The 115343-nt window shown below is 58.9% G+C and carries 95 protein-coding genes and 1 riboswitch (2 of these 96 only partly in view); of the genes, 54 read left to right on the top strand and 41 right to left on the bottom strand.

The window, feature by feature from the left end:
• A protein-coding gene (locus D8B20_RS16495; RefSeq protein ID WP_145889997.1) for a malate:quinone oxidoreductase crosses the window boundary here: on the bottom strand, positions 1 to 581 show its 5' end (the start). 1030 nt of this gene lie to the left of the window's left edge; 581 of the gene's 1611 nt are visible here — the first part of the coding sequence; its start codon is at positions 579 to 581; its stop codon lies off the left edge, out of view.
• Between the two features lie 515 nt (positions 582 to 1096).
• A complete protein-coding gene (locus tag D8B20_RS16490; RefSeq protein ID WP_145889995.1) occupies positions 1097 to 1342 on the bottom strand; it encodes a DUF1158 domain-containing protein in 246 nt (81 codons plus the stop codon).
• A gap of 284 nt (positions 1343 to 1626) precedes the next feature.
• On the opposite strand from D8B20_RS16490, the gene mntP reads away from it, so the two are divergent.
• From mntP to D8B20_RS16475, 3 genes are all read left to right on the top strand, one after another.
• Positions 1627 to 2199 carry a manganese efflux pump MntP gene (gene mntP / locus D8B20_RS16485; RefSeq protein WP_145889994.1) on the top strand — a complete coding sequence of 191 codons (573 nt, stop codon included), beginning with the start codon at positions 1627 to 1629 and terminating at the stop codon, positions 2197 to 2199.
• 99 nt (positions 2200 to 2298) lie between these two features.
• On the top strand, positions 2299 to 2376 hold the full coding sequence (gene azuC, locus D8B20_RS22085; protein WP_128600184.1) for a stress response protein AzuC: 78 nt from the start codon (positions 2299 to 2301) through the stop codon (positions 2374 to 2376).
• Between the two features lie 180 nt (positions 2377 to 2556).
• Positions 2557 to 3393, top strand: a complete 837-nt coding sequence (locus D8B20_RS16475; protein ID WP_145889992.1) for a fumarylacetoacetate hydrolase family protein — start codon at positions 2557 to 2559, stop codon at positions 3391 to 3393.
• Between the two features lie 342 nt (positions 3394 to 3735).
• Here the strand turns inward: D8B20_RS16475 and D8B20_RS16470 are convergent, their stop codons facing one another.
• The 6 genes from D8B20_RS16470 to D8B20_RS16445 form a co-directional block, all read right to left on the bottom strand.
• Positions 3736 to 4521, bottom strand: a complete 786-nt coding sequence (locus tag D8B20_RS16470) for a hypothetical protein (RefSeq protein ID WP_145889990.1) — start codon at positions 4519 to 4521, stop codon at positions 3736 to 3738.
• 27 nt (positions 4522 to 4548) lie between these two features.
• Positions 4549 to 5970 carry a radical SAM protein gene (locus tag D8B20_RS16465; protein WP_145889988.1) on the bottom strand — a complete coding sequence of 474 codons (1422 nt, stop codon included), beginning with the start codon at positions 5968 to 5970 and terminating at the stop codon, positions 4549 to 4551.
• A complete protein-coding gene (locus D8B20_RS21750; RefSeq protein WP_145889986.1) occupies positions 5970 to 7244 on the bottom strand; it encodes a glycosyltransferase family 2 protein in 1275 nt (424 codons plus the stop codon). Before D8B20_RS21750 ends, D8B20_RS16465 begins: the two co-directional genes overlap by 1 nt.
• A 10-nt stretch (positions 7245 to 7254) precedes the next feature.
• Positions 7255 to 8631: a glycosyltransferase gene (locus D8B20_RS21745; protein ID WP_145889984.1), complete on the bottom strand. Its 1377-nt coding sequence runs from the start codon at positions 8629 to 8631 to the stop codon at positions 7255 to 7257.
• A gap of 349 nt (positions 8632 to 8980) precedes the next feature.
• Positions 8981 to 10333, bottom strand: a complete 1353-nt coding sequence (locus D8B20_RS16450; RefSeq protein WP_145889982.1) for an MFS transporter — start codon at positions 10331 to 10333, stop codon at positions 8981 to 8983.
• A gap of 168 nt (positions 10334 to 10501) precedes the next feature.
• Positions 10502 to 11404 carry a GntR family transcriptional regulator gene (locus D8B20_RS16445; RefSeq protein WP_145889980.1) on the bottom strand — a complete coding sequence of 301 codons (903 nt, stop codon included), beginning with the start codon at positions 11402 to 11404 and terminating at the stop codon, positions 10502 to 10504.
• A gap of 136 nt (positions 11405 to 11540) precedes the next feature.
• Between D8B20_RS16445 and D8B20_RS16440 the strand changes: the two genes are divergently transcribed.
• The 3 genes from D8B20_RS16440 to D8B20_RS16430 all read left to right on the top strand — a co-directional run bounded on the left by D8B20_RS16440 (position 11541) and on the right by D8B20_RS16430 (position 14111).
• Positions 11541 to 12593 carry a zinc-binding alcohol dehydrogenase family protein gene (locus tag D8B20_RS16440; RefSeq protein ID WP_145889978.1) on the top strand — a complete coding sequence of 351 codons (1053 nt, stop codon included), beginning with the start codon at positions 11541 to 11543 and terminating at the stop codon, positions 12591 to 12593.
• Positions 12594 to 12668: 75 nt separating this feature from the next.
• Positions 12669 to 12745, top strand: a riboswitch (Fluoride riboswitch).
• Between the two features lie 86 nt (positions 12746 to 12831).
• Entirely contained in the window at positions 12832 to 13209 is a 378-nt protein-coding gene (gene crcB, locus D8B20_RS16435) for a fluoride efflux transporter CrcB (protein WP_145889976.1), read from the top strand.
• A 104-nt stretch (positions 13210 to 13313) separates the two neighbouring features.
• Positions 13314 to 14111: a sugar phosphate isomerase/epimerase family protein gene (locus tag D8B20_RS16430; RefSeq protein WP_145889974.1), complete on the top strand. Its 798-nt coding sequence runs from the start codon at positions 13314 to 13316 to the stop codon at positions 14109 to 14111.
• Here the strand turns inward: D8B20_RS16430 and D8B20_RS16425 are convergent.
• The 3 genes from D8B20_RS16425 to D8B20_RS16415 all read right to left on the bottom strand — a co-directional run bounded on the left by D8B20_RS16425 (position 14108) and on the right by D8B20_RS16415 (position 16664).
• Positions 14108 to 14713, bottom strand: coding sequence for an alpha/beta hydrolase (locus tag D8B20_RS16425; RefSeq protein WP_145889972.1), 606 nt, complete (start codon positions 14711 to 14713; stop codon positions 14108 to 14110). The genes D8B20_RS16430 and D8B20_RS16425 overlap by 4 nt on opposite strands.
• A gap of 11 nt (positions 14714 to 14724) precedes the next feature.
• Positions 14725 to 15666 (bottom strand): glutathione S-transferase family protein, encoded by a 942-nt coding sequence (locus tag D8B20_RS16420; RefSeq protein ID WP_145889971.1) that lies wholly within the window; start codon positions 15664 to 15666, stop codon positions 14725 to 14727.
• Between the two features lie 98 nt (positions 15667 to 15764).
• The gene (locus tag D8B20_RS16415) at positions 15765 to 16664 is read right to left on the bottom strand and encodes a LysR family transcriptional regulator (protein ID WP_145889969.1); all 900 of its coding nucleotides are present in this window, start codon (positions 16662 to 16664) and stop codon (positions 15765 to 15767) included.
• A 210-nt stretch (positions 16665 to 16874) separates the two neighbouring features.
• Between D8B20_RS16415 and D8B20_RS16410 the strand changes: the two genes are divergently transcribed.
• Positions 16875 to 17999 (top strand): GNAT family N-acetyltransferase, encoded by a 1125-nt coding sequence (locus D8B20_RS16410; protein ID WP_145889967.1) that lies wholly within the window; start codon positions 16875 to 16877, stop codon positions 17997 to 17999.
• Here the strand turns inward: D8B20_RS16410 and D8B20_RS16405 are convergent.
• Positions 17996 to 19828: an ABC transporter ATP-binding protein gene (locus D8B20_RS16405; RefSeq protein WP_145889965.1), complete on the bottom strand. Its 1833-nt coding sequence runs from the start codon at positions 19826 to 19828 to the stop codon at positions 17996 to 17998. The two genes, D8B20_RS16410 and D8B20_RS16405, sit on opposite strands and share 4 nt — an antisense overlap.
• Before the next feature lie 63 nt (positions 19829 to 19891).
• Here D8B20_RS16405 and D8B20_RS16400 point away from each other — a divergent pair, with 63 nt between their 5' ends.
• Positions 19892 to 20386: a GNAT family N-acetyltransferase gene (locus D8B20_RS16400; protein ID WP_145889963.1), complete on the top strand. Its 495-nt coding sequence runs from the start codon at positions 19892 to 19894 to the stop codon at positions 20384 to 20386.
• A gap of 118 nt (positions 20387 to 20504) precedes the next feature.
• Here the strand turns inward: D8B20_RS16400 and D8B20_RS16395 are convergent, their stop codons facing one another.
• The gene (locus D8B20_RS16395; RefSeq protein ID WP_145889961.1) at positions 20505 to 21419 is read right to left on the bottom strand and encodes a sugar ABC transporter substrate-binding protein; all 915 of its coding nucleotides are present in this window, start codon (positions 21417 to 21419) and stop codon (positions 20505 to 20507) included.
• A 437-nt stretch (positions 21420 to 21856) separates the two neighbouring features.
• Here D8B20_RS16395 and D8B20_RS16390 point away from each other — a divergent pair, with 437 nt between their 5' ends.
• The 9 genes from D8B20_RS16390 (at position 21857) to D8B20_RS16350 (ending at position 38087) form a co-directional block, all read left to right on the top strand.
• Positions 21857 to 23251, top strand: a complete 1395-nt coding sequence (locus tag D8B20_RS16390; protein ID WP_145889959.1) for an MFS transporter — start codon at positions 21857 to 21859, stop codon at positions 23249 to 23251.
• Between the two features lie 176 nt (positions 23252 to 23427).
• Positions 23428 to 24591 (top strand): HD-GYP domain-containing protein, encoded by a 1164-nt coding sequence (locus tag D8B20_RS16385; protein WP_145889957.1) that lies wholly within the window; start codon positions 23428 to 23430, stop codon positions 24589 to 24591.
• Positions 24592 to 24734: 143 nt separating this feature from the next.
• Positions 24735 to 30056 (top strand): Ig-like domain-containing protein, encoded by a 5322-nt coding sequence (locus tag D8B20_RS16380; RefSeq protein WP_145889955.1) that lies wholly within the window; start codon positions 24735 to 24737, stop codon positions 30054 to 30056.
• Positions 30057 to 30354: 298 nt separating this feature from the next.
• Positions 30355 to 30444, top strand: coding sequence for a K(+)-transporting ATPase subunit F (kdpF, locus tag D8B20_RS16375; protein WP_145889953.1), 90 nt, complete (start codon positions 30355 to 30357; stop codon positions 30442 to 30444).
• Positions 30444 to 32123: a potassium-transporting ATPase subunit KdpA gene (gene kdpA / locus D8B20_RS16370; RefSeq protein ID WP_145889951.1), complete on the top strand. Its 1680-nt coding sequence runs from the start codon at positions 30444 to 30446 to the stop codon at positions 32121 to 32123. Before kdpF ends, kdpA begins: the two co-directional genes overlap by 1 nt.
• 7 nt (positions 32124 to 32130) lie before the next feature.
• The gene (gene kdpB, locus D8B20_RS16365; RefSeq protein ID WP_145889949.1) at positions 32131 to 34179 is read left to right on the top strand and encodes a potassium-transporting ATPase subunit KdpB; all 2049 of its coding nucleotides are present in this window, start codon (positions 32131 to 32133) and stop codon (positions 34177 to 34179) included.
• Positions 34180 to 34190: 11 nt separating this feature from the next.
• Positions 34191 to 34763, top strand: coding sequence for a potassium-transporting ATPase subunit KdpC (kdpC, locus tag D8B20_RS16360; RefSeq protein WP_145889947.1), 573 nt, complete (start codon positions 34191 to 34193; stop codon positions 34761 to 34763).
• Between the two features lie 96 nt (positions 34764 to 34859).
• Positions 34860 to 37535, top strand: coding sequence for a two-component system sensor histidine kinase KdpD (kdpD, locus tag D8B20_RS16355; RefSeq protein ID WP_145889945.1), 2676 nt, complete (start codon positions 34860 to 34862; stop codon positions 37533 to 37535).
• 54 nt (positions 37536 to 37589) lie between these two features.
• Positions 37590 to 38087, top strand: coding sequence for a TIGR00645 family protein (locus tag D8B20_RS16350; protein ID WP_145889943.1), 498 nt, complete (start codon positions 37590 to 37592; stop codon positions 38085 to 38087).
• 61 nt (positions 38088 to 38148) lie between these two features.
• On the opposite strand, the gene D8B20_RS16345 is transcribed toward D8B20_RS16350, so the two are convergent.
• Complete coding sequence (locus D8B20_RS16345; protein WP_145889942.1) at positions 38149 to 39078, bottom strand: LysR family transcriptional regulator; 930 nt, start codon at positions 39076 to 39078, stop codon at positions 38149 to 38151.
• A 93-nt stretch (positions 39079 to 39171) separates the two neighbouring features.
• Here D8B20_RS16345 and D8B20_RS16340 point away from each other — a divergent pair, with 93 nt between their 5' ends.
• The 4 genes from D8B20_RS16340 (at position 39172) to D8B20_RS16325 (ending at position 43241) form a co-directional block, all read left to right on the top strand.
• Entirely contained in the window at positions 39172 to 40380 is a 1209-nt protein-coding gene (locus D8B20_RS16340; protein ID WP_145889939.1) for an MFS transporter, read from the top strand.
• Positions 40381 to 40433: 53 nt separating this feature from the next.
• Positions 40434 to 41783: a cation:proton antiporter gene (locus D8B20_RS16335; RefSeq protein WP_145889937.1), complete on the top strand. Its 1350-nt coding sequence runs from the start codon at positions 40434 to 40436 to the stop codon at positions 41781 to 41783.
• A gap of 26 nt (positions 41784 to 41809) precedes the next feature.
• Positions 41810 to 42157, top strand: coding sequence for a hypothetical protein (locus tag D8B20_RS16330; RefSeq protein ID WP_145889936.1), 348 nt, complete (start codon positions 41810 to 41812; stop codon positions 42155 to 42157).
• 187 nt (positions 42158 to 42344) lie between these two features.
• Positions 42345 to 43241 (top strand): alpha/beta hydrolase, encoded by an 897-nt coding sequence (locus D8B20_RS16325; protein WP_145889933.1) that lies wholly within the window; start codon positions 42345 to 42347, stop codon positions 43239 to 43241.
• A gap of 135 nt (positions 43242 to 43376) precedes the next feature.
• Here the strand turns inward: D8B20_RS16325 and D8B20_RS16320 are convergent, their stop codons facing one another.
• A complete protein-coding gene (locus D8B20_RS16320) occupies positions 43377 to 44294 on the bottom strand; it encodes a bestrophin family protein (protein WP_145889931.1) in 918 nt (305 codons plus the stop codon).
• Between the two features lie 253 nt (positions 44295 to 44547).
• Here D8B20_RS16320 and D8B20_RS16315 point away from each other — a divergent pair, with 253 nt between their 5' ends.
• Both D8B20_RS16315 and D8B20_RS16310 read left to right on the top strand, forming a co-directional pair.
• Positions 44548 to 45189: a hydrolase gene (locus D8B20_RS16315; RefSeq protein WP_145889929.1), complete on the top strand. Its 642-nt coding sequence runs from the start codon at positions 44548 to 44550 to the stop codon at positions 45187 to 45189.
• A 165-nt stretch (positions 45190 to 45354) separates the two neighbouring features.
• A complete protein-coding gene (locus tag D8B20_RS16310) occupies positions 45355 to 46371 on the top strand; it encodes a zinc-dependent alcohol dehydrogenase family protein (protein WP_145889927.1) in 1017 nt (338 codons plus the stop codon).
• A 28-nt stretch (positions 46372 to 46399) separates the two neighbouring features.
• Here the strand turns inward: D8B20_RS16310 and D8B20_RS16305 are convergent, their stop codons facing one another.
• Together D8B20_RS16305 and gorA are read right to left on the bottom strand one after the other, a co-directional pair.
• Positions 46400 to 47332 (bottom strand): nucleoside recognition domain-containing protein, encoded by a 933-nt coding sequence (locus D8B20_RS16305; RefSeq protein ID WP_145889925.1) that lies wholly within the window; start codon positions 47330 to 47332, stop codon positions 46400 to 46402.
• A gap of 141 nt (positions 47333 to 47473) precedes the next feature.
• The gene (gene gorA, locus D8B20_RS16300) at positions 47474 to 48826 is read right to left on the bottom strand and encodes a glutathione-disulfide reductase (protein ID WP_145889923.1); all 1353 of its coding nucleotides are present in this window, start codon (positions 48824 to 48826) and stop codon (positions 47474 to 47476) included.
• Positions 48827 to 48951: 125 nt separating this feature from the next.
• Between gorA and rnz the strand changes: the two genes are divergently transcribed.
• Entirely contained in the window at positions 48952 to 49863 is a 912-nt protein-coding gene (gene rnz / locus D8B20_RS16295; protein ID WP_145889921.1) for a ribonuclease Z, read from the top strand.
• A gap of 4 nt (positions 49864 to 49867) precedes the next feature.
• On the opposite strand, the gene D8B20_RS16290 is transcribed toward rnz, so the two are convergent.
• Together D8B20_RS16290 and D8B20_RS16285 are read right to left on the bottom strand one after the other, a co-directional pair.
• A complete protein-coding gene (locus D8B20_RS16290) occupies positions 49868 to 50683 on the bottom strand; it encodes a CPBP family intramembrane glutamic endopeptidase (protein ID WP_145889920.1) in 816 nt (271 codons plus the stop codon).
• 33 nt (positions 50684 to 50716) lie between these two features.
• A complete protein-coding gene (locus D8B20_RS16285; RefSeq protein WP_145889918.1) occupies positions 50717 to 51559 on the bottom strand; it encodes a 23S rRNA (adenine(2030)-N(6))-methyltransferase RlmJ in 843 nt (280 codons plus the stop codon).
• Positions 51560 to 51892: 333 nt separating this feature from the next.
• Between D8B20_RS16285 and D8B20_RS21870 the strand changes: the two genes are divergently transcribed.
• The 3 genes from D8B20_RS21870 (at position 51893) to rsmJ (ending at position 55354) form a co-directional block, all read left to right on the top strand.
• Positions 51893 to 52327, top strand: a complete 435-nt coding sequence (locus D8B20_RS21870; RefSeq protein WP_261388039.1) for a YuaE family lipoprotein — start codon at positions 51893 to 51895, stop codon at positions 52325 to 52327.
• A 226-nt stretch (positions 52328 to 52553) separates the two neighbouring features.
• Positions 52554 to 54596: an oligopeptidase A gene (gene prlC, locus D8B20_RS16275; protein ID WP_145889916.1), complete on the top strand. Its 2043-nt coding sequence runs from the start codon at positions 52554 to 52556 to the stop codon at positions 54594 to 54596.
• 8 nt (positions 54597 to 54604) lie between these two features.
• Positions 54605 to 55354: a 16S rRNA (guanine(1516)-N(2))-methyltransferase RsmJ gene (gene rsmJ, locus D8B20_RS16270; protein ID WP_145889914.1), complete on the top strand. Its 750-nt coding sequence runs from the start codon at positions 54605 to 54607 to the stop codon at positions 55352 to 55354.
• A gap of 60 nt (positions 55355 to 55414) precedes the next feature.
• Here rsmJ and uspA read toward each other — a convergent pair whose 3' ends face one another.
• Positions 55415 to 55852 carry a universal stress protein UspA gene (uspA, locus tag D8B20_RS16265; RefSeq protein WP_145889912.1) on the bottom strand — a complete coding sequence of 146 codons (438 nt, stop codon included), beginning with the start codon at positions 55850 to 55852 and terminating at the stop codon, positions 55415 to 55417.
• 420 nt (positions 55853 to 56272) lie between these two features.
• Between uspA and uspB the strand changes: the two genes are divergently transcribed.
• Positions 56273 to 56608, top strand: coding sequence for a universal stress protein UspB (gene uspB, locus D8B20_RS16260; RefSeq protein WP_145889910.1), 336 nt, complete (start codon positions 56273 to 56275; stop codon positions 56606 to 56608).
• 62 nt (positions 56609 to 56670) lie between these two features.
• On the opposite strand, the gene pitA is transcribed toward uspB, so the two are convergent.
• Positions 56671 to 58170: an inorganic phosphate transporter PitA gene (gene pitA / locus D8B20_RS16255; protein WP_145889908.1), complete on the bottom strand. Its 1500-nt coding sequence runs from the start codon at positions 58168 to 58170 to the stop codon at positions 56671 to 56673.
• Between the two features lie 240 nt (positions 58171 to 58410).
• Here pitA and D8B20_RS16250 point away from each other — a divergent pair, with 240 nt between their 5' ends.
• Positions 58411 to 59595 (top strand): BaiN/RdsA family NAD(P)/FAD-dependent oxidoreductase, encoded by a 1185-nt coding sequence (locus D8B20_RS16250; RefSeq protein WP_145889906.1) that lies wholly within the window; start codon positions 58411 to 58413, stop codon positions 59593 to 59595.
• Between the two features lie 72 nt (positions 59596 to 59667).
• On the opposite strand, the gene D8B20_RS16245 is transcribed toward D8B20_RS16250, so the two are convergent.
• Positions 59668 to 60495: a MurR/RpiR family transcriptional regulator gene (locus tag D8B20_RS16245; protein WP_145889904.1), complete on the bottom strand. Its 828-nt coding sequence runs from the start codon at positions 60493 to 60495 to the stop codon at positions 59668 to 59670.
• A gap of 172 nt (positions 60496 to 60667) precedes the next feature.
• Here D8B20_RS16245 and D8B20_RS16240 point away from each other — a divergent pair, with 172 nt between their 5' ends.
• The 3 genes from D8B20_RS16240 to D8B20_RS16230 all read left to right on the top strand — a co-directional run bounded on the left by D8B20_RS16240 (position 60668) and on the right by D8B20_RS16230 (position 63413).
• Positions 60668 to 62233 carry a PTS transporter subunit EIIC gene (locus D8B20_RS16240; RefSeq protein ID WP_145889901.1) on the top strand — a complete coding sequence of 522 codons (1566 nt, stop codon included), beginning with the start codon at positions 60668 to 60670 and terminating at the stop codon, positions 62231 to 62233.
• Positions 62230 to 62934 (top strand): N-acetylmannosamine-6-phosphate 2-epimerase, encoded by a 705-nt coding sequence (locus D8B20_RS16235; protein ID WP_145889899.1) that lies wholly within the window; start codon positions 62230 to 62232, stop codon positions 62932 to 62934. The genes D8B20_RS16240 and D8B20_RS16235 overlap by 4 nt, the downstream gene beginning before the upstream one ends.
• 131 nt (positions 62935 to 63065) lie before the next feature.
• The gene (locus tag D8B20_RS16230; protein WP_145889896.1) at positions 63066 to 63413 is read left to right on the top strand and encodes a hypothetical protein; all 348 of its coding nucleotides are present in this window, start codon (positions 63066 to 63068) and stop codon (positions 63411 to 63413) included.
• 57 nt (positions 63414 to 63470) lie between these two features.
• Here the strand turns inward: D8B20_RS16230 and D8B20_RS16225 are convergent, their stop codons facing one another.
• Positions 63471 to 63956 (bottom strand): helix-turn-helix domain-containing protein, encoded by a 486-nt coding sequence (locus D8B20_RS16225; RefSeq protein ID WP_145889894.1) that lies wholly within the window; start codon positions 63954 to 63956, stop codon positions 63471 to 63473.
• Positions 63957 to 64265: 309 nt separating this feature from the next.
• Between D8B20_RS16225 and D8B20_RS16220 the strand changes: the two genes are divergently transcribed.
• Entirely contained in the window at positions 64266 to 65276 is a 1011-nt protein-coding gene (locus D8B20_RS16220) for an alpha/beta fold hydrolase (protein ID WP_145889892.1), read from the top strand.
• Between the two features lie 373 nt (positions 65277 to 65649).
• Here the strand turns inward: D8B20_RS16220 and hemB are convergent, their stop codons facing one another.
• Together hemB and proP are read right to left on the bottom strand one after the other, a co-directional pair.
• Entirely contained in the window at positions 65650 to 66627 is a 978-nt protein-coding gene (hemB, locus tag D8B20_RS16215; protein WP_145889890.1) for a porphobilinogen synthase, read from the bottom strand.
• Between the two features lie 193 nt (positions 66628 to 66820).
• Positions 66821 to 68326: a glycine betaine/L-proline transporter ProP gene (gene proP, locus D8B20_RS16210; protein ID WP_145889888.1), complete on the bottom strand. Its 1506-nt coding sequence runs from the start codon at positions 68324 to 68326 to the stop codon at positions 66821 to 66823.
• Positions 68327 to 68686: 360 nt separating this feature from the next.
• Here proP and D8B20_RS16205 point away from each other — a divergent pair, with 360 nt between their 5' ends.
• From D8B20_RS16205 to D8B20_RS16195, 3 genes are all read left to right on the top strand, one after another.
• The gene (locus D8B20_RS16205; RefSeq protein WP_145889887.1) at positions 68687 to 69538 is read left to right on the top strand and encodes a hypothetical protein; all 852 of its coding nucleotides are present in this window, start codon (positions 68687 to 68689) and stop codon (positions 69536 to 69538) included.
• Positions 69531 to 70001, top strand: a complete 471-nt coding sequence (locus tag D8B20_RS16200) for a hypothetical protein (RefSeq protein WP_145889885.1) — start codon at positions 69531 to 69533, stop codon at positions 69999 to 70001. Before D8B20_RS16205 ends, D8B20_RS16200 begins: the two co-directional genes overlap by 8 nt.
• A gap of 104 nt (positions 70002 to 70105) precedes the next feature.
• Positions 70106 to 70564 carry a hypothetical protein gene (locus tag D8B20_RS16195; protein ID WP_145889882.1) on the top strand — a complete coding sequence of 153 codons (459 nt, stop codon included), beginning with the start codon at positions 70106 to 70108 and terminating at the stop codon, positions 70562 to 70564.
• Here the strand turns inward: D8B20_RS16195 and D8B20_RS16190 are convergent.
• The 3 genes from D8B20_RS16190 to D8B20_RS16180 all read right to left on the bottom strand — a co-directional run bounded on the left by D8B20_RS16190 (position 70553) and on the right by D8B20_RS16180 (position 74381).
• Positions 70553 to 71512, bottom strand: a complete 960-nt coding sequence (locus tag D8B20_RS16190; protein ID WP_145889880.1) for a D-2-hydroxyacid dehydrogenase family protein — start codon at positions 71510 to 71512, stop codon at positions 70553 to 70555. The two genes, D8B20_RS16195 and D8B20_RS16190, sit on opposite strands and share 12 nt — an antisense overlap.
• Positions 71484 to 73091, bottom strand: a complete 1608-nt coding sequence (locus tag D8B20_RS16185) for an EAL domain-containing protein (RefSeq protein WP_145889878.1) — start codon at positions 73089 to 73091, stop codon at positions 71484 to 71486. The genes D8B20_RS16190 and D8B20_RS16185 overlap by 29 nt, the downstream gene beginning before the upstream one ends.
• A gap of 240 nt (positions 73092 to 73331) precedes the next feature.
• Positions 73332 to 74381 (bottom strand): AI-2E family transporter, encoded by a 1050-nt coding sequence (locus tag D8B20_RS16180; protein ID WP_145889876.1) that lies wholly within the window; start codon positions 74379 to 74381, stop codon positions 73332 to 73334.
• A gap of 224 nt (positions 74382 to 74605) precedes the next feature.
• Between D8B20_RS16180 and D8B20_RS16175 the strand changes: the two genes are divergently transcribed.
• From D8B20_RS16175 to iolB, 3 genes are all read left to right on the top strand, one after another.
• Entirely contained in the window at positions 74606 to 75832 is a 1227-nt protein-coding gene (locus D8B20_RS16175; protein WP_145889875.1) for an MFS transporter, read from the top strand.
• Positions 75833 to 76367: 535 nt separating this feature from the next.
• Positions 76368 to 77873, top strand: coding sequence for a CoA-acylating methylmalonate-semialdehyde dehydrogenase (locus D8B20_RS16170; RefSeq protein ID WP_145889873.1), 1506 nt, complete (start codon positions 76368 to 76370; stop codon positions 77871 to 77873).
• A 19-nt stretch (positions 77874 to 77892) separates the two neighbouring features.
• Positions 77893 to 78711 carry a 5-deoxy-glucuronate isomerase gene (gene iolB / locus D8B20_RS16165; protein ID WP_145889871.1) on the top strand — a complete coding sequence of 273 codons (819 nt, stop codon included), beginning with the start codon at positions 77893 to 77895 and terminating at the stop codon, positions 78709 to 78711.
• 144 nt (positions 78712 to 78855) lie between these two features.
• Here iolB and D8B20_RS16160 read toward each other — a convergent pair whose 3' ends face one another.
• Entirely contained in the window at positions 78856 to 79698 is an 843-nt protein-coding gene (locus D8B20_RS16160; protein WP_145889869.1) for a MurR/RpiR family transcriptional regulator, read from the bottom strand.
• 397 nt (positions 79699 to 80095) lie between these two features.
• Positions 80096 to 82009, bottom strand: a complete 1914-nt coding sequence (locus D8B20_RS16150) for a bifunctional 5-dehydro-2-deoxygluconokinase/5-dehydro-2-deoxyphosphogluconate aldolase (RefSeq protein ID WP_145889865.1) — start codon at positions 82007 to 82009, stop codon at positions 80096 to 80098.
• Positions 82010 to 82555: 546 nt separating this feature from the next.
• Between D8B20_RS16150 and iolD the strand changes: the two genes are divergently transcribed.
• The 3 genes from iolD (at position 82556) to iolE (ending at position 86507) form a co-directional block, all read left to right on the top strand.
• Entirely contained in the window at positions 82556 to 84490 is a 1935-nt protein-coding gene (iolD, locus tag D8B20_RS16145) for a 3D-(3,5/4)-trihydroxycyclohexane-1,2-dione acylhydrolase (decyclizing) (protein WP_145889863.1), read from the top strand.
• 62 nt (positions 84491 to 84552) lie between these two features.
• Positions 84553 to 85566 (top strand): bifunctional inositol 2-dehydrogenase/D-chiro-inositol 1-dehydrogenase, encoded by a 1014-nt coding sequence (gene iolG / locus D8B20_RS16140; RefSeq protein WP_145889861.1) that lies wholly within the window; start codon positions 84553 to 84555, stop codon positions 85564 to 85566.
• A gap of 44 nt (positions 85567 to 85610) precedes the next feature.
• The gene (gene iolE / locus D8B20_RS16135; RefSeq protein ID WP_145889859.1) at positions 85611 to 86507 is read left to right on the top strand and encodes a myo-inosose-2 dehydratase; all 897 of its coding nucleotides are present in this window, start codon (positions 85611 to 85613) and stop codon (positions 86505 to 86507) included.
• 175 nt (positions 86508 to 86682) lie between these two features.
• Here the strand turns inward: iolE and glpD are convergent, their stop codons facing one another.
• Entirely contained in the window at positions 86683 to 88191 is a 1509-nt protein-coding gene (gene glpD, locus D8B20_RS16130) for a glycerol-3-phosphate dehydrogenase (protein WP_145889857.1), read from the bottom strand.
• Between the two features lie 228 nt (positions 88192 to 88419).
• Between glpD and glpE the strand changes: the two genes are divergently transcribed.
• The 5 genes from glpE (at position 88420) to malQ (ending at position 95119) form a co-directional block, all read left to right on the top strand.
• Complete coding sequence (gene glpE, locus D8B20_RS16125; RefSeq protein ID WP_145889855.1) at positions 88420 to 88746, top strand: thiosulfate sulfurtransferase GlpE; 327 nt, start codon at positions 88420 to 88422, stop codon at positions 88744 to 88746.
• 30 nt (positions 88747 to 88776) lie between these two features.
• Entirely contained in the window at positions 88777 to 89604 is an 828-nt protein-coding gene (gene glpG / locus D8B20_RS16120) for a rhomboid family intramembrane serine protease GlpG (RefSeq protein ID WP_145890630.1), read from the top strand.
• Between the two features lie 42 nt (positions 89605 to 89646).
• On the top strand, positions 89647 to 90405 hold the full coding sequence (locus D8B20_RS16115) for a DeoR/GlpR family transcriptional regulator (protein ID WP_145889853.1): 759 nt from the start codon (positions 89647 to 89649) through the stop codon (positions 90403 to 90405).
• 230 nt (positions 90406 to 90635) lie between these two features.
• Positions 90636 to 93041: a maltodextrin phosphorylase gene (gene malP, locus D8B20_RS16110; protein WP_145889851.1), complete on the top strand. Its 2406-nt coding sequence runs from the start codon at positions 90636 to 90638 to the stop codon at positions 93039 to 93041.
• 26 nt (positions 93042 to 93067) lie between these two features.
• Positions 93068 to 95119 (top strand): 4-alpha-glucanotransferase, encoded by a 2052-nt coding sequence (gene malQ, locus D8B20_RS16105; RefSeq protein WP_145889850.1) that lies wholly within the window; start codon positions 93068 to 93070, stop codon positions 95117 to 95119.
• A gap of 36 nt (positions 95120 to 95155) precedes the next feature.
• Here malQ and nfuA read toward each other — a convergent pair whose 3' ends face one another.
• Entirely contained in the window at positions 95156 to 95731 is a 576-nt protein-coding gene (gene nfuA / locus D8B20_RS16100; protein ID WP_145889848.1) for a Fe-S biogenesis protein NfuA, read from the bottom strand.
• Positions 95732 to 95789: 58 nt separating this feature from the next.
• Positions 95790 to 96467: a DNA utilization protein GntX gene (gntX, locus tag D8B20_RS16095; protein ID WP_145889846.1), complete on the bottom strand. Its 678-nt coding sequence runs from the start codon at positions 96465 to 96467 to the stop codon at positions 95790 to 95792.
• A gap of 35 nt (positions 96468 to 96502) precedes the next feature.
• Here gntX and bioH point away from each other — a divergent pair, with 35 nt between their 5' ends.
• Entirely contained in the window at positions 96503 to 97276 is a 774-nt protein-coding gene (gene bioH, locus D8B20_RS16090) for a pimeloyl-ACP methyl ester esterase BioH (RefSeq protein ID WP_145889844.1), read from the top strand.
• Here bioH and D8B20_RS16085 read toward each other — a convergent pair.
• Positions 97257 to 98945 carry an alpha-amylase family glycosyl hydrolase gene (locus D8B20_RS16085; RefSeq protein ID WP_145889842.1) on the bottom strand — a complete coding sequence of 563 codons (1689 nt, stop codon included), beginning with the start codon at positions 98943 to 98945 and terminating at the stop codon, positions 97257 to 97259. The two genes, bioH and D8B20_RS16085, sit on opposite strands and share 20 nt — an antisense overlap.
• Before the next feature lie 111 nt (positions 98946 to 99056).
• Positions 99057 to 101384 (bottom strand): Tex family protein, encoded by a 2328-nt coding sequence (locus tag D8B20_RS16080; protein ID WP_145890628.1) that lies wholly within the window; start codon positions 101382 to 101384, stop codon positions 99057 to 99059.
• A 224-nt stretch (positions 101385 to 101608) separates the two neighbouring features.
• Between D8B20_RS16080 and greB the strand changes: the two genes are divergently transcribed.
• Entirely contained in the window at positions 101609 to 102097 is a 489-nt protein-coding gene (greB, locus tag D8B20_RS16075; RefSeq protein ID WP_145889840.1) for a transcription elongation factor GreB, read from the top strand.
• 51 nt (positions 102098 to 102148) lie between these two features.
• On the opposite strand, the gene yjbE is transcribed toward greB, so the two are convergent.
• Entirely contained in the window at positions 102149 to 102391 is a 243-nt protein-coding gene (gene yjbE / locus D8B20_RS16070; protein ID WP_145889838.1) for an exopolysaccharide production protein YjbE, read from the bottom strand.
• A gap of 500 nt (positions 102392 to 102891) precedes the next feature.
• On the opposite strand from yjbE, the gene ompR reads away from it, so the two are divergent.
• Together ompR and envZ are read left to right on the top strand one after the other, a co-directional pair.
• Positions 102892 to 103611 (top strand): osmolarity response regulator transcription factor OmpR, encoded by a 720-nt coding sequence (gene ompR, locus D8B20_RS16065; protein WP_001157751.1) that lies wholly within the window; start codon positions 102892 to 102894, stop codon positions 103609 to 103611.
• Entirely contained in the window at positions 103608 to 104966 is a 1359-nt protein-coding gene (envZ, locus tag D8B20_RS16060; RefSeq protein WP_145889837.1) for a two-component system sensor histidine kinase EnvZ, read from the top strand. The genes ompR and envZ overlap by 4 nt, the downstream gene beginning before the upstream one ends.
• A 114-nt stretch (positions 104967 to 105080) precedes the next feature.
• On the opposite strand, the gene pckA is transcribed toward envZ, so the two are convergent.
• The 4 genes from pckA to D8B20_RS16040 form a co-directional block, all read right to left on the bottom strand.
• Entirely contained in the window at positions 105081 to 106700 is a 1620-nt protein-coding gene (gene pckA / locus D8B20_RS16055) for a phosphoenolpyruvate carboxykinase (ATP) (protein ID WP_145889835.1), read from the bottom strand.
• A gap of 268 nt (positions 106701 to 106968) precedes the next feature.
• Complete coding sequence (gene hslO / locus D8B20_RS16050) at positions 106969 to 107841, bottom strand: Hsp33 family molecular chaperone HslO (RefSeq protein WP_145889833.1); 873 nt, start codon at positions 107839 to 107841, stop codon at positions 106969 to 106971.
• 25 nt (positions 107842 to 107866) lie between these two features.
• Complete coding sequence (gene hslR / locus D8B20_RS16045; protein ID WP_145889831.1) at positions 107867 to 108268, bottom strand: ribosome-associated heat shock protein Hsp15; 402 nt, start codon at positions 108266 to 108268, stop codon at positions 107867 to 107869.
• Between the two features lie 215 nt (positions 108269 to 108483).
• Positions 108484 to 110628, bottom strand: coding sequence for an intracellular growth attenuator family protein (locus D8B20_RS16040; protein WP_145889829.1), 2145 nt, complete (start codon positions 110626 to 110628; stop codon positions 108484 to 108486).
• 397 nt (positions 110629 to 111025) lie between these two features.
• On the opposite strand from D8B20_RS16040, the gene nudE reads away from it, so the two are divergent.
• Positions 111026 to 111592, top strand: coding sequence for an ADP compounds hydrolase NudE (gene nudE, locus D8B20_RS16035; protein WP_145889827.1), 567 nt, complete (start codon positions 111026 to 111028; stop codon positions 111590 to 111592).
• Between the two features lie 52 nt (positions 111593 to 111644).
• Here the strand turns inward: nudE and mrcA are convergent, their stop codons facing one another.
• Positions 111645 to 114197, bottom strand: a complete 2553-nt coding sequence (gene mrcA / locus D8B20_RS16030) for a peptidoglycan glycosyltransferase/peptidoglycan DD-transpeptidase MrcA (RefSeq protein WP_145889825.1) — start codon at positions 114195 to 114197, stop codon at positions 111645 to 111647.
• 172 nt (positions 114198 to 114369) lie between these two features.
• Here mrcA and pilM point away from each other — a divergent pair, with 172 nt between their 5' ends.
• Positions 114370 to 115179 (top strand): type IV pilus biogenesis protein PilM, encoded by an 810-nt coding sequence (gene pilM / locus D8B20_RS16025; RefSeq protein WP_145889823.1) that lies wholly within the window; start codon positions 114370 to 114372, stop codon positions 115177 to 115179.
• Positions 115179 to 115343, top strand: partial view of a PilN domain-containing protein gene (locus tag D8B20_RS16020; protein WP_145889821.1) — the beginning only. Its footprint extends 378 nt past the window's final position; only the first 165 of its 543 coding nucleotides appear in the window; its start codon is at positions 115179 to 115181; the stop codon falls past the right edge of the window. Before pilM ends, D8B20_RS16020 begins: the two co-directional genes overlap by 1 nt.

The raw sequence follows: 115343 nt of genomic DNA, 5'->3' as shown, positions 1-115343 counted from the left end.
GTCCAGGTGGCCGCCACTTTCTGCTTCGCGTCACGGCCCTTCATCACCAGTGGAATCCACTCGCGAATCTGGTCACGGTCTTCGGAATAGCGCATGCCGCGGAACAGGGTGCTTTTCTGTAGTGCCTGGAAGCGTTTACGCAGGAATTCAACGTTCTCGTCGCCCCAGACAAAGCTCATGTGCGGCGTACTGTGAATAAAACTTTTGGGATTGCGCAGGTTGCCTTTCTGGACGTGATACGCCCAGAACTGGCGGGAAATCTGGAATGATTCGTTGATCGCCACGGCTTTGGCAATGTCGATGCTGCCGTCGGCTTTCTGTGGCGTATAGTTCAGCTCCGCCAGCGCGGCATGGCCGGTGCCGGCGTTGTTCCAGCCGTTAGAGGATTCCACCGCGACCTCATCAAGACGTTCAACCATCTCAATCGACCAGTCGGGTTCCAGATCCTGCAGCCAGGTGCCCAGCGTGGCACTCATGACGCCCGCCCCGATCAGCAGGACATCCACGTCTTTACGTTCCTGAAGGTTTGCGCTTTCCATGCCAGCGGCGGCCAGCGCCAGGTTTACCGCAGTGTTGCTCATGAGGCGACATCTCCTCTCTCTGTTGACCTGAAGCCCAACAGGTTCGCAGGCGAAATAGCCACGCTTCTTACGAGCGCGTTGCGCTATCTCTCAAAGGTTAAGATTCAGGTAAATTCATGGGGCGATAACGGTTAACTGCACGTTATGCATATGCCACTGAATATAACATTCTCGTATCGGAATTAAACGTTTGTTTATTTTTTAAATGCAGAAATGATTCAGCATAAGAATTAATCAATCTGGCACGGTTGCTATAAGGGATTTTTATCCCTTTTTCAGGCGCTTAGCGACATCCGTTTGTTGCAGGGTTGTATGTGGATAAAATTCAGACAGTGAGCTGGCTCACAACTTAAGCCTTTGTAAAATAAGCTTATTGGCGAAAGTGGCAGATGGCAGGGGTTTTATGTTGCCTGATGTTTCGGGGTTTTCTGTAAAAATAATGTTACATTTATGTGATTCTGAAAGTGGGCACAGCCGGCGCATCTGTCACAGGAAAAGACGCTGACCCGACCGCATCAGCGCAGCTGAAACCAGCGCCGCCAGACAAAGCGAATCAGGAAAAATTCCAGCGTCCCCAGCAGCAAAAACCACAGGCAAAAGACGATGGTGTAAAGCTGACTGAGATCCTGCAGATGCAGGGTTTCCTGCAGCTGACGGGCCAGTGCCAGTCCAAATGAAGGCGCAGGCAGCAGCAGCGCAGAAAGAAAGCCCAGCAGCAGAATGCCGCCTGGAATGATCAGCGTTTCGAACGGGTTTTTCATGGCTCAATTCCAAATCTGTTAGCGCGGGCATTAGCGCATAAAACCGCGCTGCGGTGCAATCCCCGGCAGCGACCACCTTCAGAAAATTCTTCTATTCCATTCACTTAGCGGCATAAATAGCGGCAGTTAAGAGTTATAGCCTTTGCTATACTTAAATCCATGATTTTACTGTCTTTTTTTTAGCGGGGTTGCGTGCTAGACTGCGCGCACTTTTTCACTGACGAACCTGAAATGCGGACAAAGTGCAGCCCTCATTGTCTTATCCGCCTTTTGATGATGAAACCATGACATTTATCGCAACCCTGATTCTGGCCTTTGGCATGTCGATGGATGCCTTCGCGGCGGCGCTGGGAAAAGGCGCGTCGCTGCATCGCCCCGGTATTAAAGAAGCCTTGCGTACGGGGTTGATCTTCGGTGCCATTGAGATGTTAACGCCGCTGATTGGCTGGGCTATCGGCCTTGCGGCCAGCCACTTTATCATGGCGTGGGATCACTGGGTCGCGTTCGGATTACTGAGTATTCTGGGCGGCCGGATGATAATGGAAGGTTTTCGCCAGACGGCCGGTGAACCCTGCGAAGCGCCTCAGCGCCACGGATTTATGGTGCTGGCGATGACAGCCGTGGCCACCAGCCTCGATGCGCTGGCGGTGGGCGTAGGGCTGGCTTTCCTGCAGGTCAATATTGTTTTAACGGCGCTGACCATCGGCGCAGCCACCACCCTCATGGCCACGACCGGCGTACTGGTTGGCCGTTTTATTGGCCCGGTACTGGGGAAATGGGCGGAAGTGCTGGGCGGTGTGGTGCTGATCAGCATCGGCTGTACCATCCTTTCTGAGCACCTTGGCCTCTTCAACTGAATGACGTTTTGTGATCTGGTTCAAAAAAATTTGCGTGAAAAACGCGCGGGATCTATACTTTTCGCGTAATCATTCAACAAATTTTGAATCAGGTGTCTCATGAAACGTTTTTTCCGCTACGTGTTTCGTTCCTATGTTGAAACCTTTAAACACGTACCGCCGGGCGCGCTGCACTAAGCGCGTAACGCTATACCCTCGATAATCGCGGTCAGGGAACGACCGGTGGTTATCACCCCCGCATGACGTCTTCCGACACCAAAACTCACAAACATTAATTACTTTATCCTCAGGTCATACCGCTTTTCCGGCTGGCTTTTGGTACCCTGCGCGCCATTTTCTGATAATAACGAGGCAGTCATGCAACTGTGCAGTTTTTCTCTTCGTGACCAGGCAACCAAACGTTATGGCATTGTGCAATCTGACGGCGTGATCGATCTGACGCTCCGTCTGGGTGCGGACTGCCCGGATCTGAAATCACTGCTGCAGCGCAACGGCCTGCGCGATCTGGCGGCGTTCAGCCACCAGCCGGTGGACTATCCTTTCAGCGCGCTACGCTTTCTGCCGGTCATTGAAAATCCGGGCAAAGTCTTCTGCGTCGGTATGAACTACGCCGATAAGCGTCAGGAGTTTGCGGCGACGCTGGATGCCCCGACGCTGTTTGTCCGCTTCGCTGATTCGCTGGCCGCCCACGAGCAGCCATTGCTGAAACCGGCCACCACCGCGGAATTTGATTACGAAGGGGAGCTGGCGGTGATCATTGGCAAAGCGGCTTATCAGGTTAACGCCCAGGACGCCCTGCAATACGTGGCCGGTTACAGCTGCTTTATGGATGCCACCGTGCGCGATATGCAGTTCACCTGGTTCACTGCCGGTAAAAACTGGCAGCAGACCGGCGGCTTTGGGCCGTGGATGACCACCGCAGATGAGATTCCCGACCCGCAGCAGCTGAGCATCAAAACCTGGCTGAACCAGCGTGAAGTGCAGAATGATACCACCGCCAGCATGGTGCATCCGGTTGCTAAAATTATTGAATACATCTCCGCGTTCAGCCCGCTGTCGCCGGGTGATGTCATTATCACCGGCTCGCCGGGTGGCGTAGGAAAAAAACGCACGCCGCCGCTGTTTATGTTCCCGGGCGATGAGATTGAAGTGGAAATCGAAAAAATCGGCCGCCTGCGTCATCGCATTGCCTGATCCGACGGCGACCGCTGCAGCGGATTGCCACGTCTCTGCCGGACAATCTGCCGCCATCGGATAACACCAGGGCGACGCAGCTGCCCGCAGCGGTTCGCCTGCCTGGCAATCATGCGCGCAGGCTGCCTGCCAGCAGATTCAGGCGCAGTTGCCCGCTTCCGCCACTGCGATAGAGTCGGTGTAAAGCTGTGGCGAGCCGCCTGCCGGACAAGCCTGTGCACAAGCTGCCCGCCAGCAGGTCCAGTCGCAGCTGCCCGCTTCCGCCACTGCGATAGAGTGGGTGTAAAGCTGTGGCGAGCCGCCTGCCGGGCAAGCATGCGCCCATGCTGCCCGCCAGCAGGTTCAGTCGCAGGTGCCTGCTTCCGCTACTGCGATATAGTCGGTGTAAAGCTGTGGCGAGCCGGAAAACGACGCCAGCTGCTTCCACTCTTCATACATCTGCTTGGTATCGCGGTGCGCGCGGGCAAAAGCCGCGGCCTGCGGGGTGGCGATATCGGGCTGTGGATAGAACGCTGTCAGCGCGGCTTCGCTCGCAATCTCCATCATCACCACATAGTTATCCAGCCGGTTACCGCTGTGGCCTTTCAGCAGATGAAACTTCCAGCCGGGATAATCCACAATACGGCTGGCATGCTGCGCGATAAACTGCTCAAAATCGTGCGGCTGTACGCCAGGCCTGAGCGCCAGATAGTGCGTGCCCAGAATCCGTGCGGTGCCGCTGCTGGCTGCAAAACGCGGGCCGCGCCCGACATCGCTGCGCGTGTTTTCCGCCAGCACATTAAAATGGGTAAAGAGGGTGGGACGCCGGGCAAAACTTGCCAGCTGTCGCCATTCAGCCAGCAGCGCATCCGCTTGCGGATAGCGCTGCCAGAACGCCACGGCTTCGGCGGTCAGCTCGCCGTCATCCCGCATAAACCGTGCCCGCTGAGCGGCACTGTTCATTTCAAACAGCATCAGGTATTGGCCGGTACGCTCGCCGCGCAGACCGCGGAAAAGCGTCCAGCGCCAGCCAGGATAGCAGGGCAGCAGTACCCCTTTTTCCCGGACAAAGGTTTCAAACTGGCGGGGCGTGACTCCCGCTTCACTATCAATGGCAATATAGAAAAACGTGTAAACGGATGCGGTCATAGCAGACTCCGGGCGCGTTGCCGTAGCTTAAAGGTTCAGGGAAGCATCAAAGCGGGTGTTGATAATAGCTTCGACCAGCACACGTCCGGCAGGCGTCAGCCTCACGGTCTGGTCACGGCGATGCAGCAAGCCGTGCTGCTGCAGTTCTGCCAGCGCGCGGGCAATGACCGGCTGGGAAAACAGGCTGACGCCAAACTTTTGCCGGAAAACCGCGTCATCCAGCGGCTGCAGGCTGGATAGCGCCATCTTGCAGCCGTTGATGGCCTGCTGCGCCGGTGACATACCGCGTACGGAGTCCACCGGCTGCTGACCATTGTCCAGCGCGCGCTGATAGGCGGCGTAATCGGTCAGGTTGATCAGTTCAGCGCCGGCACATTTGGAGCTGCCGCCCAGCCCAATTGCCACTTCAGGCACCTGCTGATCGAGATCGGTAATCATCGCTTTCCACTTTTCCGGGGCGGCGGAGCGATGATGAAAGTACATCGTGGGATGCTCCAGATAGTCACCGTCCAGCCACTGCTCGGCCAGGGCGCGCATCTGATACTGCTGTCCCAGACTGGGCAGCGTGGCATCGCGGCGCTGCCAGGCATTTTCACCAGCGGCAGAGACGCCGGTGCGGGTTTCCGCAAACGGCTTCATATGCAGCTTGGTAAAAACCAGATGGGATAAATCCAGCGCGCGTGCCTGCTGCAGATCGTCGCGCACGTCATCCACCGTTTGCGCGGGCAGGCCGTACATCAGATCTACGCTGATTAAGGCAAACCCCAGTTCGCGCGCATCGCGGATCACCTGATAACAGGTCTCTGCCTGATGCAGGCGACCGCAGCCTTTGATCAGCCGGTCAGAAAACGACTGCGCACCAAAGGAGAGCTTACTGAAACCCAGTTCCCGCAGCTGCGCCAGGAAGGGCCGCGTCAGCGTGCCGGGCTCGCCTTCAAAGCGCAGGGTGGCGTCACGGAAAGTAAAGTTGTCACGGTAGAATTGCATCAGCCGCTGCAGCTCTTCCGGTGGCAGCAGGGAAGGCGTGCCGCCAAACAGGTTAAATTCGCCGACCGGCACCTCGCTCAGCGCCGGCAACTGCGCCAGCCACATACGGGCTTCCTGTATATTGCGATCCACGACATCGCGGAACAGTGCCGGTGCGCGCGGAGACTGCGGGTTCACAATGACCGTAGGGAACTGGCAGAAATGGCACTTATAACGGCAGGTAGGGATATAAGCCCAGAGATGCAGATAAGGCGCGCGCGCCAGGCTTTCCTGCATGGCGCGGAAAAAATGGGGCAGAGGAAAGTCATCAATGTCGCCGGGAAAAACGTGGCAGCCGAACGGATCGCGCACCACGTATTCCAGCAGATCGGCGTTTTCCGGCCGGCTCAGCACATCACATATCGCCGGACGCGGATAGTGGCGATCAATATCCTGCAGGGATTGCAGCCAGTTCGCTCGCATCAGAATACGCCTCCGTTCGCAAAGTAATTGTGCGCTTCGCCGGACTCCCGGTCTTCACAGTAATACCAGACGAAACGGTTGAAATCGGCCTGCGGCACCCGCGCCAGGCAGGCGGGCAGCGGCGGGGGTTCGCCAATCTCTGCGCCCACTGCGCGGCGCAGCGCAGCAAACAGCGCATGGCGGAACTCAAAATAGAGGCGAAAAGCGGGCGTCTTATAACTGTGGATAGGCAGAAAATCGGTGATGCTCATCTCCTGCATCATCTGATGAATGCGCACAAACAGCTGTTCGGCGACAGGCGGCGTGAAGAAATCAATCACCGCGGCATTTTCCCGCAGCAAGGCCGGATTCAGCAGCACCGGCAGGATCAGATTTTTAGGCACATAATCTTTGATGGAGTAGTGCCAGGCCTGTTGCGCCTGCGCTGGTGTAATATCGTTAACAAAGGTCAGCATGGCAGAGTCAGGCCGGACATCCCGCATAATGATGGTGCCGCGATGGCCATACGCCACGCCCTCGATCACCTCATGCAGCAGGTTATCCACGCGACGGCTGTTAATCTTTACCCGCGAGCGCGGTGCATACACCGGTCTGGCGCCGGCGGCGATCGCTTTGATACCGAAATCCCAGTCATCCGACAGATGCTCAACAAAGTCACCGTTTTTCAGCTGGTAAAAAATTTCGATACCGCCGACTTTTTCATACATCTGCCTTTCAATACCGAAGCCTTTGCCGTCAGGAAAACCGCCAAACAGCGAAAACGAAACGTGCCGGCAGCGCAGCGTTTTCTCTATCTCAGCGTACAGGCGCGGGCGCTCGCGAAAATCTTCCGCGGCATAGTAGTAATGGCAGGTGCAGAGATCGCCCCGTTGGGTAATCAGGGTGCCGACCAGCTCATCAATCCAGCGTGCATCGACGGTGCAGTCGGCATCGGCGGATAAAATATAGTGTTTTCGCACCAGGCCGCTGGTGGCATCACGCAGCCGGGCACGCTGCGCAGCGTCATCCATGCCTTTTTTACGCGCTGACGAGACTCCCTGCACCGTTTCATGCAGCAGGTGGAGGCGCAACAGCGGATGCCTGTCAGCAAAAGCCTGTACCAGGGCCACTGAATTGTCGGTGGAATTATTATCAACGATAATAATTTCCAGATTATCCAGCGTGAATAATCCACCCGGCGAGTGCTGCTGCAGCAGCGATTCCAGCACTGCGTGAATACGGTCGGCTTCGTTATAAACCGGCAGCACCACCGAGATAAAATATTGTGCTTCCATAGCGACTCCTTTACGACACATGAAATATCTGACGGAAAATATCGTCCGACAGCAGGGATTTTCCTTTTTGATAATTACGGGCGGCAATCGCGGCGCGCCGCGCATCATCTTCTAATAACGCGGCCACGCGCTGAATAAAGTCTGCATCCGGTAGATTGTCGTTTTCGGCCGAAATATCCATCAGCTCACCTTCAAAGCCATATTGCCCATAAACCTCGTGATAATATTCATAGCGGGTAGCGATATAACAGCGTTGATGGCTGATGGCTTCGCCCACAGGATTACCGTAGCTGTCGTAATCCCACGCGGTTAAAAATGACACCAGATCGCAGGCTTCATAAATATCCTGAATGGTAATGGCATCAGCATGCTGCTCCATAAAATCATGGTTAACGGCACCGAAGAAAATAACGTAGGGCGTGAGTTTTAATGCGCTGATTAATTGCATTAACGTGGCGACATGCTCCGGGTCTTCCCGGGGATCGCCCGCTATCATTAAATACACGCGATAAGGCTGATGCCGGTCGATTAACGCTCTATTTAAAGCATGCAGCAGATAAATATCACGATCCAGTCGCTTGGCCGGAATCAGGCGGGTGGTGCGCGCAATGATTTTATCCTGCGGCTGCAGCTGATAGAGCTGACGCAGTGGCTTGCGCGGGCGGCCGGAATCAAAGCAATAGGTGTTGCGCAGCACGCCGATCTCTGCCTGATGCTGGCACCATGCCGACAGCCGGGCAGCAAGCGCCTGATTAAGCGTGACGTAGGTAATATAGGGTGACGGACGGGGTTTCACCGCATGCGGCCACGGGGCAGCACCGTAGCGCGACGAGGTGGACTCACTGTTCCACATTAAATCGTGATCGCGCCAGAGCACAAAGCGACCCGCCTGTTTATCTTTGCCATAGCGGGCAATTGCCAGATAGAGCGCCCGGGTAAAAATAATGTTATCCGGCAATGTGCCATTCTCGATAATCAAATAATCGATATCGAGTTCCGTCCACTTTTGCCACAGTTTATCCGCGACGGCATTCGCCATTTTTTTCGTCTCTGCCAGCAGCTTTTTTTCTGTCATGCTATGCGCTGGCGGAGAGCGGGTAATTAATCTGTCATGCAGATATTTCAGATTGTCCGGGGTATAGCCTGCGACCTGCCGGATCGCGTCATGACGCACCAGCGTAAAATGATGACATAATGCCGAGGTTTCCTCACGGGAATAGGCGCGACCAAAGTTACCCTTATCGATTTTTATGTCATAACCCAGGTCGAGGTAGCAACGGATATTCTCTTTGCATAACCTGATGGCAATTTTCGTGGCCTCTACCGTTATTCCGGATAAAGCGACGGCATCAAAAGAAATAAAAAGCGCTTTACGTGGACGATCCATTTCAGTCACCCTGCGTCTTCCTGACGATTCACAGTGACTGCACGGTAAATTAATTTATTTCGTTAAACCATGATCCCAGCCACAAAACGTTACCTCATCTTATTTATTTAACGCTGCTTATGCATTTTCGGATAATAAATTTATTTCCTTCATCCGAAATAAAAAATTATCTTTGAGTTTTGTCTGGAAATATTACTTAGCCCGCGTATTGCGGAGAATAATAAGGGAACAGAAGAGGCAGGCGCTGGCGGTAAGAGAGGAATAACGTTCGCTTGGCGACGCACAGGCCGCAGGCAAACACATAAAAAAGCCTCCGGCGGGAGGCTTAATACATCACGGCAGGGGCGGATTATGCGCCGTCGGTAATGGGCTTTCTTACCAGCAGCAGATAAGCCAGCGCACCCACCACCGTCACGCCGGCGCAAATCATCAGCGCCAGGCTGAAGGAGCGGGTGGTATCCAGCACCCAGCCGGTGACAATCGGTGCGAAGGAGGCAAACACAAAACTGGCGAAGTTCTGGATACTGCCCACGGAAGCGGTCATGCGTGCCGTCACGTTGGCATGAATCAGTCCCCAGCACGAAGTCCCGGCAAAGTGAATGCAGAACAGCGCTATGCCAATCAGCGTCACCGCGCTGGTGGTCTCGGTGGCGCGCGTCACGAAGGTGGTAAAGGCTGCCGAGAGCAACATGCCACTGACAATCGACACTTTACGGACTTTTACCGCGTCCCTGCCGCGCCGCACCAGCTTATCGACCACATAGCCATTCAGCAGCATACCGGCGGCCCCAAACAGGAACGGGATCGCCGCCAGCAGGCCGGTGCTTTTCAAATCCAGATGGTAGGTAGATTGCAGATAACCCGGCAGCCAGGCAATGTACAGCCAGGCGGTATAGTTGATGCCGCTGAAACCAATCATCATGCCCCACATGGTGCGCTGCTTAAACAGACCGCGCCATTCGGCAAAGCTCAGCGGCGCTTTGCGTGACGCCACGCTGCCCGCCTGCAGATAGTGAATCTCTTCTCCGCTCAGCCTGTGGTTATCGCGGTCGCGGTAAGTGAGATACCAGCCAATGGCGAGGAACATGCCCAATATGCCAATGGTGACGAACATACCGCGCCAGCCCATTACCAGCATCATCGCTGCCAGAATCGGCGGCGCAACGGATAAGCCAATCATGGAAGCCGCATTAAACATGCCCATCGGCATGCCGCGATCTTTGATATTGAACCAGTCGTTAATGACTTTTACACCGCACGGGTTCATGGGTGCTTCGCCAATACCCAGCCCGATACGCACCAGTACAAACTGCGTAAAGTTATGCACCAGACCGGCGGCGGCCTGAAACAGCGACCAGAAGAACATGCCAATCGCCAGCATGATGCGCGGCCCTTTGCGATCCAGCAGGGCGCCACACGGCAGCTGCGCCAGCCCGTACGCCAGCGAAAAGGCGGAGAGCAGCACGCCGATCTCAGTGGCGGAGAGCCCCAGCTCTTCGCGGATAGTCATATTGGCCACCGAGAGTGAGCTACGGTCAAGGTAGTTAATGATGGCCGCGAACAGCAACAGCAGCATGGCGGTAAGCTGAATTTTACGAATACGCGGCGAGCGCACCACGTCACCACGCGCCGGCACGAATTCCGCACTGTCCCGCTCAGGGACGGGCACGCTGTCGCGCGTCGGTGTCGATGTCTTTTCCATTGTAACCTCCCGGGTGGCATTCATTATCGTTATCCGATGTGAGGATCTGCGGCAGCGAACGGGCTGCCGCAGAGGGTGCTTCCGAGACTAGAAGTAAAGCGCTGCGGGTGTTGCAAACATGTTTCTGAATCGTGCGGGGGCTTATGCTTTGCGGTTTTTAATCGGTTTTTAATTGTACTGGCGCAGGGAACGGATTATAGACGTTTTGGCCGTCGCCAGATGCGCATGCAGCGCGCAGAGCGCATCCGCGTCCTGACGGCTGATCAACGCCGTCAGAATGGCCATATGCTCCTCCAGCGCCACGATATTGCGCTGTTTGAGATCGCTTTCATCCCACTGATAGTGCGAATGAAAGATCACGGAAATAATCTCCAGCGACTGGTTGAAGAAGGGGTTATTTGCCGCAGAGAGAATCAGGGTGTGCATCTCTTTATCCAGCGCAGCAAACTGGCGGTAGTGGCTGGCAAGGGTATCGCGCAGCCTGCGATGGCGATCCAGCAAATCACGTGCCTGCATCCAGCGTTCATCGTCAGAAGGCAGATTCAGAAAGCGATTCAGCGCGTGCGTTTCCAGCATTTCCCGCAGCTCAAACAGCTTGCCGGCATAATCCTGATCAAACTTTTTCATCTGCCACTGCCCGCGCCTGACCGGCTCCAGCAGGTTATAGCGCATAAAGCGCAGCAAAAACTCACGCACCACCACCGGACTGACGTGGGTTTGCTGCGCCAGCTGCAGCTCGGTAAAGCGGTCACCAGGCACCAGCTGACGCTGATTAATCAGGTTAAAAAACGCCTGCTCAAACTGCAGCGCCTGCTGATTAACCGGCAGCACCTGATCCTGAAAACCATCGTCTTCGTCGGGCTCGCGCACGATGACCCAGCTGTCTGCCACTTTCTCCAGCACGCCGCGCTGATGCAGGTGCTGCAGCATGTGGCGCACCGTGGTGCGGCTGATATTAAACATGTCGGCCAGCGCCGCCTGGGGCGGCAGCGGTGAGCGGATATGGCGGCGGGCAATGCCTTCCAGCATTTGGTTAATCACGTTGTGACGCAGGTTCGGGTTACGGCTCATACCACTCTCCGGTTTTTTATCCATTAAAAACCACGCAAAGCCCAAAAAAACCGGCCTGCTTCACACTTCACAGCCTGTAATTCACCGCCCGGGCCGATATTCGCCATAACTGCGACAACTGCACAGGAGAATGCCCATGACCGAAATGAAAACGCTGGTGGTTGCCGAGCCGCGCAGGCTGGTGTGGCAACAGCGCGCGAAGCCCACGCCGGCTGCCAATGAAATTGTTATCAAACCCCTGACGGCCGGCATCTGCGGCACGGATATCCATGCCTGGGCTGGGAACCAGCCCTTTTTCTCTTATCCGCGCGTGCTGGGCCATGAACTCTGTGGCGAAGTGGTGACGCCGGGCCGCGATGTACAGGGGTTTCACGCCGGACAGCGCGTGGCGCTGATCCCGTACGTCGCCTGCCAGCAGTGCGATGCCTGCCTGAGTGGCAAAACCAACTGCTGCGAGCAACTCTCCGTGATTGGCGTGCATCAGGATGGCGGCTTCTGCGAATTTCTCAGCGTCCCGGCCAGTAATCTGCTGGTGGTGGATGCAGTGGCACCGGAAGCGGCGGCGCTGATTGAGCCTTTTGCCATCAGTGCCCATGCCGTGCGCCGCGCCGCCATTGTGGCGGATGAACAGGTGCTGGTCGTCGGTGCCGGGCCGATTGGGCTTGGTGTCGCGGCAATTGCGGCAGCGGCCGGTGCACAGGTGGTGGTGGCCGATACCAGCCCACAGCGACGCGAACAGGTGGCGCGCCAGCTGCAGCTGGCGACGATTGATCCGCTGGACGGCAATGTGGATGCCGCACTGCGCGCGGCGTTTGGCGGGCGGCTGGCCGCTAAAGTCATTGATGCCACCGGCAGTCCGGCAGCGATGAACGGGGCGGTGAAGCATATCCGCCACGGCGGCACCATCGTATATGTGGGGCTGCATAAAGGCGATCTGGTGATCCCCGATGCCGAATTTCATAAAAAGGAGACCACGCTGCTGGGCAGCCGCAACGCCACGCGTGAGGATTTCGACCAGGTCTGTGCGCTGATGGCCAGCGGTCAGCTGCGCGCGGAGATGATGCTCAACCGCCATTATGACTTTGCCACGCTGGCGGATGTCTTCGAAGCGGAGGTGATCAACAATCCTGCGCTGATCAAGGGCGTGGTGCATTTCACGCCCCAGCCGGCAGCGTCCCCGCAGCGGTGACCATCGCCGGACAGCCCTGCGCTTTCCGCAGCGCGGGCACCGTATTGTCTCGCCCGGCCCGGCGGCGTATTATCATGCGCCTGAGGTGATGGCGTTCCACCTTCTCCAACCGCCGTTCTGGTAATCAGACGGCTGATGACGCCTGACAACACACGTATCCCTGCGCGGGAAGCGGCGGTGTGTCAGGCGATCCTCCTGCCGCAGCCCTGCGCGTATCCTCTTTCAGGAGCTTCAGAGTATGTTGAAATCACTGTGTGCCGTGATAACGGGTGGTGCGGCTGGCTGCACATTGCGCTGGCTGATTTCGTTGCGCTTCAATGCCCTGTTCCCCAGCCTGCCACCCGGCACGCTGATCGTGAATCTGGTCGGCGGCTTTATCATTGGTGCCGCGCTGGCGTGGTTTATGCGTAACCCCCAGCTTGATCCCGCCTGGAAACTGCTGATTGTCACCGGCCTGTGCGGCGGGCTGACGACCTTTTCCACCTTTTCGGCGGAAATTGTCACCTTGCTACAATCAGGCAAGTATCTGTGGGCAATGACCAGCGTCATGGTGCACGTTGTTGGTTCGCTGCTGATGACCTTTGCCGGGTTCGCTGCCGTAAATCTGCTGGGATAAACGGTACGCTTGAAATCCCCCGGAAGAGGGGGATACTGGTCGGTGTTCTGTGCCGTCGGCAGAGCACCCCCACCGATTTATCCGGATGATTAAGGAGCCTGTGAATGCCGCAAAACCCGAAATTCCTTAACCTGGTGCTGTTAAACGGTGAACCGGAACAGAAGCTGCGCGCCGCGCGTGACGCTGGTTTCGGGCAGGTTGAGATATGGCGTGAGGATATTGAGGCCAGTACGCCGCAGCGGGTGGCTGCTGCCGGCCTCGGTTTTACCAATGTGCAGGTGCTGCGCGACTTCACCGGCGCACCCGAGGGCGAACGGCTGCAGAAGCGTGCCGAGCTGCGCACCTTTATCCAGCTGGCGCAGGCCATTGGCTGCGACACCATTCAGGCACCGGCCACCACGCGCAGCGATTGTGTGCCGGAACGTATTGATGAGGATTTACGCTGGCTGGCTTCCGAAGCGGCGCGTTATAACATGCGCATCATGTATGAGCCGATGGCATGGTGCAGCGTGGACAACACGCTGCCGCTGGCGTGGCAGCGTCTGCAACGGCTGGATCAGCCCAACATCGGGCTGGTGGTGGATCTGTTCCATATCTGCGCGCGAGGCGGCGATGCGTCGCAGCTGGACGGCATTCCGGCCGATCGTATCTATGAAGTACAGCTGTGTGATATGGCGGAGATACCGCCACAGGATAAAACCCGCCTGAGTGAGTATGCGCGCCATCAGCGCCTGTTGCCGGGCGAGGGGATTATTGATGTGGGCCGCTTTGTCGATAAGCTGAAAAGCGCCGGTTATAGCGGGCCGGTGGGGATCGAAGTGTTTAACGATGACCTGAAAGCCCAGCCGGCAGACGTGGCGGCGCAGCGCGCCTGGCAGGCGCTGAACCGCTGCTGGCCTTAATCCTGCAGGCACTGCGCGATATAGGCCGCCGCCTGCATCGCGCCCTGGGCTGAAATGGTGTGGCCGGTTGCGGCCTCGTAATACGCCGCGACATTGACGCCCGCCGCGCGCAGACGCTGTTCGGCGGATTCGCTCTCGCTGAAGGGAATCACGTCATCGGCTTTGCCGTGAATCAGCAGGGCGGAGGCATAGGGCCGCGGCGTCAGCGCGCCGTCAAACGCCAGACGACCGGAAAAGGCCACTACGCCCGCCAGCGGATAGCGTCCGGCAGCCAGCGCATCCAGCGCCATGATTGATCCCTGAGAAAACCCCACCAGGATCACTTTTTCCCATGCGCCGGCCATGCCGTGCTGCGCCATCAGCGCCTGCAGCGTCTGATCAAAGGCGTCACGCGCCGCGCGCACCCGGGCCGGCCGGTTTTCTGGCGTGATGCCGGTCAGGCTAAACCACTGAAAGCCCATGGCATGTTCGAATGGAAAGGGCGCATCGGGCGCCGCGAAGGCCACGTCAGGCAGCACCTCAGCCCAGTGCTGGCCAAGCACTGCCAGATCCGCGCCGTCACTGCCCACGCCATGTAATAAGATCGCTAACGCTTTTGCCATCCTGCTTTTCCTTATAATCCGTAATCCGCCATATCCGGGCCCGCCGGCACGATCCCATTCGGGTTGAGTGCCTTAATCGAATAATAGCCCTGTTTGATATGGTCGAGGTTAACTGTCTGCCGTACGCCGGATACCGCCAGCATACTTTTCAGGTAGCGATCAAGCAGCGGGTAGTCGCGCAGACGGCGCAGATTACATTTGAACAGGCCATGATAGGCAGCGTCAAAGCGTACCAGCGTGACAAACAGCCGGATATCCGCTTCGGTCAGGCGCTCGCCCAGCAGGAAGGTGCGGCCATCTTTCAGCAGCGCTTCCAGTTCGTCCAGCTGGCTGAACACATCCTGAAAAGCCTGCTGATAGCTGGCCTGCGTGGTGGCAAAACCGGTGCGGTAGACACCGTTGTTGAGACGGGGGTAGATCGCGTCATTCAGCCGATCGATCTCCGCGCGCAGATCGTCCGGATAAAGATCGAGGCGATCGTCCGCCAGATCGCCAAACCCGCTGTTGAACATGCGCAGAATATCTGCTGATTCATTATTCACGATGGTGTGGGTCTTTTTATCCCACAGTACCGGCACCGTGGCACGCCCGGTGAAATCCGCCGCAGCGCGGGTATAAAGCTCATGCAGGTACTCGGCCTTGTTGAGCCAGTCGCGATCGGCACCCGGATAGTCGCCGAAGCGCCAGCCCTGCGCACCCAGCTGCGGTTCCACCACGGAAACGCTGACCACGTTTTCCAGCCCTTTCAGGCTGCGCGCCAGCAGCGTGCGCGAGGCCCACGGACAGATCAGGGCAACGTACAGATGGTAGCGGTCCGGCTCGGCAGGGAAATCACCGGAGCCGTCCGCAGCAATCCAGTGACGGAACTGTGATGTCTGACGGACAAAGCCGCCCTGTTGATCGGTGGCCTGTACCGGATGCCACTCCGCGCTCCATTTTCCGTTTACCAGCATTGCTCTGCCCCTTCTGATGAAAAGCAGGATCCTAACGTGCAGGCGGTGCGCTGATAATCCCGGTAAACCGCGTTTGATTCCTTCCGAAATGGAAAGAATCAGCCCGGCGGATGCTGGCGGAAGTAATCAGCGAGATAATCGATCAGCAGGCGGGTTTTCTGCGCCAGATGGCGGGCAGGCGGATAGAGCGCAAACAGGCCCAGCGGTGGGGCGGCAAACGCCTCCAGCAGCGCAATCATGTCGCCACGCTGCAGCGCGGGAGCGGCAATAAAACCCGGCAGCCGCGCGATACCCAGACCGGCCAGCGCGGCCTGCAGACAGGCTTCGGTATTAGAGAAACAGAGGCGGCCGCGGATCGGCATGGCGACAGGCTCACCGCAGGAGGTCACAAACGGCCAGTGCCACGGATCGCGGAAGTTGGTATCGCTGATGCACGCGTGAGCCGCCAGATCGCGCCAGTGCTGCGGTGTACCATGCTGCAGCAGATAGGCAGGCGAAGCCGCCACGCGAACCGGCACATCGCCGAGCCGGCGGGCAATCAGGCTGCTGTCATCCAGTTTGCCAATGCGTATTGCCATGTCGAACCCTTCATCCACGATGTTGACCGCACGATCGGAGAAATTGACGTCCAGTTCGATCAGCGGATACAGACGGGCAAAGCCCACCAGTACGCCGGCCAGTACGGCGGTGCCAAATGTCCCGGGCGCGCTGATTTTCAGGCGGCCGGTCGGCGTGGTCGCGCTGTCGCGCACGCTGGCATCCAGCGTGTCAAACGCCTCCAGCAGCGGCTTAACCCGGGCGTAGTAGGCGCGGCCGACTTCGGTGGGTGAGAGCGCGCGCGTGCTGCGCCTGAACAGCTGCACACCCAGCTGCTGTTCCAGCCGCGATACCAGCTTTGAGGCCTGGCTGCTGCTGGTGCCGAGCCGCACTGCGGCGCCGGCAAAGCTGCCGATTTCCAGTACCGCGACAAACATGCGGTCACAATCCAGACGATCCATGGCCGTTCCTGAGGGTGAAAACGCTGAGTATACGTCATCGTCTGGTCTGGCTGACAGCGCGAGCAGGGGGCGATGCCGCTGCGGTACGCCGGCCTGCACGGGCCACACGACAGCGCGGGGGCGCACAAACATTCAGTGCGGCGCGCCTTTCCTCCCGCAGAAAAACCTGCTGAACTGAATGTTCGCTTTTAAGCTGGCCGGGAGCCCTGCATGTCTTTGTTTCATCTGTCCTCCCTGGCGGAGATCGCCGCCGCTGAATGGGATGCCCTGTTACCTGACGATCAGCCGTTTCTGCGGCACGCCTTTCTGCTGACGCTGGAAGAGAGCGGCAGCGTACGCGCAGAAAATGGCTGGCAGCCAGACCATCTGCTGTGGCGGGAAAATGGCCGCCTGCGCGCTGCGCTGCCGGGCTATCGCAAGCGCAACTCCTGGGGCGAGTATGTGTTTGATCATGCCTGGGCCGATGCCTGCCAGCGTGCAGGCATTGCTTATTACCCCAAGTGGCTTGGTGCGATCCCGTTCAGCCCGGTCACCGGCGCGCGACTGCTGGGGAGCGCAGAAGCCGCCGCTGCGCTGCTGGCCGCCCTGCCGGAGGCGTTAGGGCAGCACGGCCTGAGCGGTGCGCATATCAACTTCACCACGCCGCAGGATAACGACCTGCTGCAACAGCAGCCGGACTGGCTGGCACGGCTGGGCGTGCAGTATCACTGGCACAATCGCGGCTATCGTGATTTTCAGGATTTCCTCGATAGTCTGATGTCGCGCAAACGCAAACAGTTACGTAAAGAGCGCGAACAGGTGACGGGCAGCGGCTTTACCTTTGACTGGTATCGCGGTGATGCGCTGCGTGAGGATCAGTGGGATTTTGTGTATACCTGCTATGCCAGCACCTATGCGGTGCGTGGTCAGCATCCTTATCTGACGCGCGACTTTTTCAGTCTGCTGGCGGCGCGGATGCCGCATGCCATTCGCGTGGTGATTGCCAGCCTGCAGGGGCAACCCGCCGCGATGGCGTTTTACCTGCGCGACAGCACAACGCTCTACGGGCGCTACTGGGGCTGTCTGGCTGAGTTTGATCGGCTGCACTTTGAAACCTGTTTTTATCAGGGGATGGCGTTTGCCATTGCCGAAGGCCTGCAGCGCTTCGACGCTGGCGCACAGGGTGAGCATAAGCTGGTGCGCGGTTTTGAACCCCGGCTTACTCACTCGTGGCACTACCTGTGCCACGAAGGGTTGCGGGCTGCGGTAGCTGATTTTCTGCAGCAGGAGCGGGCGGGCGTGCGCGCCTGGGCCGATGAAGCGCGCGCATCACTGCCGTACCGACGCGGTGATTAATCCGCGCCGACAAACCCGCCGGTCTGGTGCTGCCACAAACGGGCATACAAGCCGCCGTGTGCCAGCAGTTCGCGGTGATTGCCCATTTCGACAATCTGCCCTTTCTCCAGTACCACCAGCCGATCCATTTTCGCGATGGTAGAGAGGCGGTGTGCAATGGCAATTACCGTTTTTCCCTGCATCAGCGTTTCCAGACTCTCCTGAATGGCGGCTTCCACTTCGGAATCCAGCGCGGAGGTGGCTTCATCCATGATCAGAATCGGCGCGTCTTTCAGCAGGACGCGGGCAATGGCGATACGCTGGCGCTGGCCGCCGGAGAGCTTCACGCCGCGCTCGCCAACGTGCGCATCCAGCCCCGTGCGGCCCTGCGGATCAGAAAGCAGCGGAATAAACTCATCGGCACGCGCACGGACTATCGCTGCCTGCAGCTCTGCCTCAGTCGCATCCGGACGGCCATACAGCAGGTTCTCGCGAATGGAGCGGTGCAGCAGCGAGGTGTCCTGCGTGATCATACCAATCTGGCCGCGCAGGCTGGCCTGCGTCACGTCAGCAATGTTCTGATCGTCAATGATGATGCGTCCGCTGTTGATGTCGTACAGCCGCAGCAGCAGGTTCACCAGCGTGGATTTTCCCGCACCGGACGGGCCAATCAGGCCGATTTTCTCACCGGGTTTAATGGTCAGGTTCAGACGATTGATCACCTGACGGCTGCCGCCGTAATCAAAGCGCACGTCTTCAAAGCGGATCTGGCCGCGCGTCACCTGCAGTTGCTTCGCGGCGGGCGCATCCTGCACGCTGAGCGGCTGTGCAATGGTGCTCAGGCCATCCTGCACCATGCCAATGTTTTCGAAGATGCCGTTCACCACCCACATGATCCAGCCGGACATATTTACCAGGCGAATCACCAGACCGGTGGCCAGCGCAATGGCCCCGACGCTGATCAGCGACTGGCTCCACAGCCACAGCGCCAGGCCGGAGGTGCTGACAATCAGCAGGCCGTTCAGCGTGGAGAGCGTGATATCCATGCTGGTGACCATGCGGCTGGCGTGCTGGGTTTTGCTGGTCTGCTCCTGAAGGGCTTCGCGCGCGTAGCGCTGCTCCAGGTCGTTATGCGCAAACAGCTTCAGGGTGGCAATGTTGGTGTAGCCATCCACGATGGTGCCCATGAGCTTTGAGCGGGCCTCAGACGAGACCACCGAGCGCTGCTTCACGCGCGGCACAAAGAAACGCAGCGACAGGCTGTAGGCGACGATCCAGATGATCAGCGGGATCATCAGCCGCCAGTCGGCTTCGGCAAACAGCACCAGTGAGGTGACGGCATAAATCACCACGTGCCAGATCGCGTCTACCAGCTGCACCGCCGAATCACGCAGTGAGTTCCCGGTCTGCATAATGCGCTGCGCAATGCGCCCGGCAAAATCATTCTGGAAAAAGTTCAGGCTCTGGCGCAGGACGTAGTTGTGGTGCTGCCAGCGGATCATACTGGTCATGCCGGGGTTGATGCTTTGATGCACCAGCATATCGTGCAGCGCAATCACCACCGGGCGCAAAATCAGTGCCACTGCAGCCATCCACAGCAGCGTCGGCCAGTGGGCGCTGAACAGCGTGGCGGGTGTGGCATGGTTTACCAGATCGATAATGCGGCTGAGATAGCTGAACAGCGCCACTTCTATCAGCGCCTGAGCAAGGCCAACAATCAGCAGCGCAACAAAGCTTGGCCAGACCTGACGCAGATAATAGAGGTAAAACGGCCCGACGCGGGTCGGCGGCGAATCCGTAGGAGCATCCTGAAAAATATTGATAAAACGTTCAAAACGACGATACAACATAGGGTCACTCTTTCCGTTCGGTAAGAGTTAACAGCTTAGTGCAACTGAACAGGGAATACCGATATGGAATTGAAGATTCGCGGTCGTGAACCGGGCGATGCCGCCGCTTATCAGCGCCTCTACAGCCATCCTGAGGTGTATCGCTGGACCACGCAATTGCCGTTTCCCAGCGTGGCGACCTGGCAGAAAAAATTTGAGCGCATGGAGAGCGAAGGCTACATCGGCTTTGTGGCTGAAATTGACGGGCAGATGGTGGGCGAGCTGACGCTATTCACCGAGCAGCGCCCGCGCACCCGGCACTGCCTGAGCTTTGGCATCAGCGTCGATCCCGCTTTCAGCGGACGCGGCATCGGCGAACAGCTGATCCGTACCGGACTGGATTACGCGTTTAACTGGCTTGGCATCGTGCGCGTTGAGCTGGAAGTGTTCCACGATAATACGCGTGCGCGCAGCCTGTATCAGCGCCTCGGCTTTGAACAGGAGGGCGTGAAGCGCAAAGCCTGCCTGCGCGAGGGTGAATACCACGACATCGTGGTGATGGCGAAGCTGCGGGACTGAACAGCCGATCGGAGAAGCAGGACGGCGCAAAGACTGGCCGCCCTGCGGCAGGCGGATGACGCGAGGACAAGGCCGCTGTGCGGCCGCCCGGCGTCACGCCATACTGGCCACGGCCAGCTTACAGCCCTTTGCCGGCATACTTCTGCATATTCTCCCGCGTGACCAGTTCAAACGGGATCCAGACGTGCGCATCCACTCTCTCACCCTTCATCAGCTTTTGCGCCACCGCAACCGCCGTTTTTCCCTGTCCGACGGCATCCTGAAACACCGTGACCTGGATGTTGTCCTGCGCCAGCGCTTTCAGGCCATCCGGCGTGGCGTCAATGCCGCCGATGAGCACTTTTTTAGGGTTTTTGGCCAGGGCCATGGCGGCGCCAATTGCCATTTCATCATTGTTAGCCGCCACAATATCAATGGCTTCGCCATTGCCAAGCCAGTTCAGCATTAAATCCATACCTTCATTACGCGCATAGTTGGCTGGCTGCTTCTGCACCACTTTCATGCCCGGATATTTCGCCACCACCTGCTCAACATCTTTTGTGCGCTGCAGCGCACCGGCATCCGTCAGATTACCGATCATGATCGCCACGTTGCCTTTGTAACCGGCCATTTTTGCCAGCGCTTCCATCTGCAGCGTGCCGGATTCCCGCTCATCGGAGCCGACAAAAACCACGCCCGGCGGCAGGGTTTTATCTCCCGGCGTGCGGTTGACATACACCAGCGGGATGTTCGCCTGCTGCGCCAGCCGCGTCAGCTGCGGCGTGCTGGCGGAATCCACCGGATCCACAATGATGGCGTCCACACCGGCGCTGATAAAACTCTGCACTTGATCGGTCTGGCGGCCGACATCGCCCCGGGCATCTTCAAACTGTGCATCGAGCCCGCGCGTACTGGCTTCTTTGGCGATCGCATGACGAATGATGGTTAAAAAGTTCTGGTCGAAATAGGCCATCGACACACCTATCTTTTCTGCCAGTGCAGAGGCAGAGGTGGCCAGCAGGCCGAGCAGCAGCAGGGTTTTGAGGGTTTTCATTGCCGACTCCAGAGTGAGGTTATGGTTAGAATATAAATTTCATTATCCGCTTAACTGGATCAATGAAATCATTTGCAGCCTACGAAGGTGTGCCCGCGGTGACAATTTGCCGGCGAAGATTTTGCTGTCACGCGCACACTTTGCGCGATAAGCCGCGCTGGTTCCGCCTGCTCATAGCGAGAGTGCAGGCGATTTTCTCAGCGCTGGCGCACACTCTGGTGAACAGGCCAGCGCCGGGTGAATGATTTGTGCACTACCGCACCTGTGTTTGTGGCGGTGACGAAAAACGCGCGGTTTTTTACCCGTCAATTCCACCAATCGCACAATGACCGCTGCGTATCTGGCTTCCTATAGTTGCTGAACAGTGAAATCTGAGCGGTATTCCTGAACATCGTCGCTTCGGGGCAGGATGCCCCCTCTTTCAAGGAATTCAGCCTATGTTGCCAGTACAAAACCGCAGCCAGAACAGCCATGTGCGTATCTGGATCCTCTGCCTGATTCTGTTTCTTTCCGTCGTGGCGTATGCCGACCGCTCGATCCTGTCGATCTCCGGATCGGCGATCAAAGCGGAGTTTGGTCTCTCCACGATCCAGCTTGGTCTGATCCTTTCGGCGTTCAGCTGGGCTTATGTGATCGGCCAGATCCCCGGCGGCCTGTTTCTCGATCGCTTCGGTACCAAAAAGGTCTATGGCGTGACGCTGGCGCTGTGGTCGCTGTCTACGCTGCTGATGGGTTTTGTGGGCGAGTTTTCCCGCGATGTGACGATCGCCCTGACCCTGATGTTCGTGCTGCGCTTTGCGCTGGGGCTGATTGAAGCCCCCAGCTTTCCCGCCAATGCGCGCGCAGTGATTATGTGGTTTCCCGGCGCAGAACGCGGACGCGCCTCGGCGCTGTTTGCCTCGGCGCAGTATTTTGCCGTGGCGATCTTCTCGCCGCTTTCCGGCTGGCTGGTGACGCGCTACGGCTGGGAGTGGCCCTTCTTTGTGCTGGGCGCCATTGGCGTGCTGGCGGTGTTTGTCTGGGCCTGGTATATGCGCAGCCCGAAACAGCATCCGCACGTCTCCGCCAGCGAACTGCGCTATATCGAACAGGGAGGTGCGCTGGTGGACATTGACGCAGCGCAGACCCTGAAAGCCCGCCCGCCGATCAGCAAAGCCCTGTTCAGGCTGCTGCTCAGCAATCGCATGCTGTGGTGCGCCTACCTCGGCCAGTATTGCATCATCGCCCTGAGCTACTTCTTTATCACCTGGTTCCCGATTTATCTGGTACAGGCCCGCGGAATGAACATCATGGAAGCCGGTTTTGCCACCATCGCACCGGCGCTGTTTGGCTTTCTTGGCGGCATCAGCGGCGGTTATCTTTCTGACATGCTGCTGGCGCGCGGCTGGAGCCTCTCATGGGCGCGCAAAGCGCCCTATATCGCCGGCATGCTGATGGCCGCTTCGCTGGTGCTGGCGGCGGTCATTCCGACTAACGCCGGGATCATTGCCATCATGTCGTTTGCCTTTTTTGGCAAAGGCATTGCGGCCGGGGCCGGAACCTGGACGCTGGTCAGCGACACCGCGCCAAAAGAGGCGATTGGCCTGGCGGGCGCGATTTTCAACGGCATTGGCAACATGGCAGGCTTTATTACTCCGCTGCTGTTTGGCGTGATTGTGGGCCTGACCGGCAGCTACAGTATCGGGCTGGCGTTTGTGGCGGCGCACTGTGTTATCGCCGCGCTGCTGTTCCTGCTGGTGATGGGTCCGATTCAGCGCGTCGGGGATACGCAGATCCCCGCTGCCGGCTCGCCGGCGCAAGCCGCCGCCGCGCAGGGGGTGAAAGCGGTTTAAGGCATTGATAAAAAACCGCCGCTGCCGTGAGGCCGGCAAGAAAGCGCGTTGCATGGCGGCCGGCCTGCACACTTTACGCAGCAGACGCGCAGCTGACGCACGATTTTACCCTGAAGATTTTTTGCACAAATGCCGATATCCCTTCTTATCTTCCACAGATATTAAGGAGGGATATCGTGATAAAGCTGATTTCCGTTGACGAACTGCGCCAGGGAATGTTTATCCACAAACTTGAGGTTTGGTGGTTAAAAGACAAAGGCATTCGCAACCAGATGCTGATCACTGACACACGACAGATCGCCCAAATCCGCCATGAAGGGATTCAGCAGGTCTGGATCGATCCGGATAAATCGGTGCCGTTGCCGGTGCCGCCGGTCGTGCAAAAAGACATAGCCAGAACGCCCTTTTTTCAGGAGCTGGATCAGGCGCAAACCATCTTTAATCAGGGCAAGCCACAGGTGCTGGCCATGTTTAATGAGGCGCGCATGGGCCGGGGGCTGGATCTGGGGTTTATGCTGGAGCTGGTGGATGAGATTGCCGGCTCCATTACCCGCGCGCCCACCGCGCTGCTTAGCGTAGCGCGGCTGAAAAACCACGATGATTACACCTATCTGCACTCTATGGCCGTGTGCGGCCTGATGATTTCGCTGGGGAAGAAAATGGGCCTGGATGAGCACCAGCTGCGACGGGTAGGTATGGGCGGACTGCTGCATGACGTGGGCAAAGCCGCGGTGCCGCTCAGCATCCTTAATAAGCCCACGCAACTCAGCGATGAGGAATTTATCATTATGCGTGAGCACCCGATTATCGGCGCGCAGTTGCTGATGGATGCTGAGGCCGGCGAGGATCTGGTGGATATGGCGCTGCATCATCATGAAAAATTTGATGGCAGCGGTTATCCGCATGGCCTGAAAGGCGAAGAGATTTCGCTGTTTTCGCGCATGGCCGCGGTGTGTGATGTCTACGATGCTGTGACCTCAGACCGTGCCTATCGTAAAGGCTGGTCGCCCGCCGAAGCCATGCACAAGATGCTGAGCTGGCGGGGTCACTTCGACAGCACGCTGCTGCACGAGTTTGTACGGACCATTGGCATTTATCCGGTGGGATCGCTGGTGCGGCTGGCCTCCGGGCGCGTGGCGCTGGTGGTTGAAGCCAGTGAGATTTCACTGATGAAACCCAAAGTGCATGTGTTCTGGTCACTGCATGCGCAGCGTGAAGTGAAGCCGGAAGAGCTGGATTTAGGGGACAGCTTTTGCACTGACAGTATCACCGGCGCCGAGGAGAGCGGGCTCTGGGAAAACGTGGATCTTAACCGGGTCTGGGCGCTGGAGAGCGCGTAAGCGGTAGCGACACATGCATTGCGTTTGTTAAGACAGATTGTAAAAACTTTACGTAACGATCGAGAAGGGTCTTGTAAAGCCGCACCGGCTGAGCCTGCAGTATGGATGGGATTTCTGGCAATACCATCTAAAAGGACAACAAGATGCCTAAATATACCCATGATATCCCCGCTACACGTGCTGCAACCTTTGCAGAAACACCCGGAAAAGAGACGTTAACCATTACCGCTGCCTATGATGATGTCGGTCCGCAAAGGATCGGTGTTGACCACGGTGGCGTAACCGATGACACCAAACCGCAGTTTATGGGCCAGGGAAAACCGGGCGAGCTGGTCACGCTTTACGATGAAAACAACCGCGTAATAGGCAGTGAGCGCGTCAGCAGTGAAGGTTTCTGGGTGGTTGAACTGCCGCAGGCGCTGCCCAACGGCACACATCAGATCACCGCGAAAACTGAAAGCGCCACCAGCGCCGCGTTTGCAATTACGATTGATCCCGCCAGCGAATACGCGTTGAAAATCACCGGTGTAAAAGCGGCGGACAATTCAGGCGACTATTTTGGCCAGGGCGCGGTGATCCCGCAGTTGGATCTCATTATCGGCGGCGTGAGCAAGCCGAATGAAGAGGTGTTGATCTACGATGGCGAGACGCTTATCGGGCGCGGTTATGCGGATCATAACGGTAATTTTATCATTACGCCCGATCAGCCACTAACTGAAGGCGCGCACGCGCTGACCGCAAAAACCGCCAGCGCAGCATATGGGCCGTTCAGTTTTACCATTGATCTTCCGGCCGTTACACCGGAGACGCCGCTGACTCTTGATTCCGTCTATGACAATTACGGTGCAGAACAGGGTGCGCTTAAAAATGGCGACACCACCGATGATAAAACGCTGACCTTGTCGGGCAGAGGGATATCCGGTGAGCAAATTTATATTTTCGATAATGGCAGTCCGCTGGCCTTCACTTTTGTGCAGGAGGACGGTACCTGGCATTTCACTCCGCAAACAGCGCTGGCCGCAGGTGAACATCGCTTTACGGTGCAGAACGAGGCTGAGCAGGTAAGCAATGCATTCTCCGTCACTATCACAGAACAGCCTGTACCCCCTCTGATGATCACCAGCCTGTACGACGATGCAGGAGATAAAACAGGGCAGGTTGAAAATGGCGGCAGCACAGATGACAGATTGCCGACCCTGCAAGGTACCGGTAAACCAGGCGCTGTCATCTACATCATTGATGGCAGGCATAATCTGGGTCAGGCCACGGTAGAAAATGACGGTACCTGGCATTTCACGCCTTCTGCAGCGTTAGACACAGGTGAACACAATCTTTGGGTTACCTATAGTCTGCTGCAGGAACCAGATGAGATCTTCAGGGTTACTATTGATGCCACCTTTAAAGCGCCGCTGATGATCAGCAACCTGCTGGATGACGTTGGCGACACGCAGGGTTCCGTGGAAAACGGCGGCAGCACCGATGATAAAAAACCAACGCTGGTTGGTACCGGTATTCCAGGTGCAATGGTGTATGTGTTTGACGGGGTTGTCTATATTGGTCAGACAACGGTACAAAATGACGGCTCCTGGCGCTTTACGCCAGCGAATCCCCTCATGCCTGGCAGGCATAATCTGCGGGTCGGTTACAAACTGACAGGCGAGCGCAGTGAAATTTATGAAGTAATTGTCACCAGCTCGCCAGAGATGCCGTTGATTATTGACAGCGCCAGCGACAATTTCGGCGCGGAGCAGGGTGCGCTGCACAACGGCGCCAGCACCGATGATAAAACGCCCACGCTGCAGGGCAAAGGTGAGCCGGGGACACGGGTTTATATCTTAGATGCTAATCACTATCTCGGCAGCGCCATTGTACAGCAGGACGGCAGCTGGCATTTCACACCGGCCTACACCCTTGAAGCAGGCCAGCACAGCTTCTCGGCAGAAGATGATCTGGGGCGCAAGAGCAGCCTGTTTACTCTCACTATTACCGAGCCACCTAAAGCCCCGCTGACGCTCGACAGCATCTATGACAACGTCGGCGCAGAGCAGGGATCGCTGAAAAACGGTGACAGCACCGACGACAAAACCCCGACGCTGCAGGGGCGGGGCGAGCCTGGCTCCCGGGTATACATTGCAGATAATGGTCACTACCTCGGGTATACGGATGTACAGCAGGACGGCAGCTGGAGCTTTACGCCACGCTGGGATCTGTCGCCGGGCGAGCATACTTTCACCGTCTGGGACGATGCAGACCGGCAGGCCGGTGAGTTCAAACTCATCCTCACCGGCGTACCCTTGTCGTTAGATACCTTGTACGACAACGCTGGCCCGGAGCAGGGCGTGCTGAAAAACGGCGACAGCACCGATGACCGAACGCCAACGCTGCAGGGTAAGGGAGAGCCAGGCTCAGCCGTCTATCTCTTTGACGGTCAGCGTTATCTGGGAGAGACCCGGGTAAATCAGGACGGCAGCTGGAGTTTTACCCCGCGCACTGAACTGAATACCGGCAGCCATCAGTTTACTGCCCAGACCGCAGCGGGCACGACGAGTGAAGCCGTCACGATTACCATCACGCAGGTACCGCTGCTGCTTGAAAGCATCTATGACAACGTCGGTGCAGAGCAGGGAGCGCTGAAAAACGGTGGCAGCACCGACGATAAAACCCCGACGCTGCAGGGCAGGGGTGAGCCGGGTTCAGTGATATATATCTATGATAATGGCCTGTATCTGGGATATGCGCGTGTTTACCAGACTGGCCACTGGAGTTACACGCCAGGAAGTGAGCTAAGCCCAGGCCAGCACAGCTTTACGATAAAGGATACCGGCGGCCGCGAGAGCGGAGCCTTTGCCATCACCCTCATCGGGCCAGAGAAAGCGCCGCTGACGCTGGAAAGTATCTATGACAACGTCGGCGCGGAGCAGGGTGCGCTGCAAAACGGCGCCAGCACCGACGACAAAACGCCCACGCTGCAGGGCAAAGGCGAGCCGGGTTCTGCTGTTTATGTCTTTGATAATGGACGTTATCTTGGCTACACCTATGTGCAGCAGGACGGCAGCTGGCGCTTCACGCCGGGCTATGACCTGAGCGCAGGTGAGCACAGCTTTACCGTACAGGATGATAAGGGCCCGGCTGGTGATGCCCTCACGGTGACGATTACCGAGCCACCGAAAGCGCCGCTGACGCTGGAAAGTATCTATGACAACGTCGGCGCGGAGCAGGGTGCGCTGCAAAACGGCGCCAGCACCGACGACAAAACGCCCACGCTGCAGGGCAAAGGCGAGCCGGGTTCTGCTGTTTATGTCTTTGATAATGGACGTTATCTTGGCTACACCTATGTGCAGCAGGACGGCAGCTGGCGCTTCACGCCGGGCTATGACCTGAGCGCAGGTGAGCACAGCTTTACCGTACAGGATGATAAGGGCCCGGCTGGTGATGCCCTCACGGTGACGATTACCGAGCCACCGAAAGCGCCGCTGACGCTGGAAAGTATCTATGACAACGTCGGCGCGGAGCAGGGTGCGCTGCAAAACGGCGCCAGCACCGACGACAAAACGCCCACGCTGCAGGGCAAAGGCGAGCCGGGTTCTGCTGTTTATGTCTTTGATAATGGACGTTATCTTGGCTACACCTATGTGCAGCAGGACGGCAGCTGGCGCTTCACGCCGGGCTATGACCTGAGCGCAGGTGAGCACAGCTTTACCGTACAGGATGATAAGGGCCCGGCTGGCGATGCCCTCACGGTGACGATTACCGAGCCACCGAAAGCGCCGCTGACGCTGGAAAGTATCTATGACAACGTCGGCGCGGAGCAGGGATCGCTGCAAAACGGCGCCAGCACCGACGACAAAACGCCCACGCTGCAGGGCAGGGGCGAGCCGGGTTCCGCTGTTTATGTCTTTGATAATGGACGTTATCTTGGCTACACCTATGTGCAGCAGGACGGGAGCTGGCGCTTCACGCCGGGCTATGACCTGAGCGCAGGTGAGCACAGCTTTACCGTACAGGATGATAAGGGCCCGGCTGGCGATGCCCTCACGGTGACGATTACCGAGCCACCGAAAGCGCCGCTGACAATCGACAGCGCCTATGACAACGTCGGCGCGGAGCAGGGATCGCTGCAAAACGGCGCCAGCACCGACGACAAAACGCCCACGCTGCAGGGCAGGGGCGAGCCGGGGTCCGCTGTTTATGTCTTTGATAATGGACGTTATCTGGGCGGCGTCTACGTGGAAGCCGACGGCACCTGGCGCTATACCGCACCGGGCAACCTTCCTGCCGGCGAGCACCGCTTCACCGTCAGCGATACCTACAGCGCCGCGCAGGGCGAAGCGTTTGTCATCACTATCACCGAACCGCAGCCAGAACCGTTAGTGCTGGAGCAGGTGTTTGATAATGCCGGCCGCGATCAGGGTGTGCTCATCAGCGGTGCCAGCAGCGATGATACCCATCCAACGCTGGTGGGATCAGGTCAGCCAGGCGCTGCAGTGTATATCTACGATAACGGCAATTATCTCGGGACGACCCGCGTCCAGAGCGATGGCAAGTGGTACTATACGCCGCAGTCTGCACTCGCGCTGGGCGAACATACGCTGACGGTCAGCTACGCCGGCAATCAACAGAGCATCGATTTCAGGCTGAAGGTGGTGGATTACGTAGCGGAAATCGAGCTGCTGGGCGTCAGAGATAACGTGGGTGAGCAGCAGGGCCTGCTGCAGTCGGGGGCGACCACGGACGATCGCTATGCAGCGTTTACCGGCAAGGCAGCGCCCGGCAAGGCGGTGGTGCTGCACATGGTGGACAACGAAGGCGATTATCGCGGCATAGCCGTGGCGTTCGCGGATGAAAATGGCAACTTCAGCATTAAATCCGATTATCCACTGCCACAGGGGGAACATCAGTATTTCCTGTCCACCTCGCTGGGCGGAAGTGATTTTATTTCACAGGTGTTCACCCTGACTGTCGAGAGTGATGACATCGTGAAGCCTGAAATTAGCCTGGCTTTCACCGAAAGCGACGGAATTATTGATGACAATGGTACGGCGACCGACAATCGCTTTAGCCTGCACGGTAACGGTGAGCCTCTCCAGACGCTGAAACTGTACGACGGTGAGAAGTATCTCGGCAGCGTTACAACCAGCTGGACAGGTGGCTGGAGCCTCAATAATTTGCTGCTACGCAACGGTGAGCATCACATTACGGTGCGTGATGCCTATGACAACAGCAGTGAGTCCTATGATCTCACCGTCAACGGCTACCTGCCGCCGCTCAACAGCCTGCTGCTGCACGCTGATGACTTACTGCTGACAGACGGGGTGGAAAGCGAGACCGCGCAGTCTGCGGCTCAGCCGGTGCTGGCGCTGGAAAACGCGGATCTGCAGCAGCACACTCAGAGTGGGGTAAATGCCGCAACTGATGCGTTGCCACTGATGGAGGAGGCGTTCGCGCAGCACTACAGCATGCTGTAACGCTCTGCCTTTCAGCGGATAACACACCATACCGGGGGCGACCCCGGTATTTTTTTACCCTTTTCATGCTCATGCCTGAGGCTGCGTATTTTGTGTCGGTCCGCCGGCGCTGAGCGATGGCGTGCATGGCACAGCGCGCAAGCTATTGCGTCTGATCAACCGCCACGATTGGTGCCGCGCCCAGGCCACTTTCCGCGCATTTTTATACTTTTTTTACGCCGCTTTTACGCCTTTTTACCCCTTCTTTATGCCGCGCCGCGCATGCTTGCGCCCATGATTTCTTCCTCTGGAGGTTGCTGTGAGTGCAGGTGTGATAACCGGCATCGTGCTGGTGTTTTTACTGCTGGGCTACCTGATTTATGCCCTGCTTAACGCGGAGGCATTCTGATGGCGGCGAACGCGTTTTTACTGATTGCTGTGTTTCTGCTGGTGCTGATGGTGCTGGCGCAGCCGCTGGGGCGTTTTCTTGCCCTGCTGGTGGCGGATAAGCCAGTGCTGCCGCGTGCCGAGCGGGTGCTGTGGCGGCTGGCGGGCGTAGAGGAGCACGCCATGCGCTGGCCGCACTACCTGCTGGCGATTCTGCTGTTTAATGCGCTGGGCTTCGTGCTGCTGCTGGCCATTCTCCTGCTGCAGGGATCGCTGCCGCTTAACCCGCAGCACCTGCCGAACCTGAGCTGGGATCTGGCGCTGAATACCGCCGTCAGTTTTGTCACCAACACCAACTGGCAGGCGTACGGTGGGGAGAGCACCGTCAGCTATTTCAGCCAGATGGTGGGCTTAACCGTGCAAAACTTCCTGTCGGCAGCCACCGGCATTGCCGTGGCGTTTGCGCTGATGCGTGGCTTCGCCAACCGCTCGCTGGCCACTCTGGGCAACGCCTGGCGTGATTTAACCCGCATCACGCTGTATGTGCTGCTGCCGCTGTGTCTGGTGATTGCTGTGTTCTACGTCAGCCAGGGCAGTATCCAGACCTTTGAACCGTATCACGCGCTGACGACGCTGGAAGGGGCGCAGCAGACGCTGCCGCTCGGGCCGGTGGCGTCGCAGGAAGCGATCAAGATGATCGGGACTAACGGCGGCGGCTTCTTCAACGTCAACTCGGCGCATCCGTTTGAAAACCCCACGGCGCTGACCAACTTTGTGCAGATGCTGAGTATCTTCCTGATCCCGGCCGCACTGTGCTTCACCTTTGGTCAGCACCTGGGCGATCGTCGCCAGGGCCATATGCTGCTGTGGGCGATGACCCTGATGTTTGTGCTGGCCGTGGTGGCGGTGATGTGGGCAGAAGTGCGCGGCAATCCGCACTTTCTGACGCTGGGGGCCGATAGCGCCATCAACATGGAAGGCAAAGAGACGCGTTTTGGCATTCTCAACTCCAGCCTGTTTGCGGTGATCACCACCGCCGCGTCATGCGGTGCCGTCAATGCGATGCACGACTCTTTTACCGCGCTGGGCGGCATGGTGCCGATGTGGCTGATGCAGCTGGGTGAAGTGGTATTTGGCGGCGTGGGCGCGGGGCTGTACGGCATGCTGCTGTTTGTGCTGCTTGGCGTGTTCATTGCCGGCCTGATGATCGGTCGCACCCCGGAGTACATGGGCAAGAAGATCGACGTATGGGAAATGAAGATGACGGCTCTGGCCATTCTGGTCACGCCGACGCTGGTGCTGCTTGGTACGGCGCTGGCGATGATGACCGATGCCGGACGCGCCGGTATGGCGAACCCGGGTATTCACGGCTTCAGTGAAGTGCTCTACGCCGTGTCGTCTGCGGCCAACAACAATGGCAGCGCCTTTGCCGGACTGAGCGCCAATACCCCCTTCTGGAACCTGCTGCTTGCCTTCTGCATGCTGGTGGGCCGCTTCGGCATCATCATTCCGGTGATGGCGATTGCCGGTTCACTGGCCGCGAAGAAAATCCAGCCGGTCGGCAACGGCACGCTGCCTACCTACGGGCCGCTGTTTATTGCGCTGCTGGTGGGCACGGTGCTGCTGGTCGGCGCACTGACCTTTGTCCCCGCGCTGGCCCTGGGCCCGGTCGCGGAACATCTGCAAATAATTCAGGGATAACGGAAAGATGAGTCGTCAACAACTGGCGTTGTTTGATGCAACGCTGACGCGTACAGCGGTGCTGGATGCGGTGAAAAAGCTCGATCCGCGCGTGCAGTTTCGCAACCCGGTGATGTTCCTGGTGTGGATCGGCAGCGTGCTGACCTCGCTGCTGGCAGCGGGCATGGCCAGCGGTCAGCTCAGCGGCAGCGCCGGCTTTACCGCTGCGATTGCGGTGTGGCTGTGGTTCACCGTGCTGTTTGCCAACTTTGCCGAAGCGCTGGCGGAAGGTCGCAGCAAGGCCCAGGCCAACAGCCTGAAAGGGGTCAAAAAGACCAGCGAAGCCAAAAAACTGGCGGAGCCGCATCATGGCGCCGCGTGGCAAAGTGTGTCTGCCGATACCTTACGCCGGGGCGATGTGGTGCTGGTTGAAGCCGGGGATATTATTCCGTGCGACGGTGAAGTGCTGGAGGGCGGCGCGTCGGTTGATGAAAGCGCCATCACCGGCGAATCCGCGCCGGTGATCCGCGAATCCGGCGGGGATTTTGCCTCGGTAACCGGCGGCACGCGTATTCTCTCTGACTGGCTGGTGATTCAGTGCAGCGTCAACCCCGGCGAAACCTTTCTTGATCGCATGATCGCCATGGTAGAAGGCGCGAAGCGCCGCAAAACGCCCAATGAAATCGCCCTGACCATTCTGCTGGTTTCACTGACGCTGGTGTTTCTGCTCGCCACGGCTACATTGTGGCCCTTCTCGGCCTGGGGCGGTACGCCGGTCAGCGTGACGGTGCTGGTCGCGCTGCTGGTGTGCCTGATTCCCACCACGATCGGCGGCCTGCTTTCGGCGATTGGCGTCGCGGGGATGAGCCGCATGCTCGGGGCTAACGTCATTGCCACCAGCGGGCGCGCGGTGGAAGCGGCGGGCGATGTGGATGTGCTGATGCTTGATAAAACCGGCACCATCACGCTCGGTAACCGCCAGGCGACGCAGTTCCTGCCGGCACCCGGCGTCAGCGAGCAGCAGCTGGCCGATGCCGCCCAGCTTGCCTCGCTGGCGGATGAAACGCCGGAAGGGCGCAGCATTGTGGTGCTGGCGAAGCAGAAATTTAACCTGCGTGAGCGCGATCTCAGCAGCATGGGAGCCACCTTCATTCCGTTCTCCGCGCAAACGCGCATGAGCGGCGTCAACGTGCAGGATCGGCTGATCCGCAAAGGCGCCGTGGATGCGGTGCGTCGCCATATTGAAGCCAGCAACGGCAGCTTTCCGGCCCAGGTTAACGCCAGCGTGGAAGAGGTCGCGCGCGCCGGCGGTACGCCGCTGGTGGTGGCGGAAGGCGCACAGGTGCTGGGCGTGGTCGCGCTGAAGGATATCGTCAAAGGCGGCATCAAGGAGCGTTTCGCCGAGCTGCGCAAAATGGGCATCAAAACCGTGATGATCACCGGGGATAACCCGCTTACCGCGGCGGCGATTGCCGCAGAAGCGGGCGTGGATGATTTCCTTTCTGAAGCCACGCCAGAGGCCAAACTGGCGCTGATCCGTCAGTACCAGGCGGAAGGGCGTCTGGTGGCAATGACCGGCGACGGCACCAACGATGCGCCTGCGCTGGCGCAGGCCGATGTGGCGGTGGCGATGAACTCCGGTACCCAGGCTGCAAAAGAGGCGGGGAATATGGTCGATCTGGACTCCAACCCGACCAAACTGCTGGAAGTGGTGCATATCGGCAAGCAGATGCTGATGACGCGCGGATCGCTGACCACCTTCAGTATTGCCAACGACGTTGCGAAATATTTTGCCATTATCCCGGCGGCGTTTGCCGTGACTTATCCGCAGCTCAACGCGCTGAATGTGATGGCGCTGCATTCGCCCGCGTCGGCCATCCTGTCAGCGGTCATTTTTAACGCGCTGGTGATTGTGTTCCTGATCCCGCTGGCGCTGAAAGGCGTGAGCTACCGGCCGATGAGCGCGGCCGCGCTGCTGCGCCGCAACCTGTGGATCTATGGCGTAGGCGGTCTGATTGTGCCGTTTATCGGCATCAAAGCCATTGACCTGCTGCTGACGCTGTCAGGCCTGGTGTAAGGAGAAGAGAAATGAGTCAGTTACGTCCGGCTATTGTATTGTTAATTCTGCTGACGCTGCTTACCGGCGGGCTCTATCCGCTGCTGACAACCGGGCTGGCGCAGTGGTGGTTTCCGGCGCAGGCGTCCGGTTCGCTGATTGAGCGTCAGGGCGAAGTGCGTGGCTCGGCGCTGATTGGTCAGGCATTCAGTCAGCCGGGCCATTTCCAGGGCCGCCCGTCAGCCACGGGCGATGCACCTTATAACGCGCTGGCCTCCAGCGGCAGCAATCTGGCGGCGAGCAACCCGGCGCTGGATAAAGCGGTGGCCGCACGGGTGGCCGCCCTGCGCGCCGCCAACCCGCAGGCACCGGCGACGGTGCCCGTTGAGCTGGTCACCGCCTCCGCCAGCGGTCTGGATCCGGATATTTCACCGGAAGCCGCGCGCTGGCAGGCACCGCGTGTCGCGGCAGCGCGCCATCTGGCGCTGAGTGACGTTGAAGCGCTGATCGCGCGTCAGACGCAACGCCCGCTGCTGCCGTTTATCGGTGAGGAGACGGTGAACGTGTTGCGGTTAAACCTGGCGCTGGATAATTTACAGGGATAAGCGTGAACCGCGCCGCGACAACCGTGGACATCCCGGATTGCGGCGCAGCCCGTTGCGTCATGCCATACCGGCGCGCGCTATAACCATGGACTTCGCATGAACGATGAATTACCACGCCCCGATCCCGATGCGCTGCTGCTCAACCACAGCGAGAGCCATCGCGGCAAACTGAAAATCTATTTTGGTGCCTGCGCCGGGGTGGGAAAAACCTACGCCATGCTGCAGGAGGCGCAGCGTCTGCGGGCGCAGGGGCTGGACGTGCTGGCCGGGGTGGTGGAAACCCACGGCCGCGAAGAGACCGCCGCGCTGCTTGCCGGACTGACGCTGCTGCCGCGCCGCGCCACCGGGCGCTCGCGCCATGCGGAGTTCGATCTGGATGCCGCGCTGGCGCGTCATCCGGCGGTGATTCTGATGGACGAACTGGCGCATACCAATGTGCAGGGGTCGCGCCATCCGAAACGCTGGCAGGACATTGAAGAGCTGCTCGACGCCGGTATCGATGTCATTACCACCGTTAACGTGCAGCATCTGGAGAGTCTGAACGACGTGGTCGGCGGGGTGACCGGCATTCAGGTGCGCGAGACCGTGCCGGACCCGTTTTTTGATAGCGCAGATGAGGTGGTGCTGGTGGATTTGCCGCCGGACGATCTGCGACAGCGGCTGAAAGAGGGAAAAGTCTATGTCGGCGATCGCGCCGAACGCGCAATTGAAAACTTTTTCCGCAAAGGCAACCTGTTCGCGCTGCGTGAGCTGGCGCTGCGCCGTACCGCTGACCGCGTTGATGATCAGATGCGCGCCTGGCGTGACCAGCAGGGGCGCGACAAAGTGTGGCACACGCGCGATGCCATCCTGCTGTGCATTGGCGATGACACCGGTAGCGAAAAACTGGTGCGTACCGCCGCGCGGCTTGCGGCCCGGCTCGGCAGCGAATGGCATGCGGTGTATGTGGAAACGCCGCGGCTGAACCGCCTGCCGGAAGCGCGTCGTCGCGCCATTCTGCGCACCCTGCAACTGGCGCAGGAGCTGGGCGCGGAAACCGCCACGCTTTCCGATCCCGATGAAGCGCGCGCCGTGCTGCGTTACGCACGCGAGCACAATCTGGGCAAAATTGTCACCGGCCGGCAGCCGCAGCGGCACTGGCGGCGCGACAGCTTTGCCCAGCGCCTCGGCGAGCTGGGCCCGGATCTCGATCTGCTGGTGGTGGCGCTGGATGAACCAGTGCGTGACGCACCGCATCCGCTGGGCGGCCAGCGCGCCAGCAACGAAAAGTGGCGTCTGCTGCTGCGTGGTTGCCTGATGGCGCTGGTGCTGTGCATTCTGGTCACCACGCTTGGCCGCTGGCTGCTGGTGGCCTTTGACCCGGCGAACGGCGTGATGATCTATCTGCTGGCGGTGGTGCTGGTGGCGCTGCGCTTCGGCCGCTGGCCCTCGGTGTTTGCCACGGTCATCAACATCTTCGCTTTCGATCTGTTTTTCGTGGCCCCCACCGGCACTATCGCCGTGTCGGATCTGCAGTATCTGGTGACCTTTGCCGTGATGCTGGCGGTCGGGGTGATCGTCGGGAATCTGACGGCGGGGGTGCGCTATCAGGCGAAGGTCGCGCGCTACCGGGAACAGCGCGCACGGCACCTGTATGAAATGGCCAAATCGCTCAGCAGTGCCCTGACGCCGCAGGATATTGCCGCCACCAGTCAGCGCGTGATTGACGTGACGCTGCAGGCGCGCAGCCAGCTGCTGCTGCCGGATGAGCAGGGCGAGCTGCAGGCGGTGGGCGAAAACAGCATCGCCACGCCGCCGGACCTCGGCATCGCCCGCTGGAGCTTCAGCAAAGGGCAGCCGGCGGGGGCGGGCACCGATACCCTGCCGGCCGTGCCGTATCAGATGCTGCCGCTGAAAAGCGGCAACCACTGCCTCGGGCTGCTGGTGGTCGAGCCGGAAAATCTGCGGCAGCTGATGATCCCGGAACAGCAGCGGCTGGTGGAAACCTTTACCGTGCTGATCGCCAATGCGCTGGAGCGTATGGCGCTGTCGCACAGCGAAGCTGCATCCCGGCTGGCGGCGGAACGCGAGCAGCTGCGTAACGCGTTGCTTTCCGCGCTGTCGCACGACCTGCGCACGCCGCTGACGGTGCTGTTTGGGCAGGCGGAGATGCTGATGCTGGACCTCGCCAGCGAGCAGTCAAAGTATGTCGGCCAGGCGAATCAGATTCGCGAACAGACCCTGAGTACCATCCGGCTGGTGAGCAACATGCTGGATATGGCGCGCATTCAGTCCGGCGGCCTGAACCTGCGCGAAGAGTGGGTGGCGCTGGATGAGGTGATCGGCGGCGCGCTCAGCAGCATGGGGCCGCTGCTGAAAGGACACGACATTGCGCTGGATTTACCGGACGAACTGGTGCTGATCAAAGGCGACAGCGCGATGCTGGAGCGCGTGTTCACTAACCTGATCGAGAACAGTCTGAAGTATGCCGGCAACGCGGCGCAGCACGGCATTCGCGCATGGCGTGACAAAGCCCGGCTGGAGGTCGCCGTCTGGGATAACGGTCCGGGCATTGCGCCGGAGAACCTGACACGCATTTTCGACAAGTTTGCCCGCGGCGATAAAGAGTCCGCCGTACCGGGTGTCGGACTGGGGCTGGCAATCAGCAAAACCATCGTGGAGTCGCACCGCGGGCGCATCTGGGCAGAGAACCGGCCGGAGGGCGGCGCATGTTTTCGTTTATCGCTGCCGCTGCCGGATGCCCCCGAAATTTCTGAAGAAGGGCTGAAATAACTTCACAGAAGTTCGGTTATACTCGCCAGCCTGATTGTTGATAAATGGAAACTTATGGAACGTTTTACCGAAAACCTGATGTATGCATCGCGCTGGTTGCTGGCACCGGTTTACATTGGACTTTCGCTGGGCTTGCTGGCGCTGACCGTTAAATTTTTTCAGGAAATTTTACACCTGCTACCCAACATTCTCAGTATCGCGGAAAACGATCTGATTCTCCTGCTGCTGTCGCTGGTGGACATGACGCTGGTGGGCGGTTTACTGGTGATGGTGATGCTCTCCGGTTACGAGAACTTTGTCTCGAAGCTGGATATCGCTGAGCACAAAGAGAAACTGAGCTGGCTGGGCAAGATGGATTCCGGCTCGCTGAAAAACAAAGTGGCGGCTTCCATCGTGGCGATCTCTTCCATTCATCTGCTGCGCATCTTTATGGATGCACGCAACGTCGCCAACGATAAGCTGATGTGGTACGTGATTATCCACCTGACGTTTGTGCTGTCGGCGTTTGTGATGGGCTGGCTGGATGCCATGTCGAAAATGGAGAAGAAGTAAGCGCAGGCAACGGGTGCACCTGCCGGCGCACCCGGCAACCGGTCGCAGCGGGCCGGTTGGCTTATCGCACCGGTCGCGTGCCGGTTAACTGCGGCATCACATCGCGAATCATGGCAAAAAAGTGCCGCAGCCGGGCCGGATAATAACTGGCCCACGGATAGGTCAGCCACACCGGCAGCGGCGGCGCCTGCCACGCGGGCAGCAGCTGTACCAGCGCACCGCGCGCTAAATCCTCCTGTACCACCCACGATGACACCACCGCCACGCCCATACCGGCCAGCGCCGCTTTGCGCACTGCATACAGGCTGTCGCTGGCAAGACGGGGCGCAATCGCCAGGTTAACCGTCTGACCATCGCGGGTATGCTGCAGCGCAACCTCATTGTGATAAAAGCTGGTCAGCGCCAGCCACGGCAGCTGCGGCAGTTCATGCACCTGCTGCACGGCGGGATGCGCCGCCAGCAGCGCCGGAGCCGCCACCACAAAACGCGGCACCTCAGCCAGCAGCACCGCCACCACGGAAGGATCGCCCGGCGCGCCGACCTGAATGGCGCAGTCAACGTTTTCGCTGATGAAATCGGGCGTGCGATCATTCAGCATCCACTCGACGTTAAGCCGCGGATAGCGCTGCAGGTAATCCACCAGCGGCGCAATCAGCTGATCCTGACCAAAGGCATGCGGCGCCCGCACGCGCAGGGTACCCACCGGGTCGTCATGTGTGCCGGTCAGCTCATCTTCCAGCGCGTGCCAGGTGGCGACCAGCTGCCGCGCCTGCGCATAGCAGCGTTCGCCATCATCGGTGAGTTTCAGTCCGTGCGTGCTGCGCAGTATCAGCTTCAGGCCCAGCCGCTGTTCCAGCGCCTGCAGGCGTCGGCTGATGGTGGGCTGGGTGGTGCCCAGCTGGTGTGCGGCGGCAGAAAGCGAGCCGCTTTCCACAATGCGGATAAAGGTCTGCATCAGTTCGATGCGGTCGCTACTGGCGGCTGTGCTCATACGTTTCGCGTATAACAGTTCTGTGTAGAAACAGTCTACCGCGTATAGTGGCCGTGCGCTTTAATAAGCGCACTTTCACTGGAGAAAACCATTATGTCAGCCATGTCATCCTCCGCTGTTCTGCCCGCTGAAAAGCTGCCTGCACCGCTGGTATTTACCCTCGCTGCCGGTGCCGGCCTGAGCGTCGCCTCGATTTACTACAGCCAGCCGATGCTGAATATCATCAGCAAACAGTTTCATGCCGGCATCGGCAGCGTGGGCATGGTGCCGATGCTGACGCAGGTGGGCTATGCGCTGGGCATTCTGCTGCTGGCGCCGCTCGGCGATCGGCACGACCGCCGCACCATTATTCTGGTCAAAGGCCTGCTGCTGATGGCCGCGCTGCTGCTGTGTGGTTTTTCCGGCGGCATCAATGCGTTGCTAGTCGCCAGCTTTGTGACCGGATTAACGGCCACGGTGGCGCAGGATATTGTGCCGGCGTCGGCGGCGCTGGCACCGGCAAGCAGCCGCGGTAAAACCGTGGGCACGGTCATGACCGGGCTGCTGGTAGGGATTCTGCTGTCGCGCGTGGTGAGCGGCGTAGTAGCGGAGTACTTTGGCTGGCGCACCATGTATATGGTGGCCGCGGCGGCGGTGCTGCTGAGCAGTCTGGCGCTGTGGCGGGCGCTGCCGCGCTTTACGCCGGGCACCTCGGTCAGCTATCCGCGTCTGCTGCTGTCGCTGGCACATCTGTGGCAACACCACCAGACGCTGCGCCGCGCCGCGCTGGCACAGGGGCTGCTGTCGGTCAGCTTCAGTGCCTTCTGGTCAACACTGGCGCTGATGCTGAGCGAGCGCTTTCATCTCGACAGTGCGATTGCCGGTGCCTTTGGTCTGGCCGGTGCAGCAGGGGCGCTGGCGGCACCGCTGGCAGGCAGCTTCGCCGATCGCATCGGGCCCGCCCGCGTGACGCAGTACGGTGCGACGCTGGTCATTCTCTCTTTCGCCCTGATGTTCCTGCTGCCGCTGCTGCCGGTGCCGGTGCAGCTTGGCCTGATTGTCATCAGCACCGTCGGGTTTGATCTCGGCGTGCAGGCCACGCTGGTAGCGCATCAGACGCTGGTTTACGGTCTGGCACCGGAGGCGCGCAGCCGCCTGAACGCCCTGATGTTCACCGTGGTGTTTATCGGCATGGCGACCGGGGCCGCGCTGGGCAGCCTGGCGCTGGCGCACTTTGGCTGGCCGGGCGTGGTCACCCTGGCGACGTTGTCCGCCGGGCTAGCGTTACTGATTCGCCTTGCCAGTCGTCATCTGAAAAACTGATCGCAAATCCTGTGCCAGGCTTAAGGGAGAATGTTTTTTAAAAACGGAGCGTTATGAACTTCCTGGCCTGGACCGCCGCTACCGGCGGTCTGTTACTGTTAATGTCGCTGGCTTCCGGCTGGATTCACCGGGGGCCAGTGACGTCATTTGGTCTGTACCTGTTTGCGGGCATCCTCTGCGGTCCGTGGATGCTGAACCTGCTGCAAATCGATATCATCGGTCACGCCGAACTGGCGGCGCACATCACCGAAATCACTATGGCCGCCTCGCTGTTTATCACCGGCCTGAAGCTGCGCCTGCCGATGACCGCGCACGCGTGGCGCGTCGGCGTCCGGCTGGCGTTTCCGGCGATGCTGCTGACGGTGGGCGGCATGGCCTGCCTGATTCACTGGATCGCCGGTTTTCCCTGGCCGCTGTCGCTGGCGTTTGGCGCGATTGTGGCACCCACCGATCCGGTGCTCGCCAGCCTGATTTCCGTCAATGATGCGCGCGACGATGATGCCCTGCGCGTCGCGCTCTCCAGCGAGGCCGGCATGAATGATGGCTCCGCGCTGCCGCTGCTGATGCTGGCGCTACTGCTGATTCAGCCTGCCACCTTCCATCTGAACGAACTCGCAGGCTGGGCGGCGCGGGATGTACTCTGGGCGATTGGCGGCGGACTGGGTATCGGCTATCTGCTGGGTCGGATGATTGGCGTGCTGGCAACCCGCTTGCGCAGCGCGCACGAAGACGTGGCCCCCAATGACTTTCTCGCACTGGCGCTGATCGCGCTGAGCTATGCGGCCGCGCAGGCGGTAGACGCTTCGGGCTTTCTGGCCACTTTTGCCGCGGGCGTCGGCCTGCGCCGTGCCGAACTGCGCGTGACAAAACGCTTCCCGCTGGAAGATTTGCCGGAAGAGAAGCGTTACCTGCCTGCTGAAGTGCTGGTTAATCCTAATCAGCGACTGGCACAAAGCGGCGGCGGCATGGTCAAATCGGTAGGGCTGGTGGTCGGTGACGCGCTGTCGTTTGGTGATACCATTGAGCGGCTGCTGGCGGCGGCGATGATGGTGGTGCTGGGCATTACGCTGGCGCACCACTGGAACCTGACCGGCATTGGCCTGGCGCTGCTGCTGTTCGTCGTGGTGCGGCCGCTGGCGGTATGGCTGACCACCTGGCGCTGCGAAATGCCGCTGATGCGCCGGCTGCTGATCGGCTGGCTGGGGATCCGCGGCATCGGCAGTATCAACTATATCGCTTACGCCTGGGTGCACGGTATGCAGGGTGCACAGGCGGAGCAGATGATGGATATGGCCTTAACGTTAGTGGTATGCAGTATTGTACTGCACGGCATCACGGTTACACCGTTGCTGAACTGGCGCGCTGCCCGTCAGGCGGCCCGCGCGCAGCAGGATGAAACGTGATTTTCTGGAAATTACTGGAGCCTATTATGAAAGCATTGCTTATTGCCCTGTTCGGGCTTTCCCTGTCAGCCAGCGCGCTGGCCGATGACAACGACGCAGATGCACAGGAAAACGTCTATGCCAGCCAGCTTTGTCACATTGTCAGCGGTGAGCAAAAAACCGGGGATATGCAAAGCTACACCGAGAAGATGAAATCCCAGCTGGCCGCCAGCCAGTCGCCGTCGGCGATGAATAAACCTTCCTTTGACGAAGAGACGGCGCAGGAAGTGGTTAACGGCTGGCTGGAGCTGGGCGAAGAGGAGCGGGCAAAACTGCGCCACAACCAGCAGCAGTGTGAGCAGACCGTGATGACCCAGTTCCAGCAGCAGGATTAACCGCCGCTGCCGGGGCCATCCGCCATCCGGTAAATTAACCGTAAAATAAGCGCTTTTTTAAGCGCTTTTTTTTATGGCTTTTTTGTACGATATGCGTACATTATCGCCAGACTAAAATCTGATACACCTCACATAATGACACGCAGCCTGCGAGGCTGAACTGCGTTGAGACTGGCTACCGGGCAAGATGATTACACGTCGTCGTTTTATATTGGCTAGCGCTGCCACCGTGCTTTCGATGACGGCGGGCAAACTGTTTGCGCGCGATGACATCATTCCGCTCTGGCCAGACGAACCGCCAGGCGGCGGCGGGCCATCCGGCCTGCTGAGAGTGAGCGCTAACGGCTCGTGGACCAATATTGTCTCACCGGCGATTCAGCGCTTTCGTCCGGAGAACCCGAACGGCGAAGCGGTGATTGTCGCGGCCGGTGGCGGCTACCGTTTTATCGGCATGGGGCGCGAAGCCTGGCCGGTGGCGCGCTGGCTGAATGCCAGCGGTTACACCGCCTACGTGCTGAGTTATCGTCTGCCCGGTGAGAAGTGGCAGGCGGGCAATCTGGCGCCGTTACAGGATGCGCAGCGTGCTATCCGCATGGTGCGGTCGATGGAGCGAAAGGTCCATCTGCTGGGCTTCTCTGCCGGAGGTCACCTGCTGGGCATGGCGGCGGCCCGTCCGGATTTCACCACCTATCCCGCGCAGGACCCGCTCGATCAGATCGCGCCGGTGGCAGACAGCGTTGGCCTGATCTATCCGGTGATCACGCTGGAAGCCCCCTATCAGCACACCAAAACGCACCTGATGATGGTAGGGCGCAACGCCACGCCAACGCAGGAAGCAAACTGGTCCGTGCAGAACTACGTGACCCGCCACTATCCGCCCACGTTCCTTGCCCAGGCAGAGGACGATCACACCTCAAACCCGCACAACACTGAACTGATGCGCGACACCTGCCGCCGTATGCAGGTCCCGGTGGAGCTGATTGAGCTGAGCAGCGGCGGTCACGGCTTTGGCCTTGGTAAAGCGGGCACGCCTGCGGCACTGTGGGACCAGGCTTACGTGCGCTGGCTGGATAAGCTGGCGTAACGGCGGCCGCGTGATGCGCCCGCCTTTACGCGGTAGCGCGTGTGGCGGATCGTAACCGCGCCCGGCCGGCATCGCCGCTGGCCCGCGCGCGGTCTCATTCTGCATCACGCGCTTTAGCCAGCGCTGCGGCGCGTGTCAGGTCAGATTAAAATGCGCATCCGGCTGATGGGGTGCCGGCAGCGGGAAGTCATTGTTCATGGCCTGCAGATTGCGCGCCAGGCTGATGCACAGCGCATCCAGCGGCAGATGATTGGGCGCGGTGCCAAACGGATCCTCCAGCTCTTCCGCCAGCGACTCCAGTGACAAAAAGGTGTAGGAGATAAACACCGACACCAGCGGCGTCATCAGATGTAAATCGGCCACCAGCGCAAAGGGCAGCAGCGTGCAAAACAGATAAACGGTGCGATGCAGAATCAGACTGTAGGCGAACGGGATAGGGGTGCCGGCCAGCCGATCGCAGCCGCCGAGGCAGGCGGAAAAATGGTTCAGGTTCTCATCCATACTTTGCCAGACGATATCGGAGATCAGCCCTTCATCGCGCCGCTGCGCCAGCCATTCCGCCATGCACAGCATAATCTGCGAGGTCGGCATGGGGTGACCGAGCACCGCCGGCTGCCAGGCTGCCGGCAGTAAACGCTGCAGATCGGCCTGCGCATCGGTGTGACGCAGGCGATGTTTCAGGCTCCAGCTAAACGCCAGCTGCAGGCCGATAAAGTCGCTGACCTGTTCCGGGCGCAAGCCGCGCACGCTTTTAACCTGCCGCAGCAGGGAACGCTGTGCAATATGCAGATTACCCCACAGCGTGCGCGCCTCAATAAAGCGCGCATAGCTGGCGTTATTACGGAAGCCGAGAAATATCGCGATGGAGACCCCAATCAGGCTGAACGGTGCCGTGGTGAGATGGATACCCAGGGTGGCGAACCACGGATAGCCGATAAGGGCGATAACCGACATCAGCAGATTAAGCGACAGGCGAAACACGATGCTGACCAGCACCGAACCATGCCAGTCAAACAGCCGAAGAAACCAGTGCTGGGGCGGACGTACAATCATTTTGCGCGGAGAATGTTCAGTGGGTTGGCATCACAGGGTACGCCTGCCGGCACGGGAGAATCAACGCGGTCTGTCGCGCGCTTAGCGGCAGAAAAGCAGTGTATTTAACAAATTTACCTTTATAAATCAGTCTTCTAAAAACGCGTTGAACAAGTTGTAAAATTCTTTGCGTTATCTCTTTGCCGTGGCTTTCTCTAAAGTTCATTTCAGCAGCACAACACACAAATTTAACCCCACTTTAGAGGAATACATCATGTCTAAACTTGACCTGCTCGACCCACAGAACTCCACGCTGATCTTCATTGACCACCAGCCACAGATGTCTTTCGGTGTAGCCAATATTGATCGCCAGCAGCTCAAAAATAATACCGTCGCCCTGGCGAAAGCGGGCAAAATTTTCGATGTGCCGGTGATTTATACCTCTGTGGAAACCGAGAGCTTCAGCGGTTACATCTGGCCGGAACTGCTGGCGGTCCACCCGGAATCCACGCCGATTGAGCGCACCTCCATGAACTCCTGGGAAGATGCGAAGTTTGTTGAGGCGGTGAAGAAAACCGGCCGTAAAAAACTGGTGATCTCTGCCCTGTGGACTGAAGTGTGCCTGACTTTCCCGGCGCTGATGGCGCTGAAAGAGGGTTATGAAGTGTATGTGGTTACCGATACCTCAGGCGGTACCAGCGTGGATGCGCACGAGCGTTCTGTCCAGCGTATGGTGCAGGCCGGTGCGGTGCCGGTGACCTGGCAGCAGGTGCTGCTGGAGTACCAGCGCGACTGGTCGCGCAAAGAGACCTACGACGCCGTGATGGATCTGGTGCGCGAGCACAGCGGCGCCTACGGTATGGGCGTTGATTACGCCTACACCATGGTGCATAAAGCGCCTCAGCGTCAGGGATAAGCGCACCTGCCGTTGCCGGCGCGTGAACAGACCTGGCGTTCCGCCCGCCACGGGCTGCCCTGAACCGGCAGCCCGTTTTTTCATTGCCGCTTTTCGCACGTTGTAACAGGCAGGCTGCGGATATCGCTGCCACACTTAGCCTTTTGTCAGAAGGAGACAACCGACATGAAAGCGATGATCCTGAAGAAACCCGGCGGTCTGGATAACCTGCAGCTCGTGGATCTGCCCGATCCGGGCCAGCCCGGCGCAGGGGAGATCCGCGTGAAGATCCACGCTACCTCGCTGAACTTCCACGATCTGCTGGTAGCCAATGGCACCATGCCCACTGACGATGGCTGCATCATGATGGCGGACGGCGCGGGGGTGGTGGAAGAGGTCGGCGCGGGCGTAACAGAATTTAAGGCCGGCGACCACGTTGTATCCTGCTTTTTCCCGCAGTGGCAGGATGGACTGCCGGATGCACCGGTCAGTGACTTTACGCGCACGCCGGGCGATGGTGCGCACGGTTTCGCCGCTGAGGTGGTTGTACGTCCGGCGCAGCACTTCACGCTGGCCCCGCGCGGCTGGCGTCATGCCGAAGCGGCGACCATCACCACGTCCGGGCTGACGGCCTGGCGCGCGCTGGTCGGCGATGCGCACCTCAAGGCCGGAGACACCCTTGTCACGCTGGGCACCGGCGGCGTCTCCATCACCGCACTGCAGATTGCCAAAGCGCTGGGCGCGCGGGTGATCGTCACCTCCTCTTCGGATGAGAAGCTGGCGCGCGCGCAGGCGCTGGGTGCCGATGACGGGATTAACTACCGCGCTGTGCCGGCGTGGGGAGCGGCAGTGCAGCAGCTGACCAACGGGCGGGGAGCCGATCTGGTGGTCGAACTGGGCGGACCGGGCACTCTGGCGGAGTCGATTGCGGCGGTACGGACCGGCGGCCACATCGCGCTGATTGGCGTGCTGACCGGCACGGAAGGCGTGGTGCCGACCTCGCTGCTGATGGCAAAACAGGCGCGGATTCAGGGGCTGATCGTCGGCCATCGCCGCCAGCAGCAGGACTTTGTGCGTGCGCTGGAGCAGACCGGCATCCGGCCGGTGATCGGCGACAGCTATGGCGCGCTGGCCGATCTGCCGGCGGCTTTTTCACATCAGCAGAGCGGCAGCCACTTCGGCAAAATTACCGTCGAATGGTAAGCGCGTCGGCCAGCCTGCGGGCTGGCCGTTAAAACAGCAGCGTATGCGCCGCGGCGCGCAGCGCGATCCCCAGCAGAATCCCCGGCACGGCAAAGCGGAACAGGCGCGGAAAGCGGCTGGAAAGCCCCAGGAAAATGCCAATGCCGGGCAGATCGAAGGTCTGAATCAGCAGGCCCGCCGAGGCATTGATGTTGTGCGCACTGTACAGCCCTTTCTCTGCCAGCCCCGCCACCACACCATAGTAAGCGGTTCCGCCCGCCAGGCATTTGGTCAGCGCCGGTAGCACATAGACGGTGGAGATATGCAGCCAGTCCAGCAGCGGCGTCAGAAGCTGCGTCAGCAGTTCAATGCTGCCGGACGCCTTCAGTACGCCCACCACCGACAGCGAGAGGATCAGCATCGGCAGCGAGCCCAGCGCCAGCCGAATCGCATCGGCACCGGCACTGTTAATGACGGCGATCAGCCCCATGTTGCTGTCATTGCTGGTCACGCGCTCATCTTCGTTACGCAGCGCGGCGTCAGAGAGTTTGCGGCCAAACAGGTGATAGGTTGAGGCGGCTGCGGCCACGCCCCCGCAAACAGAGAACAGCAGAGCGGCGCCCCAGTTAAGTCCATCCGGGATCAGCGGATAAAAGGCGTTGGCCTGGCCCATACAAAACAGCATCGCCAGCGTTGCCGCCATATGGCGATCGGACGTGCCGCGTTTTTCCATGATCGCCAGCGCCGCCAGCGGCGCGGCAAAGCTGACAAAGTTCAGCTGAATCAGTGCAAACAGCGCCAGCCCGGTGATGCCCAGCGGCTTCAGCAGCGGCGTGGTATGGCGCACGACAAAATCCAGTACACCTTTAACTTCCAGATACTTCATGATGAAGAGCATCACCACCATGATCGGGATGAGCGTATAGAGCGCCACATCTACGGCTGCTTTGCCGGACGTCATGATGATGCTGATGATATTCATGCGGATTGCTGTCCTTTTCCCGACCTGCCACAACGTTTGCGCCAGCGAAGGCGCAATCATAGCCCGCGCGGCAAGGGGAGGACAGACACAATAAAAAAGGCTAACCCAGGGTTAGCCTTTTTTGCACCGCCGGAGAGGCGATTAGCGCATGGTGACAAACTCTTCTGCCGCCGTCGGATGAATGGCAACGGTGTTATCGAAGTCTTTTTTGGTCGCGCCCATTTTCAGCGCCACCGCAAAGCCCTGCAGCATCTCATCCATGCCGTTACCGATGCCGTGAATGCCGACAATCTTCTCTTCCGGCCCGACGCACACCAGCTTCATGCGGCACGGCTGACGATGCTGCGTTACCGCGGTGTACATCGCGGTAAAGGCGGATTTATACACTTTGACCTGGTCATCGCCGTACTGCTCACGCGCCTGCGGTTCTGTCAGGCCGACGGTACCAATGGGCGGATGGCTGAACACCACGGTGGGCACATTGCTGTAATCCAGATGTTCGTCAGGCTTGTTGTTAAACAGACGTTCGGACAGACGACGGCCGGCGGCCACCGCGACCGGCGTCAGCTCAACGGCACCGGTGTTATCGCCCACCGCATAAATGCCTGGCACGCTGGTGTTCTGGAATTTATCCACCTGAATATAGCCTTTCTCCGTCAGCGCCACGCCGGTGACGTCAAGATTCAGGTTATCAGTCGCGGGCTCACGGCCAATCGCCCACACCAGACAATCCACCGTCTGCGCGTGACCATTTTCCAGCTGCAGCGTCAGGCTGCCATCCGCGTTTTTGATCACTGCTTTCGGCTGGGATTCGGTATGCAGCGTCGGGCCTTCGGCCTGCATCACTTCAACCAGCGTGTCGACAATCAGCGGATCAAAGCTGCGCAGCGGCGCATGCTTACGCACAAACAGGTGCGTTTCCGCGCCCAGCGCATTCACCACGCCCGCCAGTTCCACCGCGATATAGCCTGCGCCCACTACCGCAACGCGCTTCGGCAGCGCTTCCAGTTCAAAGAAGCCGTCAGAATCAATGCCGTGTTCAGCGCCCGGTACGTCCGGATGGCTTGGGCGGCCACCGGTGGCGATCAGAATATGGTCAGCCGTAATGGTTTCGCCGTTGACTTCAACGGTGTGCGCATCCACAAAACGCGCAAAGCCTTTGATAACGTCAACGTTGTTTTTGCCCAGCACGTTGTCATAGGAGGTGTGAATACGGTCGATGTAGGCGCTGCGGTTCTTCACCAGCGTCGACCAGTCAAAGCGGTTAACCGTGGTATCAAAGCCGTAATCCGGACCGTACAGGTGGATCGCTTCAGCGATTTGCGCCGCGTGCCACATCACTTTTTTGGGTACGCAGCCAACGTTGACGCAGGTGCCGCCCAGCGCTTTCGCTTCAATCAGCGCGCACTTCTGGCCATACATGGCCGCACGGTTAATGGAGGCGATACCGCCGCTGCCGCCGCCAATGGCGAGGTAGTCATAATGTCTGGTCATCCGTTGTGTCCGTCAGTGGAAGAAAACTGGCCTAGAGTGTAACGCCGGAGTAGCGAAGGGCGCAAAGTTTGCACCTATGATTATGATAGGGTCAAATTCAGGTTTCGCTTACAGGGAAGACCATTATGCATCTGACGTTTCTCGGTACCGGCGCCGGTGCGCCGAGCCTGCAGCGCAATGTTACCGCCATCGCGCTGACGCTCTCACGGCGCGGTGACACCTGGCTGTTTGACTGTGGCGAAGCCACCCAGCACCAGTTTATGCGATCGTCGCTGAAGCCCGGCAGGCTGCAGAAGATCTTCATTACGCATCTGCATGGCGACCACGTGTTTGGTCTGCCAGGCCTGCTGACCAGCCGCTCCATGGCGGGCATTCCGGAGCCGATAACCCTTTACGGACCGCCGGGCATCCGGCAGTTTGTTGATACCGCGCTCAGCCTGAGCGGTTCATACACCACCTTTCCGCTGGAGATTATCGAAATCAGCGCCGGGCCGGTGTTGGATAACGGGGAATTCCGCGTGATTGCCTATCCGATGAACCACGTGGTGGAGTGCTACGGTTACCGTATTGAACAGTATGACAAACCCGGCTTTCTGGACGCGCCACGGCTCAAAGCTGAAGGGGTACCGCGCGGGCCGTGGTATCAGGATTTGAAAGCCGGTAAACGCATCACGCTGGAGGATGGCCGCGAAATCAACGGCGCCGATTATCTGGGGCCGGCAACCCGCGGGAAAGTGCTGGCAATTTTTGGCGATACCGCACCGACACCGGTGGCGCTGCAGCTGGCGGCGCAGGCGGATGTCATGGTGCATGAAACCACCCTGGAAGCGGCGCTGGCAGAGAAAGCCAACGGTCGGGGCCACTCCACCACGCATCAGGCGGCGGCCGTGGCCAGAGACGCCGGGGTAAAACGCCTGATTGCCACCCACTTCAGCTCACGCTATCTGGCACAGGATCGGGAAAAGCTGCTGGCAGAGTGCCGTGCCGTGTTTGCCGCCACGGAACTGGCGCAGGACTTTGCCGTGTTTGAGGTCTGAGGCATCAGTGCTGCAGCGCCGGATAGGTAAACCACAGCAGATGCGTCAGGTTAAACAGGAAATGTACGCCGGCGGCGACCCACAGCCGTCCGCTCCAGTGCCACGCCAGGCCATATATCACGCCTGCCAGGGTGGCGAACAGCACCAGCAATGCCCCGCCCGCGACATGCGCTACGCCAAACAGCAGCGAAGCCAGCAGCAACGCTGGCAGGTTGCCCAGCCGCTGCCGCAGGCGCTGCTGCAGATAGCCGCGGAACAGCGCTTCCTCTGCCAGCGCAACAAAAAACAGGTTCGCCAGCATAAAACGGCCCAGCCAGGCCGGCCAGTGACGTTCAGGTGCCAGTCCTCCTGTGCACACCGCGACGTAAAGCAGCAGCGGTATCGCGGCCAGCAGCAACAGCCAGGCGCTGATGTGGCGTGGCGGGAAGGGCCGGGTTCGGAACAGCGTGGGCAGGCACGCCAGCAGCACGAAGGGAATCAGCGCTTTATCAAAATGGTATGCAAAGCTGAAGGGCAGGCTGCGCGGCCCGGCCTGCATATTGTCCACCTGCAGCAGCGGCTGAAAACCGGGCCACAGATGGAGAAACAGGCCGCCGGCAGTCAGCAGCAGCGCCGTTTCGGTCATCACCTGCAGCCCGCGACGGGCCGGGTTTTCAACCCGCAGCCACACCAGCAGCGCGCTAACCGCCAGCGGCAGCAGCGCGGGCCAGCGCAGGGTATCCGTAAAGAAGCCGGCCAGCGTCGCGCACAGCAGCAGCATAATGGCCAGCCGTCGGGCCGGGGAGAGCACCGCCAGGGCGCTGGCCAGCATAACCCACATGACGTTTTCCTTTAGCAGGCAGGCGCGCCGCGTTTACTCCGGCACGATTTGCGTCACGCTGTAGTGACCGGTACCGGCGGGCACCAGCTTCTGATGCAGCCACGGCAGCAGCGTTTCCATCTGCGCTTTCAGCTTCCACGGCGGGTTGATGACGATCATGCCGGAGGCGGTCATGCCACGCTGATCGCTGTCCGGACGCACTGCCAGCTCAATCTGCAGAATGTTGCGGATGCCGGTGGCTTCCAGATCTTTAAGCATGTGCTTAATCTGCTGACGCAGCACCACCGGGTACCACAGCGCGTAGATGCCGGTGGCAAAGCGCTTATAGCCTTCCTGAATCCCTTTTACCACCGCCTGATAATCGCTTTTCATTTCGTACGGCGGATCGATCAGGATCAGACCACGGCGCGTGGGCGGTGGCAGCTTGGCCTTGAGCTGCTGATAGCCGTCGCTGCGCGACACGCGGGCGCGGGCATCTTTACTGAATTCGCTGCGCAGCAGCGGATAGTCGCTGGAGTGCAGTTCGGTGAGCTCCAGCTTGTCGTCTGCGCGCAGCAGGTGCCGGGCGATCAGCGGCGATCCCGGATAGTAGCGCAGCGTGCCGCCTGGATTGAGATTACGTACCGCCGCCAGATAGGGCTTCAGCAGTTCCGGCGCGCCCGGCTGCTGCCAGATGCGGGCGATACCTTCCAGATATTCTCCGGTACGCTCGGCGTGCTCACCGCTCAGCTGGTAACGTCCGGCACCGGCGTGAGTATCCAGGTAGAGGAAAGGTTTGTCCTTCTCCATCAGGGCGGTGAGGATCAGGCTTTCAACGGTGTGTTTCAGCACGTCGGCATGGTTGCCGGCATGAAAACTGTGGCGATAACTCAGCATAAAAAAGAGGGGTCCGCGGTTGGATCAAAAACAGGAAATACATCAGATGTGGCGCGATTATACCGGCGCTGCATAAAAATTGCTGACGTTTTGACAGCCGCTTAAGTTTGCCCCTGGCGGGTCGCTGTAGCAGATTGCGACGTATCCGGTAGGCTTATTCTTTGCGTACGTTATAATTCGGTCCTCGAAATTTCACTGCGAATTAAGTAAGTTAGTCTTCGATTACGAAGCGGCTGCGCCTGAAGATTTTGTCCGGTGACGGGCAGGACGCTCTGCGCTGAAGGCCGTTTAATTTTTCGCTTCAGGTCTCATTCACAACTCCTGGTGACAATAATGAAAAAAATGACTGGTATCGCGATAGCAAGCCTGCTGGCACTGGCTGGATGCGCGAAACAACAACCTGTGCACAGTCTGGTGACGCCCGCTGCCGCGCAACCCGCCTCTGAACAAACAGGCACGCCGTTTACGGCGTCAGACTCAACCCAGCCGGCCGCCGCGCCCGCGATGAGCGACGATCGTGCCAGCAATATCCAGCAGTGCCGTAAAGAGCTGGATGCCATGCGCCTATACAGCCAGGCGTCCTACGACAGCTATCAGGCGGAATTCCAGAAAATTGGCGCGCAAACCAATAAATATCTGCAGATCAAAGACACGATTGGTGCCGATATCAATGACCTGGTGATGCCGCGTTATCAGTTCCAGATTCGTGAACTCTGCTTCCGCATCAAAACGCGTCTGTCACAGCTGATCATCCGCCAGGCGGGCTAAACACGGCCGCCTCACGCTGCCTTAGCGGGCATTTAGCGCGCCCTTAGCGTGCTGCGGGCATGCGCGCCCGCGCCGCCTTTACCCTCACCGCTACGCGCGATGTATCGCGCGTTTTTCATTGCGCCGCGCCAGGCACCATTGATTTTCCCCTCCTCAGGCCGCATGTTAGAGAAATTGCGCCGCGCACATGCGCGCCACCCACACACATGATGAAAGGACTGCGCTTATGACCAATCCGTTACTCACGCCTTTTACGCTACCGCCTTTTTCCGCCATCAAACCTGAACACGTGGTGCCAGCGGTGACCGAAGCGCTGAACGACTGTCGCGCCGCGGTTGAACGCGTAGTGGCGCAGGGCGCGCCTTACACCTGGGAAAATCTGGTGCAGCCGCTGGCTGAGGTGGACGACCGCCTTGGCCGTATCTTCTCACCGGTCAGCCATCTGAATTCGGTTAAAAACAGCCCGGAGCTGCGCGAAGCCTATGAGCAAACGCTGCCGCTGCTGTCGGAATACAGCACCTGGGTCGGCCAGCATGAAGGGCTGTATCAGGCTTATCGCAACCTGAAAGAGGGCGACAGCTACGCGGCGCTGGACACCGCGCAGAAGAAAGCAGTGGATAACAGCCTGCGTGATTTTGAGCTGTCCGGTATCGGCCTCGATAAACAGAAACAGAAGCGCTATGGCGAAATCGCCGCGCGTCTGTCGGAGCTGGGCTCCAGCTACAGCAATAACGTGCTGGACGCCACTATGGGCTGGAGCAAGCTGATCACGGATGAAGCGGAGCTGGCCGGTATGCCGGAAAGTGCTCTGGCGGCGGCCAAAGCCCAGGCTGAAGCCAAAGAGCAGCAGGGCTGGCTGCTGACGCTGGATATTCCAAGCTATCTGCCGGTGATGACTTACTGCGACAACGCGGCGCTGCGTGAAGAGATGTATCGCGCTTACTCCACCCGCGCCTCTGACCAGGGGCCGAACGCCGGCAAATGGGACAATGGCCCGATCATGGCCGAAGAGCTGGCGCTGCGGCATGAGCTGGCGCAGCTGCTGGGCTTTGACTCCTTTGCCCATAAATCACTGGCCACCAAAATGGCCGAAAGCCCGACGCAGGTGATCGACTTCCTGACCGATCTCGCCACCCGCGCCCGTCCGCAGGCGGAAAAAGAGCTGGCTCAGCTGCGCGCATTTGCGAAAAAAGAGTATGGCGTTGAGGAGATGAACCCGTGGGATCTGACCTACTACGGCGAAAAACAGAAACAGCATCTCTACACCATCAGCGACGAGCAGCTGCGCCCTTACTTCCCGGAAGAGCGGGCGGTCAACGGCCTGTTTGAAGTGGTAAAACGTATTTATGGCATCACCGCGCAAGAGCGCAAAGACGTGGATGTTTACCATCCGGACGTGCGCTTCTTTGACCTGTTCGATGAGAGCGGCGAACTGCGCGGCAGCTTCTACCTTGACCTCTACGCGCGCGAGCACAAGCGCGGCGGCGCCTGGATGGACGACTGTGTGGGTCAGATGCGTAAAGCTGACGGTAGCCTGCAAAAGCCGGTGGCTTACCTGACCTGTAACTTCAACCGTCCGGTTCAGGGCAAGCCTGCGCTGTTTACGCATGATGAAGTGATTACCCTGTTCCATGAGTTCGGCCACGGGCTGCATCACATGCTGACACGCATCGAAACGCCGGGGGTTTCCGGCATCAACGGCGTGCCGTGGGATGCCGTCGAGCTGCCCAGCCAGTTTATGGAAAACTGGTGCTGGGAGCCGGAAGCGCTGGCCTTTATCTCCGGCCATTACGAAACCGGTGAGCCGCTGCCCAAAGCGCTGCTGGATAAAATGCTGGCGGCGAAAAACTATCAGGCCGCGCTGTTTATCCTGCGTCAGCTGGAGTTTGGCCTGTTCGATTTCCGTCTGCATACCGAGTTCGATCCGGCGCAGGGCGCGAAAATCCTCGACACGCTGCGCGAAGTGAAGAAGCAGGTTGCCGTCGTCCCAAGCCCGGACTGGGGCCGCTTCCCGCATGCGTTCAGCCACGTCTTTGCCGGCGGTTACGCGGCAGGCTACTACAGCTACCTGTGGGCCGATGTGCTGGCGGCGGACGCCTATTCGCGTTTTGAAGAAGAGGGGATTTTCAACCGTCAGACCGGACAGTCGTTCCTGGATAACATCCTGACGCGTGGCGGTTCGGAAGAGCCCATGGAGCTGTTCAAACGCTTCCGCGGCCGTGAACCGGAGCTGGATGCCATGCTGGAACACTACGGAATTCAGGGATAAGCCCGCTTGTGAAAATCGGTTTAGTGGATGAAACAGGCACCGGAGACGGTGCCTTATTACATTTGGCGCAGCGCTGGGGACTGGAGCAGGACGAGAACGCGACGCTGGCGCTGGTACTGACCCCGCAACAGCTGGAGCTGCGTAAACGGGACGAACCCAAACTGGGCGGAATTTTTGTCGATTTTGTCTCCGGCGCCATGGCGCACCGGCGCCGGTTTGGTGGCGGTCGCGGTGAAGCGGTCGCGAAAGCGGTTGGCATTAAAGGCGATTACCTGCCGGATGTGGTGGATGCCACGGCGGGGCTGGGACGTGACGCCTTTGTGCTGGCGGCGCTGGGATGTCGCGTTCGCATGCTGGAGCGTCATCCGGTGGTGGCTGCGTTGCTGGAGGATGGACTGCAGCGCGGGTATGCCGACGCCGAAATCGGCGGCTGGCTGCGCGAGCGGCTGACGCTGCTGCATGTTGCCAGTCAGCAGGCGCTGCATGACATCACGCCAGCACCGGACGTGGTGTATCTTGATCCGATGTATCCGCATCGCCAGAAAAGCGCCATGGTGAAAAAAGAGATGCGGGTCTTTCAGTCGCTGGTGGGGGCGGATGACGATGCCGATGCGCTACTGGAACCGGCGCGCCGGCTGGCGAAAAAACGCATTGTGGTAAAACGGCCAGACTATGCGCCGCCGCTGGCCGGTGTGGTCACGCAGTCTGCTGTGGTCACCAAAAGTCACCGCTTCGATATCTATCCGCCTTTAGTCTGATGGTGCCTGCGGCGTAGTCACAGGCGCCGCAGGTTCGTGTCGGCCGGACGCCGTCCGGCGTTACTCCTCTTCCTCGTCGCGCAGCGGCACGATCAGCATATCGATGTGCACGGTATTGATCAGCTGGCGCGCGGAGGACATCAGCTTGCTCCAGAAATCCTGGTGATGACCGCAAACCACCAAATCGACGTCATATTTTTTGATCGCATCCACCAGCACCTGACCCAGATCGCCGCTGCCGCTCAGGGTTTCACCAATCGGATACCCGGCGTTGGTTGACAGCTCACGCAGCGCCGTGTGCGTCTCTTCAGAAATACGCTTTTGCATATCGCCAAGGTTAACGTCAATCAGGCCGGTGTAGAGGTCAGAATAATTCACATCCACGTGAATCAGCGAGATTTTTGCATCATAGGGACGGGCCAGTGAAACGGCTTTATCAACCAGCAACTGGCTTTCCGGGGAAAGGTCTACTGCAATCAGGATGTGTTTATAAGCCATGATAAAACTCCTTTCTCAAGATTCCGGGGCAACCCGGATTCATGCCATTAAGGCGGGCGTTATCCTTTGCGCGAAACAGCGATGTAGCGTCACCCGGCCCGAATCATACCCGGCAGGCGGTTTGTTGTTATACCCCGAGTATAGCCAGAATGCCGGATAAATGCTGCAAAGCGCAGCGCGGCTGTGAGGCAGATCAAGCGTGACGGATTATTCCGTCCGCCGGAACTTCATCGCGGCTGGAAAAAATTTAAACAGATCTCCTACACTGAAAAAGCGTGCCACCGCCTTCTGGGCTGTGCGCTCGGGCTCGCATAACAACAATGCAATTCGAAACATCTGTGGCTGGTTGCTTCCCGCGGGACGTCTGCAGCATTTCCCCGCTGCATTCAACGTCATTGCGGCACCGGCCGGGAGGGGAACATGATCAGCACTATCGCGCTTTTTTGGGCTCTGTGTGTGGTTTGTCTGGTGAATATGGCGCGCTATTTTTCGTCTTTGCGCTCGCTACTGGCGGTGCTGCGCGGCTGCGATCCGTTGCTGTATCAGTATGTGGATGGTGCCGGTTTTTTTACCTCGCACGGTCAGCCGAGCAAACAGGTAAGACTGGTACGGTATATCTGGGAAAAGCGCTACCGCGATCACCATGACGACGAGTTTATTCGCCGCTGTGAACGGGTGCGCGGCCAGTTTGTGCTGACCAGCGGGCTGTGTTTTCTGGTGGTGGTAAGCCTGATTGCAATGGCCATCTGGCAGTAAGCGCCGGACGGCGGGCATAAAAAAGGCGACATTGCTGTCGCCCTTTTTCGTCTGCCGCAGGGTCAGACGATCTTCAGCGCAATCCAGTACAGCGAACCGGACAGCAGGATACAGACCGGCAGGGTAAAGACCCAGGCCATGGCGATGCTCTTGATGGTCCGGCTCTGCAGCCCGCCGCCGTCTACCAGCATGGTGCCGGCCACGGAGGAGGAGAGGATATGCGTGGTCGAGACCGGCATCCCGGTATAGCTGGCAATACCAATCGATAACGCGGCGGTTACCTGTGCCGACATGCCCTGCGCATAGGTCATGCCTTTTTTGCCGATCTTCTCACCGATGGTGGTCGCCACACGGCGCCAGCCAATCATGGTACCGGTGCCGAGTGCCAGCGCAACCGCAACGATAATCCATACTGGCGCATATTCAACGGTGCCCAGCAGGTCGCCTTTGAGTTTGCTCAGGAAACGCTTATCGTCTGCCGGGGTTTCCGGCAGTTTGGCGGCCTTGTCTGCGGTATCAGAGATACACATCAGCAGGCGACGCATCTGGCTGCGTTGATCAACCGTCAGCTGATCGTAGCTGTTCAGGTTGGTCAGCAGCTGCTGCGCCCGGCCAATCGCCTGCAGCGCACGCGCGCTGTCGCAGTGGAACTCCTGCGGGCCGCCGACGGACTCTTCCGGCGTTGGCACGACCGGCGGAGCCATCTGCACGATGTGCGTCAGGGCATCGCCGTGCTGCTGGTAGTACTGCTCCAGATGGTTCACCGCGTCACGGGTCCGGGTAATGTCATAACCGGACGCGTTCATATTGACGACAAACCCGGCCGGCGCCACGCCAATCAGCACCAGCATGATCAGGCCAATGCCTTTCTGGCCATCATTGGCTCCGTGTGAATAGCTGACGCCAATCGCGGAGACAATCAGGGCGATACGCGTCCAGAACGGCGGCTTTTTCTTGCCGTCGATCTTTTCACGGTCCGCCGGCGTCATATGCACACGGGCACGCTTGGTGGTGCCGCTCCAGTAACGACGCAGCAGGAAAATCAGCCCGCCGGCAATCGCCAGGCCCACAATGGGTGACAGAATCAGCGACAGGAAGATATTCAGGACTTTCGGCAGGTTCAGGGCATCGACCACCGAGGTACCGGTCATCAGTGCATTGGTGAGACCAATACCGATAATGGCGCCAATCAGCGTGTGCGAACTGGAGGCCGGTAAACCCAGATACCAGGTGCCCAGGTTCCAGATAATCGCCGCCAGCAGCATGGAAAACACCATGGCAAGACCGTGCGCCGAACCGACATTCAGTAGCAAATCGGTCGGCAACATATGAACAATGGCGTACGCCACGCTCAATCCACCGAGCAACACACCAAAGAAATTGAATACACCGGCCATCACTACCGCCAGTTGCGCCCGCATCGCACGGGTGTAAATGACTGTCGCGACCGCGTTAGCGGTGTCATGGAAACCGTTGATTGCTTCGTAAAACAATACAAACAGCAAAGCCAGAACTAATAACAGGCCGGTGCTTAGGTCAAGACCAGCAAACAGATGTAGCATAAACGTTACGCCATTTTGGAGGACATGAACGCGGCGCATTATCTGCGACAACATGCACCATGGGAAAGGAAAATATAGCCCTTTTTTGTCTTAAATTTGCAATCCGGCGCTGATCGCAAGGTAAAAAGGCCGAAAAATGAGCGAGTTGCCATGTGACACATTTACGGCATTTTTTTGATACTGGCGCGAAAACCCGCATATCTCTACAATCAGCGGCTTTTAAACAGGTGGGCGAAGGCAGTGGAAAAGTTTGACGTTATCATAATTGGTGCAGGCGCCGCCGGCATGTTCTGCGCCGCGCAGGCAGGGCAACGGGGGCGTCGCGTACTGCTGCTGGATAACGGCAAAAAGGCCGGACGTAAAATCCTGATGTCCGGCGGTGGCCGCTGTAACTTCACCAATCTGTACACCGATGCGGCGGCTTACCTGTCGCACAACCCGCACTTCTGTAAATCCGCCCTGGCGCGCTACACCCAGTGGGACTTCATCGATCTGGTTAACCGCCACGGGATTGCTTATCACGAAAAAACCCTTGGACAGCTGTTCTGCGATGACTCCGCGCAGCAGATTGTGGATCTGCTTCTGCAGGAGTGCGCCGCCGGGCAGGTTACCCTGCGTCTGCGTAGTGAAGTGCTGAGCGTCACGCGCGACGAGCAGGGCTACACGCTGCAGCTGAACGGGGCGCAGGTACAGGCGCAGAAGCTGGTGATCGCCAGCGGCGGCCTCTCCATGCCGGGCCTGGGCGCGACGCCTTTTGGCTATAAAGTGGCTGAGCAGTTTGGCCTGAAGGTGTTCCCGACGCGCGCGGCGCTGGTGCCGTTTACGCTGCACAAGCCGCTGCTGGAGCAGCTCAATACGCTTTCCGGCGTTGCGCTGCCTACCACCATTACCGCGCAGGATGGCACGCTGTTTAAAGAGGCGATGCTGTTTACCCATCGCGGTTTGTCCGGCCCGGCGGTGCTGCAAATTTCCAGCTACTGGCAGCCCGGAGAGAGCATTACCATCAACCTTTCGCCAGAGACGTCGCTGGATGCCTTTATTACGGTGCAGCGCGAAGCCCATCCGAACCTCAGCCTGAAAAACAGCCTGGCGAAGATCCTGCCGAAGCGGCTGGTTGAGGTGCTGCAGGAGCTGAAGCAGATCCCCGACGTCACGCTGAAGCAGCTCAACAGCAAACAGCAGGCTGAACTGGTGACCACGCTGCATCAATGGCGCGTGCAGCCCAACGGCACCGAAGGTTACCGGACTGCGGAAGTAACGCTGGGTGGCGTAGACACCACGCAGCTGTCCTCAAAAACCCTCGAAGCGCGCGACGTACCGGGGCTCTACTTTATCGGCGAAGTGGTGGACGTTACCGGCTGGCTGGGCGGCTACAATTTCCAGTGGGCGTGGAGTTCAGCTTGGGCGTGCGCGCAGGCGCTGTAATCGGTGCCGGGGCGCGCTGACTGCCGCTCCCCGGCTGGCGTGCGCCTGGCGACCTGATGAGATCACAGGTCTCTAAAACAGCATGGGCAGCGTGGCGCTCGCCGTCTGCTGGCTGGTCGCCGCATACTGACTTCCCAGCGCGGTGAGTTCGCGCATCAGCACATCAACCAGCAGCATCGCACCCACCTTGGCGCTCAGTGACCCCGCTGTCAGCGGACCTTCCGGCCTCGCCGCCACCAGCAGCATATCCGCAAGCTTGCCGATAGGACTGCGCAGCGTATTACTCAGCATCAGCACGCGCGCCTTCTGCTTTCTGGCTACGCTGACGACATGCAGCAGATCGCGGGTGGATCCGGAGCTGGAGATGGCAATCACCAAATCCGCCTCGCTGACCGTGGCGGCATTCATCGCCGCCAGGTGCATGTCGTTAAACAGCTGCGCCGATTTCCCCAGCCGCAGCAGGCGATACTGCAGGTATTCACCGGTAATCGCACTGGCCGCAACGCCATAGATCTGGATACTCCGCGCCTGATGTATCGCCAGGCTGGCCTGCTGCATCACCGCACGATCGATAAATTTGCCGGTATCGCGCAGGGCCTGCACCGACTCCTCCACCAGCGCATCAATTCCGTCTCCGCTTTCTGGCGCGTCAGGCTGACTTTGCTGCACGTTCATTGCCAGCGCCATTTTGAACTCAGTATAGCCTTTACATTTCAGATGACGGCAGAGCCGCGTCACGCTCGCCTCACTGGTGGCGGTCTCTTTTGCCAGCTCGGTAATGGTGAGATACAGCACTTTCTGCGGCTCATTAAGGATGTAATCCGCCAGCTTTTGCAGGGTCGGACTGAAGCCCGGCAAGCCCTGCCGCAGGTAGAGCAGGATATTCTCATTTTCCGTCATCAGGCTTATCCCTGTTCGTGTTACGCGTTGCGCATAGTGTGCGTAAAGCCCTGGGTTTCTGCCAGCAGAAATCGAGCTTAAGTGAAGGTCATCACAATTATGGTGGAAATTTTCACCATTAGTTTATCTGTGTGATAATAATTTTCACCGATTCTGTTTCGGAGAAAAATATATGTCACGCTTTCATGGTGTCTCGTCCGGAAGCTGGTTCGAAAAAGCGCAGCATTTCGGCAAATCATTTATGCTGCCCATTGCCGTGTTGCCGGCCGCCGGCCTGCTGCTGGGCATCGGCGGCGCGCTGTCCAATCCGAACACGCTCAGGGCGTATCCTTTCCTGGATGTTGCCTGGCTGCAGGGGCTGTTTACCATCATGGCCGATGCCGGGTCAGTGGTGTTTGCCAACCTGGCCGTTCTGTTTGCCGTCGGGGTGGCGGTTGGCCTGGCAAAAAGTGATAAGGGGACGGCCGGTCTGGCTTCGCTGGTGGCGTATCTGGTAATGAACGCCACGATAAGTGCCTTGCTGAAGCTGACCGGGGCGCTGGCGGCAACCCAGCCGGGTGCGGCCGGTCAGGGGATGACGCTGGGTATTCAGACGCTGGAGACCGGCGTCTTCGGCGGTGTAATCACCGGGCTGATCACCGCTGTGCTGCACAATCGCTACAACAAAATTACGCTGCCGCCGTTTCTGGGCTTTTTTGGCGGGTCGCGCTTTATTCCCATCATCAGTTCGCTGGCGGCCATTCTGGTCGGTGCGGCGATGATGGTGATCTGGCCCCCTTTCCAGCGCCTGATTGCCGGGCTTGGCGGGCTGGTGGAGGCAACCGGCTATTTCGGCACCTTTCTGTATGGCTTTATCCTGCGCATGCTGGGGCCGTTTGGTCTGCACCATATCTTCTATCTGCCATTCTGGACGACCGCACTCGGCGGGAGCGAAGTTGTTAACGGCCAGCTGGTTGAAGGAACGCAGCGTATTTTTTTCGCCCAGCTTGCCGATCCGCACGTTCAGCAGTTTTATATCGGGACGTCGCGCTTTATGTCAGGGCGTTTCATCACCATGATGTTTGGTCTGGTGGGGGCCTGTCTGGCTATGTACCACACGGCAAAACCCGAAAACCGCAAACGCGTGGCGGGGTTGCTGTTGTCGGCCGCGCTGACCTCTTTTCTGACCGGTATCACGGAACCCATTGAATTCTCTTTTCTGTTTGTCGCCCCGGTGCTGTACGTGATCCATGCCGTGTTTGATGGGCTGGCGTTTATGGTCGCCCATATGCTGCACATTACCATCGGCCAGACATTTTCAGGCGGCTTCATCGATTTCCTGCTGTTTGGTGTGCTGCAGGGAGAAGCCAAAACGCACTGGCTTTACGTGCCGATGGTCGGTATTCCCTGGTTCTTCCTCTACTACTTCACGTTCCGCGTGGTGATCCGCCGCTTTAACGTCAAAACGCCGGGCCGTGAGGATGAACCGGTAGAGCGCGCCGGGCCTGCGGTTAACGAATCGCAGGGGCGCCCGCTGGAGATTGTCACCGCCCTCGGCGGCCGGGAAAACATCACGGAACTCGACTGCTGCGCAACCCGTCTGCGCATCACGCTGGTGGATGCCAGCCTGACGGATGAGCGTGCGCTAAAGGCGACCGGGGCGCGCGGCATTGTCAGACGCGGTAATGGCCTGCAGGTGATTTACGGGCCTCACGTCACCATTATCAGAAACGAAATTGAGGAGTGGCTTGCGCGATGAATGCCTCTGTATTGCTTCAGGTTAAAGGAAAACTGATCGTCTCCTGTCAGGCGCTGGAAGATGAGCCCCTGCACAGCGCGTTCATCATGTCGCGCATGGCGCTGGCGGCAAAAGAAGGGGGCGCGGCGGCCATCCGGGCCAACAGCCTCCCTGATGTACAACAGATCATGGCTACCGTCGATTTGCCGGTTATTGCTATCTGCAAGCGTGATTATGCCGGCAGCGAAGTCTACATCACGGCAACGCTAAAGGAAGTGGATGAGCTGATGCAGGCAAATCCGCCGGTGATCGCCATGGACGCCACGCTGCACGCCCGGCCGGGCATGCAGCTGCCGGAGCTGGTGGCGGCGATCCGGGCGCGTTATCCACAGCTATTGCTGATGGCGGATATTGCCACGGTTGAAGAGGCCCGCCACGCCGCGCAGCTGGGGTTTGACTGCGCAGGCACCACCCTGCACGGTTATACCCGTGAAACCGCAGGTAAAACGCTTGCCGATGATGATTTCCGCTTTCTGCGTGAGGTGATCGACGCCGTAAACATTCCGGTCATCGCTGAAGGCAATGTGCTGACGCCGGAAATGGCGGCGCGCTGCCTGGCATACGGCGCGCACGCGGTCGTGGTGGGCGGTGCCATTACGCGTCCTCAGCAAATCACCCGCCGTTTTGTCAGCGCGATGTCGCAGGCGGAGCAGGATTCCTGAACGGCGGGCAAACAACGGAGCGGCTCTGCGGGGCCGGCTGTCGCCTGACGTCAGGCGGCGGCTGGTCCATGACGCGGCGCACAGATCTGCTATCATGTCGCGGTTTTTAGCAACCCCGGAAACCGCTCTTCATGTTCAGAATTAAATTTCTTCTGCCGCTTGTGCTGATCGTCAGCGCACTGACCTGGTGGCTGATGCCGCATTACAGCGACGAAGACAAAGCGTACTACATTGCCACCTTCTGCACGCTGACCCACGACGGGCGCGATAACAGCCCGCAGGCGATGCAGCAGATTGTGGAAGGCGGCAACTCCGACTACGCGCTGCAGAAAATCCACTTCAAATCGCGCCTGGCTGACCATGTTCATACCGTCTGGCAGGAGCTTTCACCACAGCAACAGCAGCAGACGCGTCAGGATGCGCTGGCCTGCCGCCAGATGCTCTCTGCGATTTTGCTGCCGGGAGAGTCGGTGCAGTAAGGCGTGCGCCGCCAGTCTTTGCAGACGCGGCCAGCGGCGCATCACCGGCGTGATGCGTCAGCGCAGGGTACAGCGGATACGCGCGCTAGCCGCATTGTGCACAGCAGGCAGGCTGATCGCTGTCTGTTGTTCACTGCGTGAAAAATCCGCCTGACGGCAAATGGCACATGGATCGTCGCTGGCGCGCAAACGCTGCGACGCTTCCTGGTCCAGCTTGCGTTTTCGGCAAAACAGCGGGGTGCAGCCCATTACCTGTTTAAACGATCGGGTAAAAGATTGCTGACTTTCAAAATGGTATTTCACGGCCAGGTTAATGATCGGCAGGCCGGTATATTTTAATTCACTGACGCAGCACGCTAATTTCTTTTTACGAATATAACGTGCCAGGGTTTCATTGTGATAGCGGGCAAAGAGTTTCTGCAAATACCATTTTGAATAACCAGATTTCGCGGCGATATCGTCAATGCTTAATCGCTGATCGAGATTGTTCATAATCCATTGGGTTACTGAATTAATCACCCCTTCATTGTGTTTCTGCTGCATCGGCATGATCCTCCCTTGAGTTTTCATAGTGTAATTAAATTAAACTTTTTAAGCACTGCGCTAACGTAAAGTTTTATCAGGAAAGGACGTTTTTATTATTTTTCATCAAGACTGGTCTTGTTTTTATCGCGATTAATGTGCGGCCGGCACCGAAAAAGAAATAATATTCTTAATCACGCCGGTGATTATTAATGCGGTTTGTTTATGGCTTCTCACTCTTTTTCAGGCGCGCACGCAACACCAGAGAGAAATACGCCGTCCGGTTATTTGTGCCAGACTCAAGGCTTTCACGGGTTAAGGAGTAAGCTTATGCGGTGTGTACGATTAAGGTCAGCGCTTGCATTGCTGGCATCCGGCCTGTTGCTGCAGACAGCAACCGCGGCGGACAAGGTATATGGGGAACAGCTGGAAGGGTTTGCTTACCCTTATCCGCTGCAGCGCTTTACCTTTACTTCGCAGCAGCAGGCGCTGAGCATGGGGTTTATGGATGTGAAGCCCGCGCGGCAGCCAAACGGTCAGACGGTGGTTCTGCTGCACGGCAAAAACTTCTGTGGTGCCACCTGGGAAACCACCATCCGCACACTGTCTCAGCAGGGGTATCGGGTGATTGCGCCGGATCAGATTGGCTTCTGCAGCTCTGCCAAACCCGCTTCTTATCAGTACAGCTTTCAGCAGCTGGCGGAAAACACGCATCAGCTGCTGCAGCGGCAGGGCGTGACCAACGCCATCATTATGGGTCATTCCACCGGCGGCATGCTGGCGACGCGCTATGCGCTGATGTATCCGCAGCAGACGCAGAAACTGGTGCTGGTGAATCCGATTGGGCTGGAGGACTGGAAGGCCAAAGGGGTGCCGTGGCGCTCTGTGGATCAGTGGTATCAGCGGGAACTGAAGCTGGATGCCGCCAGCATTAAAAAGTATGAGCAGCACACCTATTACAGCGGCCAGTGGAAACCGGCCTATGACAAATGGGTGGATATGCTGGCCGGGCTGAACAAAGGGCCGGGGCATCAGAAAGTGGCGTGGAACTCGGCGCTGATCTACGACATGATTTTTACGCAGCCGGTCTGGTACGAGTTCAAAAATCTCAGCATGCCCGTGACGCTGATGATCGGCACCGCTGATACCACCGCCATCGGCAGCGATATCGCGCCGCCGGAGGTAAAAGCGCAGCTTGGCCACTACGATGTGCTGGGCCCGCAGGTGGCGAAGATGATACCTGACGCACGCTTAATCACCTTCCCTGGCCTGGGACATGCGCCGCAAATGGAAGCGCCACAGCGCTTTCACCAGGCGCTGCTGGAGGCTTTAACCCGCTGAGTTTTCGCGGCGGGCCCGCCTGTCATCCTGCAGGATCGCAGGACCGCAAAAGGAGAGGGCGCGCGGCGAAGGCGGTGGGTGATCGCCCGCCCCAATGTCAACCACTGGTGGTCCGCCTCCGGCAGGCTGACCAGCGTCAGCGGAACGTCAGACAGGTGACGCGCCAGGCGGTCAAACGCTCTTTTGCCGGGGGATGCAGAAGGTTGAGTGCACGTAACCGGGCCAGACGCCGGGGCGCGTCCGCTGGCAGTGCGGAGCTGTAACCGCGTGACTCTTGCTGTGAATTTTTGGGTAGTGCAACACGGGTGTCGTGCCATACAGGCAGAAAGCGCGCTGTCGCCGCTAAGCAGACGGCAGCGCGCCAGAGGGGCAATCAGAGCACTTTTTGCTCGGCGAGATCGAGGGCGAAGTAACTGAAAATCAGGTCTGCACCGGCGCGTTTAATTGCACCCAGGCTTTCCAGCACGACGTTGCGCTCATCAATCGCACCCGCCTGTGCCGCGAATTTGATCATCGCGTACTCACCGCTGACCTGGTAGGCCGCCAGCGGCAGCGTGGTGCGCTCGCGGATATCACGCAGGACATCCAGATAGGCACCGGCCGGTTTCACCATCAGGGAATCCGCGCCTTCCGCTTCGTCGATCAGCGATTCGCGGATCGCTTCACGGCGGTTCATCGGGTTCATCTGGTAGGTTTTGCGGTCGCCTTTCAGCGCGGTACCGGCTGCTTCACGGAACGGGCCGTAGAAAGAGGAAGCAAATTTGGTTGAATAGGACATGATCGCCGTATCCGTGAAGCCTGCAGCGTCCAGCGCCTGCCGAATCGCTTTTACCTGGCCATCCATTGCGGCCGAAGGCGCGATAAAGTCCGCGCCCGCCTGGGCTGCCACGACCGCCTGCCTGCCGAGGTTAATCAGCGTCTGGTCGTTGTCGACACCGTGCTCGCACAGTACGCCGCAGTGGCCGTGGCTGGTGTATTCGCAGAAGCAGGTGTCAGACATCACGATCATTTCCGGCACGGTGTCTTTGCAGATGCGGGACATCCGCGCCACCAGGCCATTTTCATTCCAGGCATCACTGCCGGTGGCGTCGGTGTGATGTGAAATACCAAAGGTCATCACTGAGCGGATACCGGCGTTGGCGATGCGTTCAATTTCATACGCCAGACGTTTTTCCGGAATACGCATCACGCCCGGCATGGCGTTGATCGGCACGTAATCGTCCACGCCTTCTTCGACAAAGATCGGCAGCGCCAGGTCGCTCAGACGCAGATGGGATTCCTGGAACATTTCGCGCATGGAAGCGCTTTTGCGCAGCCTTCTCGGGCGCTGAATCAGATTGAAATCAGACATGTTTATACAACTTATGCTGGTGAAAAAAGTGGCAACAGTTTACTCCTTTTCGCGCGGCAGCATGAAGGATTGTGTGCGGTTGCGGGCAGGCAGTATGGCGCGGGGTAACAGGCGGCGCTGCCGTCTGCAACGCCCGTCACCGCGTTGCGCAGGCAAAAAAAATCCCGCCACGCGGGCGGGACAGATTAGCTGATTACTCGTTGATATCCGGGTGCTGCTGCACCAGGTTTTTGCGTTTTGCCTCCAGACGGGCAATTTCGGCATCGATATCTTCGATTTTCTGCTCGATGTTGTCGTGATGCTCCTGCAGGATTTCACGCGCTTCATCAAGGTCAGAGGCCGCTGGCGTAGCACCGCGCAACGGCTTATTGGCGGTCTCTTTCATGTAGATACCGGTTACCAGACCGACAACCGCAATCACCATCAGGTAGTAGGCCGGCATAAACAGGTTATTGCTGGCTTCTACCGCCCAGGCGGTGACGGTAGGCGTCAGACCGGCGATCAGAATAGAAATGTTAAACGCACTGGCCAGCGCACTGTAGCGGATATGCGTCGGAAACATCGCCGGCAGGGAAGAAGCCATCACGCCGGTAAAGGCGTTAAGGATCACCGCCAGCAGCAGCAGACCGGCAAAAATCAGGCCCAGCACGTTGCTGTTGATCAGGATGAACGCCGGGATGGCAAAGATAAACAGCGCGATACTGCCGATAATCACGAACGGACGGCGGCCAAAGCGGTCACTCAGCATCCCCATGACCGGCTGCACAAACAGCATCCCCATCATAATGGCGATGATGATCAGCACGCCGTGATCTTCCGAGTAGTGCAGGTTATGCGACAGGTAGCTCGGCATGTAGGTCAGCAGCATGTAGTAGGTCACGTTGGTGGCCAGCACCAGACCGATACAGGCCAGCAGACTCTTCCAGTGCTTGCTGGCAATCTCTTTAAATGACACTTTCGGGCCGTCGCGCAGGCCTTCGCGATCGCCCTGTTCCAGCTTTTCCACGTGCTGCTGGAAAGCCGGGGTCTCTTCCAGCGCATTACGCAGATACAGACCGATAATGCCCAGCGGCAGCGCGAGGAAGAACGGAATACGCCAGCCCCAGTCAAGGAACTTCTGCTCGCCGATAACCGTAGAGATCAGCACCACAACGCCCGCGCCCAGCACAAAGCCGGCGATAGAGCCAAAGTCGAGCCAGCTGCCCATAAACCCGCGTTTGCGGTCAGGCGAGTATTCGGCCACGAAGATCGAGGCACCGGTATATTCGCCGCCCACGGAGAAGCCCTGGGCCATTTTTGCCAGCAGCAGCAGAATCGGCGCCCAGATACCAATGGAGGCATAAGAGGGAATCAGGCCGATACAGAAGGTACTGATCGACATGATGACAATGGTGATAGAGAGAATTTTCTGACGACCGTATTTGTCGCCCAGCATGCCAAAGAACAAACCGCCCAGCGGACGAATCAGGAACGGCACCGAGAAGGTCGCCAGCGCCGCAATCATCTGAATGCCAGGTGAGGCATCCGGGAAAAACACTTTACCCAGCGCGTAGGCGACAAAGCCATACACCCCGAAGTCAAACCATTCCATCGCGTTACCCAGTGACGCGGCGGTAATGGCTTTACGTAAACGCGCATCATCAATGATGGTGACGTCATCCAGCCCAATAGGTTTTACACGCTTCCTACGTAATTTCATGAGGTTACCCTGTATTGGAATTCGAAAAATCCTCAACGCTGCGGACTCAGGTGCTGCGATCAGTCCGCGGCGTTGAGAAAATTAAAGCATAGCCGTGAAAGTGGGTTTTACCCTGGCCTGCCGGAGCAATTATTACCGCGGCAATAATTGCGTCGCGCGACAGAGTATACCGTTTTTGTGTGATATTTGTCATGTTTACGCCAGTAACTGGTTATTTTTTGGCTAAAACTCTGGCTGTTCTGGTCCGTAATCGCTGCAAATATAATTTTTCTCAACGCGACGCAGGCCGCACTCCGCGTGCGCTGATAACGGAAAAAACCTATACTTGCGCCAGTTTCTTCTCAGGGATTCAGGAGCGGCATGGCGCGCTTTGTTTTGTTTGCCAACAGCCTCTGTTTTGATACGCAACAGCAGGTCTTATACCCGATGCAACAGCCCGCGCAACGTGTCGTCCTGACGCCGCTGCAGACCGCCGTGCTGTACCGGGTGCTGAACGCCGGTGGCCAGCTGGTGCGCAATCAGGCGCTGCATACGCTGTTTCAGCGCGTGCCGGATGAGGTGCCTTTTGCCGACCGGCTTACCGCTACGATTGCGGAAATCAACCAGCTTGCCGCCCGGGCGCAGGCACCGGGCCCGCTGGTGTTGCAGGTACCGCTGATTGGCTGTGTGCTGGCCGGGCAGGCCGACGTCGTGCGTCTGAACGAGGCGCCTGCGGTCAGCGCAGCGCCCGTGAATATGCCCGAGGTACCTGCTGCCAGCACAGCGCCCGTGAATGTGCCCGAGCCATCTGCTGTCAGCACCGCGCCTGTGGCCGCGCTGCCGGCAGGCACGCCGCGCAGAAGATGGCCGCTGCGCGCGATGCTCATTGCGCTGCTGTGCGCCAATGCCGCACTGGCGCTGGTTGCGCGTCACTTTTTCGCCCCGGCACAGGGCGATGCGCTGGCGTACACCCCTTATCTGCGCGAAGGCAGTACGCAGTTTTTTATTGGTCGCGATCTCACCCCGGATTCCTTCATCGTGCAAAACGCCCTGCGCCGTTACCACCACTGGCAGCCGCGCCTGCCGGATGGCAGCCCGGCGCAGTTTGTGTATATCAATCCGGGGCGCACGCAGTTATTCAGCAGCGCCTTTCTGTGCGCCAAGCCGATTGCGCAAAAAGATAATCAGTGTCTGGCATGGAGCGTCACCGCCGGGGAGTCGCCGGATGCGTAACAGAGTGTGGATTGGGGGCACGCTGCTGGCGCTGGTGCTGCCCTGGGCGCTGGTATGGCTGGAACGGCCCACTGCGCCGGTGCCGGAATGGTGTGAAGTGCCGTACCACGTGGATAATGAAGGCGCACAGGTCGCCTCGATTGCCGCCACCATCCATGCGCGTTTCCGACCGGATGGCAGCAGCAGCGCGACGCTGATCGGCAGCGTGACGGTGGCAGGAAAGCCTTATCGTATCCACCGCCTGTCTGAACTGACCTGGCGGCGGCAGGGTGATTTTATGCTCAGCACTACGCACAGCGTGCGCACGCTGGCAGAGGATACGGTGCCTGGCGCGCTGGCACCCCACGTGCTGCTCTCCATGGCGAAGGAAGGGCACAGTGATTATTACCAGATGCACCCGCTGCCGAATGGCGATCAGATGATCTATTTCGCCGGCCTGCCGCGACTCTACTGTCATACCTGACCGGGCGGACGGCCTGTCTTTACGCAGAGCGGAACGGCAGGTCGGTGTTGTCGCGGTTCAGGCATTCAGGGATACTCTGCCGCCCCGTTATTGGTGGAGTGGTTATGGCGCGTAAAGATCCTTGCAATGCTGGCAATCCCTGGCTGTCGATGATCGACAGTGCAGTCAGAAATCATCGTCATCAGCCGCCGGAAAGCGCCCCTGGCACAGCCACATCTGTATGGCTCGCGTATGATGCGCGCGCCGATGCGCAGCTTGCGCTGCTGGCATCGCCGCCCGGTGCGCTGATGCAGCGGCTGAAAAAGTGGCGGCCGGCGGGCTTATCTGCTCAGCCGATCAGGGCGCAGTTTTCCCCGCGGCAGTGGGTCAGCCGGGTGTCGCAGCAGACTGCGCAGACATCAGACGACGTGTTGCAGGTGCATGAGCGGGTGGCTGCGCTGCAGCGCATCCATCAGCGGCTCAGGGCACAGCCGCGACCGTCCGGTACCGCACCGGCAGAGGACAGTCTTGACGTGGCGCTGCGCATTGCAGAAAAGCGGCGCGCCCGCCGCTCAGAACAGTGAGCGTAACGGGGCACCGTGCAGCCAGCCGTGAATGTTTTCCACCGCCTGCGTGAAGTAAGTGCGGTAGTTGCTGTCGGCGACATAGCCCAGATGCGGCGTTGCCAGCACGTTCGGCAGCTGGCGCAGCGGATGATCGGCCGGCAGCGGCTCCTGGTCAAACACGTCCAGCCCGGCCCCGGCCAGCTGACCGGATTGCAGCGCCGCAATCATCGCCTGCTGATCGACCAGGCCTGCGCGCGCGGTGTTAATCAATAGCGCGCCGGGTTTCATCTGGCTGAAGGCGGTCGCATCCAGCAGATGACGCGTGCGTTCGCTCAGCACCAGATGCAGTGACACGATATCGCTCTTTCTGAGCAGATCGTGCAGCGCGGGCAAGCGTTCAGCCCCGCAGTCGGCCGCGCGTTCCGGCGTCAGGTTCTGGCTCCAGGCACACACCTGCATGCCAAATGCCTGCGCCACGTTGGCCATCTCACCGCCAATTTTGCCCAGGCCGATCAGGCCCAGCGTTTTCCCCTGCAGACCGATACCCAGCGTCTGCTGCCACACACCGTTGCTGCGCAGCGCCTGATTCTCCGTATAAATATGACGCGCCAGCCCAATCAGCAGGCCCCAGCTCAGCTCCAGCGGCGCGGCGCTGCTGCTGCGGGTGCCGCACACGGCAATATAGCGTTCGGCACAGGCGTGCAGGTCTATGGCGGCATTGCGCATGCCGGAGGTCACCACCATTTTCAGCTGCGGCAGGCGGCCAATCAGGCTGGCGGTCAGCGGCGTGCGCTCGCGCATGACCACCAGGATATCAGCGTGAGCAATCTGCTGAACCAGCGCATCTTCATCGGCAATATGGCGGGTCAGGGTGGTGGTGTGGACGTGGGGGGCAAGCGATGCCCAGTCCGCCAGCGACAGGGCGACGTTCTGGTAATCATCCAGGATGATGCAGTTCAGGCTCATGCGTTACCTCAGCGGAAAGCGGCTGACGGCCCTGCTCGCTTAGCCAGGCCTGCAGCCGGTCATTGTCCATCGGACGGGCATAATAATAGCCCTGAATCAGCCCGACGCCACGCTGCCGCAGGTAGGCAAATTGTAACGCCGTCTCCACGCCTTCACCGAGCACGTCCAGCTGCAGTTTGTGACACAGCGTGATAATGGTGTCCAGCACCGGCGTTTCCGTTTCCAGCCCTTCAATGGCATTGATGAAGCCGCGGTCAATCTTCAGATAATCCAGCGGGAACGTCAGCAGATAGGAGAGTGAGCAGTGGCCGGTGCCAAAGTCGTCAATCGCGACTTTCATGCCGTGTGACTGCAGATGGCGCAGCTTACGCGCCACCAGTTCCCCGTCTTCTATCAGGCTGCGTTCGGTCAGCTCCAGTGTAATCACCATCTGCTTGTGCCGGATACGACGCGCAAAGCGCATCATGTCCTGCACAAAATCGGGGTGCTGCAGGTGTTCTGCCGCGAGGTTAAACCCGATGTGGAAGCCGGGCTCCACCGGCCAGCTTTGCAGGTCTTCTGCCATCAGCTCCAGCAGATGCCGGGTCAGCGGCACAATCATGCCTTCAGATTCCGCATGACTGATAAAAATGTCCGGACGAATCATTTCGCCGTTCGGCAGCTGCCAGCGCATCAGCGCCTCTGCGCCTTTGCAGCGCTCAATTTCGGTGCTGTACACCGGCTGATAATGTACCGTGAACTGGCGATTGCGCATCGCGCGGCGAATCTCGTCGGCCCAGGAGAGACGACGGCGCAGCCAGTTGGCGGTCAGCACCATGAGCAGAATCGAAAAAATGGCGGCCATCGGCAGGAAAATCAGCAACGCCTGACGCCAGGATTTGATCAGCTCGCTGGCCGGCACCGTGACGTGCACGCTAATCGGATAGCGGGCGGACGTGGCGTGGTATTCCGCGCTTTTGATGTACAGCTGGGCCGGCTGTTCACCCGGGCCGCTGTGGATGATGGCGCCGCCGTTAAACTGCAGGCTCATCTGATAGCCGCGTGATTCGCCCATGGCGTGCATAAAGTCCATCAGATACTGACCATCAATCACCGCCCAGAAGCCGCTGCTGTCCGGCAGCTGGCGCACAAAAATCACCGCAGGCCGCGCCGGCACGCCCAGCGTGCCGCGAATGGAGAGGCTCCACCAGGCTTTGCCGGTCACCGGCGGCGGCTGCATCATCATCTCTGACAGCCGTCCGTGCCCCAGCCCATAGGCCGAGGAGCAGCTGATGCGGTCTCCCTGCAGCATGCCGATGGAGCGAAAGTAGGCGTTGAGTGTTCCGGTTCGCTGCAGGGTTTCTTCGATTTCCGCACAGGGACGATGCTGATACTGGCGCAGCGTGGTGATCATATCCCATGCGCTGTCGCTCATTTTTTCCGCCTGCGCCAGCAGCGTGCCGGCGGCCGCAATCTGCTGCTGCCGTACCGTGTGGCGCGCTTCAATCGCGGTGCAGAGGATGCCCAGCACCAGCGGGAAGAGCCCGGCACAGACAATAAACAGCCAGCCAAAATCGCGATGTCGTTTTTGCAGAGGCACCAGACTTTCCTCGGTGGGTTTACGCAACGCCGGGAGCGAAACGCGGCGTCAGCAGCATACCATTTTCCCGGGGCCGTGCATGTTAGCGTTTTGCTTTTGCATCGTTCTGATACAGGTCAATAATCGGCAGCGCGCGGCGTTAATTGACAGAGGAGAAGGTAAGTCCTGTCAGGTGGCAGGCGAGTCCTCTGCGCAGCCGAAACCGGCACCGCCCGCGGCAGCCCCCGGGCCGCCACCGCATCAGCGCAGACGGGAAGGCCGCGGCCGGCCATTGCCCAGCATAATCGCCAGACGGCTGCCGCCCGGCGTGGTTTCCATCAGAATTTTGGTCACGCTGGTCAGCGGTACTGACAACAGCATGCCAACCGGCCCCAGCAGCCAGCCCCAGAAAATCAGTGACAGGAAAACCACCAGCGTCGAGAGCCCGAGCCCGCGGCCCATCAGGCGTGGCTCCAGCATATTACCGAACACCATATGGATGGCACTGAACAGGGCGGCAACCAGCATGGCATCGTAGATATCGTTCAGCACCAGCGCCTGAATAAACGGCGGCACGCCGGCGATAATCGGACCAATGTTCGGGATAAAGTTGAGGATAAAGGCCACCAGGCCCCAGAACAGGGCGAATTTGACGTCCAGCAGTAACAGCACCAGCCAGACCGAAAGTCCGGTAATCAAACTGACCAGCGTTTTCAGCGCCAGATAGTGCGTCACGCCTTTCAGCGCCTTGTGCAGACCAGCAATGCGGATCTGCGGATTCATCATGGCGTTACGCAGCTTGTAGGGCAGATGGTGCACTTCAAACAGCATAAAGATCACCGTCAGGATCAGTAGCAGCACATTGGTCATGGCACCGGAAAACTGCGCCAGCAGGGTAGTTGCCATGTTCATAATGATGTTGGGATCGAGTCGTGCTGCCAGCGCCTCCGTTGAGATATTGATATGAAACTGCGCGGCGAAATGCTGCACCACGGTCAGTTTCTGTTCCAGCAGGGTGCGGATTTGCGGATAGGTTTCGCTGAAATCACTGAGGGAAGAGGCCAGGACGCCCACCAGCAACAGCAGAACGATGATGATGACCGAGATCACCAGCGTAATGGCCAGGCTGCGGCGCAGTCCGCGGCGCATCAGCAGCGTAACCAGCGGATTCAGCACAATCGCCAGAAAGCTGGCCAGCAGAAACGGCACCAGAATTTCCGAAGCCGCACGAATCCCTGCCAGAATAATCACTAACATCGCCAGCTTGACCAGAATGTTCTGGCCGGTTTTCTCCTGTGGCTTCTCGTTCATGCCTTCTCCTGATTTTTATATTGGCTGAAAAGAGTGTAGCTGAACGGCAATTAAGTGATTGTTATGCTTGCCTGAACGCAGCGCAGTCTGCCCGGCACCGCCCGCGCTTTAGCGTTGCGCCTGGCTGAGCGGCGGCCGGGAAGATTGACGGATGCGCGGCAGCCGACATAACGTATAGTTAGCCTTCTCTATCAATATTTCGTCAAACGCGAGCGTAATCACTCATGCCCGATCAGCCCGCCGCGGCTGCAGAGTCCAGCCGGCTCCGCCTGAATCTGTCCATTCTCTCTATCGTGAAGTTTAACTTCGCCACCTATCTCACCATTGGTTTGCCGCTGGCGGTGCTGCCGGGCTTTGTGCACGACGGCCTCGGCTACAGCGCATTCTGGGCCGGGGTGGTGATCAGCCTGCAATACCTCGCCACGCTGATTAGCCGGCCGCACGCCGGACGCTATGCCGATAGCTGGGGGCCGAAAAAGGTGGTGGTGCTGGGGCTGGTGGGCAGCCTGATTAGCGGGCTGTGCATTTTACTCTCGGCGCTGCTGGCCGGGCAGACGATACTCAGTCTGGCGCTGCTGTGCCTCGGGCGCATACTGCTGGGGGTCGGACAAAGTTTTTGCGGCACCGGCACCTCGCTGTGGGGCGTGGCAAAGGTGGGATCGCTGCATATCGGCCGGGTGATCTCGTGGAACGGTATTGTCACTTATGGTGCCATGGCGATTGGCGCACCGCTCGGCGTGATGATCTTCCGCCACGGCGGTTTGCTGCTGCTCTCGGCGGTGATCATTGCCATCAGCCTGCTGGCAATCGTGCTGGCACTGCCGCGTGCCGCGGTAAAAGGCAGCAAAGCCAAACCGCTGCCGTTTCGCGCGGTGCTGGGCAAAGTGTATGGTTTCGGGCTGTTGCTGGCAATGGGATCGGCTGGCTTTGGCGTCATCGCCACCTTTATTACGCTGTTTTATCGTGAGAAAGGCTGGGACGGTGCCGCCTTTGCGCTGACGCTGTTCAGCGCCGCCTTTGTTGGGGCGCGCCTGCTGTTTCCGAATGCCATTAACAAACAGGGCGGACTGCGCGTGGCCAGCCTGTGCTTTGCTATTGAAGCCGCCGGGCTGTTTATGGTGGCCGCCTCGTTCGATCCGTGGATGGCAAAACTGGGGGCGTTTCTGACCGGCGCTGGTTTCTCGCTGGTCTTTCCGGCCATCGGCGTGGTGGCGGTGAAAGTGGTGCCGCAGCAGAATCAGGGCAGCGCGCTGGCGACCTACACCGCCTTTATGGATTTATCGCTGGGCATCACCGGCCCGATCGCCGGCTTTATTATGAGTTACGCCGGTGTCTCGCTGGTTTATCTGCTGGCCGCGCTGCTGGTCTGTTTTGCCCTGTTCTGTACGCTGCGCATGCTGAAACATCAGCCGGACGATGCGGCAGACGAGGTTCACCGCAGCAGCAGCTGAGCAGGCAGCAGAGGAGGTTATGCCGGTAGCCGTCAGAAAAAAAGGCCTCCGACCGAGGCCAACAGGTACAAAAGCGTGTCCGGTTAAGGACACAGATAAGGGTTCATTGCGCAGCAGGCGGATGCGGATGCGGATGCGGATGCTGCAAAGAAAACATTTATTTCGTTTTTAGTGAAATATGAAATAACAGATATTGGATCTGCCTCGCAAAAATTTCATATTTCGTTTGCCGCTGCGCACTCGCGGCCCGGCGGATTTCCTCCTCACACCGCCGCCATCGCCCCTCTTTTTCACACAGGTTGCGGTACATCACGCCTGCCACAGCGCGATACGCCACGGTTTATCACCGGCCGGAAACAATGGCCGGAAAAATGCGATCCAGGCCGCTAAAAAGAAATTTTCCAAAAAGAACTATTTGAAAAATTTATTTCACTGTAATAGCTTCATACCACGCTTTTCGTATTGCCTGAACAGGCGGCGTGGCTCTCCACCCTTGACGGCCTGCAGGGAACTTACACATTAAAGAGGCAACGACATGACAATCACAGGTAACTTTATCGGCGGCAAAATCACCTACAGCGCCAGCAATGAAACCATCCCGGTTTACGATCCGGCCACCGGCAAAGTTGTGCGCGAACTGACGCAGAGCACCGCGGCGGAAGTAGAGCAGGCGATTGCCGTGGCCCATGCGGCGTTTCCGGAATGGTCGAAAACATCGCCGCTGCGCCGTGCCCGCGTCATGTTTAACTTCAAAGCGCTGATGGAAAAGCATCGCGATGAGCTGGCAGCGCTGATTGTGTCCGAACACGGTAAAGTCTGGTCAGATGCGCTGGGCGAACTGACCCGCGGTATCGAAGTGATTGAATTTGCCTGCGGTATTCCGCACCTGCTGAAAGGTGAAAATTCCCCGAACGTTGGCGGCGGCGTCGACAGCTATTCGCTGATGCAGCCGGTTGGCGTAGTGGCGGGCATTACGCCATTCAATTTCCCGGCGATGGTGCCGCTGTGGATGTTCCCGATTGCCCTGACGTGCGGTAACACCTTTATTCTGAAGCCGCCGGCGCTGGATCCGTCTGCGTCGGTGCGGATGGCGGAATTGCTGAAAGAAGCGGGCCTGCCGGATGGCGTGTTTAACGTGGTGCACTCATCGAATGAAGATGCAGAGCAGCTGTACAAAGATCCGCGCGTCGCGGCGGTCAGCTTTGTGGGGTCTTCCGGCGTGGCAGAGCATATCTACAAAACCGCCAGCGCCCACGGTAAACGTGTTCAGGCCTTTGGCGCGGCGAAAAACCATGCCATCGTCATGCCGGATGCGGATCTGGATGCCACGGTCAACGCCATTATGGGCGGCGCATTCGGTTCGGCCGGCGAACGCTGCATGGCCCTGCCGGTGGTGGTGGCCGTCGGCGATGACACCGCCGACACGCTGATTGCCCGTCTTACTCCGCTGATCAAGGCGCTGCGCGTCGGGCCTGGCATGCAGCAGGGCGCGGAAGAAAATGAAATGGGACCGGTGGTGTCCGCGGCGCATCAGAAGAAAGTGCTGGGCTACATCGACAAAGGCGAACAGGAAGGCGCGAAGCTGGTGGTGGACGGGCGCGGAATAAAAGTGGCCGGTCACGAAGAGGGCTATTACGTTGGCGGCACGCTGTTCGATAACGTCACGCCGGATATGGTGATCTGGCGCGAAGAGATTTTCGGACCGGTGCTGAGCATCATGCGCGCGACCGATTTCGACAGCGCGCTGCAGCTGGTCAACAGCCACGAGTTTGGTAACGGCAGCGCTATCTTTACCAGCAACGGTCACACTGCCCGTGAGTTTGTACAGAACGTGGAAGCCGGCATGGTTGGCGTGAATGTCCCGGTGCCGGTGCCGATGGCATTCCACAGCTTTGGTGGCTGGAAACGCTCGGTGTTCGGGGCGCTGAACGTGCATGGTCCGGACGGTGTCCGTTTCTATACGCGCATGAAAACCGCCACCGTGCGCTGGCCGAGCGGGCAGCAAACCGTCTCTGAATTCAGTATGCCAACGCTGGGTTAAGCCTGAGAGGAGGAACAGGATGTCGCTGATTTCGCGAGTACAGCAGCCGGACAGTCAGGGCCGTATCCAGCACGTTACCCCGGAGCGGGCGGGCTGGGAGTATGTGGGCTTTGACGCCTATCTGCTGAAGCAAGGCCAGACGCTGCGTCTGAGCAGCGATAACAAAGAGCTGTGCCTGGTGCTGGTGGCCGGGCGGGCTTCAGTAAAAACCCGTCACGCCGAATTTCCGCACATAGGCAAACGGATGTCGCCCTTTGAACGTACGCCGCCGTATTCGGTCTATGTGCCGCATCACGATGAGGTAGAGATCGTGGCAGAAAGCGATCTGGAGCTGGCCGTGTGTAACGCGCCGGGCAGCGGTAGTTTGCCTGCGCGGCTGATTGCGCCGGAAGATGTGGGCGTAGAGCGTCGCGGCAAGGGGCGCAATCAGCGTCTGGTGCACAACATTCTGCCGGATAACCAGGCGGCCGACAGCCTGCTGGTGGTGGAAGTGTATACCGATGAAGGCGCGACCAGCTCCTATCCGAGTCACAAGCACGACGAGAAGGACAGCCCGGACGAAACTTATCTGGAAGAGACCTACTATCACCGTTTCGATCCCGAGCCCGGTTTTGCCATGCAGCGCGTCTATACCGACGACCGTTCGCTGGATGTCTGTATGGCACCTTACAACCGCGATGTGGTGATGGTGCCGCGTGGCTACCATCCGGTGGCCACGATCGCCGGCTATGACAACTATTACCTGAACGTGATGGCGGGCCCGGTGCGGCTGTGGAAGTTTACCTGGGAGAAAGATCACGCCTGGGTGAACAGCGACCAGTATCCGCGCAGCAAATAGCGGCAGAGGCGATATACACCGCGCCGTTTGCCGGCGTGCTCGCCAGCACAAACCGCATAAGCGGCCAGCCGTCACCCCGGTGACGCGCTGGCAATAAAAAGGGCAGCCTGCGGGCTGCCCTTTTTTCTGCCTGCTGCCGGTCAGTTATTCGCTGGTGCTGTTGTTCAGCGCCAGAGAAACGGCAAGGGTCTGCGCCAGACACAGCGAAGCAACCTGCGAACGGAAACCATCCACCTGTGCTTCACGCACGACAAAACAGACGTCACTGAAAGCGGCCAGCGGGCTGACCTGACTATCGGTGATAGCGATCTGATGCGCACCGCGCTTGGCACCCAGCTCCACCAGCTCAACCGCTTCACGGGCATACGGCGAGTAGCTGATGGCAATCACCACATCCTTCGGGTTCACCATGCTGAGCTGCTCGGTAAACATGCCGCCGAGACCGTCAATCAGAAAGGCGCGACGCTCCAGATGGCGCAGCGCGTAAACCAGATAGGAGGCGACGCTGAACGAACGGCGCAGGCCGATGATGTAGATGTTTTCCGCTTCATTCAGCATCTTCACCGCTTTATTGAGCTGATCGGGATTCACCTGCATAGCCAGCTGCTGCAGCGCCTGGCTGTTGACCATGGTGAACACGTTCAGGATTTCCACCGGGCTCTCCGGCGAGCTGGCGCTGTCGTCGGTGGCTGTCTGACGGAACAGGCGCGCGCGCTCGGTATAGTTAACCGTTTCCTCCATCAGATGCTGACGAAAAACCTGTTTCATTTCGTTGAAGCCGCTGAAGCCAAACGCATTGGCGAAGCGAATCAGCGTGGAGGGCGGCACATCCGCCTGCTGCGAGATTGAGGCGACGGTGTCAAACGCGATGCTGTTGCTGTTATCAAGAATATAACGAGCCACCTGCTTCAGGCGTTTACTCAGCGTCTCGTAGCGACGACGGATATCGTCCTGTAACAAGGTGAGTTGGGTTGGATTATTGGTCATTACTTCGGCCCGTTAGCAAAGAAAATATGGCTGGATAATGAGCGCTATAGTAACAGATGGATGGAAAATTTCATTTGTTTGGCGCTATCGGGGCGGCTATTTCATCGGTTTATGAAATGCCTCACAAAAAGCAGGGGTGGCGCACCCGTGACGGTTTTCTGAGGGTGTTCGGCCGCTTGTGCTGCTGCCGGCGTAGGCCTGACACGCAGCCGGGACGTGACGCCTTGTGCTGCCGGCTGGCCTGGTGACAGACAGAAAAAAGCGTGAAGGCAGCGCAACGGCGTTCACCGCTCCGGTCTGTGCAGGCGTCAGGGGTGCTGGCAGACGAAAATCCGGCCCTCTCCCGCAGGAAAAGGGCCGCATCGCGGCCAGCCGGTTCATGCGCCTGGCAAGCCGGCTACCCGCGCGCCGCGCGCCAGTAGCCAATCAGGCGCAGATAGTTTCCTTTCACCGTCTCGACCAGCGCCTGATCGTCCAGTTCGCCCTTCAGCCACTGGCGGGAAGGCTGACCGAAAATGGTGCGTCCGACAGCAAATCCTTTCACCCACGGCGCCCGGGCGGCGGCGGCGAAACCGGCTTTCAGCTTCTCTTCGGGCGCGTCGAGCCCTAACAGCAGAATGCCGCGGCAGTGGGGATCGTTCTCCTCGATCAGCGCGCTGATCGCCTGCCAGCTGTCAGCGGAGAGCGGCGGCAGTTTCCACCAGTCCGGCTGAATACCCAGGCTGTAGAAGTGACGCAGAATATCCGCGTAGTAGGATTCCTGATGATCCGGATTGCTCTCCGGCAGGATCACCTCCAGCAGCAGCTCGTGGCCGCTCTTGTTACAGCCTTTCCAGACATCCAGCACCTGCTCATCCTGCTCTTTGCGCAGCGCGGCGCTGTCATGCGGATGGTAAAACACCAGACATTTCACCACGTGCTCGGCGGGCCAGTCGACCAGCTGTGAGCCGATATTGCCGTGCTCCAGACGCAGCGGACGCGAACCCGGCAGCTCGATCGGACGTCCAATCCACCAGCGCTGTCCGGTAATCGCGTTCAGGGCTTTCTGGCCATAGGTGGTGTCGGCGAGAATGCCGCTCTTTTCATTCAGACCGGCTTCGCTGGCCGCCTCCTGCGCTGCCTGCAGCAGCAGCAGTTTCAGCTGTGGAATGCGTGTTTCACTGACACCTGCTTCGCGCGCCATGTCCGCCAGCTGTTTGCGGTGATCAAAAGCAAAAACATTCAGTTCCGGCCACTGCTGCGTACGGGTGGTGACACGATGCAGATGGTTAAGACGCGCATCCAGATCGGGACGTTTTACCTCGTGTTCACGGCTGAGGAAATCATCCAGCTCTTCTTTGGTCGGCATGGCGGGCGCACAGCCGTGACGTGATACCACCAGCGCGCCGCAGGCGTTGGCGTAGCGGCACGCCTGCTCCCAGCCTTCGTCATTCAGCCAGCCGCGCAGCAGGCCGGACATAAAGGCATCGCCTGCACCCAGTACGTTCAGGACTTCAACGCGAACGCCGCTGTGCAGGCGCGTCTGCTCCCAGCTATCCGGAATGTCACCTTCAAACACCACGCAACCCAGCGGACCGCGTTTGCAGACCAGCGTGGCCTGGCTCGCCTGACGCACGTTTTTCAGCGCCGTCAGCGTATCGGTGCTGCCACCGGCGATATGGAATTCCTCTTCCGTCCCGACGATCAAATCAAAATAGTGCACCACTTCCTGCAGCTGACGGGTCACCTCGCTGGATTCAATAAACCGCGTTTCACCGTCACCGAGGGAGGTCAGCCCCCACAGCACCGGACGGTAATCAATATCCAGCGCGGTGCGCAGGCCGTGACGCCTGGCGATATCCAGCGCCTTGAGCACCGCAGCGCGCGTATCCGGGTGTGACAGATGCGTGCCGGTGACCGCGACCGCACGGGAAGAGGCAATAAACTCTTCCTGAATGTCTTCCGGCACCAGGCCCATGTCGGCGCAGTTATCGCGGTAGAAAATCAGCGGAAAGGTCTCTTCATCTTTAATGCCGAGGATCACCAGCGCGGTCAGACGGTTTTTATCGGTAATCAGGCCGTCGGTATTACAGCCTACACGCTGCAGGGCTTCCCGCAGAAAACGGCCGTTGTGCTCATCGCCGACGCGCGCCAGCATGGCGGATTTCAGGCCCTGGATCGCGGTGCCGTATGCCACGTTACCGGAAGAGCCGCCCAGATATTTATTGAAGCTGGTCATATCCTCCAGACGCGATCCAATTTGCTGACCATAGAGATCGACGGCGATGCGTCCAATACAAATCACATCAAGCCGCTTCTGTTGTGTACTCATACCGATGGTTTCCTTCTGTGATAAGCAGACACGACTGGCGTATCGCCCGACATCGGGCGCATGGCTTCCGGGTTTCAGGGTGCCTGACGGGCTATGGTCGCAGTATGAGGAATGAAAATTCCAAATACAACATGAAATGAAACATCCATCGCGATTTTGTGAGCCAGGTAAAACTCTGACGATGCGCCTTTTGCCCGGTCATTAAAGTGGTGAATTTCAGGCATGCTCTGGCTTGTGAGCCAGGTCGCAGGAAAGCGCGGCAGAATACGGGAAGCTGCTGAGATGAAATGAAATTTCTTTATGCCTGCCAAATGACAGACCGCTGTTCAACTTCATCCCGCCGGCACTGCGCTGCTGCCGGCGTTTCATGGCCGAATTTGATCTCTATCGCAAAATGAAATGTTTCTTCTGTAGCTGAGTTTTATGAAAAAAATATTTGTTTATAATCGCCACACGTTTCACTTAATCCGCGGGCGCTGTGTACGGCAGGCGAACCCTCACCGCGTTGTACCGCAGTGCGGTACCCGCATGTAAAGGAACAAGCACATGGGCACAATCAGACTTACCACGGCGCAGGCGCTGGTGAAATTTCTTGATAACCAGTATCTGAATGCAGACGGCGTTGAAACCAAATTTGTAAAAGGCATCTTTGCCATTTTCGGCCACGGCAACGTGCTGGGCATGGGGCAGGCGCTGGAGCAGGACAGTGGCGATCTGGTGGTCTACCAGGGACGCAACGAGCAGGGCATGGCGCACGCCGCCATTGGCTTTGCCAGGCAGTCGCTGCGTCGCCAGATCCTGGCCTGTACATCGTCTGTCGGGCCGGGTGCCGCCAACATGATCACCGCCGCCGCCACCGCGACCGCCAACCGTATTCCTTTACTGCTGCTGCCCGGCGATGTTTTTGCCACCCGTCAGCCGGATCCGGTTCTGCAGCAGATCGAGCAGAGCCACGATCTCAGCATCAGCACTAACGATGCGTTTCGTGCCGTCAGCAAGTACTGGGATCGCGTCAGCCGTCCCGAGCAGCTGATGAGCGCCTGTATCAACGCCATGCGCGTGCTGACCGACCCGGCCGAAACCGGGGCGGTGACGCTGGCGCTGCCGCAGGATGTGCAGGGCGAAGCCTGGGATTTCCCGGACTACTTCTTCCAGAAACGCGTTCACCGTCTGGATCGCCGCCTGCCCACGCCGGCGCAGCTGGAAGAGGCACTGGCGCTGATTGCGCGCAAACATAAGCCGCTGATCGTGGTGGGTGGCGGGGTGAAATACGCTGAGGCTGGCCAGGCGCTGCTGAAGTTTGCCGAGCGTTTCCAGATTCCGTTTGCCGAAACGCAGGCGGGCAAAGGCACCATCGTTTCTGACCATCCGCTGAACGTGGGCGGCGTGGGTGAGACCGGCTGCCTGGCCGCCAACCTGCTGGCGAAAGAGGCCGATCTGGTGATTGGTATCGGCACGCGTTACACCGATTTCACCACCGCGTCGAAATGGATTTTCCAGAACCCGGCGGTGAGCTACCTCAATCTGAACGTCAGTAACTTCGACAGCTATAAGCTGGATGGGGTGCAGCTGCTGGCAGATGCGCGGGAAGGGCTGACGGCGCTGGAAGCCGGCCTGCAGGGGTTTGAAAGCCACTGGGGCGGGCAGATTGAGCAGGCGCAGAGCAAACTGCTGAAAGAGACGCAGCGCGTGTATGCCGCCACGTTTAATACAGAGGATTTTATCCCGGAAATTGCCGACCACATCGACCGCGAAGCGCTGTTCAGTGAATTCGAGCGTCTGACCCGTTCCGTGCTGACGCAGAGCAGCGTGCTGGGCACGCTCAACGCACAGCTCCCAAAGGATGCGGTGATTGTGGCCGCTGCGGGTAGCCTGCCGGGGGACCTGCAGCGCGTGTGGCGCACCAAAGATTACAACGCTTATCACGTGGAGTATGGCTACTCCTGCATGGGCTATGAAGTGAACGCCGCCCTGGGCGTGAAGCTGGCGCAGCCGCAGCGTGAAGTGTATGCCATGGTCGGCGACGGCTCCTTCATGATGCTGCACTCCGAGCTGGTGACCTCGATTCAGGAAGGCGCGAAGATCAACGTCATTCTGCTGGATAACATGACCAATGGCTGCATCAACAACCTGCAGATGGAACACGGTATGGACAGCTTCACAACCGAATTCCGCTTCCGCAATCCGGAGGGCGGCAAACTGGATGGCGGCTTTGTGCCGGTGGATTTCGCGGCGATTGCCGGCGGCTATGGCTGTAAGACCTATCGCGTAACCACGCTGGATGAGCTGAAAGCCGCGCTGGCTGATGCGCAGCAGCAGACGGTTTCCACCCTGATTGACATCAAAGTGCTGCCGAAAACCATGGTGCACAAATACTTCAGCTGGTGGCACGTGGGTGTCGCCCAGACCTCGACCTCAGAACGCACCCGGCAGGTGGCGGAAAAGCTGAATCAGCATATCGATCAGGCCCGTAAATATTAACGTTTTCGGCCGGAGCTTCCGGCCGCGTTTTCCCTTACTTATCCGACTCTACAGGTGTAATTATGACGCTCAAACTCGGTGTGATTGGTACCGGCGCAATTGGTCAGGAACATATTCGTCGCTGCAATAACGTATTGCAGGGCGCAAAAGTGGTGGCGGTTTCCGATATCAATATGGAAGGTGCGCGCGCGGCGCTGCAGCGGCTGAACATTGAAGCCGAAGTCTATCAGGACGGCCATCAGGTGATTAACTCGCCGGAAGTGGATGCCGTGCTGGTGACCTCGTGGGACCCGACGCACGAAGCGTTCACGCTGGCGGCCATCGCAGCCGGTAAGCCGGTGTTCTGCGAAAAACCCCTGGCGCTGAGTGCCGAAGGCTGCCGCCGGATCGTGGACGCGGAAATCCGCCACGGCAAGCGTCTGGTGCAGGTCGGCTTTATGCGCCCCTACGATGCCGGTTATCGCGCGCTGAAAAAAGTGATTACTGACGGTGACATTGGTGAACCCCTGATGCTGCACTGCGCACACCGTAACCAGAGCGTCGGCGAAAATTACACCACAGATATGGCCATTACCAACACGCTGATTCATGAACTGGATGTGCTGCGCTGGCTGACCGAAGATGACTACAAGAGTGTGCAGGTGGTCTTCCCGCGCACCACGTCAAAATCACATGCCGCACTGAAAGACCCGCAGATTGTGCTGTTTGAAACGCAAAAGGGCATTCGCATTGACGTCGAAATCTTCGTCAACTGCGCGTACGGCTATGACATCCAGTGCGAAGTCGTAGGCGAAGAGGGCATCGCCCGTCTGCCGGAACCTTCTGCGATTCAGACGCGTAAAAACGCCTGTCTGGGTATTCCGCTGCTTACCGACTGGAAAGATCGCTTCATTGATGCGTACGACGTGGAGCTGCAGGCCTTTATCAACGATGTTAAAGCCGGCCAGCTGACCGGACCTTCTGCCTGGGATGGCTTTGCCGCCTCTGTAGCGGCCGACGCCTGCCTGAAGGCGCAGAACAGCGGGGCGATTGAGCCGGTCAGCATGCCGCCGCGTCCGGATTTCTACGCGCGCTAAGTGCGCCGTGCGCTATTACTCTCTCTCAGAATCAGGGATTTACCATGAATAAAGATAACGTAAAGCTGGCGATTGCGCCGATCGGCTGGACCAACGATGACATGCCGGATCTTGGCAGCGAGAACACCTTCCAGCAGACGGTCAGTGAAATGGCGCTGGCGGGCTTTACCGGCAGCGAAGTGGGCAGTAAGTATCCGAAAGATCCCGCAATTCTCAAGCCGATGCTGGAGATTCGCGGGATCGAGATTTGCAATGCCTGGTTCAGCACCTTTTTTGCCAACGGGGATAAAGCCAAAACCATTGATGAGTTCATCAATCACATGAATTTCCTGCACGCTATGGGCGCACGCGTGATTGGCTGCTCTGAGCAGAGCAAAAGTATTCAGGGCACCACGCTGCCGGTGCTGGAGCAGAAGCCGGTGTTTACCGACGAAGAGTGGCGCCTGACCGCGGAAGGGTACAATACGCTGGCAGAGATTGCCGCGCAAAAAGGCATGCGCGTGACCCTGCATCATCACATGGGCACCGGTATCCAGACGCCTGACGAGATCGATCGCTTTATGGCTATGACGCACGACAGCGTCGGGCTGCTGTACGATACCGGGCACATTTATTATTCCGAAGGATCGCAGCAGGTTATGCTGGACGTGCTGACCCGCCATCTGCCGCGTATTTTCCATGTGCATCTCAAGGATGTGCGCGACAGCGTGGTGGCTGAAGTGCGGGAAAAATCGCTGTCGTTCCTTGATGGCGTGAAGAAAGGCACCTTTACCGTACCGGGCGACGGCGTGATTGATTTCAAACCGGTGTTTAAAATCCTTGACGACTATGGCTACAAAGGCTGGATGGTCGTGGAAGCGGAACAGGACCCGGCTATCGCCAACCCGTTCGAGTATGCAGTGAAAGCGCGCAAGTATATCCGCGAGAACACCGGGCTCTGAGTACTGAATATCAGGCGCGATTTATCGCGCCTTTGCTCTGTTGCCTCATGCACGATCAAACGCTTTTACCCGCGCGACAAAGCAGCGCCACCGGATTTAACACACTGAATCTGAAGTAATAAAAAAGGCCGCTATCCCCGCCAGGATAACGGCCTTTTTTTCTCTTTTAACAGACTCAGGAAGCCAGTGACAGCGCCGGGGTCTGGCCGTTGGCGGCCAGCCATTCACGGATGCGTGCCTGTTCGGCTTCGCTCAGCCACATGCCCTGTTTGGTACGACGCCAGATAGCATCATCCAGTTCGCGCACCCACTCATGTTTCACCAGGTAACGCAGTTCGGCTTCGTAGAACTCGTGACCAAAATTCTCGCCGAGATCGGCCAGGCTTTTTGCGCCGTCCAGCAGCACTTCGGTGCGGCTGCCGTAAGTACGGGCATAATGCCGTGCCATGCCTTCACTGATAAACGGATAACGACGACGCAGGCCGGCAGCATAATCCTCACGGGTGCCGGAGAAGTCTCCGCCCGGCAGCACAGCGTTTTTCGTCCATGCCGGACCGGCATCCGGATAGTATTTAGCCAGTTTTTCCAGCGCGTGTTCTGCCAGCTTGCGGTAAGTGGTCAGCTTGCCGCCAAATACTGACAGCAGCGGCGCCTGACCGTTTTCGTCGTGCACGTCCAGCGTGTAATCGCGGGTAATCGCCTGGGGCGAGTCGGACTCGTCGTCGCACAGCGGGCGCACACCGGAGTAGGTCCAGACAATATCGTCACTGGTCAGCTGCTGTTTAAAGTGTGCGTTGTACACCTTCAGCAGGTAGCTGATTTCGTTATCGTCGATCTTCACGTTCTTCGGATCGCCTTTGTACTCCACGTCGGTGGTACCGATAATGGAAAACTCGTCCATCCACGGAATAACAAACACGATACGGTTATCTTCGTTCTGCAGGATATAAGCCTGCTTCTCTTTATGCACGCGTGGCACCACGATGTGGCTGCCTTTAATCAGGCGAATACCGTAAGGCGATTTCAGCTTCAGACCATCGTCGAAGAACTGTTTTACCCACGGACCGGCAGCGTTGACCAGCCCTTTGGCGCGCCAGGTGTGGATTTTTCCGGTATCTGTGTCTTCGGCTTCCACCATCCACAGACCGCCTTCACGCCAGGCGCGGGTTACACGCGTACGGGTACGCACTTCACCACCCTGTTTCACCACTTCCTGCGCATTCAGAACCACCATGCGGGCATCGTCTACCCAGCAGTCAGAATATTCGAAACCGCGCGTGATTTCCGGCTTCAGGGCCGATTCCGCGCCAAAACGCAGACTTTTACTGCCCGGCAGCGTGGTGCGCTTGCCGAGGCGATCGTACATAAACAGCCCCATGCGGATCATCCACGCCGGGCGCAGATGCGGGCGATGTGGCAGACGGAAGCGCATCGGGAAGGCGATGTGCGGTGCCATTTTCAGCAGCACTTCGCGTTCGGCCAGAGCTTCACCCACCAGGCGAAATTCGTAATGTTCCAGATAGCGCAGGCCACCGTGAATCAGTTTAGAGCTGGCAGAGGAAGTTGCACAGGCCAAATCCCGCGCCTCCAGCATCAGCACTGACAGTCCGCGTCCTGCAGCGTCCACTGCAATGCCGGCACCGTTGATGCCGCCGCCGATCACGATCAGGTCTTTGGTTTCCACGTCATCTCCTCCGATGTTCGGAATAGTTCTAAAATGTTCGTTTTCGAGCGTAATGATAATCGGAAACCAACATTTACGCCAGCGCTTAACCCAATAAAAACATTCGTGCGTGATATAGCTAACATTTCAGCAGGAAAAAAATCACATACCCACAGGCTTTGTCAGGTTATCGCCACGGTTTATCAGGGTAAACTAAGCGCAAATTGTGACGCAGTAATGAGAGACACCATGGAAATCTTCGAGTGTATTAACGTTCAGCAGGCAAACGCGCATCTGGCACAAGGGGCGCAGCTGGTGGACATCCGCGACCCGCAAAGTTTTGCGCTGGGCCATGCGACCGGCGCGCAGCATTTGTCTAACGACAATCTCGCCGACTTTATCGCTCAGGCCCGCCGCGACCAGCCGGTGCTGGTGATGTGCTATCACGGCAACAGCAGCAAAGGTGCCGCACAGTTCCTGCTGGGGCAGGGATTCAGCGATGTCTACAGTATTGATGGCGGCTTTGACGCCTGGCGTGCGGCATTCCCGACTCAGGTTGCTACCGGCAGCCTCTGATCGCCCCCTCAGCAAGGAGAACATCGCATGATGCGCATTACCCAGTTCAGCCATCCGCGTATGGCGCAGGCGTTTGTGGATTACATGGCCACGCGCGGTGTCAGGCTGCACATTGAGCGCGAAAGCCACTATGTGATTATGCTGGAGGATGAAAGTCAGCTGGCGATGGTCGAAAACGAACTCGCGCAGTTCGTACGCAATCCTGACCATCCGCGCTATCAGGCCGCCAGCTGGACCAGCGGACGCACGGACAGCAATCTGCGCTATGAACGCAGCCATCTGCTGGCGAACATTCGTGAACGCGCAGGACCGCTCACGCTGGCGATAATGGTGATCTGCGTGGCGGTGTTCATTCTGATGCAGATTGTGGGCGATGAGGTGGCGCTGGACTGGCTGGCGTGGCCGGCAGACGCGTCGCAATATTTTCAGGTGTGGCGCTGGTTCAGCCACGCGCTGCTGCACTTTTCGCTGCTGCACATCCTGTTTAATCTGATGTGGTGGTGGTATCTCGGCGGCGCGGTGGAAAAGCGCCTCGGCAGCGGCAAGCTGTTTGTTATCATGCTGATTTCCGCGCTGCTGAGCGGCTGGATGCAGGCGAAGTTCAGCGGCGTCCTGTTTGGTGGTCTCTCCGGCGTGGTCTATGCGCTGATGGGCTACTGCTGGCTGCGCGGTGAGCGCGACCCCGACAGCGGCATTTATCTTGAGCGCGGCCTGATTGGCTTTGCCGTTGTCTGGCTGGTGATTGGCTGGTACGGCGCATTTGGTCTGTCTATTGCCAATGCCGCGCACGTGACCGGTTTACTGGTCGGCCTGGCGATGGCATTTGTTGATACGCGCAAAAACGCGCATCGCAGGTAGCAGGAAGAAAAAAGAACACGGCGGTGAGCCGAGGAGAGAGATGTGAAGCAGACGCAACGTCATGACGCCATTATCGATCTGGTCCGGCGTCAGGGATATGTCAGCACGGAAGAGCTGGTGGATCACTTTGAGGTCAGCCCGCAGACCATCCGGCGCGATCTCAACGATCTCGCCGATCAGAACAAAATTCAGCGGCATCATGGCGGCGCGGCCCTGCCGTCCAGTTCGGAGAATACCGCCTGGCAGGATCGCAAAATGATGTGGTCAGCGGAGAAAGCGCGCATTGCCACGCGCGTGGCCAGCCAGATCCCCGACGGCGCCACGCTGTTTATTGATATCGGCACCACGCCGGAAGCCGTGGCACATGCGTTGCTTAACCATAACAACCTGCGGATTGTCACCAATAACCTCAACGTGGCAATTTTGCTGATGGGCAAGCCCGATTTCCGCGTCATCATTGCCGGTGGGGAAGTGCGCACGCGCGATGGCGGCATCATGGGAGAAGCAACGCTGGATTTCATCTCTCAGTTCCGCCTCGATTACGGCATTCTTGGCATCAGCGGCATTGATATGGACGGCTCGCTGCTGGAGTTTGATTATCACGAGGTACGCACCAAGCGCGCGATCATTGAGAACTCGCGCTGCGTCATGCTGGTGGTGGATCACTCCAAATTTGGCCGCAACGCCATGGTGAACCTCGGCAATATGAGCCTGATTGACTATCTCTATACCGATCAGACCCCGCCAGCCAGCGTGCTGAAGGTGATTGAGCAGCACGAAGTGCACCTCGAACTGTGCTGATCTCCCGCCTTTAACCTGTCCGCTCTCGCCGGGCGCACCCTGGTGCGGCCCGGCTGACACCGCCAGCCGCAGTTGCCCCACCCGCAGCCAACCCGTACCGTTCTCTCTCCGGCACTATTTTTCCTGCCGCGCAATTTCCCTGTCGCTTTTTTCGACGCCCGCAGCTTTACTTATCCATTCAGCTTTTTGCGCTTGCCGGTCTTACCGTTAACGGATCCAAAAGGATTGCTATGTCGCCGCAAAAATTCAGTAAAACACGTTTCGACGCTGCGCTGATTCGCCAGTGGCAGCAGCTGGGTTACACTTCTGCCCGGCAGATGACGCCACATCAGTGGTGGCAGGCGCTGAGCAGCGTACTGGCGGAAATGCTGGCCACCCAGCCGCCTGCGCCGGTCAAAAGCGGTCAGCGCCATGTAAATTACCTCTCGATGGAGTTTCTCACCGGCCGCCTTACCGGCAACACATTGCTTAACCTTGGCTGGTATGACGAGGTAAACGCCGCGCTGGCGGAGTATCAGATCGCTCTCAGTGAGCTGCTGGAAGAGGAGACGGACCCGGCGCTGGGCAATGGCGGATTAGGACGCCTGGCGGCGTGCTACCTCGACGCGATGGCGACAGTCGGCCAGGCGGGGATGGGGCACGGGCTGAATTATCAATATGGCCTGTTCCGGCAGACGTTTGCCGACGGGCAGCAGCACGAGGCTGCCGACAACTGGGGGCGCGATCGCTATCCCTGGTTCCGGCATAACGCGGCGCTGGATGTGCAGGTGGGCATCGGCGGCAAAGTGAAACAGGATGATAGCGGGCGGGTTTACTGGAAAGCGCGTCATCAGCTCACCGGCGAAGCCTGGGACCTGCCCGTGGTGGGCTATCGCAACGGCATAACGCTGCCGCTGCGCCTGTGGAAAGCGGTCAGCGCGCAGCCCTTTGATCTGACGCTGTTTAACGACGGTCAGTTCCTGCAGGCGGAGCAGGCGGGCATTGAGGCGGATAAGCTGACAAAGGTGCTCTATCCCAACGATAACCATCCGGCAGGCAAGCGCCTGCGGCTGACCCAGCAATATTTTCAGTGTGCCTGCGCGGTGGGCGATATTCTGCGCCGGCATCTGCAGGCCGGACGTCCGCTGCATACGCTGCCGGATTATGAAGTCATTCAGCTTAATGACACGCATCCGGCCATCGCCATCCCGGAGATGCTGCGTCTGCTGCTGGATGAACATCAGCTGACGTGGGAGGAGGCCTGGCACATTACCCACCGGACCTTTGCCTATACCAATCACACGCTGATGCCGGAGGCGCTGGAGCGCTGGGAGGCGCGGCTGGTGCGCGACTTACTGCCGCGTCACATGCAGATTATCAAAGAGATTAATCGCCGCCTGAAAAAGCAGGTGAAAAAACAGTGGCCGGACGACAGCGCCCTGTGGCACAAGCTGGCGGTGGTCGCGGCGGGCGAGGTGCGCATGGCAAACCTCTGCGTCGTGAGCTGCTTTGCGGTTAACGGCGTGGCTGCGCTGCATTCGGCGCTGGTGATAAACGATCTGTTTCCGGCGTACTACCGGTTGTGGCCGGAAAAATTCCACAACGTCACCAACGGTATCACGCCGCGCCGCTGGCTTCGGCAGTGCAACCCGCGCCTGGCGGCGCTGCTTGACGAAACGCTGCAGGCCGAGTGGACGAACGATCTGGATGTGCTGGCGTGGCTTGCGCCCTGGGCCGGTAAAAAGGCGTTCCGGCAGCAGTTTCGCACTATCAAGCAGCAAAACAAGCTGCGCCTGACGCTTTACGTCAAAAGCGTTACCGGCATAGCGATCAATCCGGAAGCGTTGTTCGATGTGCAGATCAAGCGGCTGCATGAGTACAAACGCCAGCACCTCAGCCTGCTGCACATCCTGCACTGCTATCGCCAGCTGCGGGATAATCCTGACAACCCTGACAGTGTGCCGCGCGTTTTTCTGTTTGGCGCAAAAGCGGCGCCGGGCTATTACCTGGCAAAAAACATTATCTATGCCATCAATAAAGTGGCGGAGGTGATCAACAACGATCCGCGCGTGGGCGATCGCCTGAAGGTGGTCTTTATCCCGGACTATCGCATCACCGCCGCTGAACTGCTGATCCCGGCGGCCGATCTCTCCGAGCAAATCTCCACTGCCGGGTATGAGGCGTCCGGCACCGGCAATATGAAACTGGCGCTGAACGGCGCCCTTACCATCGGCACGCGGGATGGGGCTAACGTGGAAATTGCCGAAGCCGTCGGTGAGAAAAATATTTTTATCTTTGGTCACTGCGTGGATGAAGTCAAAGCGCTGAAGGCGGGCGGTTACAGTCCGAAGAAGTTGCGTAAACACAACCGCTATCTGGATAGCCTGCTGAAAGAGCTGGAAAAGGGCGTTTTCAGCGGCGGCGATAAACACGCGTTTGAACCCCTGCTCGACAGCCTGACCAAACAGGGCGATCCCTGGCTGGTGCTGGCAGATTTTGAGGCTTACCTTGCCGCACAGCAGCGCGTGGAAGCGCTGTGGCGCGATCAGGAAGCCTGGACCAAAGCCGCGATTCTGAATACGGCGCACACCGGGCGCTTCAGCGCCGACCGCGCGGTGCGTGATTATCAGCAGCGTATCTGGCAGGCCGCACGCTAATTGTTTGCATGACGAAGGGAGATTTCATGGCCGTAAATAAACTGGATCAGGCAGCACAGGAGGCGGGCATCGCGCTCAGCTTCCTCAGCAACAAGGGCGTATCCGAATCCATCAGTGATGAGACCAAGCGCGCACTGCTGGCGATCATGGACACTCCGGCAGGCAAAGCACCGCCGCTGCCGCCGGTGCAGGTGCTGCGCGGCGAAGACGCGCCGCCGCTGGTGCCGCAGGGCAGTGGCAGCTATCGCTGGACGCTGGAGACGGAGCAGGGCGAGTCCTTCAGCGGCAGCGTGAAATGCGGTGAACCCATCGCGCTGCCGGCTGGCCTGGCAGAGGGCTATCATCAGCTGGCACTGCATAAAGGGCAGCAGCGCTGGCAGACGCGCGTCATTGTGGCACCGGCCCGCTGCTATCTGCCGCCGCAGCTGGAGAAGGAGAAGCGCTGGGGCGCGCTGGTGCAGCTTTATACCCTGCGTTCGCAGCACAACTGGGGTATAGGCGATTTCGGCGATCTGCTGCAAATGGTGGAGCATGTGGCCGCTCAGGGGGGGGATTTTGTCGGCCTGAACCCGCTGCATGCCCTTTATCCGGCGCAGCCGTGGCATACCAGTCCGTACAGTCCATCCTCACGTCGCTGGCTCAACGTGCTGTATATCGATGTCAGCCAGGTGGCGGCCTTTCAGCAGAGTGAAGCCGGCCAGAGCTGGTGGCAAAGCGCGCCGGTACGCCGGGCGCTGAAGCAGGCGCGTGCCAGTGACTGGGTAGATTACCCTGCGGTGGCCGAATTGAAACTGACCGCGCTGCGTTTCGCCTGGCAGGCGTTCCAGCCTGCGGCAGAGAAGACGCCGGCGTTTCAGCAGTTTCTGGCAGAGGGCGGTGAACACCTGCGTTACCAGGCCGCTTTCGATGCCATTCTCGCTGAGCGCAGCCAGCAGCGTAGCGATGAGTGGGGCTGGGAAAAGTGGCCGGAAGGCTGGCGCAATGCCCATCAGCCTGAGGTACAGCAGTGGTGCGCGCAGCACGAAGCGGAGATTCAGTTCTGGAGCTGGCTGCAGTGGCTGGCGCAGCAGCAGTTTTCCGCCTGCTGGCAGCGCAGCCAGCAGCTGGGGATGGCGGTCGGGCTGTATCGCGATCTGGCGGTAGGCGTGGCGCAGCACAGCGCGGAAACCTGGCAGGACCCACAGCTGTATAAGCTAAAGGCGTCGGTAGGTGCGCCGCCGGACCCGCTTGGCCCGCTTGGCCAGAACTGGGGGCTGCCGCCGCTTGACCCGCACGTTATGCGCGAGCGTGGCTACCAGCCGTTTATCGATTTGCTGCGCGCCAACATGCGGGACTGCGGTGCGCTGCGCATTGACCATGTGATGTCACTGCTGCGTCTGTGGTGGATCCCTTACGGCGAAGGCGCGGACAAAGGGGCGTACGTCTCTTATCCGGTGCACGATCTGCTGGCCATTCTCGCGCTGGAGAGTCAGCGTCAGCGCTGCATGGTGATTGGCGAAGATCTGGGAACGGTGCCGCAGGAGATTGTCGGCCTGCTGCGCGATCACGGCATCTTTTCATGGAAAGTGCTGTTCTTTGAGCAGCAGGATAATCGCTATCGTCTGCCGGAAGCCTATCCGCACCAGTCGATCGCCAGCGCCAGTACCCATGATTTGCCCACGATGACCGCGTTCTGGAATGAGGACGATCTGGCGCTGCGCCAGCAGCTGGGGCAGTTTGATAAACGCAGCATGCTGAATGCGGCGCGTAAACAGCGCGCGCGCGAAAGGGCAGCGCTGCTCGAGGCGATGAAACAGGCCGGTTCCGGCCGCTCACTGCGTGCAGTCAGCGCCGATCAGGCAATGACGCCCGCCATCAGTCAGGCCATTCACCACTTTCTGGCCAGCACCGGCAGCGCACTGCTGGGGCTGCAGCCGGAAGACTGGCTGGGGATGGAAAAGCCGGTAAACGTGCCGGGCACGGTGGATGAGTATCCTAACTGGCGACGCAAAATCCGCGTTCCGCTGGAGAAGATGTTTACCTATAAGAAAGTGCAGGCACTGCTGAAGGTGGTGAACGAAGGGCGTCAGGGGCGCTGAAGCAGGCGGCAGCCGGAAGGCTGCCGCACACCGCTGTCAGTAGTAGGAGTGTTCGCCGCGCTGGTGCTCGGTCAGGTCGCGCACGCCTTTCAGTTCCGGGAAAGCGGCCAGCAGCTCTTTCTCAATGCCGTCTTTCAGCGTGACATCAATCATCGAACAGCCGTTACAGCCGCCGCCAAACTGCAGAATGGCGTAGCCGTCGTCAGTGATTTCCATCAGCGATACGCGGCCGCCGTGGCTGGCCAGCTGCGGGTTGATCTGCGACTGCAGCAGGTATTCCACCCGTTCTGCCATCGGCGCATCGTCTGACACTTTGCGCATTTTGGCGTTCGGCGCTTTAAGCGTCAGCTGGGAACCCAGGTTATCGGTCACGAAGTCGATTTCTGCATCTTCCAGATACGGCGCGCTCAGCTCATCCACGTACGCTGACAGCTTCTCAAACTTGAGTTCTGTGTCCGTGGCCTCGACCGCATCAGGCGGGCAGTAAGAGACGCCGCATTCGGCGGTGGGCGTACCTGGATTAATAACAAATACGCGAATCTGGGTGCCATCTTCCTGTTTTGACAGCAGTTTTGCGAAGTGCTCTTGCGCAGCATCAGTAATACGGATCATGGCGATTGCTCAATAGTTGACTAAAATACCTGGTTATAATACGCCCAACGCCGACCCTCTACAAGGTACGGCACAGGCAACCTATGTGTACGCTGGCCGCGCCCTGCGCCAGCAGCATACGGCTGATTTCCGCCACCGTATTGCCGGTGGTGACCACATCATCTATCAGCAGGATATGCCGTCCGCTGACCGGCATTTCAAGGCGAAAGGCGCCGCGCAGGTTGTTTTTCCGCGCCCGGGCGCTGAGCCGGTGCTGGGCGGCAACGTGGCGTATCCGCTTTATACCCTCGCGGTACTCGCAGCCCAGCCAGTGTGCCAGCGGTTTTGCCAGCAGGGCCGCCTGATTGAAACCGCGCTGCCAGGCACGCCGGCGATGCAGCGGCACGCTGAGCACCAGATCGATACGCGGCAGCTGCGCGCAGCGGCGCTTTGTTAATAATTTTAACAAAAGCAGCCGCGCCAGCATCACCCTGAGTGCGATTACCCGTGAGAATTTCAGCTGCTGCACCCAGTGACTGAGCGGCGGAACGTAATCGCTGACGCAAATCAGCCCCTGCCACGGCGGCGGGCGACGCAGACAGCGGCCGCACAGATGCGCACTGCTGCCAGGTAAACCGCAGCAGGGACAGAGCGACGGTAACGCCGGCAGCTGACGCAGGCAGCTGCTGCACAGGCCATGATGTGCCAGATGCAGCGGCAGGCGGCATAGCCAACACAGTGCCGGGATTGCTAGCATAGCGACCTCCTTTTCCTTTTTCCGGAGTGTAACCGATGAGTTCGCTTTACTGGCGCACCACAGGCGAGGGCGATTGCGATCTTGTGCTGCTGCACGGCTGGGGACTGAATGCCGAAGTGTGGCAGGACATTGTTCCGCGACTCAGCCCGCATTTTCGCCTGCATCTGGTGGATTTGCCGGGCTATGGCCGCAGCCAGGCCTGTGGGCCAATGACATTAGCCGATATGGCGCAGCAGCTGCTGCCACAGCTGCCTGAACGCGCAGTGCTGCTGGGCTGGTCGCTCGGCGGCCTGGTGGCCAGTCAGCTGGCGCTGACTGCACCGCAGCGCGTCACGGCGCTGATCAGCGTGGCGTCATCCCCCTGTTTTACGGCCAGCGAAGAGTGGCCGGGCATTCGTCCGGAGACGCTGGCGGGCTTTCAGCAGCAGCTGAGCACCGATTTTCAGCGCACCGTAGAGCGTTTTCTGGCGTTGCAGACCATGGGAACCGAACGCGCCCGGCAGGATGCGCGCCAGCTGAAAGACATTGTGCTGTCGCAGCCGATGCCGCCGGTGGCGGTACTGGAAAGCGGGCTGGATATTCTGCGCCATGCGGATTTACGCCCGGCGCTGGATCACCTGACAGTGCCTTTCCTGCGCCTGTATGGCTATCTTGACGGATTGGTTCCGCGCAGCATTGCCGCCATGCTGGATGCGCGCTGGCCGCATTCCCCTTCAGTGGTGATGGAGAAAGCGGCGCACGCGCCGTTTATTTCGCATCCTGAGGCCTTCTGCGAGCAGGTGATGACATTTATCCGCGCAGCCACATAAACTGCCAGGCGGCGAGCGTCAGCGGCTGGCCGCCATCCACTTTTTGCCCGCTGATAATATCCTGATAGTGGCGCGCCTGCGGCAGCCGGGTGGTGACATCCCGGCTGCTGAGATTAAACACGCACAGCAGGCCATCCTCTTTGCCCGCCTGATGGCGACGCAGCATCAGCAGGGCGTTCTCGCTCTCCAGCAGCGTCATCGGGTTATCCGGATGAAACGCGGGCTGACGCGTGCGCAGCTGGATCAGCGCGCTTAAGCGCTCAAACACCTGCTGACGCAGCGGATTTTCACCACCAATCCAGCGCTCCATTTCGCGCAGGCTGTATTTTTCCCGGTTGATGGCGCGGTTGTGTCCGGCCGCGCGCACGCCTTCGTTGTCGTTGCGCGAGCCCAGAATGCTTTGAATATAGATGGCGGGCACGCCAGGGAACGCCAGCAGGATGCCGTGTGCCAGCAGGAAGCGACGCAGGCGGGTGTCATCGTCATCCTTCTGATGGTTGAGGGCGTCCAGATAGGTGACGTTGATTTCGTACGGGCTGGTGCTGCCGTCCGGGTTGTTTTTATATGACACCAGCGCCCCTTCCAGCGCCAGCTCGCGCACCAGCGCCACGATTTCCACTTCCGATAAAATCCCCCGTGCCGGATTAAGGCCGATGCCGTCGTGTGAGGCCAGGAAATTGAAGAAGGTGGTGCCGCCGCTGCCGAGGTCCAGTGAGCCCGCCCACTGACGCAGCGCGCGCGCTGAACCGGAATGAATGGCGTGCAGTACCAGCGGTGGCAGGGAGAACTGATACACCATCTGCGCTTCGTCGTGGCCGTTACCGAAATAGCTGATGTTGTCTTTGTGCGGCACGTTGGTCTCCGTGATGATCACCGTGCCCGGTGCGACTTCGTTGGCAATAGCGCGAAACAGCTTCACCAGCTGGTGGGTTTTGGGCAGGTGAATACAGGAGGTGCCGGGCGTTTTCCACATATAGCCCACTGCATCCAGCCGTACGTAGTCTGCGCCTTTGTTCAGGTAGTCCAGCAGCACGCCCACCATGCGGATCAGCACTTCCGGATTGGCAAAGTTGAGATCGATCTGATCGGCGCTGAACGTGGTCCAGATAAACCGCGTTTCGCCATCCGCCATCTCAAACGGCGTCAGCAGCGGCGAGGTACGCGGGCGCGTCACCGCGCTGAGATCGGTCGCCGGCGGCATGCTGATAAAAAAATCGTCCCAGCCGGGATCCTGAGCTAGAAAGTGACGAAACCAGGCGCTGTGCGATGACATGTGGTTACAGACAAAATCAAACATCAGCCGGGTTTCGCTGTGCAGCGCGGCAATATGCTGCCAGTCACCGCAGATCGGGTTCACCTGGTGGTAATCAATGACGGAGAAACCGTCATCCGAGGAGTAGGGGAAAAACGGCAGCAGGTGCACCAGATTGAAGGTGGACTGCAGATGTTGCTGATAGAAGCGGGAGAAGCTGGCCAGCGTGGGCTGCTCGGGTTCACGAAACTGATCGGCGTAGCTGATCAGCACCACATCTTTTTCATCCCAGTGCGCTTTACGCGGCAGTTTGACCCTGTCGCGGGCGGCGCGAATGTGTGAAAGCAGGCGCTCCCGGGCGATAACAGGGAAATTGCCGTCGTATATCTCGTCGAGAAGCGTGTTGATTTTGTCCATCAGATCGCTGGGCCAGGCGGAAGGTTATTTTTTCAGCCTAGACCGAAGGGACAATTTATCAACTCAGCAAGCGCGGAGCGCTGAGCGGCTCCGCGCACTGATGACGCTGCGTTAGCGTTTTTTACCCAGCGCGGCGGCGAGCGCGTCGCCCATGGCGCTGTTGCCGACGCCCGCGCTGGCGGGTTTGCCGCGCGGTTTACCGCCAGCGGGCCGTGCCGCTTTGTCTGCCGCGCGGTTGCCGCCTGCGCTGCGCGCGCTGCTCTCACCGGGCTGCTCGTCCAGACGCATGGTGAGCGCGATACGCTTACGCTGCAGATCCACTTCCATCACTTTGACTTTCACGATATCCCCGGCTTTCACCACCTGATGCGGGTCTTCGACGAACTTGTCAGACAGCGATGAGATGTGCACCAGGCCGTCCTGATGGACGCCGATATCGACAAAGGCACCAAAGTTGGTGACGTTCGTGACCGCGCCTTCCAGAATCATACCCGGCAGCAGATCGCTGAGGGTTTCCACGCCTTCGGCAAACTGCGCCGTTTTAAACTCCGGACGCGGGTCGCGGCCTGGTTTTTCCAGCTCTTTGATGATGTCGGTCACCGTCGGCAGGCCGAAGCGCTCGTCAGTGAAGTCACGCGCATTCAGGTTGCGCAGGCTGCCGGGATTGCCCATCAGATCGCTCAGCGCCTGTTCCGTGGCAGTGAGGATACGCTCCACCAGCGGATAGGCTTCCGGGTGGACCGTGGAGGCATCCAGCGGGTTATCGCCGTGATTAATGCGCAGGAAGCCGGCGCACTGTTCAAAGGCTTTCGGCCCCAGACGGCTCACCTTCAGCAGCTGCTGGCGGTTCTGGAAACGTCCGTTTTCATCGCGCCAGCTGACAATATTCTGTGCCATCATGCGTGTCAGGCCAGCCACGCGCGTCAGCAGCGCAACCGATGCGGTGTTGAGGTCAACGCCGACGGCGTTTACGCAATCCTCCACCACGGCATCCAGCTTTTTCGCCAGCTGGCTCTGGCTGACGTCGTGCTGATACTGGCCAACGCCGATGGATTTTGGATCAATTTTGACCAGTTCAGCCAGCGGATCCTGCAGGCGGCGGGCGATCGAGACGGCGCCACGCAGCGAAACATCCAGATCCGGAAACTCCTGGGCAGCCAGCTCGGAGGCAGAATAGACCGATGCGCCCGCCTCGCTGACAATCACTTTCTGCGCTTTAATCTGCGGGAACTGTTTCTGCACATCCAGGAAAAAGCGTTCGGTTTCGCGGGAGGCGGTGCCGTTCCCAATCGCCACCAGCTCAACCTGGTGTTTCACGCAGAGCGCGGCCACGGCGCTCGCCGCTTTGGCGGCCTGCCCGGTGTGCGGATAGATGGTATCGGTGGCGACCAGTTTGCCGGTGGCATCAACCACGGCCACTTTCACACCGGTGCGCAGGCCGGGGTCCAGCCCCATGGTGGCCCGCATACCGGCCGGAGCGGCCATCAGCAGGTCGTGCAGGTTACGGGCAAAGACGTTGATCGCTTCGTCTTCGGCGCGTTCGCGCACGGTGCCCATCAGTTCGGTTTCGAGGTGCAGCAACACCTTGATGCGCCAGGTCCAGCTCACTACCGCTTTGCGCCAGCTGTCGGCCGGTGCGTTGTTCAGGCGCAGACCGAGGTGGTCGGCAATCAGCGTTTCGCCATGGCTTTCGCGCGGCGCTTCTTCATGTTGCGGATCGGCATTAAGCGACAGCTGCAGCACACCTTCGTTGCGGCCGCGGAACATCGCCAGCGCGCGGTGCGACGGCACGCTGCTCAGTGCTTCATGGTGATCGAAGTAGTCGCGGAATTTCGCGCCTTCTTCTTCTTTGCCTTCCACCACGCGTGACACCAGATGCGCGTTCTTCCACAGATAATCACGCACTTTCGCCAGCAGCGCGGCGTCTTCAGCGAAGCGTTCCATCAGGATATAGCGTGCGCCGTCCAGCGCGGCGCGGACATCGGCGACACCTTTGTCCGCATCAACATAGGTTGCAGCCAGCTGTTCCGGGTCGTGTGAGGGATCCTGCCACAGGGTGTCGGCCAGCGGGGCAAGCCCGGCTTCAATCGCAATCTGACCGCGCGTACGGCGCTTCTGTTTGTAAGGCAGATACAGGTCTTCCAGCTCGGTTTTATTCAGCGTGCCCTGAATGGCAGTGGCTAATTCCGGCGTCAGCTTGCCCTGGTCTTCAATGGATTTCAGAATCGACTGGCGGCGTTCCTCCAGCTCACGCAGATAGCCAAGACGGCTCTCCAGCGCACGCAGCTGGGTATCATCCAGCCCGCCGGTCACTTCCTTACGGTAACGTGCAATAAACGGCACGGTATTCCCTTCATCCAGCAGGCGAACGGCGGCATCAACCTGTTCAGGGCGCGCCTGCAGCTCACTTGCAATAATCTGGCTCAGCGAATCTTTCATCATCATCTACGGCTATACAGGGTGAGAAACAGGGCACAGTTATACGGATTGAGACTGCAAATTGCCAGCCGGGGAGCGGGGAATCCGTCTTTTTCTGAATGCGGCTTCCGCCATCCGCCCTTTACGCCCGGCACGGGAAAAAGCGCTGTCGCCGTACTCCGGCCATAGCGTCATTTATGGTAGCCTCTGTGCAGCACCGAGCACCATGATCACAAGTGAGCGCCATGAAAACCCAACTCATTACCCGCGAAGGCTATAACAAGCTGCGTGCAGAGCACGACCATCTGTGGAACGAAAAGCGTCCGGAAATCACGCGCATTGTCTCCTGGGCTGCCAGCCTCGGCGACCGCTCCGAAAACGCCGATTACACCTACAATAAGCGTCTGCTGCGCCAGATCGATCGCCGCGTGCGCTATCTGCGTAAGTGCCTGGCCGAGCTGAAAATTGTGGATTACGCCCCGCAGCAGGAGGGGAAAGTCTTTTTTGGTGCCTGGGTAGAGGTGGAAAACGAGCAGGGAGAAGTGAAGCGCTTTCGCATTGTCGGCCCGGATGAGATCTATGGCGAAACGGTCAAAGACTACATCTCGATTGATTCACCGATGGCGCGCGCGCTGATCAAAAAAGCCGTGGATGACGAAGTCATCGTCAATACGCCGGAAGGGCAGAAAATGTGGTTTGTGAACCGTATCGACTATGTGAAGGATGTGCCGTAACCGGCATGCAAAAACGGCGGCACAGGGTGACTGCGCCGCCTGAGAGACACCTTACTTGCCGGGCGTCGTGGCGGTGGTGGTTGATGTGCTGCTGCCACCGTGATCGCCGCCGCCCATGGTGGCGAGCGCCACGCCGAGCAGTGCGCCCACTGCGCCGATGCCAATGGCATCTGAGTTACCTTTTGCTGTTGTTGAAGCCTGTGCGCCTGCTGCTTCTCCTGCCGGCGTGGCCGCCTGGACCTGCGTCAGACTGGAAAGCACCAGCGCGCCCAGCAGAATAACGGTTTTTTTCATTTTTCTTTCTCCACATGAACTTATTCAAGCCGCTACCTGAGCAGTTTCGGAGATCATCCGGCGAAGCGAAAGTAAGCTTTATTAACTGATTTATCAGGCTTTATTTTAAAATGGCCTGGTTCAGGGCGCGCCGGGCATTGTTCCGAGCGCGGATGCGCAACTTAATGCAAAGCGGCATTATTTTGTGCTGCGTATGAGTTGATTGTTCATATTTAATGCTGGGTGATAGTTGCGCAGCCGGTGCCAGGCGGCGCTCAGGGCGGCGGTGACACCGCCTGAGCCAGCCGCAAACAGAAAATACGCTGATTTTTCAGACAAGCGCTAACGGCTGTCACAAAGCGCGAGCCAGGCCCCATCTGCGGGTCGAAATTCAGGTTAAGCTGCTGTTTAATATGCTTTGTAACAATTTCGGCTAGAATATAAACCAATAATGACTGTCACAGACGGGCATCTTTTTTACACAATATCGGCTCAGGCAATGGCGCCTTTGGGAGTTGAACATGCAAGAGAACTACAAAATTCTGGTCGTCGATGATGATATGCGTCTGCGCGCACTGCTCGAACGCTATCTCACCGAACAGGGCTTTCAGGTGCGCAGCGTCGCCAACGCCGAGCAGATGGATCGTCTGCTGACTCGTGAATCCTTCCACTTAATGGTGCTGGACCTGATGCTGCCGGGCGAAGATGGTCTCTCTATCTGCCGTCGTCTGCGCAGCCAGAGCAATCCGATGCCAATCATTATGGTCACCGCCAAAGGCGAAGAAGTGGACCGCATCGTCGGGCTGGAGATCGGTGCCGATGACTACATTCCAAAACCGTTTAACCCGCGTGAACTGCTGGCGCGTATTCGCGCCGTGCTGCGTCGTCAGGCAAATGAACTGCCGGGTGCGCCTTCGCAGGAAGAAGCGGTCATTGCGTTTGGTAAATTCAAACTTAACCTCGGCACCCGCGAAATGTTCCGTGAAGATGAGCCGATGCCGCTTACCAGCGGTGAGTTTGCCGTGCTGAAAGCGCTGGTCAGCCACCCGCGTGAGCCGCTGTCGCGCGATAAGCTGATGAACCTGGCGCGTGGCCGTGAATACAGCGCGATGGAGCGGTCCATCGACGTCCAGATTTCGCGTCTGCGCCGCATGGTGGAAGAGGACCCTGCTCATCCGCGCTACATCCAGACTGTCTGGGGGCTTGGCTACGTGTTCGTTCCGGACGGCAGCAAAGCATGAGGCGATTGCGCTTCTCTCCCCGCAGTTCGTTTGCCCGCACCCTGCTTCTGATCGTTACCTTGCTGTTTGTCAGCCTGGTAACGACCTACCTGGTGGTGCTGAATTTCGCCATTCTTCCCAGCCTGCAGCAGTTCAATAAAGTCCTCGCCTATGAAGTCCGTATGCTGATGACCGACCGGCTGCAGCTGGAAGATGGCACGCAGCTGGAAGTACCGCCGGCGTTCCGGCGCGAGATTTATCGCGAACTGGGCATTTCGCTGTACACCAACGCGGCGGCGGAAGAGAGCGGGTTGCGCTGGGCGCAGCATTATGAATTCCTCAGCGAGCAGATGGCGCAGCAGCTGGGCGGGCCGACCGACGTGCGGGTGGAAGTGAATAAAAACTCGCCGGTGGTATGGCTGAAGACTTGGCTGTCCCCGGATATCTGGGTACGCGTCCCGCTTACGGAGATCCATCAGGGCGACTTCTCTCCGCTGTTCCGCTATACGCTGGCGATTATGCTGCTGGCCATTGGCGGGGCGTGGCTGTTTATCCGCATTCAGAACCGGCCGCTGGTTGATCTGGAGCACGCTGCGCTGCAGGTAGGTAAAGGCATCATTCCGCCACCGCTGCGCGAATATGGCGCATCGGAAGTGCGGTCAGTGACGCGCGCCTTTAACCAGATGGCGGCAGGGGTGAAGCAGCTGGCTGATGACCGCACTCTGCTGATGGCGGGCGTGAGCCACGATCTGCGTACTCCGCTGACGCGCATCCGTCTCGCCACGGAAATGATGGGCGAAGAAGATGGCTACCTGGCGGAGTCAATCAATAAAGATATCGAAGAGTGCAACGCCATCATTGAGCAGTTCATCGATTATCTGCGCACCGGCCAGGAGATGCAGACGGAACGCGCCGATCTCAACAGCGTGCTGGGCGAAGTAGTAGCGGCCGAGAGCGGCTACGAACGTGAAATTGACAACGCGGTGATGGATGAAGAGCTGATGCTTGATATCAATCCGCTGTCGATTAAGCGCGCAGTCGCCAATCTGGTGGTCAACGCGGCGCGCTATGGCAATGGCTGGATTAAAGTCAGCAGCGGCAGGGAGCTGAACCGCGCCTGGTTCCAGGTGGAAGATGACGGGCCGGGTATCAAGCCGGATCAGCTGCAGCATCTGTTCCAGCCGTTTGTACGCGGCGACAGCGCGCGCAGCACCAGCGGCACCGGGCTGGGCCTGGCGATTGTGCAGCGGATTATTGATGCGCATGAAGGGTCGCTGGAGATTGGTGATAGCGAACGCGGCGGATTACGCATTCGTGCGTGGCTGCCGCTGCCGGATGCCAGCAGTCTGGCGCCGTCAGGTCACGTGCACAGCTGATTGACCTGTTATGTCCGCTTTACCGCCGGATGTCCTGCGGCATCAGGCAGGCCCGCACCGGGCCTGCCTGGCGGAATAGTGCGGCGCAACTGAGAGGTTGACGCCGCCACCGCCTTACAGCTGCGGGCCTGCCTGCACCAGCGCCTTACCGGCGTCATTATCGGTGTAGCGTTCAAAGTTGGTGATAAAGCGCTGTGCCAGATCCTGCGCAGCCTGCTGCCAGGCGGCTTCGCTCTCCCAGCTGCGACGCGGGTCGAGAATGGCGTTATCCACGCCGGCCAGCGCAACAGGCACCTGCAGATTAAACACCGGCAGCGTTTCTGTCTCCGCCTCATCCAGCTCACCGGCCAGAATCGCATTGATAATGGCGCGGGTATCTTTCAGCGACATGCGTTTGCCGCTGCCGTTCCAGCCGGTATTCACCAGATAAGCCTGCGCACCTGCCGCTTCCATCCGCTTCACCAGGACGTCGGAATATTGCGTAGGGTGCAGCGTCAGAAACGCCGCGCCGAAGCAGGCAGAGAAGGTCGGTGTTGGCTGCGTGACGCCGCGCTCGGTACCGGCCAGCTTGGCAGTAAAGCCAGACAGGAAGTGGTACTGCGTCTGCGCAGGCGTTAAACGCGATACCGGCGGCAGCACGCCAAAGGCATCAGCGGTGAGGAAGATCACTTTCTTCGCGTGGCCCGCTTTTGAGACCGGCTGCACGATGTTTTCAATGTGCTCGATCGGATAGGACACGCGGGTGTTTTCGGTTTTGCTGCCGTCGGCGTAGTCTACGCTGCCGTCAGCCCGCACCACGACGTTTTCCAGCAGCGCGTTGCGACGAATGGCCCGGTAAATTTCGGGTTCGGCCTGCTCAGACAGGTTGATGGTTTTGGCGTAGCAGCCACCCTCAAAGTTGAATACGCCATCATCATCCCAGCCGTGTTCGTCATCGCCAATCAACTGGCGCTCCGGATCGGTCGACAGCGTGGTCTTGCCGGTGCCGGAAAGGCCAAAGAATACCGCGACATCACCCGCTTTGCCGACGTTGGCTGAGCAGTGCATGGAGGCAATCCCCTTCAGCGGCAGCAGGTAGTTCATGATGGCGAACAATCCTTTTTTCATTTCGCCGCCGTACCAGGTGCCGCCAATCAGCTGCATGCGCTCGGTAAGGTTAAAAGCAATGAAGTTTTCTGAATGCAGTCCCTGCGCCTGCCAGTCCGGATTGGTGCAGCGGGCGGCATTCATCACCACGAAATCCGGCGTGAAGTTTGCCAGCTCTTCCTCGCTCGGGCGGATGAACATGTTCTTCACAAAGTGCGCCTGCCAGGCCACTTCCATCACAAAACGTACGCTCAGGCGGGTATCCGGGTTGGCGCCGCAGAACGCGTCAATCACGAACAGACGCTTGCCGGAAAGCTGCTGTGTGCAGCGATCTTTCAGCGCCTGCCAGGTCTCCTGCGACATCGGCTGGTTATCATTTTTACCGTTGCCGCTGTCGTTCCACCACAGCGTGTCGCGGGTGGTGTCATCACGCACAATGTATTTATCTTTTGGCGAGCGACCGGTGAAGATGCCGGTATCCACGGCGATGGCGCCGCTCTGCGTCAGGGTGCCTCGCGCATAACCTTCCAGTTCGGGGCGGGTTTCTTCCTGAAACAGCGTCTCGTAATCAGGGTTGTAGACCACCTCAGTGGTGTCGTGGATGCCCAAAGCGGCAAGGTCTTGCGATGTCAGGCCGTTAACGCGCATGTGACTGCTCCTTAAATCGGTACTTCATTGCATTTTTATGAGGGCGTCTGCCTCGCTGCGCATTGCCGCACAGGACAGATCGCGCGCAGTGTACACATCTGAGCGGGGTGGAAAAGTGAAGATAGTTAAAAATGCGAACTGGAACGTGACAAGCAGCGAAATCTGCCAGTTATGTAACTAAAGTCAGCGTTAATTAGTTAATTTCCGAACAAAATCATCGGGGTACGGCGGGGGAAAAAGCGGACGGAAAAACCGCCCGCAGAGGAAATTAATGCAGCTGATCGCTGCTGGCGGAAGGCGCTTTTCGGATAGCCGCAATATCGACAGCATCGTAAACGTAGTGCGAACCGCAGTAGTCGCAGTGCATGTCGATCTTGCCATCTTCAGCCAGAATCTCATCCACCTCGGCTTCCGGCAGCGTTTTCAGCACTTCACCGCAGCGCTCAAACGAGCAGGTGCACCTGAAGCAGACCGGTGAAGGATCAAACACGGTGGCTTCTTCCTGGTGATAAAGACGCCACAGCACGTCGGTTGCCGGCAGGTCGATCAGCTCTTCGCTCTTCACGGTTTCGGTCAGCGTGGCCAGATGCTCAAAGTCATCCATGCTCGGTTCCTGCGCTGGCAGAACCTGCAGCAGGATGCCCGCCGCACCCTGGTCACTGGTGCGGATAAACAGGCGCGTCGGCAGCTGCTCAGAACGCATGAAGTAATCTTCCAGGCAGCCTGCCAGCGTCTCGGCTTCCAGACCGACCACGCCCTGATAGCGCTCGCCTTTTTCCGGGGAAATGGTAATCACCAGGTAGCCGTTACCCACCATCTCTTTCAGGCTGCTGCCCGGGGCAATGCTGGCATCCTCTTTCAGCCGCGCCACGCCGCGCAGTTCCTGACGATTGTTACCGTTGATCACCGCCAGCGTCAGCGGGCCGTCGCCCTGCAGCTGCACGGTAATATCACCGTCAAACTTCAGCGTGGCGGTGAGCAGGCTGGTGGCGACCAGCAGTTCACCCAGCAGCGTTTTTACCGGCTCCGGGTAAGTGTGGTTGGCCACGACGTCGCGCCAGGTTTGAGATACGTTAACCAGTTCGCCGCGCACAGCGACGTTTTCGAACAGGTAACGGTGCAGTTGATCTTGAGCAGACATAAGGTTTCTCTCGTGGGGGCGCGGATTATTCATCGCCCGACAATTTAAATTTCATCAGATCGCGGCGCTCTTTCTTGTCCGGGCGGCGATCCGGGTGCGGCATCGACAGCGCGTTCATCTTGCGCGCCAGCGCGGTTTTCTCGCGTTTTTCAATGCTGGCAGCTGTTTCAGCATACATGTGCTGGGCTTCGCTGGCCGGACGGCGCTGATCGCCAATCGCGGTAACGATCACCGTGCGCTCATCGTTGCCCTGGCGCAGCGTCAGTTCTGCCTGCAGCTCGACCAGTTTGCTCGGCTTGCTGCGCTGTCCGTTGTAGTGCACTTTGCCGCCTTCGATCATTTCGCGGGCCAGCGCACGGGTTTTATAGAAACGCGCGGCCCACAGCCATTTATCGAGGCGTACGCCTTCGCTGGATTTTTCTTTCATCACGGCTCCTGCTTTTACGCCCGGGGTGGCAGCGCTGCGCGTCGTCTCGCCAGGCAGAAAGGATTCGGGCCTTCATCGGATACCCATCAGTATGGGTGAAAAGTCAGAAATCAAGCGCGGAAAGCCGATTTTGCCGCGCCAGCACGGTTGAAATAGCTGCGGACAGGGCTTTCCTGCGTAAAAACGGGCGACAGGGTAGCACAGAAGCGCAGGGCTCAGAACAGGGAGCGCACGCTCTGCATAGTGCTGAGGTTGTGGTTAAAACATTTGTCATAGTACTGCTGAATTTCCGCCATGCGCAGGCGGTTGCGATGCACCCGGCGCAGGGCCAGCAGGCCATTGACGATGACGCTGGCGATCAGCACCAGCATCAGCAGCGCCGTACCAAGGTAGCGCCACTGCGCCATCGCGTCCGGTTCGTTATGCAGGGCAATGTGGCGCGTACCATTGGCATCGGTGGTAATGCTGGTAATGATGCCGCTGGCCGCAAACGGCGTATGCAGCAGCATGCCTGACAGCCGCTGCAGCTCGCGCCACTGCGCAGGGGCATCCAGATCAAACAGCGACACTGTCGGCTGCGGCTGGCTGACCATCTGCCGGCCTTCATCGCTGATAATCAGGAATCCGCCCGGTGGCGGACTGTTCAGCGTTTCGGCCGCGCGACGCGTCTCCCGCGAGAAGAACGTTGAGGTGGCGGTATTGACGAGGTTTTCCAGCGCTTCAGCGCTGACCGGACGCAGCAGGACGTTCATGCCGTTGAGCTTGCCGGAATCCGCACGATGAATCAGCGTATCCCAGTCTTTGGCATTACCCAGATTGACAAGCGCATTCTTCAGGCGCACGCAATCCTGCTGCTGACTGCACAGATCCTGGGTTTTCAGCACCAGATCGGCAAAATCATCCAGCAGGATCATACCTGATTTCTGAATCGCGGAAGCCAGCTGCGGGTTGATTTTCGGATCGGTGTTTGTTTCCGGATGCAGCTGGCGGGTGGTGGTATCCAGCAGCGCAGCGGCTTTATCAATAATATCGGACTGCGGCTGAGGCAGCGGGGCGGCGTTGTTCCAGTAAATGGCCGAGCAGTCAAACGGCAGATAGGCATAGCTGCGGTTGCTCTGATAGTTGCCGGGCACGGAGCACATGCCGGTTCCGTTCACCTTCAGGCTGTCGCCAATATGCAGCGGCAGGGCGGTCAGTTTATCAACGCTGCTGACCTCGATGCTCTCTGTGCCTTTCAGCCACGCGAGGCTGAGCTTGATCGGCATACTGAGAGGAATCCAGGTAAACAGCATGGCCAGTATCAGCAGCGATCCGCACGCCAGCACCAGGTTTTTGCGCCAGCGCTGCACCGGGAAGTTACGCACTTCATCCTGCAGCGACAGAAAACGCCCCTGACGCACCACCTGACGATTCAGATAGATATCGACATCCGTCACCTGGCCGAGATCGTGGGCCACATAGGGCTGCCAGTGTGCCGGATAAACCAAATCAATAATGCCCAGGGAGATATTGCTCTGTTCCTGATTGGATTCGCCAAATAATCCCCAGCGCTTGGGCGATCCGCGCAGGCAGTGCACATCGCGCAGGCCTTTTTCACCGGGAAAGCGGTACATAAACCACAGGCTCACGACGATGATCGCGCCGCCGAGCAGGGCAATCCACACCATCGCGCTGCCCGGCAGCACCAGGCTGAGAAACAGCAGTAAAAAGCCGCAGCAGATGGCGGTCGCTTCGCGCGTGCCGTCAGCGCGGGACAGCTGATACTCTTCCGGAGACTCTTTACGCACCTGCAGCAGCTCAACGTTTTCGCTCTCTTCTTTGCGGATCGAGGCGTTCGTCGCCATCGGCCGCACCAGCGGCGGCAGCGCCGGTTGTTCTACGGCATAGCTGACCAGCGAGTGGCCGTTCAGCGAGATCACCAGCGGCAGCGTCTGGGTGCGTATCAGCTCAACGTAGTTTTCTTCAGCAATGTACTGTTCCCACAGCGGCGGCAGATGGACTTCAACTTCGTCCAGATAGTAGCGCCATTTCTGCGGATCGTCGGTTGAGAGGCCGTAACGGGTAATGGAGCGGGTAACGGGATACACGTTGTTGCTTTGGGCCGTAAGCGCCAGGGTTTCGGGCTCACGGGAGAGTCGCTGGGATCGCGCATGACGCGGCTGGCGCGGTTGATTGCCCAGCGAAGCAATATACTTTTCGACGGCAGCACGCTCTTCGTCCGTGAGCTTGCGACAGGGAGGACTGAGAAACGGCAGGGGTTTCGCCAACGGCGGACGATGCCGCATAGCGTACCAATAGCCAATCCCTGCCACTAATGAACAGACCAGCATGACAGCCAGAATGACGATAAAAGTGCTCATGCTATGCTCAATCCAGCCAAAAATCTGCCGTCACGGTTACGATGTACTCCCGGTAAAACCTTTAATACAAGTCAATTTTGGCGAGCAGAAGTCATTCTGACAAGAGGCAGGCAAGACAAAATAACGCGCAAAATCATTGAATTATAATTTATTAGAGTATTCCTTAATAGGATGTTAACCAGACCAGCCTCAATTAAATATCGGTATTTTCTGAATTTGCACTTACCCCGTTGACTTATCAGCAAATTCGGCATGCTGAAATAGCAATAAGTTGTTAGCGGCGTGCGGGCAATCTATGTCACCATGCTGAACCCGCGTTGCGTGTCGCACAATACGGCAGGCTTCGGTATGCTGGCGTCATCGCGTTTCACATGGCAGTGCAAAGTTTGAGGCTGATATGACAACTTCCCTGAAAAAACCTGACATCCTCAACGTGGAAGCGGTGGCCCGCTCCCGCCTGTTTACCATCGAAGCGGTTGACCTCGCTTTCAGTAACGGGGCGCGCCGCGTTTACGAGCGTATGAAGCCTTCCGGGCGCGAAGCCGTGATGATTGTGCCGATTCTGGGTGATGACGTTATTCTGATTCAGGAGTACGCCGTCGGGCTGGAGAGCTACGAACTGGGCTTTCCGAAAGGGCTGATCGACCCCGGTGAAAGCGCCTTTGAAGCGGCCGATCGTGAACTGAAAGAGGAGGTGGGGTTTGGTGCCACCCAGCTGGAAGCGCTGGGTAAACTGACGATGGCGCCCTCCTATTTTTCCAGCAAGATGAACATCGTGGTGGCGGAAGGCCTGTACGAAGAGAAGCTGGAAGGGGATGAACCGGAACCGCTGATTGTGCGTCGCTGGCCGCTGAACAACCTGCTGGCGCTGCTGGAAGAGCCGGATTTCCGCGAAGCACGTAACGTCAGTGCGCTGTTTATGGTGCGGGAGTGGCTGGTGAAGCAGGGACGCCTGCAGTACTGATCGCGCTGCAGTATGCCCCAAAAAAAGCCGGCAGATGCGCCGGCTTTTTTGATCAGAACAGTTCGTGGCTTTCGCCGCCATTGTCCATGATGGTGGTACCGACATCGTGCACGGAATATTCAGTTGGCTGTGTGCCGTTAATGAAATACTCCTGGCGCGTGTTGCCACCGCCGTTCGCCAGCTTGCCGGTGCTGCGATCGATCGTCACCGTGACCACGCCGTCCGGCGGTGTCAGCGGCTGTACCGGAACCCCATCCAGCGCGGCTTTCATATAATCGTCCCACGCCGGTTGCGCACTCTTCGCGCCACCCTCATAACCGGAGATCTGATCCGGAATGGCACCGGAAACCGTTGAGCGTCCCAGCGCACGGGAGTCATCAAAGCCGATCCACACCGAGGTCACCACACCCGGGCCATAGCCTGAGAACCAGGCATCTTTCGAGCTGTTCGTGGTACCGGTTTTACCGCCGATGTCATTGCGCTTCAGGTCACGGCCGGCGCGCCAGCCGGTGCCCATCCAGCCCGGTTCACCAAAGATGTTGGAGTTGAGCGCACTCTTGATCAGGAACGACAGCGGCGTGTTAATGACGTGCGGCGCATACTGCTGTTCGCTGCCGGACTGCGGCTGCGCCGGCACCTGTTCCAGCGCGGGCTGCGGCACGGTCTGGTTCTGTGCCTGATCGGAGGTGGCGACGTTCTCCACGCTCTCTTCGTTCAGGGCCACCGACTTTTTGGTGTCGCCGTAAATCACCGGCAGATTGCACTGCGGACAGGCAATTTTCGGTTTCGCTTCAAACACCACATCACCCTGTTCGTTCTCGATTTTGGCAATGAAGTACGGATCCACAAGGAAACCGCCGTTGGCCATTACCGCATAGCCGCGCACCACCTGCATAGGGGTAAAGGAGGCGGCACCCAGCGCCAGGGACTCGGTATGAATGATGTTCTCCGCCGGGAAGCCAAAGCGCTGCAGGTACTCTGCGGCATAATCGACGCCCATTGCACGCATGGCGCGCACCATCACCACGTTTTTGGATTCACCCAGCCCCTGACGTAAGCGGATAGGACCGGCGTAAGTCGGCGGTGAGTTTTTGGGGCGCCAGTCGGCACCGGCACCGGCATCCCAGCGGGAAATCGGTACGTCGTTGAGGATAGAGGCCAGCGTCAGCCCGCGGTCCATCGCCGCGGTATACAGGAACGGCTTGATATTCGATCCCACCTGACGCAGCGCCTGCGTGGCGCGGTTGAACATGCTCTGGTTGAAGTCGAAGCCGCCGACCAGGGCGCGCACCGCGCCATCTTCCGGATTCAGCGACACCAGCGCGGAGTTCACCAGCGGCACCTGGCCCAGCCACCAGGCATCGCCCACTTTGCGCACCCAGATCTGCTGGCCAGCCTGCAGCACCTGCGTCACGCTGCGCGGCGTCGGGCCTTGCAGCGTATCCGATTTGTAGGCACGCGCCCAGCGCACGCCCGCCAGCGTCAGTGAGACACTGCTGCCATCTTTAAGCATCGCCGTGGCTTCATCGGCACTGGCGCTGGTCACCACCGCGGCGTTCAGCGGGCCGTAGGTCGGCAGGTTTTTCAGCGTGTTCAGAATGCGGGTGTTATCCCAGCTTGCCTCACCCACTTTCCACAGCACGTTGGTCGGGCCGCGGTAGCCGTGACGCATGTCGTACGCCATCACGTTATTACGCACCGCCTGCTGTGCGGCTTCCTGCAAACGACGCGTCACGGTGGTATACACCTTGTATCCATCGTCATAGGCGCGATCGCCATAACGCTTCACCATCTCCTGACGCACCATTTCACTGAGGTACGGCGCAGAGAAGGCGATTTCCGGCCCGTGATAAGAGGCGGTCAGCGGCGAATTTCGGGCTTCGTCATACTGCTGCTGGGTGATGTAATTCTGGTCCAGCATACGCGCCAGCACCACGTTGCGACGCGCCAGCGCCCGCGTATGTGAGTAGAGCGGGTTGAAGGTTGAAGGGGCCTTAGGCAGGCCGGCGATCATTGCCATCTCACTCAGGGAGAGCTGATCCACCGGCTTACCAAAATAGACCTGGGCAGCAGCGCCGACGCCATAAGCACGGTAGCCGAGATAGATCTTATTGAGATACAGCGCGAGGATTTCGTCTTTGCTCAGCAGCTGCTCAATACGAATCGCCAGGAAGGCTTCCTTGATTTTTCGCATCAGGGTGCGTTCCGGGCTGAGGAAGAAGTTCCTCGCCAGCTGCTGCGTAATGGTACTTGCGCCCTGTGAGGCGTGCCCGGACATCAGCGCGATGCTGGCGGCACGGAAAATACCCACCGGATCAACGCCGTGGTGCTCATAGAAACGGCTATCTTCGGTGGCGATAAACGCTTTGATGAGCTCAGGCGGCATCTGCTGCAGCGTAAGCGGGACGCGGCGCTTTTCGCCATATTGCGCGATTAGCTCGCCATCCGCGCTATAAACCTGCATCGGCGTTTGCAGGCGCACATCTTTCAATGTGTTCACATCAGGCAGCTGCGGCTCTATGTATTTGTACAAACCATAAACCGTGCCGGCTCCCAGCAAAATGCAACACACTGCAAGGATCAATAAATACTTTACGAACTTCACCTGAGAATTCCCATCTGTTGGCGTTTGGGCAGTTTATAAACAATCGCGCGGTAGTATAAAGGCAAGCCTGACGCTTTGATATACCCGTCATGGTTCGGATTGCCGCCCTGCGGTCACCCTTGCGCGTGCGGGTCAGCGTCCCGTTCCTCATCACGATAAGGAGATCGCGCGCATGGCTTTTCAGCACTGGCAAATTGGCCTGGATATCCAGAACGGACAACTCTGTGCGCTGGCTGTAGAGCGCCGTCGTCATGGATGGCAGCTGCGCCACTGGTGGCAGCAACCGCTGCCGCACGATACGTTACGCAACGGCGTGTTGCAAACCAGCGCAGTGTTACAGGAGATGTTAACGCGCTGGCAGCGTCAGCTGCCGAAGCGCTACTCGCTGCGCGTCGGGCTGCCGCCTCAGCTGGTATTGCAGCGCACGCTGCCGCTGCCTGCCCCGGCCCTGTGCGAGCCGGCGCTCAGTCGCTATGTTGCCGCCTCGGCGTCCCGTCTGTTTCCGGTGGAGGCGGCGTCGCTGGCGCTGGATTACCGTCCTGCTGACACGCCGGATAAGCTTAGCGTAACCGCGGCACGGCGCGAGGCGATCAGCCAGTGGCTGCTGCCGCTGCAGCAGGCCGGGCTGCAGCCTGAGGTGTTTGAACTCAGTAGCCTGGCGCTGTTGCAGGTGGCTTTGCAGATGGCATTGCGCCCGGCTTCGCTGCTGGTTCATCCGCTGCAGACGCACTGGCTATGGGCCATGACCGGTGAGGCTACCGCGTGCGGCACATCCGCTGAGCCGTTGAGTGTTGCCCATCTGCACGCCACCTTTCCACAGGCCGATACGCTTTACTGTACTTCGCCGCACCCCTTGCCTGAAGCCGACGTACAGCTTCTTCAGCCCTTTTCACTGCTGCGTTATCAGCAGCCCCCTTTGCCGGCGCAGCCGGGCGCGTTTGCTGTCGCGCTGGGGCTGGCGCTGCGTCCGGAGGATTGCTGATGCTGGCGGTTAACCTGCTGCCCTGGCGTGCGCAGCGGTGGCGACGGCAGCAGCAGCGAAGCCTGCTGCTGCTGAGCGGCGTCCTGGCATCCACGCTGCTGACGGTGCTGCTGTGGTGGTGGCACGGCGATCGCCTGCGGTGCGGGCAGGCAGACGCGCTGCGC

The organism is Candidatus Pantoea soli (assembly GCF_007833795.1).
GTDB classification, from domain to species: domain Bacteria; phylum Pseudomonadota; class Gammaproteobacteria; order Enterobacterales; family Enterobacteriaceae; genus Pantoea; species Pantoea soli.
Note: the sequence above shows the minus strand (reverse complement) of the source record. Positions and strands in the feature narration are given on the sequence as shown.

What these genes read in the sequence shown, in the direction of transcription:
- prlC (WP_145889916.1), top strand. Translation starts at nt 52,554, where the DNA reads ATGACCAATCCGTTACTCACGCCTTTTACGCTACCGCCTTTTTCCGCC.
- D8B20_RS16220 (WP_145889892.1), top strand. Translation starts at nt 64,266, where the DNA reads ATGCGGTGTGTACGATTAAGGTCAGCGCTTGCATTGCTGGCATCCGGC.
- uspA (WP_145889912.1), bottom strand. Translation starts at nt 55,852, where the DNA reads ATGGCTTATAAACACATCCTGATTGCAGTAGACCTTTCCCCGGAAAGC.
- pckA (WP_145889835.1), bottom strand. Translation starts at nt 106,700, where the DNA reads ATGCGCGTTAACGGCCTGACATCGCAAGACCTTGCCGCTTTGGGCATC.
- D8B20_RS21745 (WP_145889984.1), bottom strand. Translation starts at nt 8,631, where the DNA reads ATGGATCGTCCACGTAAAGCGCTTTTTATTTCTTTTGATGCCGTCGCT.
- D8B20_RS16395 (WP_145889961.1), bottom strand. Translation starts at nt 21,419, where the DNA reads ATGAAAACCCTCAAAACCCTGCTGCTGCTCGGCCTGCTGGCCACCTCT.
- D8B20_RS16310 (WP_145889927.1), top strand. Translation starts at nt 45,355, where the DNA reads ATGAAAGCGATGATCCTGAAGAAACCCGGCGGTCTGGATAACCTGCAG.
- D8B20_RS16450 (WP_145889982.1), bottom strand. Translation starts at nt 10,333, where the DNA reads ATGGAAAAGACATCGACACCGACGCGCGACAGCGTGCCCGTCCCTGAG.
- D8B20_RS16415 (WP_145889969.1), bottom strand. Translation starts at nt 16,664, where the DNA reads ATGGATCGTCTGGATTGTGACCGCATGTTTGTCGCGGTACTGGAAATC.
- D8B20_RS21870 (WP_261388039.1), top strand. Translation starts at nt 51,893, where the DNA reads ATGAAAAAAATGACTGGTATCGCGATAGCAAGCCTGCTGGCACTGGCT.
- D8B20_RS16080 (WP_145890628.1), bottom strand. Translation starts at nt 101,384, where the DNA reads ATGAAAGATTCGCTGAGCCAGATTATTGCAAGTGAGCTGCAGGCGCGC.
- hemB (WP_145889890.1), bottom strand. Translation starts at nt 66,627, where the DNA reads ATGTCTGATTTCAATCTGATTCAGCGCCCGAGAAGGCTGCGCAAAAGC.
- D8B20_RS16085 (WP_145889842.1), bottom strand. Translation starts at nt 98,945, where the DNA reads ATGGACAAAATCAACACGCTTCTCGACGAGATATACGACGGCAATTTC.
- D8B20_RS16235 (WP_145889899.1), top strand. Translation starts at nt 62,230, where the DNA reads ATGAATGCCTCTGTATTGCTTCAGGTTAAAGGAAAACTGATCGTCTCC.
- iolG (WP_145889861.1), top strand. Translation starts at nt 84,553, where the DNA reads ATGACGCTCAAACTCGGTGTGATTGGTACCGGCGCAATTGGTCAGGAA.
- D8B20_RS21750 (WP_145889986.1), bottom strand. Translation starts at nt 7,244, where the DNA reads ATGGAAGCACAATATTTTATCTCGGTGGTGCTGCCGGTTTATAACGAA.
- D8B20_RS16040 (WP_145889829.1), bottom strand. Translation starts at nt 110,628, where the DNA reads ATGAGCACTTTTATCGTCATTCTGGCTGTCATGCTGGTCTGTTCATTA.
- glpE (WP_145889855.1), top strand. Translation starts at nt 88,420, where the DNA reads ATGGAAATCTTCGAGTGTATTAACGTTCAGCAGGCAAACGCGCATCTG.
- D8B20_RS16325 (WP_145889933.1), top strand. Translation starts at nt 42,345, where the DNA reads ATGATTACACGTCGTCGTTTTATATTGGCTAGCGCTGCCACCGTGCTT.
- D8B20_RS16345 (WP_145889942.1), bottom strand. Translation starts at nt 39,078, where the DNA reads ATGAGCACAGCCGCCAGTAGCGACCGCATCGAACTGATGCAGACCTTT.
- D8B20_RS16230 (WP_145889896.1), top strand. Translation starts at nt 63,066, where the DNA reads ATGTTCAGAATTAAATTTCTTCTGCCGCTTGTGCTGATCGTCAGCGCA.
- D8B20_RS16490 (WP_145889995.1), bottom strand. Translation starts at nt 1,342, where the DNA reads ATGAAAAACCCGTTCGAAACGCTGATCATTCCAGGCGGCATTCTGCTG.
- mntP (WP_145889994.1), top strand. Translation starts at nt 1,627, where the DNA reads ATGACATTTATCGCAACCCTGATTCTGGCCTTTGGCATGTCGATGGAT.
- iolB (WP_145889871.1), top strand. Translation starts at nt 77,893, where the DNA reads ATGTCGCTGATTTCGCGAGTACAGCAGCCGGACAGTCAGGGCCGTATC.
- D8B20_RS16390 (WP_145889959.1), top strand. Translation starts at nt 21,857, where the DNA reads ATGTTGCCAGTACAAAACCGCAGCCAGAACAGCCATGTGCGTATCTGG.
- D8B20_RS16315 (WP_145889929.1), top strand. Translation starts at nt 44,548, where the DNA reads ATGTCTAAACTTGACCTGCTCGACCCACAGAACTCCACGCTGATCTTC.
- malQ (WP_145889850.1), top strand. Translation starts at nt 93,068, where the DNA reads ATGGCCGTAAATAAACTGGATCAGGCAGCACAGGAGGCGGGCATCGCG.
- D8B20_RS16400 (WP_145889963.1), top strand. Translation starts at nt 19,892, where the DNA reads ATGGAATTGAAGATTCGCGGTCGTGAACCGGGCGATGCCGCCGCTTAT.
- hslO (WP_145889833.1), bottom strand. Translation starts at nt 107,841, where the DNA reads ATGTCTGCTCAAGATCAACTGCACCGTTACCTGTTCGAAAACGTCGCT.
- glpG (WP_145890630.1), top strand. Translation starts at nt 88,777, where the DNA reads ATGCGCATTACCCAGTTCAGCCATCCGCGTATGGCGCAGGCGTTTGTG.
- D8B20_RS16470 (WP_145889990.1), bottom strand. Translation starts at nt 4,521, where the DNA reads ATGACCGCATCCGTTTACACGTTTTTCTATATTGCCATTGATAGTGAA.
- D8B20_RS16240 (WP_145889901.1), top strand. Translation starts at nt 60,668, where the DNA reads ATGTCACGCTTTCATGGTGTCTCGTCCGGAAGCTGGTTCGAAAAAGCG.
- D8B20_RS16465 (WP_145889988.1), bottom strand. Translation starts at nt 5,970, where the DNA reads ATGCGAGCGAACTGGCTGCAATCCCTGCAGGATATTGATCGCCACTAT.
- uspB (WP_145889910.1), top strand. Translation starts at nt 56,273, where the DNA reads ATGATCAGCACTATCGCGCTTTTTTGGGCTCTGTGTGTGGTTTGTCTG.
- D8B20_RS16175 (WP_145889875.1), top strand. Translation starts at nt 74,606, where the DNA reads ATGCCCGATCAGCCCGCCGCGGCTGCAGAGTCCAGCCGGCTCCGCCTG.
- D8B20_RS16195 (WP_145889882.1), top strand. Translation starts at nt 70,106, where the DNA reads ATGGCGCGTAAAGATCCTTGCAATGCTGGCAATCCCTGGCTGTCGATG.
- bioH (WP_145889844.1), top strand. Translation starts at nt 96,503, where the DNA reads ATGAGTTCGCTTTACTGGCGCACCACAGGCGAGGGCGATTGCGATCTT.
- kdpD (WP_145889945.1), top strand. Translation starts at nt 34,860, where the DNA reads ATGAACGATGAATTACCACGCCCCGATCCCGATGCGCTGCTGCTCAAC.
- D8B20_RS16180 (WP_145889876.1), bottom strand. Translation starts at nt 74,381, where the DNA reads ATGAACGAGAAGCCACAGGAGAAAACCGGCCAGAACATTCTGGTCAAG.
- D8B20_RS16205 (WP_145889887.1), top strand. Translation starts at nt 68,687, where the DNA reads ATGGCGCGCTTTGTTTTGTTTGCCAACAGCCTCTGTTTTGATACGCAA.
- greB (WP_145889840.1), top strand. Translation starts at nt 101,609, where the DNA reads ATGAAAACCCAACTCATTACCCGCGAAGGCTATAACAAGCTGCGTGCA.
- D8B20_RS16225 (WP_145889894.1), bottom strand. Translation starts at nt 63,956, where the DNA reads ATGCAGCAGAAACACAATGAAGGGGTGATTAATTCAGTAACCCAATGG.
- D8B20_RS16440 (WP_145889978.1), top strand. Translation starts at nt 11,541, where the DNA reads ATGACCGAAATGAAAACGCTGGTGGTTGCCGAGCCGCGCAGGCTGGTG.
- D8B20_RS16285 (WP_145889918.1), bottom strand. Translation starts at nt 51,559, where the DNA reads ATGCTGAGTTATCGCCACAGTTTTCATGCCGGCAACCATGCCGACGTG.
- gorA (WP_145889923.1), bottom strand. Translation starts at nt 48,826, where the DNA reads ATGACCAGACATTATGACTACCTCGCCATTGGCGGCGGCAGCGGCGGT.
- iolD (WP_145889863.1), top strand. Translation starts at nt 82,556, where the DNA reads ATGGGCACAATCAGACTTACCACGGCGCAGGCGCTGGTGAAATTTCTT.
- pitA (WP_145889908.1), bottom strand. Translation starts at nt 58,170, where the DNA reads ATGCTACATCTGTTTGCTGGTCTTGACCTAAGCACCGGCCTGTTATTA.
- D8B20_RS16190 (WP_145889880.1), bottom strand. Translation starts at nt 71,512, where the DNA reads ATGAGCCTGAACTGCATCATCCTGGATGATTACCAGAACGTCGCCCTG.
- proP (WP_145889888.1), bottom strand. Translation starts at nt 68,326, where the DNA reads ATGAAATTACGTAGGAAGCGTGTAAAACCTATTGGGCTGGATGACGTC.
- nudE (WP_145889827.1), top strand. Translation starts at nt 111,026, where the DNA reads ATGACAACTTCCCTGAAAAAACCTGACATCCTCAACGTGGAAGCGGTG.
- D8B20_RS16150 (WP_145889865.1), bottom strand. Translation starts at nt 82,009, where the DNA reads ATGAGTACACAACAGAAGCGGCTTGATGTGATTTGTATTGGACGCATC.
- D8B20_RS16200 (WP_145889885.1), top strand. Translation starts at nt 69,531, where the DNA reads ATGCGTAACAGAGTGTGGATTGGGGGCACGCTGCTGGCGCTGGTGCTG.
- rnz (WP_145889921.1), top strand. Translation starts at nt 48,952, where the DNA reads ATGCATCTGACGTTTCTCGGTACCGGCGCCGGTGCGCCGAGCCTGCAG.
- crcB (WP_145889976.1), top strand. Translation starts at nt 12,832, where the DNA reads ATGTTGAAATCACTGTGTGCCGTGATAACGGGTGGTGCGGCTGGCTGC.
- D8B20_RS16320 (WP_145889931.1), bottom strand. Translation starts at nt 44,294, where the DNA reads ATGATTGTACGTCCGCCCCAGCACTGGTTTCTTCGGCTGTTTGACTGG.
- D8B20_RS16335 (WP_145889937.1), top strand. Translation starts at nt 40,434, where the DNA reads ATGAACTTCCTGGCCTGGACCGCCGCTACCGGCGGTCTGTTACTGTTA.
- kdpA (WP_145889951.1), top strand. Translation starts at nt 30,444, where the DNA reads ATGGCGGCGAACGCGTTTTTACTGATTGCTGTGTTTCTGCTGGTGCTG.
- D8B20_RS16160 (WP_145889869.1), bottom strand. Translation starts at nt 79,698, where the DNA reads ATGACCAATAATCCAACCCAACTCACCTTGTTACAGGACGATATCCGT.
- D8B20_RS16445 (WP_145889980.1), bottom strand. Translation starts at nt 11,404, where the DNA reads ATGAGCCGTAACCCGAACCTGCGTCACAACGTGATTAACCAAATGCTG.
- D8B20_RS16245 (WP_145889904.1), bottom strand. Translation starts at nt 60,495, where the DNA reads ATGACGGAAAATGAGAATATCCTGCTCTACCTGCGGCAGGGCTTGCCG.
- D8B20_RS16350 (WP_145889943.1), top strand. Translation starts at nt 37,590, where the DNA reads ATGGAACGTTTTACCGAAAACCTGATGTATGCATCGCGCTGGTTGCTG.
- D8B20_RS16425 (WP_145889972.1), bottom strand. Translation starts at nt 14,713, where the DNA reads ATGGCAAAAGCGTTAGCGATCTTATTACATGGCGTGGGCAGTGACGGC.
- iolE (WP_145889859.1), top strand. Translation starts at nt 85,611, where the DNA reads ATGAATAAAGATAACGTAAAGCTGGCGATTGCGCCGATCGGCTGGACC.
- D8B20_RS16290 (WP_145889920.1), bottom strand. Translation starts at nt 50,683, where the DNA reads ATGTGGGTTATGCTGGCCAGCGCCCTGGCGGTGCTCTCCCCGGCCCGA.
- D8B20_RS16340 (WP_145889939.1), top strand. Translation starts at nt 39,172, where the DNA reads ATGTCAGCCATGTCATCCTCCGCTGTTCTGCCCGCTGAAAAGCTGCCT.
- azuC (WP_128600184.1), top strand. Translation starts at nt 2,299, where the DNA reads ATGAAACGTTTTTTCCGCTACGTGTTTCGTTCCTATGTTGAAACCTTT.
- D8B20_RS16430 (WP_145889974.1), top strand. Translation starts at nt 13,314, where the DNA reads ATGCCGCAAAACCCGAAATTCCTTAACCTGGTGCTGTTAAACGGTGAA.
- D8B20_RS16475 (WP_145889992.1), top strand. Translation starts at nt 2,557, where the DNA reads ATGCAACTGTGCAGTTTTTCTCTTCGTGACCAGGCAACCAAACGTTAT.
- D8B20_RS16330 (WP_145889936.1), top strand. Translation starts at nt 41,810, where the DNA reads ATGAAAGCATTGCTTATTGCCCTGTTCGGGCTTTCCCTGTCAGCCAGC.
- ompR (WP_001157751.1), top strand. Translation starts at nt 102,892, where the DNA reads ATGCAAGAGAACTACAAAATTCTGGTCGTCGATGATGATATGCGTCTG.
- pilM (WP_145889823.1), top strand. Translation starts at nt 114,370, where the DNA reads ATGGCTTTTCAGCACTGGCAAATTGGCCTGGATATCCAGAACGGACAA.
- nfuA (WP_145889848.1), bottom strand. Translation starts at nt 95,731, where the DNA reads ATGATCCGTATTACTGATGCTGCGCAAGAGCACTTCGCAAAACTGCTG.
- D8B20_RS16405 (WP_145889965.1), bottom strand. Translation starts at nt 19,828, where the DNA reads ATGTTGTATCGTCGTTTTGAACGTTTTATCAATATTTTTCAGGATGCT.
- gntX (WP_145889846.1), bottom strand. Translation starts at nt 96,467, where the DNA reads ATGCTAGCAATCCCGGCACTGTGTTGGCTATGCCGCCTGCCGCTGCAT.
- D8B20_RS16305 (WP_145889925.1), bottom strand. Translation starts at nt 47,332, where the DNA reads ATGAATATCATCAGCATCATCATGACGTCCGGCAAAGCAGCCGTAGAT.
- D8B20_RS16170 (WP_145889873.1), top strand. Translation starts at nt 76,368, where the DNA reads ATGACAATCACAGGTAACTTTATCGGCGGCAAAATCACCTACAGCGCC.
- kdpC (WP_145889947.1), top strand. Translation starts at nt 34,191, where the DNA reads ATGAGTCAGTTACGTCCGGCTATTGTATTGTTAATTCTGCTGACGCTG.
- kdpB (WP_145889949.1), top strand. Translation starts at nt 32,131, where the DNA reads ATGAGTCGTCAACAACTGGCGTTGTTTGATGCAACGCTGACGCGTACA.
- hslR (WP_145889831.1), bottom strand. Translation starts at nt 108,268, where the DNA reads ATGAAAGAAAAATCCAGCGAAGGCGTACGCCTCGATAAATGGCTGTGG.
- D8B20_RS16380 (WP_145889955.1), top strand. Translation starts at nt 24,735, where the DNA reads ATGCCTAAATATACCCATGATATCCCCGCTACACGTGCTGCAACCTTT.
- yjbE (WP_145889838.1), bottom strand. Translation starts at nt 102,391, where the DNA reads ATGAAAAAAACCGTTATTCTGCTGGGCGCGCTGGTGCTTTCCAGTCTG.
- envZ (WP_145889837.1), top strand. Translation starts at nt 103,608, where the DNA reads ATGAGGCGATTGCGCTTCTCTCCCCGCAGTTCGTTTGCCCGCACCCTG.
- D8B20_RS16410 (WP_145889967.1), top strand. Translation starts at nt 16,875, where the DNA reads ATGTCTTTGTTTCATCTGTCCTCCCTGGCGGAGATCGCCGCCGCTGAA.
- D8B20_RS16420 (WP_145889971.1), bottom strand. Translation starts at nt 15,666, where the DNA reads ATGCTGGTAAACGGAAAATGGAGCGCGGAGTGGCATCCGGTACAGGCC.
- malP (WP_145889851.1), top strand. Translation starts at nt 90,636, where the DNA reads ATGTCGCCGCAAAAATTCAGTAAAACACGTTTCGACGCTGCGCTGATT.